Source organism: Bradyrhizobium sp. USDA 4532 (assembly GCF_024171315.1).
Classification (GTDB): domain Bacteria; phylum Pseudomonadota; class Alphaproteobacteria; order Rhizobiales; family Xanthobacteraceae; genus Bradyrhizobium; species Bradyrhizobium australafricanum.
In genome coordinates, this window is the sequence record NZ_JALJZN010000001.1 from 677,841 (window position 1) to 790,491 (window position 112,651).

Genomic DNA, 112,651 nt, shown 5'->3' on the forward strand with positions numbered 1-112,651 from the left:
TATTTATTACCATAAGTGAGCAATCGGCGCGATGATGCGTCCGATTGCTTCGAAATGCTGCCGATTTCGCCCGGAGGGACGCAATCTCGCCGGAGCCTGAACCAGACAGGAGTGTCACGATGCCCTTCCAGATCACGATCAATGGGACCAGTCATTCGGTCGATGCCGATGGCGACACGCCGCTGCTCTGGGTGCTGCGCGACGTGCTCGGCATGACCGGCACCAAGTTCGGCTGCGGCATGGCGCTGTGCGGCGCCTGCACGGTGCATCTCGACGACACGGCGGTGCGCTCCTGCATCACGACCATCGACAGCATCGGCGACTCCAGGATCACGACCATCGAGGCGGTCGGCATGACGCCGGCGGGCAAGAAGATCCAGGACGCCTGGCTCGCGCATGAGGTGCCGCAATGCGGTTACTGCCAGTCGGGGCAGATCATGTCGGCCTCCGCGCTGCTCGCGGGCAAGCCGAAGCCGACCGATGCCGATATCGATGAAGCGATGTCGGGCAATATCTGCCGCTGCGGCACCTATGTGCGCATTCGCGAAGCCATCAAGCAAGCCGCGCAGTCGGGAGGTTGAGCCATGACGCTGATCGACAATCTGTCTGAGCGCGCTGCCGACCTGTCGCGGCGCAATTTCCTCCGCGCCGGCGCGATCGCGGGCGGCGGTCTGCTGCTCAGCGTGAGCCTGCCGTTCGCGGGCCGCGAGAGCGAGGCGGCGGCCTCCGACGGCTTCGCGCCGAACGCCTTCGTCCGGATTGGCGGCGACGGCAAGGTCGTGTTGACCATGCCCTATGTCGAGATGGGGCAGGGCACCTACACCTCGATCCCGATGTTGATCGCCGAGGAGCTCGAGATCGGCCTGACGCAGGTCCGGCTCGAACACGCGCCGCCGAGCGACAAGCTCTACGCCAACCCGCTGCTCGGCGTGCAGGCCACCGGCAATTCGAACGCAATGCGCGGCGCCTGGCAGCCGATGCGGAAAGCCGGCGCCACCGCGAAGGCGATGCTGGTCGCGGCCGCGGCGAAACGCTGGAACGTCGAGCCGGGGACATGCCGCGCCGAGAACGGCGAGGTGCGTCACGCGGCCTCCGGACGCAAGCTGGGTTACGGTGAACTCGCGACTGACGCGGCGCAGATGCCGGTGCCGGAGAATGTCACGCTGAAGAGCCCGTCCGAGTTCAAGCTGATCGGCACGCCGGCCAAGCGGCTCGATACACCCTCCAAGATCAACGGCACGGCGGTCTACGGCATCGACGCACGGCCGCCCGGGGTGAAGGTCGCGACGCTGGCGCAGTCGCCGGTGTTCGGCGGGCGGGTGAAGCGCGTCGATGATGCGGCGGCAAAAGCCGTCAAGGGCGTGCGCCAGATCGTGATGCTCGACGACGCCGTCGCGGTGGTGGCCGACCACATGGGGGCGGCGAAGAAGGGTCTGGCGGCGCTCACGATCGAGTGGGACGAGGGCCCTCACGCCAAGCTCGCCACATCGGACATCGCGCGCGAGCTCGAAGCAGCCACCACCAAGCCGGGCACGGTCGCGCAAAATATCGGCGACGCCGACAAGGCGATGGCGGGCGCGGCGACGAAAGTCGAGGCGACCTATCAACTGCCGTTCCTCGCCCATGCCACGATGGAGCCGATGAACTGCACCGTGCATGTGCGTTCCGACGGTTGCGAGATCTGGGTCGGCAGCCAGGCGCTCTCGCGTGCGCAGGCGGTGGCCGCGAAGGTGCTGAACATGCCACCGGAGAAGGTGGTGGTGCACAATCATCTGCTCGGCGGCGGCTTCGGCCGCAGGCTCGAGGTCGACGGTGTCATTCGCGCCGTGCAGATCGCCAAGCAGGTCGATACGCCGGTCAAGGTGGTGTGGACCCGCGAGGAGGACATCCAGCACGACATGTACCGGCCCTACTGGTGCGACCGGATTGCGGTCGGCCTCGATGCATCTGGCAAGCCGGTTGCCTGGAACAACCGCTTCGCCGGCTCGTCGGTGCTGGCGCGATGGGCGCCGCCGGCGTTCCGCAACGGGCTCGATCCCGACACGACCGAGGGCGCGATCGATCTCGTCTACGACATTCCGAACTTCCATGTCGAATATGTCCGGGTCGAACCACCGGGCATTCCGACCGCGTTCTGGCGCAGCGTCGGGCCCTCGCACAACGTGTTCGTCACCGAAAGCGTGATCGACGAGCTGGCGGCGGCGGCGAAGCAGGATCCGGTCGACTACCGCCGCGCGCTGCTCGGCAAATCGCCGCGCGCCAAGGCGGCGCTCGAGCTCGCGGCGGCCAAGGCCGGCTGGGGCGGCAAGCTGCCGGCCGGGCGCGGACGCGGCGTGTCGCTGCAATTCGTGTTCGGCAGCTACCTCGCGCAGGTCGCCGAGGTCGAGGTCGCCAAGGACGGCTCGGTCCGTGTCCACCGCGTCGTCTGTGCGATGGATTGCGGCACCGTGGTCAATCCCGACACAGTGCAGGCGCAGCTCCAGAGTGGCATCAATTTCGGCGTCACGGCGGCGCTCTACGGCGAGATCACGCTCAAGGACGGCCGCGTCGAGCAGAGCAATTTCGACAGCTACCAGATGCTGCGCATCGATCAGGCGCCGGCGATCGAGGTCCATATCGTGCCGAGCACCGAGCCGCCGGGCGGCATGGGCGAGACCGGAACCTCGGGCATCGTGCCGGCGATCAGCAACGCGATCTTCGCGGCGACCGGCAAGCGGCTGCGCAAGATGCCGGCCGATCCGGCGGTATTGAAGCAGACCTAGGGGCGAGTGAGAGCTCCCCCCGGGTGCTGGCGCGATCGTGAAGCCGGACGGATTTGCGCCGTGCACTGATCCGTGCGAGAAGCGGGCATGCATCTGAGGCGGCTCGCCAATCTCTGGATTCTGCTGCTCGTCGCGGCCGGGCTGTTGCTCGCGCCCGTGGCGCCGGCATTTGCCCGGATGATGCCGGATGCCTCGGCCGCTGCGATGCAGGCGATGCCGGACGATCACGCCATGTCTGGACAGGCGATGTCCGAGCAGGCGCTGGCCGACGACATGCCGTGCTGTCCGGACCAGGGCAAGAGCAAGGGCTGCGACGACTGTCCGTTCCTCGCGCTCTGCATGTTGAGCGTTTCGCTGCCGGTGCCCGCCGGCGCCATGTCGCTGATCGAGCGCGATCCGCTGAGCAGCCGGATCGCCGCCCATGACGACCGTCTGCTCGACGGCCTTGGCGCCGAACCTCCCGATCATCCGCCTCGAACCCACGTCTGACGGGCGCGCCAGCGCCTGATCGCTGACGCGTGCGCTAATGGCGCGCGCGCCTTTGCATGCCGCTCACGCGGCTCATCAGACGTATCGAGGATCATCACCATGAAGTCTTTCCACCTGGCGCGGGCCGCTGCCGCAGCGCTGATCGGCGTTGCCATGACGGGCATGTCTGCCCACGCCGAGATCAAGAACTACGAATTCCAGCTGGTGCAGCCGACCGTCAAGGCGGGTGCCGACCGCATCGTCACGGTGCGGCTGGTCGACAAGACGAGCGGGAAAGCCGTGCCCGATGCGGTCATCTTCTCGACCCGGCTCGACATGGCGCCCGACGGCATGCAGGAGATGGCCACCAAGGTGACGCCGATGCCGGGCACCGAGCCCGGCACCTACCGGTTCAAGGCGACTTTCGGCATGGCCGGCCGCTGGCAATTGTCGCTCGGCGCCAAGGTGCAGGGCGAGACCGGCGCGCTCGAGAACAAGCTCGTCGTCACGGCCGAGCAATGAGCCGCCGAGCAATGGGCGCCTTAACATGGGCCGGCGCTGCCGCTGCGATCGCGGCAGCGGCAGGCGCCGCATGGATCGGCCGCAACCTGCCGCCGCGGCCGGTGACCGCTGCGATCGTCGCCGTCGCGCGGGCGGCGGAGACTGCTGCGCCGATCTACTACCGCGATCCCGACGGCAAGTCGCTCTATTCGGCGACACCGAAGAAGACGCCTGACGGGCGCGACTATCTGCCGGTGTTTGCCGATGACGACGGCGGTGCCGGCGGGCCCGGGCAATCGGCAGACGTGAGCGCGCCCGCCGCGAAAGGCGAGCGCAAGGTGAAATATTATCGCAATCCCATGGGACTTCCCGACACCTCGCCGGTGCCGAAGAAGGACTCCATGGGGATGGATTACATCGCCGTCTATGACGGCGATGACAGCGACGACGGTTCGATCACGCTGTCGCCCGGCAGGATCCAGCGCAGCGGCGTCAAGTCCGAGCCCGCGCAGATGCGCCGCATCCGTACGCTGGTCCGCGCACCCGGCACGATCCAGCTCGACGAACGGCGGGTGTCGGTGATCGCAATGCGCGCCGAGAGCTATGTGCAGAAAGTCGCCGACGTCACGACCGGCAGCCGTGTGACGAAGGGCCAGCCGTTGATGGAGATCTACAGTCCGGCAATATCGTCCGCTGCGGCCGAATATGTCGCGACCATCACGTCGAAGGCGACTGCGAACATCGAGCCCTACGGACGCGGCTCCAAGCAGCGGCTGACCAATCTCGACGTTCCCGAACCCGTCATCGCCGAGATGGAGAAGAGCCGGACCGTTCCGATCGCGATCCAGTGGCTGTCGCCGCGCGACGGCATCGTGCTGCAGCGTGCCGCCATCGAGGGCATGCGCGCGCAGCAAGGCGACGTGCTGTTTCGGATTGCCGACGTCTCTGTCGTGTGGGCATTGGTCGACGTTGCCGAGCGCGATCTCGGCAATATCGTGGTCGGGCAGAACGTGACCGTACGCGCGCGCAGCTATCCCGGCCGCAGTTTCGTCGGCCGGATCAGCGTGATCTATCCGCAGGTCAACAAGGAGACGCGCACCGCGCGGGTGCGGATCGAATTGCAGAATGCCGACCTCGCACTGCTGCCGGACATGTATGTCGACGCGGAGATCGACACCGGCAGCCCGGCGCCGGTACTTGCGGTAGCTGATAATTCCATCCTCGACACCGGGAGCCGCCAGAGCGTGCTGATCGACCGCGGCAACGGGCGGTTCGAGCCGCGCGAGGTCAAGCTCGGGCGGCGCGGCGAGGGCTATGTCGAAATCCGCGAGGGCATCGCCGAAGGCGATGCGGTCGTGACATCAGCGACGTTTCTGATCGATGCCGAAAGCAACCTGAAGGCGGCGATCAAGGGCTTCGCCGAGGCCGGTGCTGCCCAGGCGGGCGAGGGCGACAAGACGGGAGACCGGCGATGATTGCCCGTGTCATCGCCTGGTCGGCGCGTAACCTGCTGCTGGTGCTGTTCGGCACCGGCTTCGCGGCAGCCGCGGGCCTCTACGCGCTGCTGCATCTGCCGCTCGATGCGATCCCCGATCTCTCCGACACCCAGGTCATCGTCTACACCGAATATCCCGGCCAGGCGCCGCAGGTGATCGAGGACCAGGTCACCTATCCCCTGACCACGGCGATGCTGACGGTGCCGAAGTCGAAGGTCGTGCGCGGCTTCTCGTTCTTCGGCGTCTCCTTCGTCTATGTCATCTTCGAGGACGGCACGGATATCTACTGGGCGCGCTCGCGCGTGCTCGAATTCCTCAACGGCGCGGCGTCGCGGCTGCCGGCCGGCGTCTCACCGACCATCGGGCCCGATGCGACCGGGGTCGGCTGGGTCTACCAGTATGCCGTGATGTCGAAAGAGCTGAACCTTGCCGACACCCGCACGATCCAGGACTGGAACCTGAAATTCGCGCTTGCCAGGGCCGAAGGCGTGGCCGAGGTCGCCAGCGTCGGCGGCTTCGTCAAGCAGTACAATGTGATCCTCGATCCGCAGCGGATGCGCGATCGCGGCATCACCATGCAGCGGATGCGCGACGCGATTCGTGCCAGCAACGCCGATGTCGGCGGCCGCACCGTCGAGCTCTCCGAGTTCGAATATGTCATCCGCGGCAAGGGCTATCTGAAGGACATCAACGATCTCGGCAACATCGTGCTGAAGACCGATAGCGGCACGCCGGTGCTGCTGCGCGACGTCGCCCGCGTCGAGCTCGGCCCCGACGAGCGGCGCGGCATCACTGAACTGAACGGCGAGGGCGAGGTCGCGAGCGGTATCGTGCTGCAACGCTTCGGCGTCAACGCGCTCGACGTGATCGAGAACGTCAAGAAGCGTTTCAGGGAGATCGCGAGCAGCTTGCCGAAGTCGGTCGAGATCGTGCCGGTCTACGACCGGTCCAATCTGATCTATGCGGCGATCGACACGCTGAAGCGCACATTGCTGGAGGAGAGCGCGGTGGTCGCGCTGGTCTGCATCCTGTTCCTGCTGCATGTCCGCAGCGCGCTGGTCGCGATCCTGATGCTGCCGGTCGGCGTCTTGATGGCGTTCGGCGCGATGAAGCTGCTCGGCATCGGCTCCAACATCATGAGCCTCGGCGGCATCGCGATCGCGATCGGCGCCATGATCGATGCGGCGATCGTGATGATCGAGAACGCGCACAAGCACCTGGAGCGAGCCGAGCCCGGCAGGTCGCGGGTCGCGATCCTGATCGAGGCCGCGGCGGAGGTGGGGCCGGCGCTGTTCTTCAGCCTGCTGATCATCACCGTGTCCTTCATGCCGATCTTCACGCTGGAATCGCAGGAGGGGCGGCTGTTCTCGCCGCTTGCGTTCACCAAGACGTTCGCGATGGCGGCGGCGGCGCTGTTGTCGGTGACGCTGGTGCCGGCGCTGATGGTGATCTTCGTCCGCGGCAGGATCGTCCCCGAGCACAGAAATCCGATCAACCGTTTCCTGATCTGGATCTACCGTCCGGTCATCCACGCCGTGTTGCGGGCGAAGACGCTGGTGATCCTGCTGGCGCTCGGCGCCGTCGCCGTCTCGATCTGGCCGGCGCGGCAGCTCGGCACCGAGTTCATGCCCGACCTCAATGAGGGCACGCTGCTCTATATGCCGACCACGCTGCCGGGGATTTCGGTGACCAAGGCGGCCGAGCTGCTGCAGATGCAGGACCGCATCATCCGCAGCTTTCCGGAGGTCGCTTCGGTCTACGGCAAGGCCGGCCGCGCCGCGACCGCAACCGATCCGGCGCCGTCGGAGATGTTCGAGACCATCATCAATCTGAAGCCGAAACTGCAATGGCGCGCCGGCCTCACGCTCGACCGCCTGATCGCCGAGATGGACAAGGCGCTGCAATTCCCCGGCGTCTCCAACGCCTGGACCATGCCGATCAAGGCGCGCATCGACATGCTCTCGACCGGGATCAGGACGCCGGTCGGCGTCAAGGTGATCGGTCCCGATCTTGCCGTGATCGACAAGCTCGCCCGCCAGGTCGAGCAGGTGGTGAGGGGCGTGCCCGGCACCTCGTCGGCCTATGCCGAGCGCAGCCTCGGCGGCTACTATCTCGAGATCACGCCGAAGCGTGAGGCCTTGTCGCGCTACGGCATCGCGGTGCAGGACGTGCAGGACACCATCGCGACCGCGCTCGGCGGGCAGAGCGTGACGACGACGGTCGAGGGACGCCAGCGCTTCACCGTCAACATGCGCTATCCGCGCGATTTGCGCGACAATCCGGGCGCGATCGCCAGCGACGTCCTGGTGCCGATGCCGGCGGGCGGCGCGGTGCCGCTCGGCGAGGTCGCCGACATCGCGCCGGCGCACGGGCCGACCACGATCCGGACCGAGAACGGGCAACTCGCCACCTACATCTATGTCGACATCCGCGATCGCGATCTCGGCGGCTATGTCGCGGACGCGCAGCGCGCGGTGCAGGCCGGCGTGCAGTTTCCGCCCGGAACCTACGTGGACTGGAGCGGGCAGTACGAATATCTCGAACGCGCCGCCGCGCGGCTCAGGATCGTGGTGCCGGTGACGCTGTCGATCATCTTCCTGCTGCTCTACCTCAATTTCCGCTCGGTGGCGGAGACCATGATCGTGATGCTGTCGCTGCCGTTCGCGCTGGTCGGCGGCTTCTGGCTGATGTGGGCGCTCGGCTTCAACCTGTCGGTTGCGGTCGCGGTCGGCTTCATCGCGCTCGCCGGCGTCGCAGCCGAGACCGGCGTCGTGATGCTGATGTATCTCAACCAGGCGCTGGGCGAGATCACCGCGCATCGTGCTGAGGAGGGACGCACGATCGATCGTGACGACCTCAATCGCGCGATCATCGCGGGCGCGGTCGAGCGCGTCCGGCCGAAGATGATGACGGTGGTCGCGATCATGGCCGGGCTGTTGCCGATCATGTGGAGCACCGGCACCGGCTCGGAGATCATGCAGCGCATCGCGGTGCCCATGATCGGCGGTATGATCTCGTCGACGCTGCTGACGCTGATCGTGATTCCCGCGATCTTCGCCGTCGTGAAGGGCATCAAGATCGAAGCGAGAGTGTCGGCACGCGAAGTTGCTTCCTGTGCCGCGCGCCAGCAGGCAAGGATGTGATGGAAACATGACGCCTGTTGGTAGTTTCAAATCGGATTGAATGATACCCCAAGGGGGTATATAGCTGATGGCGGTTTGCAGCGAGCTGATTTGCGGTTAGCTTGCGGCGGTCGGAGATGCGAAGCGGGTGCTGGTGCGATTGACGAGATCAGGGCGGTTGCGGGCGGGATGTTCCATCATCCTGGCCTATCTGTTTTGCGTGCTCGCGCCGTCCTTCGCGCTTGCATTCGGGGCGCCGTTTCCGTGCCTGACCGATGAGGTGCAGCCCGCCGCCGCGGCGCATGTTCACGCGGCGTCGATGGCGCATGCCGAAGCCGTCACGCACGATCATGCCGCCCACGATCATGGCGGCATGCACATGCAACACGCAGCCGATGATGCTGCGCCGGCTGTGAAGCACAGCCACGACGGCAAGAATGCGCCGGGGCCGTGCTGCGCGCTGATGTGCGTATCGGTGCTGCCGGCCGATCTTCCATTCGTCGCTGCTCCCTTGCACCCGATCGCCACGCGTCTTTCCGAGGCTTATCAGAGCCTGCGGAGCGAGGCGCCTCCGCGCCTCTATCGTCCCCCCATCGCCTGATCGTTCGCTGACATCGTGGCGGTGCCGCACGCTTGCGTGCGCACGCCTGTTATTCATCGGATGATCGGGACAGATCCATGTATTCGCATCTCGGGGCGAGGCTCGCCGCCGTGGCCACCAGGCTTGGCAACAGGCTCGGCCGGCGCGCGCCACCCACATTGCTGCCGCGGATGGCCGCCGCCATCCTCGCATCTGCACCGCTCGCCGGCTGCATGGCCGACGGCCGGCCGGTCGCCGTCGGAGGCGATCCGGCAAATCCGGCGGCGGGGACGGCCGCCGTCGGCTACCGCTCGACGATCGCGCCCTACAGCAGCCTGCGACCGTCGACGCCGCAGCCCTGGCGCGAGCGCAATGACGGCGTGACGCCGCCGGCCAAGCCGGACCAGTAGGAGGGCGCCATGCGACATCTGGCCATCGTGCCGATCCTGCTGCTTGCGTCATCCGCGCTCGCGGGATGCGCGTCGTTCTCGCCCGACAGCGGTATGGGCGTCGTCTCCGAGGTGACCGAGCAGGCGATCGGCAAGGACGTCGCCTTCGTGCGGTCGGTGGATGAGGCCGCGACCGTCGACGCCGCAGTGAAGCGGCTGCTCGCGCGCAATTTGACGGCGGATGCCGCCGTGCAGGTTGCGCTCTTGAACAACAAGGGGCTGCAGGCCGCCTATAACGAACTGGCGCTGGCGGAGACCGATTACGTCGCCGACAGCCTGCCGACGAACCCGACCTTCTCGGTCTCCCGCATCAGCGGCAACGGCGCCAGCGAGGTCGAGCGGCAGGTGGTCGGCGACATCCTTGGGCTCGCGACCCTTCCGGCCCGCTCCGAGATCGCGCGCGAGCGCTTCCGCCAGGCGCAGCTCAAGGCCGCGCTCGCCACCTTGCGGCTTGCCGCCGAGGTGCGGCGCAGCCATGTCGCGGCGGTGGCCGCGAACGAGACGGTCGCGCTGCTGACGGATGCGAAGGCGACCGCGGAGTCGACCGCGCAGCTCGCGAAAAAGCTCGGCGAGACCGGCGGCATGAACAAGCTCGACCAGGCCCGCGAGCAGGTGTTCTACGCCGAGATCACCGCCGACCTCGCCAGCGCGCGGCAGAATGCGGCGAGTTCGCGCGAGCGGCTGGCGCGCCTGCTCGGATTGTGGGACGGCGATCTCGGCTTCCGAATCCCCGGCAAGTTGCCATTGCTGCCGAAGCGGCCATTGGAACAGCCGTCGATCGAGATCGCCGCGGTCGGCCATCGCGTCGACCTGCAGATCGCACGGATGGAAATCGTCGCGCTCGCCAAGGCGCTCGATCTCACCGAGGCGACGCGTTTCGTCACGCTGCTCGATGTCGCCGGCATCGACAAGCGTACGCACGATCCCGAAGCCCCGCCGTTCAGGGAGCGCGGCTTCGACGTCCAGTTCCAGATTCCGATCTTCGACGGCGGCGAGGTGCGAGTACGGCAGGCGGCGGAGACCTACCGCCAGGCGATGAACCGCCTGACCGAGAAGGCGGTCAACGTCCGCTCCGAGGCGCGCGACGCCTACCGCGTTTATCGCTCGACCTACGACATCGCGCGCCATTACCAGCGCGAGGTGCTGCCGTTGCGGCAGATCATCACCGAGGAGATGCAGCTGCGCTTCTCCAGCATGCAGGTCGACGTGTTCGCGCTGCTGACCGAAGCGCGGCAGCGGCTCGCCTCGCTGCGCGCGGCGATCGACGCCAGGCGCGACTTCCTTCTGGCGCAATCCGAGCTGCAGACCGCGATCAACGGCGGCGGCTCGGCCGGCGCAGCATCGACACCGTCTTCCATCGCCTCGGCCGCGCAGCCCGCGGCCGGCGGCGGTCATTGAATGGAGCAGCACATGTTTTCTCGACGAGGATTTCTGGGCGGCGCGGCGCTGGTCACGGCGAGCGCGGTCAGCGGCCGCGTCCAGGCCGCCGCCATTCCCGAAGCGCCGACCATGGACAAGGTGGTGATGCAGCCGCCGCTACATCCCGCCAGCGGGCCGGACTACCGGCCGGTGGTCACGCTCAATGGCTGGTCGCTGCCGTGGCGGATGAACGGCGACTGGAAGGAATTCCATCTCGTCGCCGAGCCCGTGGTGCGCGAATTCGCCGACGGCATGAAGGCCAATCTCTGGGGCTATAACGGCCAGGCGCCGGGGCCAACCATCGAGGCGGTCGAGGGCGACAAGGTCCGCATCTTCGTCACCAACAAACTGCCGGAGCACACCACGGTGCACTGGCACGGCATGATCGTGCCGTCAGGCATGGATGGCGTCGGCGGACTCAACCAGCCGCACATCAAGCCGGGCAAGACCTTCGTCTACGAGTTCGAGATGAAGCACAGCGGGACCTTCATGTACCACCCGCATTCCGACGAGATGGTGCAGATGGCGATGGGCATGATGGGCATGTTCATCGTGCACCCGCGCGATCCGGCATTCCGGCCAGTCGACCGCGACTTCGTCTTCATCATGAGCAGCTACCTGATCGACCCCGGCACCTATCTGCCGAAGGTCAATGAGATGACCGACTTCAACATGTGGACCTGGAACAGCCGCGTCTATCCCGGCATCGATCCGATGCCGATCCGTCTCGGCGACAGGATCCGCGTGCGGATCGGCAACCTGACCATGACCAACCATCCGATCCATGTGCATGGGCATAATTTCGCGGTGACCTGCACCGACGGTGGCTGGGTGCCGGTGTCAGCGCAGTATCCGGAGACCACGACCGACGTGCCGGTCGGCGCGGTCAGGGCGTTCGACATGCTCGCCGACAATCCGGGCGACTGGGCGTTCCACTGCCACAAATCGCACCACACCATGAACGCGATGGGCCACGACGTCAGAAACTTCATCGGCGTGTCGCGCCAGGATCTGGCCAAGGCGGTCGGCAAGCTCGCGCCCGACGCGATGGTGATGGGATCGACCGGCATGGCGATGGGCAACATGGAGATGCCCGCGCCCGACAACACGCTGCCGATGATGACCGGCACCGGACAATTCGGGCCGATCGAGATGGGCGGCATGTTCACGGTGATGAAGATCCGCGAGGGGCTCGGCCGCGACGATTACGCCGACCCCGGACCGTACAAATATCCGCCGGGCACGGTTGCCTATGAGGTCGAGGCGCCCGCCGCCGAGCCCGCGCGCCAGCCGCCGGCGGCGCCCGGGCGAAAAGGCAAGCCATCGATGAAGGGAATGAAGATGTAGCGGATCCAGCTCACTCACCAACGACAAGCATCAAACACAGAATGGAGAATCCAGTGAAGCAACTCACCAGCATCGGCATCGCGCTGATTGCGCTGTCGGTCACCGCAGTGCCGTCGCGTGGTCACGAGAAGCACGGCCACGAATCCTATTCGGCCGGCGAGCCCGGCGATCCGAGCAAGCCCTCGCGCACGGTCGAGGTCGAGATGAAGGAGATGGAGTTCACGCCGTTCCGCATCGAGGTCAAGCGCGGCGAGCAGATCCGCTTCGTGATCCGCAATGCCGGCACCGAGGATCACGAATTCCTGCTCGCGACCACCGAAGAGAATCTGAAGCATGCCGAAGTGATGAAGAAGCATCCGCACATGGAGCATGACGATCCGAACGGCGTTCGCCTCGCACCGAAGAAGAGCGCGGAGATCGTCTGGAAATTCACCAAGGCCGGAACGTTTGAATATTCCTGCCTGATCCCGGATCACCGCGACTACGGGATGAGCGGCCGCGTCATCGTGAAATGAAACCAGCAGCGAAAGAAAGCACAACAATGATGAACAGGATGATCCAACTTGCCGGCGCCGGCGCATTCGCGCTGGCTCTGACCTTGGGCGCGGCGCTCGCGCAGGCCGCCGCGATCAATGGCGAGGTCAAGAAGATCGACGAGGGCGCGGGCAAGATCACGCTCAAGCACGGTCCGGCCAAGAGCCTTGGCATGGACGAGCCGATGACGATGGTTTACCGGGTCAAGGATCCTGCGCTGCTGAAGCAGGTCAAGGTCGGCGACAAGGTCCGGTTCGAGGCCCAGGAGGGCGACGGCGGCTACACGGTCACCGCGATCCAGAAGGCGAAGTGAGGCGACGGCCCGCATCAACCGGTTGGGCTGTCGGCTAAACGCAGCCGGCAGCCCTTGAACCCGCGACGCATGATCGCCGGAGCTGTTCCGGATGGATCGGCTTGAACGCGTTGCGTGGCCGGCCTTATCCTGTCGTCTGCAAGGACGAGCAATGAACGATTGCTGCGGGCAGAACACGACCGAATGCTGCGCACCACCGCCGCTGACGCTGCCGGTCAAGGCCGGCGTGCGGGCAGGGGACCGCGATCGCGCGGCCGATTCGTGCGGCTGCTCGGGCGGCGTTCCCGTCTTTGATGGTCTCGATCCGCGCTACAGGCGCGTGCTCTGGACGGTCATCGGCATCAATGGCGCGATGTTCCTGACCGAGATGATCGCGGGTCAGCTTGCCGGATCGCAGGCGCTCAAGGCCGATGCGCTCGACTTCCTTGCCGATACGGTCACCTATGGACTGAGCCTTGCGGTGATCGGCGCCGGCCTGCGCGTGCGCGCCTCCGCCGCGCTGTTGAAGGGCGCGTCGCTGAGCTTGATGGCGCTGTGGGTGTTCGGCTCGACTGTCTACCAGACGTTCGTGCTCGGCGTGCCGAAGGCCGAGGTGATGGGCGCCATCGGCGCGTTGGCACTCGCGGCCAATCTAGGCTCGGTTCTGCTTCTGCTGCCGTACAAGGACGGCGATGCCAATGTCCGCTCGGTCTGGCTCTGCTCCCGCAACGACGCGATCGGAAATCTCATCGTGATGGCGGCGGCTCTCGGCGTGTGGGGATCGGTCTCGGCCTGGCCTGACCTTGCCGTCGCCACCGTGATGGCGACGATATTCCTCACCTCGTCGGTGCAAATCCTGCGGCAGGCATGGGCCGAATATCGCGAGGCGGCGCTACGCAGCCCGTCAGCAGCGCATGGCTGAGGAAGCCGCAAACGCCCGGTGCTTCCTGCGACAGGCCGCGCCAAGGCGGAAATTTGCCGCGCATTTACCTTAAATCATGGCACCGGGGGAACGTCCGTGGCAGCGGCGCGTTGCTGTGCATCATTCGAGCGCAGAAGGCCCCCTCCATGACAATCAACGCGGCAATACTGATGGCGGCATTGGTGCTATCGGGAACCGTGTTGGCGCAAAGCTCCGGCCCTTCGGCCGGCTCGGCGGGGGCCGGGCAGGCCGCCAACGTGACCACCACCGGCGAGGCGCTGAACAGCGCCAAGAAGACCGGCAACAGCGGGCCGCCGGTCGAGAAGGCCGCGCGTCCGGCCAAGCCGGATGCCGGCGCCGCGGGCAACACAGTGGGGGCGAGCCGCCCGCAAAAGCCCGATCGTCGCCTCGAGCATTATCCGTAATCTCCATCCGTAACGATTATGCTGATCCGTGGGATGGGTGGAGCGAAGCGATACCTATCACCTCTGATCCGCGCGGAAGCAGGATGGGTTTCGCTGCGCTCCACCCATCCTACGGCGCAGCAAAAAGCCGGCGCAGTCGTCGTGACCACGCCGGCTCGATGTAGGAAGCGGTTGCCTTAACTCAGTAAACCAGGCCGGTGCCCGGGGGCTTCTCCAGCGCTGCGGCGAGCGAGCGATATTCGTCGCTGTTGGTGCCGGCGAGCTGGGCGATGCGGTTCAGGTGGTACTGCGCCTGATCGCGGTTGCCCTGTTCGACCTGCCAGAGGCCGTAATACTGCCAGGTGCGGACATGGGCCGGATCGGCCTTCAGCGCGCGCTCGTACCAGATCTGCGAGACCTTGTAGTCGCCGAGCTTGCGATAGGAGTAGCCGATCAGGTTGGCGACGTCGGCGCGATCATCCTGGCTGAGCGCCTTCAGCTGCTCGATCGCGGCGGTATAGTCGTGCTTGTCGTAGATCGTGGTGTAGGCGGCGCGATAGCCGGCCAGGAACTTCTGATCGTCGATCGCGGAGCTCTTGTCCTTCTTCGCCTTCTTGCCCTTGCTGCTGCCGCTGTCGGAAGCCGGCGGCGAGGGATTGTCGCTGCCCGCGGCGTAGGCCGAGATGACCGGCCCGGAGGCGAGCGTCATCGAGAGCACTGCGAGGCCCAAAAACTTCGTCTTCCTGCTCATTCCTGGTTGCTCCTGATCGTTCCTGATCGTGCTCGGTAATCCTACACCGAAGCCTGATGACTTGAACACCCAGGGGTGCAGAACATTCCCGGCCGATCCCACGATTGCGTGATCCTGCTTTTCCGGCGGAGAGGAGAACATGACAGAGATGTCATGCACATGAATGAAGTCCGTCAGGGTCCTTCAGAACGGGTTCAGTGCGCGGCCCATAAGGTCACGTGCATTGATCGGTGAGGCCGACCATCCGGCCGGAGACCTCTCGATCCCGACGAGGAGGACCATCATGCTGAAGACGATTTCCGCCGCGCTGCTCGCCATGTCCGTGATCGCAGCGCCCGCGCTCGCCGTCGAGACCGGCAAGGCCGCAACGCCCGCGCCGGCGACCACGACTGCCCCGGCAACCAAGGCCGCTCCCGTGATCAAGAGCGAGCAGCTGCCGTCGAAGGTGCGCAACGCCAACGCCAAGATGCACCACAAGCACTATCGCCATCACCGCCACCACAAGCACATGGGCATGCTGAAGGTGAAGTCGCCGAAGCATGCGACCAAGCACGTCCACGCGAAGGTCGCGACCAAGCACGTCGCGCCGGCCAAACGCGGCTGACCCAAGCGCGGTTGAATCTGATCCGAGGGGCGTAGTTTCGATCCACATTGCCCCGCTGCGCCTTTTGGATGCAGAACCGGCCCGTCCGTCCATTGCTTCCCCAATGGCGACGGGCCGGAGTGCGTCTGGCTCCGGTTGTGAACCCGGGCGAGGAATAACCGAGTTGCGAATTCCCTTCGGCCGCCCGGCAGTCTATGAGACGGCCTCCGGGGACACAGGGAACAGCGTCGTTTGCGGATTTCATCACAACTGGCGGCCATCCTGCTGCTCTCGCTTCCGCTCGCCGGCTGCCTCACCAGCGACGACGGCGGCGGGCCGACCACCTTCACCGATGACCGGGGCGTCGCCAACCAGCCGTTCCCGGACCGCAACCGCGACCAGATCCTAGCCTTCATGCGGACCTACCTGAACAATCCGGTCGGGGTCCGCGAGGCTGCTATCGCCGAGCCGGCGCAGCGTACGGTCGGCGGCCGGCTGCGCTACGTCGTGTGCCTGCGCTACAGCGCGAAGGATACCGACGGCAATTACCGCGCCGCCCGGGAGCGCGGTGTCCTGTTTGTCGACGGCCGGCTCGACCGCATCCTCGACAACCCCGCCGAGCCCTGCGCCGGCGCGTCCTACGCGGCATTTCCGGAACTGGAAAAGATGCCGCGCTAAGGCATGATCCGGAAAAGTGTGAAGCGGTTTTTCCGAAAGGATCATGCCCGAACAAGAAGCAGGAGCGCGATCTGATCTCGCTTCTGCGCGGCGGCTTGTCGCAAGCCTGATCGAAACGTTGGCGAACTCCGATCACTTTTCGGGGAGCGTTGAACTTCACTTTAGCCGTCTGCGACTTACATCCAGCCGAGATGCGGCTGCTTAACCGGTGAAAAAAACCTTCTGTGCCAGGGAACAAACGGGCGTTGTTGCGACCCTGTCACAGCTCGGAAACATCACGGGTGCGGCATTGCCCCAAAGCAACCTAATTGAGGTCACGTTGTTTGGCTTTACAGCGCAGCGTTAGTAACGGGGATCAGAAATGAAGAAGTTTTTGCTCGGCACAGTCGCGCTGGCCGCCCTTGCGGGCCCTGCGTTTGCGGCTGACATGCCGGCCCGCACCTATACCAAGGCACCGCCGCCCTATACCGCCCCCGCCGTCGTCTACAACTGGACCGGTTTCTATATCGGCGGCCATGTCGGCGGCGCGTTCACCGACGGCAACAACCTGATGGGCAGCGACGCGCGCTTCATGGGTGGCGTGCAGGGCGGCTTCGACTATCAGTTCGCCCCGAACTGGGTGATGGGCGCCGAGGCGCAGTATTCCTGGCTGCCCAGCTCCTCGAACAATGGCGTGCTGCTCCCGGGCGGAACGCTGGTGACCGGCAATACCGACCAGATCGGTTCGGTGACCGGCCGCCTCGGCTACACTTGGGGGCCGGCGCTGCTCTACGCCAAGGGCGGTTATGCCTGGCGCGACAACAACAACATCACCGCGTCGGTCGGCGGCGTGCCGGCGTCCTTCACCACCGATGGCGGCCACAAGGACGGCTATACGGTCGGCGCGGGCCTCGAATACATGTTCGCCCCGAACTGGTCGGCGAAGGCCGAATACCAGTACTACAATTTCGGCAAGACCAACTTCACCAGCGGCCCGGCCGACCTCGTCGGCACGAGCTTCCGGAACGACGAGCACACCGTCAAGCTCGGGGTCAACTACCGCTTCGGCTGGGGTGGCCCGGTCGGCTCCCGCTACTGATCGCGGCTTCATCGCATCAATGAAAGGCCGGCCTTCGGGTCGGCCTTTTTTGTTGGCCAGCCGCTCGCCCCGGAATGACGACGGATGCGGTGAACCCGTAGCCCGGATGGAGCGCGGTGTAATCCGGGGCAGCCGACCCGACGAAGGAAGTCCCGGATTTCGCTCCGCGCCATCCGGGCTACGACGCTACATTCACCTGATGTTCAGGCCTGATCGTGCAATGCAAAAAATAATTCCTGCATTGCACGGAACTTTCATCGTGCTGCGCTATTATGCGATCGCCGGGCTGGTGGACAAACGAACATGCGTAGTTTTGCGTTAGGGCTGATCCTCTCTGCGGTCTCCGTGCCGTGCCTTGCCCAGACTATCCTCAAATCCGAACCCCTGGCGCTCGCGCCCTATGAGGTCGTGTTCGTGCAGGATGCGTCCTGCTCGGCTGGCAAGGTGCTCAAGGTGACCGGCGCGATCCGGGGTCTGCATCGGCGGAAGATTTGCGTTTCGGTCGCCGCCGAACAGGCCTCGCTGGCGACGGCCACGCCGTAGGCGCGGGCGACCGTACCGATTGCATCCTCGGCCCGCCGCTGCGCGCCGGCCAGCCTGCCGTCTGATCAGTTCAACCGCGGCTCCAGGCGTGCTTCGCGATCGGCATCGGCCTTGTTCTTGGCCGGATCCTCGTTCGGCTCGAGCTGACAGGGCCGGATTTCGTAGTCGTTATCCAGCACCGGGCGCGGCGCGGACTCCTCCTCTCCGGAGATGGCATCCACCACCAAGCCGGATTTCCTGGCCAGTGTCCAGACATCCGCCTCGGTCGGGTAGGCCTTGCTCAGCTTGGCGTCCTGATAAAACAGCGCGTACGGCATTCGTCGTTCCCCAAACAACCGACAACGCCAGCCCCCGTTTTGGGTTTCAGGCAATATCGCCGTTCCGATCACGGAACCGTGAGCGAGCATCCGCGGCAAGCATCTGAAAATATGAGTCATTTCGGTTCTTTCGCGGAAGGGCCTTGAGTCCTTAACGGGTGGTAAACCCCCGAAAAAAGAATCCCCGGGACTCTCCGGGTAGAATCGCCGGATGCTCCGGCCCATGAGAGCAATCCACCAGCCCCCTTACGAACGCGTGCAGCTCGCGCTTGCGGTTGCGCTGCTCGCGGCCTGCGCCGCCAATGTGGCGCTGGTCTGGTCCTGGCTTTAGATATCCTGGCTTTAGATCACCCGGCTCTCGCCAAAATCTGTATGTGGCGGCCACGCGAAAACGCCGGAGCCGCGCGGCGCCGCTGGCGATTGACGGCACCGGCATTCCTCCCATCATTGCCGGCAGAACAAGCGCCCGCCGCGCCCTGCGCGGACGGGCCGCGATCGGGGGGAGCTGATATGATCGACACGCTGAAGGAACGGGTCAACGGCGACGCCGGCCTGGTGCGGCGCGGCCGCTACCTCACCACGACATTGCTGCTCGAGATCGGCGCGGCCGCCTGGCTGATCGCGATCCATGAGGGCCGGATCGTCGCGGTGACGAAGGGCCCGTTCGTGATGCCCTCGTCGTCGTTTGCGCTGCGCACCTCGCAGGCGGAGTGGGACCGGTTCTGCGAAAAGCGGCCGCCGCCGGGCTCGAACGACCTGATGGCGCTGATCAAGCGCCGCGTGCTGAAGGCTGAGGGCGAGCTGCAGATCTTCATGGCGAACCTGCGCTACTTCAAGGAGGCGCTCGGCAAGCTGCGCCGCGAGGGAGTGGCCGCATGAGCGCCAGGTTCGAACCGATCGTCGGCCGTTACATGCATCTGGAGCTGTTCGGCCGGGCCCACCGCGTCTATGTCGAGGAGGCGGGCGAGGGCACGCCGCTGCTCTGCCTGCACACCGCGGGCGCGGACGGGCGGCAATATCGCGGCCTGATGAACGATGCGCGCGTCACGCGCAACCATCGCGTCATCGCCTTCGACATGCCCTGGCACGGCAAGTCGTCGCCGCCGCAGGGCTGGCACGACGAGGAGTACCAGCTCACCTCCGCGCAATATACGACCATGATCCTGGCGGTGATGGACGCGCTCGACCTCGACAGGCCGATCGTGATCGGCTGCTCGATCGGCGGCCGGATCGCGCTGCATCTCGCGCTCGAGCATCCCGAACGTTTCCGCGCCATCATCGGCCTGCAGGCCGGCGCGCATGTCGATCCCTATTACGACCTGAACTTCCTGCACCGGCCGGACGTGCATGGCGGCGAGGTCGCCGCCGCCATCGTCTCGGGCCTCGTCGGCCCCGACGCGCCCGACAAGGAGCGGTGGGAGACGCTGTGGCATTACATGCAGAGCGGGCCCGGCGTGTTCAAGGGCGACCTCTATTTCTACAAGGTCGACGGCGACATCCGGGCCCGCGTCGCCGAGATCGACACCAGACGTTGCCCGCTGTTTCTGTTGTCGGGCGAGTACGACTATTCCTGCACGCCGGAAGAGACGCTGGCGGTGGCGAACAGCATTGCGGGAGCTGAGGCCACCATCATGAAGGGCCTCGGCCATTTCCCGATGAGCGAGAATCCGGGCGAGTTTCTCACGCACCTGCTGCCGGTGCTGGAGAAGATCGGCGGCCGCTAGCGCACGCCCAGGGTTGCTTTGGTCCTCGACCTCGGGCGGCGCGGTATGACAGACTGCGCGTCCGCCCGATTGGGCGTGAACCGGTTGCGCAGGAGGTCCCCATGCTTCCGAAGGCTGAAGCGGCCTATTTCGCGATTGCCGACATCTCCGGCTATACCAACTTCCTCGCGGCGGTCGAGCTCGACCATGCGCAGGATATCATCGCCGATTTCATGGATACGGTGGTGAAAGCGCTGCGCCCGCCGTTCCGCCTCGCCAAGTTCGAAGGCGACGCCGCGTTCGTCTACACCACCGCCGAGACGATCGACGGCTCGCTGCTGCAGGACGCGATCGAGGGCGCCTATTTCAAATTCCGCCGGCGCCTGCGCAGCGTGCGCCAGGCCTCGACTTGCGAGTGTCAGGCCTGCGTCGCGATGGGCGATCTCGATTTCAAGTTCGTTATCCATCATGGCGAGATGGTGAAGCAGAAGATGGGCGGCAGGGAGGAGCTCGCCGGGCGCGACGTCATTCTGGTCCACCGGCTGCTCAAGAACACGGTTGCTGAGAAGATCGGCGGGCGCGCCTACGCGCTCTACAGCGACGCGGCCATCCGCGCGATGGGTGTCGATCCGGTCGCGCAGGGTCTCATCGCCCATCGCGAAACCATCGACGTCATCGGCGACGTGACGCTGTGGGCGCGCGATCTGGAAGCGGCGTGGCGGCAGGAAGACGCGCAAACCCGGATGCAGGTGACGCGCGACGATGCCTACGTCATGCTGGAATTCGACATCGCCGCGCCGCGGCAGACGGTTTGGGAGTTTTTCACCGTGCCCGGGCAATGGCAGAAATGGTGGGACGCCGACACCATCGTCGAGGATTCCGGCAAGGGACGACGCGGTCCCGGCACCAGGAACCACTGCATGCACGGCAACCATACCGTCGTTGAGGAGATGCTCGATTGGCGCCCGCCCGATTATTTCACGGTGGGCATCACGCTTCCGATTCCCGGCGCGCCGCGGATCGTGATGACTCGCGCCGTTCTGGACGGTCCAAACGGAATGACGCATCTGGAGCTGCGGGTCGCCAAACCTAAACCAAAGGATCGAGAGTTCGTCGACGGCGCCGCAGTGAAATACGCCGAACGCATGACCAAGGCGATCGCCGGCTTGCGATCCATGCTGGAAGGGAAGCAGCCTGCCCTCGATGCAGTGGAGGAGCCGGCGTTGACGCGATCGAGCGGACGCTTCCTGACCGAGCCGGTGAAGTCGGGCGTGCGCGGCTGATGCCCAACGCACGGTCCGGGTCTAATGGGGCTGCGTTACTTGCCCGAGCGCGGCAGCTCGTCGATCGCAGCGCGGACCTTGGCCATGGTCGTGGTGCAATATTCCTCGCGCTCCTTCAGGAAGCGCTGCTGCTGGGCGCGGAAATTCGCAACCCGCTCCCGCACCTCGGATCCGAAGTCGCCGCTGATGTCGAGCCTGGCAAAGTGCGGCAGCTGCGCCGGTTGAGGCGGAACTTCGACGACCGTCACCGCCAAAGGCGACGGAGCGGGGGGCAGGCCCTCGATCACGGTCGGCGCCGGAAGCGGAGGCGGTACGACCGCAGCCCGCACCTCAGCCTTGACGCTGAGCGTGGCGACCGCCTCGGCCAAGGCCTGTTCAGCGGCGATCGGCAACGCGGCGGCGGGGGCAGGTGTAGCGGCAGGCGGCGTGGCGGTCGGCTGGGCGGCAGGCGCCGCCGCCGTCCGTGAGGCAGGCGCCGGAAGCTCGGCGTCGGGCAGCTTGCCCTTCACCGACTGTACGAAAGCCATTGTCTGCGCGATCAGGAGATCGCGTTCTTTCATCCACTTCATGGCGCACCCTGAGCGCGCGGATTCCAGCAAAGCAACCGCGCGGAATCAAGCGCTCGCCATCATGATGGTTGACGAAGACGCCTGTTTGGTAGGCGCGGTGACATAATTGTGACACGCCGCGCGGGCGTGGACGGTCAGCGTTGACGGGGATTGGTGTTCGGGACGAACGGGGTACCGACGATCCGGACCGGGGTCTGGGCCAATCCCTGATCCGATGCCGACGCGTGATTCGCAGGCGGTCGCAGCGCGGGGTTCGCCGGCGCGGGTGCCGGATCCAGCAGGGCGACGAGGCCGGCCGCGGCCACGCTGAGCAGCGTGAACGTGCCCAGAAGCAGCAAATTGCGGTCGGATTCGCGGACCCTCATGCGAGGAAAATCGCGTGAAAGGGCATAACGTTCCGAACAAATCCTCAGGGCGTTGTCGAGCGGATTTGGCCTCACCTTGAGGACGAGCATCAGGAGAGGACGAACCGGTAAGCCGTCCGGAACGGGGCGGGGGCCAGCCTAATGGGCCGCCATCGCGGCGGGTACCCGCTCGATGCTGCGGGCCTCGATCAGGTCGGCGTAGCGGCCATATTCCTCGGCCATTTCGAGCAACTTGTCGCGCACCGCGGCGTCGGTCACCTGTCGGGCCAGCCGTCGCGCCTGATCGGATTGGAAGCGGTAATGTGCTGTGTCGGACATGGTGGCGGCTCCTCACATATCTGTAAGGGCCACCCGGCAAAGGTTCATCAAGGCGTCATTGCAGCGTCGGTGGACGATCCGCCGGGGGAGCCGACGTGACCGGCGCCGTCTTGTCCTCGCGGACCTCGACTTCGAACCAGCCCATCTCCTTCAGCTCGCGAGCCTTCTTCTCGGCCGCGTCTTCGCTGTCGCGCTTCAGCACGATTCGGCTGGTGCCATCTCGGGCAAGGATCAAATAGGTCATTGGCAGAGTCCCACCCCGCATTCTGCATACCCCGTTTGGGGCCGCAAGGACAGAAGCAAGGCGAGGGATGGGTGATCCTACGGGAAGGATCCCACGATTCCTGCCAGGGGAGTGTCGCAGCGGCTTTCCGAACCGGCCCTGCGGCGCAGCGCCGGTTCGGAAAGGGCGAACTGCCTCAGCGCTTCACCACCACGTCGATGTGGCGGTTCCTGTCGTCCCACCGGCCGCTCTGCAGGCAGCTCTCGCGGTAGCTGTCGCAGATGGCGAGGTCGCCGCCATGGGTGCGATTCCAGGTCTTGCAGGTCGACGCGATGTAGGTGCAGGTGCATTTGCCCGACGCGCATTGGCGCTCGACAGCGGTTTCGGCGGTGGCCGCCGAAATGGTGGCGGCGAAAGTTGCGAGCAAGATCAGCAATCTCATGGTGATTCCTCAAAATGGTGAAGTCTGGTCGGCGATAATTTCAGGCCGATCAGGATTGGCGATGTGCCTTAGCGTTGGGTGCAGACGAAGCGGGTGCCGTTCTTCGTCGTGCCGGTGGCCCGGCTGCCCTTCTTCGCGACAGGATAGTTGTTGCCGTTCGGGAAGCCGGTGAGACGGATATAGGCACTATCGCCGCCATCGTACGACCCCGAGATCAGACCCGGGGCGGAGCAGGTCCAGCCTGCGGCGCTTGCCGGGATGCAGCCGATGGCAAGCAAAGCGAGGGCGAGTCCGATTCTCATCTCACCCTCGAGCATCATCGATAGCCCGCGCTGAAGTTATGGTCGCGAATGCCGATCGCCTTGGCCTGTGCTGCGGACACCCGATCCCGACACTGGATGTATCTCAGGACCTGCGCGTCGGTGCCTGCGGAGTGCGCGCGCCACATGTCGAGATTGAAGCCGTTCTTGGCCATGCAGGCCTGGGAGTGAGGGCTGTCATTGCGCTCCCTGGCGCTCGCCGGAGCGACGGCCAGTGTGGACAAGACAATCGCGGTGCAGAAAGCAATCTTCATTCGGAAATTCCCAAAGATGAAAGTGCCGGAACAATAGCCAGCGGGAACAAAATCACAAGTAGTCGTTGCGAGATGACTCAACGTTCTCGCTAGCGCTTCCTGCAAAACATTGCGAAGCGCAGGGTCGTTGCATTGGCTAGCGGTGAGCGCGATCGACGACGTGGCACTCCCGGCGACCGGAATACTACGGCTCGCTCTGTACATTGTGGGCAATCAGGCGATGCGCTTTGATTGAATCGCGACGACATGTTCGAATCGCACCGGGAACGACGCGGCGGTAGGCCGCGCATATCTGATGGAGGACGCGATGCCCAGGCACTTCGGTTTGAAGGCAGCATCGGCCGCAGGACGGTCGGCGTTCACGGGGTCATCAAGGGATTTGCAGCAGCGGACTGCTTCGGCGTCGGCTTCGAAGAAGCATGCTCTGGACAGCGCTGCAGCGTCGAAGCACGCTTCCCCATGCTCGGAACTGCCGTATTCGCCTGCGAGCTGGCGGGGCTGCTGCGGTCGACGGTCGATCTCGGCAGACTGAAGCTGTGTCGCGGCGGCCAGATGGCGGAAATCCAAGCCAGCGGAAATCCAAGCCAATTGGTGCCGGCTGAGGGGATTGAACCCCCGACCTTCAGTTTACAAAACTGCTGCTCTACCGCTGAGCTAAGCCGGCGAATTGGGAATGATTTGCGCGCTCGAATAGCAGACTTGGCGCGCCAGAGCCAGAACCAAGGCTTGAACCGAGCAGGCGAGAAGCGATCGCGCCCCCGTGTCGGCCCGACAGCAAAAGGCGGCCCGCGGGCCGCCTTTTGCGCCGTCGGCCTAGTCAGCTGAGCTACTGGCAGGGATGCTGGCGGCCGTCGCTGCCGCGGAACCAGGTGCCGGGGGTGCAGACAAAGCCGTTTTGCCGGGCATATTCGGCGCCGCCGATCGGGGCGCGGGCATAGTCGGGGCCGCCGAACGGGGCGGTGGCGACCGCAGCCGCCGTGCCGACCGCGCCGCCGACGACGCCACCGGCCACGCGGGCCGCGGCGTCGACAGGCGCGAACGGGCCGGGGTCATAGCGGTTGTAGCTGCCCTGCCAGCCTCGGTCCCGCCGATCGATGCGCTGGTGATAGGCGGTGCGGGTGGTGGCCGGTGCCGTCGCCTGGCATCGGGCGTCCGGCCAGGCGTTCGAGCAGCGCGCGGGGGTGCCGATCGTCTGTTGCGCCATCGCCGGGCTCGCCAGCGCCGAGGCGAGCAGGGCTGCTGCGCCGAGGATTTTGAATTGTGTCATGCGAAATCTCCTCTCGTCGTCGAGAGCTAATCTCGCGGTGCCGCGCCTGTTCCAGCGCGGCCTTGCCCTGTGTTCAAAGCAGTGTGAAGTTCACCAGGCTCGTGCGCATGATGCGTTCCGGAGCATGCTGCCTTTGACGAGAATTGCGTGTACAGCGGTGAACGGACTGATGTCGGTGCCGACGCGGGGGATTGATGTTCGGAATTTTGAGTCTTGGCTTTCTGCTCGGCATGCAGCATGCGCTGGAGCCGGATCATATCGCGGCGGTATCGAGCATCGCGGCCCGCCGCAGCCATGTCGGTGACATCGTCAAGCACGGGCTGACCTGGGGACTTGGCCACACGCTCACTTTGTTCATCTTTGCCGGCGCCGCGATCCTGCTCGGGCGCGCGATCCCGGAAACGGTCGCACAGCCGATCGAGACCGCGGTCGGTATCATGCTGGTCGGCCTCGGCGCGCATGTGTGGTGGCGGCTGTGGCGCGACCGCGTGCACTTCCACACCCATTCGCACGGCGACGGCACGACGCACTTCCACGCCCACAGCCATGCCGGTGAAGCCGCATCCACCGTGGCGCTTGCGTCCACCGTGGCGCGTGCGTCCACCGTGCCGCACGTCCGCGCCGCGCACAGCCATGCGCACGGCTTCCGCTGGCGCACGCTCCTGGTCGGCCTGATGCACGGCATGGCCGGCTCGGCGGCGCTCCTGGTGCTGACGGTGTCGCAGGCCCCAAGTCCGGTGATCGGGCTCGGCTATGTCGCGCTGTTCGGCATCGGCTCCATGATCGGCATGGGCGTGCTGTCCAGCGTGATCGCGGTGCCGCTCGCAGCCTCGGCGCGCTGGCTGACCTGGGCCAATCGCGGCCTGCAAATGGCGGTCGGCGCGGTCACGATCGCGATCGGCGTCCACGCGATCGTCGAGAACGCCTTCACCTGACGGGTAGGCGGCTTCCCGAAGCAAGATGACGTTGCGTCGATTTGAGCGACAGAGTCTGCGTCACCTCGCCCCGCGTGCGGGGAGAGGTCGGAACGCATCGTCAGATGCGTTCCGGGTGAGGGGGACTCTCCGTAAACGTAGCTATCACCGTATCCGCGGAGCCCCTCACCCCAACCCTCTCCCCGTAAGAACGGGGAGAGAGGGCACTTCGGCGCCCGTTAACGATTTCTGATTCCGCACGGCCGCATTGACCGGATGCCGATGCTTACGCGTTAGGCTTACCGGCAGTTTGGCCGGCGTCCTTAACCCTTCCGCCAAGCCGTTGGATTAGGTTGTGGTGGAACAATTCGGGACGCTGGGTGAACATGCGCGCAAGTCTTGCGCTGGCGATATTGGCTGCGATGAGCTCGACGGCGCTGGCCGGCGGCGGCTTCGACATTGTCGTGCCGGTGCGGCCCGGCGTGCCGATCATCATTAACGGCGTCGACGCCTCCTACGCCGTGGTCGAAAGCGCGATGGGGCTCGCTCGCAACGAGTCGATGGTGCCGACCGTCTATGGCGGCCGCCCGATCGATCCCCAGCCAAATGTCGGCCACTATTATCCGAGCCTCGGCCGCATGCCGGGTTACGGCCGCCTCGAGATCGAGCCGCCGGCCAACCGCCGCCTGCCCAAGCCGGCCGAGAGCTACCATCAATCGTGGGGGGCGGAATCGGCTCCGCTGCCGGCACAGTCCAACGTGCCGGTCGATCCGCCGCCGGTGATCTACGCGCCGGAGTTCAACGGGCCGCGGCCGCTGCCGCGCCCGTTCCCGCGGCCACCGCGACCCCGAGGATTCTGACATCGACTGCCCGAAATCAAGAGCCCCGCGAAACGGGGGTCCTGAATAGCCATCAAGAGCTACGCGACGAACAGAGAGACCTACAGGAGAGAGTAATGCGTCAAATGATCAAAGGACTGATTGCGGCGGTGGCCGTCATGCTGAGCGCGCCCGCAATGGCGTGCGGTTTCAACCCTTGCGGCTATTCCGCGCCCGTCGTGAATTACGGCTGCGGTGGTTGCGGCGGTGGCTACTATGGCGGCTACGGCTACGGCGCCGTCGAACGTCTGCCCGACCCGGATGCCGCTTATCCCAGCGCGGCGCAGCAATACTATTACGTCAACCAGGGACCGACCTACACCGGTCCGGGCAACTGGGCACCGCGCCCGTACTACCGCGAAGGTTACGGCCGCCCGTATTACGGCTATCGCCGCTATGGCTACCGTCACTACGGCTACCGCCATCACTACGGCTATCGTTCGCACTACGGCTATCGCTACGGCCGCTACGGCCATCCGGTGCTGCGCCGCTACTATTGATCCGATCGTCAGTTCGAGACATCAGCGCCCGTTCGCGTCACGCGAGCGGGCGTTTGTCGTTCACATCAGCCCGAGCCGGCTGGCGCCGATATAGAGCGCGAGCACACAGGCGTTCGACACGTTGAGGCTCTTGATCTCGCCGGGCATGTCGAGGCGGGCGACGAGGCGGCAGGTCTCGCGCGTCAATTGCCGCAAGCCCTTGCCTTCGGCGCCGAGCACCAGCGCGAGCGGCGCTTGCAGCGCGGCCTTGCCGAGATCCTCGGTCCCCTCGCTGTCGAGGCCGACGGTCTGGAAGCCGCGCTCGTTCAACTCGTTCAGCGCGCGCGCCAGGTTCTGCACGGTGACAACAGGCACCAACTCGAGCGCGCCGGAGGCGGACTTCGCCAGCACGCCGGTCGCCTCCGGGCTGTGACGGGCGGTGGTGACGATCGCCTTCACCGCGAACGCCGCGGCCGAGCGCAGGATGGCGCCGACATTGTGCGGATCGGTGATCTGGTCGAGCACCAGCACGATGCCCTCCAGCGCCAGCGTGTCGATGCCGGGCGAGGGCAGGGGATCAGCCTCCGCCAGGAGGCCCTGATGCACCGCATCGGGGGTGAGGCGCCGGTCGATCTCGCTGGGCCGGACGATCTCGGGGGTGACGCGGGTCGCGATGTCTTCGTCGGCGAGGCGCTTGGCCGCGTTCTCGGTGAGGTAAAGCTTGCGGATATGGCGGTCGGGGTTGGCAAGCGCCGCCGACACGGTGTGCCAGCCGTACAGAATCACCGGCCCGTCGGAACCGGATTCGCGTTCCCGCCGGGCCGGCGGGCGGCCGAATTTCGGCCCTTTTTGGAAGGGTTTACCGCCCTTGCCTCGGAAATTGGGTTTGCGGTCGCGATCGCTCATGTGAGGCTTGTGTCACGGCTCCCGAATGTTGGCAATTTTACACAGCGTTTTCGAGCGAAGTGGGGTCCGGTTCGCGTGAAGAAAACGCGACAAAACAAGAAACTAGCCGCAAGACTCACGACTTTGGAACAGAGATCGCCCGAGCCTGCAAAAGTATCCCAATTAGATGGCTGGCTTGGTTGACTTTGGGGACCGCCTTCCCCCATAAACGCGCCCGACCGCGCACCCGCTTCGGGTCGGCCGGTTATCAGCGTCATTTCGATGACCGGTCCGCCGCCACTCGCGCGGCCGGTCTGATGCTGTTGGACGGGGGAGTGTCCCGAGTGGCAAAGGGAGCTGACTGTAAATCAGCCGCCTCATGGCTTCGCAGGTTCGAGTCCTGCCTCCCCCACCAGCCTTCGCTCGCTTCGCGAGCTACGGCTCGGCAGGCCGGGAAAACTCCATCGTAGCGAAGTGAGCGAAGGCTGCCACGCCATAGCCCGAAGGGCGACGGCGGGCTGTATCGGCGAGGCATGAGTCGCTTCGCGAGCGACGGCTCGGCAGGCCGGGAAAACTCCATCGTAGCGAAGTGAGTGAAGGCTGCCACGCCATAGCCCGAAGGGCGACGGCGGTCTGTATCGGCGAGGCATGAGGCGCTTCGCGACCCACGGCTCGGCAAGCCCGGAAAACTCCATCGTAGCGACGTGAGCGAAGCTAGGCCACAGCCCGCTCATCCATTCGACACCCGCTTCTTCACCCTATCCGCGCAAACAGCTCCAGCCGCCGCCGGCGTTCCGTTGCTCGGCCCGCGAGTGCAATGGTAGATTGCGCCATTTCATGATTGAGCCGTTTCAGAGGATATGAAGAAAATTTTGCACTGGGACGCTTCTGCAGGAGATGACCCGGCGCTGATGGTTGCCTGCGCTGTCTTGCTCGGGGTCTCGATCCTGGTTTCGATACCGGCATTTGTCGGTGGTGGCGGCCAGGCCGGAATCGATTTTTCATGTTTCTGGGGCGCGGGCGCGATGGCGCTCGAAGGCCATGCGGCGGCGGCCTACGATTGGGAGCAGCTGCATCAGCAACTTGTTCTCCGGCTGCAATCCCTCAATCACGCTCCGTATCCTTACGATCAGGTACCGGTTCCGTTCTTTTATCCGCCGGTGTTTTTCCTGGTTGTGGCGCCGCTGGCGCTGCTGCCGTTTCCGATCGCGTTCTGGGTCTGGAGCGCAGCGAAGCTGTCTTGCTGGCTGCTCGTCGTTCATGCCATCCGGCCGCGCTCCGCCGCGCTGCTGCTGGCACTCGCTGCTCCGCCAGTATTCTACGACTTCATTTCCGGCCAAAGCGCACTGCTCGCCGCATCGCTGCTCGGCGGCATCCTGCTGACATTGGACAGGCGTCCGCTTCTCAGTGGAATCCTGATCGCGCTGCTCATCTTCAAACCTCAGTATGGCGTGCTGCTTCCCTTCGTGCTGATCGCCACCGGACGTTGGCGCGTCGTCATCACCGCCTCTCTGGTGATTCCGGTCCTCCTGCTGCTCGCCGGGCTGATCTTCGGTTGGGATACCTTCGATGGATTCCGCGCCGCCGCCACCTTCGCCACGACGCAATTCCACCTCAGTGGCGCGCTGCCATGGTACAAACTGCAGAGTGTGTACGGGCTCTTGAGAGACGCCGGCCTTGGCTACGGTTTGGCGATGGCGGTCCACGTCGCCATCGCATCGGTAGTTGCGATCGGGGTGCTGATCATTTGGCGCAGCCATGTCAGCTTCGCCGTAAAGGCCGCGAGCCTGCTGGCGGCAACGCCGCTGATTTCTCCTTACTTCGCGATCTACGATATGCCGATCCTGGTGGTCGCGTTGCTCTTTCTCATGAACGCCAGCGCGGGCCGCCTCGCGTCGCGTTCGGGTCGAAGCGCCTTCCGGATCGCTGTCAGCGTCGTCTTCGTATTGGGATACGCTTTCCCGTTCGTGCGCACGCCTCTCGGCCCCATGATGTGCGCAACCGTGATCGCGCTGATCTGGACGAGATACCGGCAAGAGGCCGGCGAGACAGCTACAGGCGAGGGATTGCGAAAATCTGCAACCGTTGGAGGCTAGTGTCCTGATCGCGAACAGTCCGCGGCGAAGATCATCACGATCAGCCGTCCTGGTGCGCCGGCGGCGTTGCCGTGCCGGGCACAGCCTCCGCGCCAACCGGGCGCCTGGTGCCCGACGGATCGTCGCGCTTGAGCATCGAGGCCCAGGCGAAAAATGGATAGGCCAAAAGCGCCAGGTATCTCGTGGGCATCGGATGATCGACGCCGAATGCCGTCGGCTTCTGCCCTTCCGGAAGATAGAGGCTGCCGAACAGCACATCGTAGAACGAGAACAGCCCGGCGTAGTTCTTGTCCCTGGCTTCCTGCTCGCTGCTGTGGTGCCAGTGATGAAACTCCGGCGATACCAGGACGTGGCGTAGCGGGCCGTAGCCCAGGCGCACGTTGGCGTGCGCGAGCCAGGACTGCCAGTAGTAGATCGCAAGATAGGTCCCGATCGCCTCCGCGGAGAAACCGAGCGCGAACAGCGGAAACAGCGAACCAACCTTCATGAAGGTCACGTCAAGCGGGTGCTGGTGGATCGCGGCGAGCCAGTCCAGCTCTTCGACGGCGTGATGAACGGCATGGATGCGCCACATGGCAGGCACGACATGCAGGATGCGGTGGGTCCAGTAGATGCCGAGATCCCCGATCACGATCGCGATGGGCGCCTGAGCCCAATACGGGAGATCGCTGACCGCCTGCTTGACGGCCGAGGGCAGAATCGATTGATTGACCAGCGTCGCCAGTGCGATGATCGCGGTCACGCCGACGAACACCAGCCAGCCGTTGAGCAACAGGAAGGCCATATCGGTCGAAAGACCACGCCTGAAGATCTTCTGCTGCCTCGCTGCAAAGAGTTGCTCGAACGGCACGAAGATCAAGGGCGCCAGCAAAAGCTGATATTGTTCCAATAACTCGCGCATTCAAATGGCCACATGAAATGGCGACAGCCTACCACCCCGGTCCCCGATGCCGTCAATCGGAAACCAAACCCGGGTTGTGGGAGCGTTAATCAGCATCCCCGTGCCGCTACGGGGATCACCGGTGTCCGGGAGCCGGGTTCGTCCGCATGCCCCAATCCCACCGCGTCACTCCATCCTTGCGAACATCTCCACCAGCGTCTCGCGCAGCCAGCGTTGCGCGGGGACGGTGTCGTTGCGCTGGTGCCAGAACAGGCTGACGATGCGCGGCGGCGCCGGCAGCGGCACCGGCATGGCGTGCAGATGGGGCGCGTGGCGGGACTGGGCGTTGAGATCGCGCGGCAGCACGGCGATCAGGTCGGACTGGCGCACGATCTCGTAGGCGGCATTGTAGTGGTTGACGGTCGCGACCAGATTGCGGGACAGCCCGCGCGAGGCGAGAAACTGGTCGTAGGTCGGCAGCGTCTTGCCGGCGAGGCTGACATCGACATGCTTGGCGGCAAGGAAGCTCCGCGTGTTGAGCCGCTTCTGCCTGGCCAGCGGATGGTCCCGCCGCATCATGCAGGCATATTCGACGGTCCACAGCGAGCGTGAGCGGATCACGGCCGGCGGCTGCTGCGCCTCGTTGACATAGACGCTCAGCACGCAATCGACGCGGTTGTCCTCGAGCCGGTCGCCGATCTCCAGGATGGTGTTGGGCACGGTGTGGATGCGCGCGGACGGCGCCACTTCACTGAAGCGGTTGAGCAGCCGCGGCATCACCAGCGAGGCCACGTAGTCGGACATCGACAGGATGAATTCGGCCTGGGTCTGTCGCGGATCGAAGGCGTCCTCATCGAGGGCGTGGCGGACATGTTCAAGGGCATCGCCGATCGGCTGCCACAGCGCCACGGCGCGCTGCGTCGGGCGGATCCCGCTCGAGCTGCGCACGAACAGGGGATCGCCCAGCGCGTCGCGCAGCCGCGCGAGCGCGTTGCTGACCGCGGGCTGCGTCATGGTCAGCGCGCTGGCGGCGCGCGTGACGCTGCCCTCGGTCATCAGCGCCTCGAAGACTTTCAGCAGGTTGAGGTCGAGCGTGCGGAAGGACACGAGCAATATTCACAAGGGTGATGTGCCAGATAACGATTATAAATTATTCGGATAATGTTGGTTTGTCTATCATTCCCCGGCTGACCCTGTGGCGCGTGCCGCCGCAGGGCGAGGGGGGACTTTCATGTCGATGATCTCGGCGCGCATCGAGCGCCTGCCGTTCGCGCGGTTCCACGTGCACCTGCTGCTGATGGGCGGCCTCGGCTATCTCTTTGACGCGATGGATGCCGCCGTGCTGGCGTTCATCCTGCCGGTGCTCCGCACCGCCTGGGGGCTGACCAATGTCGAGACCGGCGTGCTCGGCAGCAGCACCTTCGTCGGTTATCTGTTCGGCGCGCTGCTCGCGGGGACGCTGGGCGACCTGATCGGCCGCCGCGCGGTGATGATGTCGGCGCTCGCGCTCTACAGCGCGGCCTCGCTGGTCAGCGCGGCGGTGGATAGCTGGCCGGCGTTCTTTGCCGCCCGCGTCGTCGCCGGCATGGGCACCGGCGCGGAGAGCGCGATCATCGCGCCTTACCTCGCCGAGTTCGTGGCGCGGCGTTACCGCGGCGCCTTCACCGGCGCGCTGGCGGGCTTCTTCTCGTTCGGCTTCGTCGCCGCCGCCTTGCTCGGCTATTTCATCGTGCCCGCCTATGAGAACGGCTGGCGCATCGTGCTCGTCATCACCGCCGTGCCTGTCGTGATGCTGCTGTGGTGGCGGAGATCGCTGCCGGAATCGCCGCGCTGGCTGGAAAGCCGGGGCAGGGCGAAGGAGGCCGAAGCGGTGCTCGACAGGATCGAGGCCGGCTTCGCGCGCGAGGGCCGCGCGCTGCCGCCGGCGGTAGCCGCGCCAGTCGCCTCGTCGGGAACGCTGGTGAGCAATTTTGCCGCGCTGCTCGCCGGCCGGCAGGCGCGCATCACCACCATGACCTGGATCATGTGGCTGTCGATCACCTTCAGCTACTATTCCTTCTTCGTCTGGATTCCCGGCCTGCTGGTGCAGAACGGCATGAGCATCACCAAGAGTTTTGGCTATTCGCTCGCGATGTATTGCGCGCAGGTGCCGGGCTATTTCACCGCCGCTTTTTTCAATGAGCGGATCGGACGGCAGGCGACGATTGCGACCTATATGCTGCTCGGCGGCGCCAGCGCGCTCGGGCTCGCCTTTGCCAAGAGCGATGCGGAGATCATGGCGGCCGGCCTGCTGCTGTCGTTCTTCATGAACGGCACCTATGCCGGCGTCTATGCCTACACGGCCGAAGTGTTTCCGACATCGATCCGGACCACGGGTGCCGGGCTTGCCTCCGCGATCGGCCGGATCGGCGCGATCGCAGCGCCGATCCTGGTCGGCTACCTCTATCCGAATTTCGGCTTTGCCGGCGTGTTCGGCGTCACCACGTCCGTTCTCCTGATTGGCGCGCTGACCGTCGTGCTGATGGGCGTGCCGACGCGCGGCCGGTCGCTGGAAGACATCGCAAGCGAAGCCGCGTGATCATACGAGCTACGCGCTGACAGGAGACCTTTCATGTCCACCATCCTCTTCAAGAATGCCGCGCTGCTCGATCCCCTGCGCTCCGATCTGCTCGAAGGACACCACGTGCTGGTCGAGGACCGCTTGATCAAGGAAGTGTCCGATCGGCCGATCGAGGCTTCCGCCGATCGGGTCATCGACCTCAAGGGCAAGACGCTGATGCCCGGCCTGATCGACCTGCATGTGCATGCGGTCGCGGTCGAGCTCGATTTGTCGCAGCAGGCGCGGATGGCCAACGTGCTGGTGACGCTGCGCTCGACCATGCTGTTGCGCGGCATGCTGAAGCGCGGCTTCACCACCGTGCGCGATGCCGGCGGCGCCGGCTATGCGCTGAAGCAGGCGATCGACACCGGTCTCACTGATGGCCCGCGGCTGTTCGTCTCCGGCCGCGCGCTCAGCCAGACCGGCGGCCACGGCGACGGGCGCGCCCGCTCGGACTATCTGGCCGACCCGACCTGCTCCTGCTGCGTGCGGGTCGGCGCGATCGCGCGCGTCGTCGACGGCGTCGATGCGGTGCGCAAGGCGGTGCGCGAGGAGCTGCAGATGGGCGCCGACCAGATCAAGATCATGGCGTCCGGCGGCGTTGCGTCGCCGACCGATCCGATCGGCGCCTACGGTTATTCCGAGGACGAGATCCGCGCCATCGTCGCGGAGGCGAGAGCGCGGCACACCTATGTGCTGGCCCATGCCTACACGGCGGAGGCGATCGAGCGGGCAATACGCTGCGGCGTGCGCACCATCGAGCACGGCAATCTGATCGACCTTCCGACCGCGCGGTTGATGGCCGAGCAGGGCGCCTATGTGGTGCCGACCCTGGTCACCTACGAGGCGCTGGCCAATGAGGGCGCGAAGTACGGCCTGCCTGCGGCGAGCGTCGCCAAGATCGCCGACGTTCGCGACGCCGGGCTGCGCTCGCTTGCAATCTATCGCGAGGCCGGGGTCAAGATGGGATTTGGCACCGATCTGCTCGGACCGTCGCAGCGGCTGCAGAGCGACGAGTTCCGGATCCGCGCCGAGCTGATCGGCCCGCAGGCAGTGATCGCCAGCGCGACCATCATCGGCGCCGAGGTGCTCGGCATGGAAGGCAAGCTCGGCCGCATCGCGCCGGAGGCGTTCGCCGACCTGCTGGTAGTCGAGGGCAACCCGCTGCGCGACGTGGGTTGCCTGCTCGGCCAAGGCGAGCACATCCTGCTGGTGATGAAGGCCGGCAAGGCCGAGGTCGACCGGCTGGACGGGTAGGGCGGGAAGGGGGTAGGCTGAATCGATACGATTTCTGAATAATGGAATCGTACCGCTGATTTGCCCGACGAGTCAAGTTGCGGTGTCGCCGGACAGTTGCCGTGTCCGCCGGCACCTTTGCATGGGGTTTGCATGGGGTTGTTTTCGATATTTTGGCAGTGCGTCCGTCCTGACCACACCACGCGCAGTGCAGGACAGGGCGGGCATTCAGAGCCCTGACCACCGGTACGCCCGATCACGTTACCGCTGGTGGCGTTGACGTTGCCGGGCAGAAGCACGACATATCGCGTGCCGATCCCACCTGCCGCTCCGGAGCAAGCCATGAACGCCCCCAACATCGAGTCCGTCACGCCGCAGTCTGGCGGCGACGTGGTGGCCTGGCTGACCAACGAGACCCGCGACGAGCGCTTCATCGACAATATCTTCGCCGAGCTTTGCATCCGGTTGCAGGGCAGGGGCATCCCGCTCAAGCGGGCGACGATGAATCTGCTGATCCAGCATCCGCAATGGCTCGGCGCCCGGATCATCTGGGGCGACGGCAAGCGCGAGGCCGAGATCACGCGGGTCGACTACGAGGTCAGGGAGCGCTCGGAATATATCGGCAGCCCGGTCTACGAAATCCACCAGGGCGCTGGCGAAGTGCGCGAGCGGCTCGAACGGGCGCCTGGCCGCACGCATGCGCTCTTTGACGAGATGCGCGCGCAAGGCCTGACCGACTATGTGGCGTGGCCGCTGCTGCATACGCTCGGCAAGCGGCATGTCGTGACCTTCGCGACCGACCGGTCCGGCGGTTTCGATGACGCTGACATCGCCGAGCTGCGCAAGGTGCTGCCGGTGCTGGCGCTGGTCAGCGAAATCCGGATGAAGAACCGCCTGGCGCGGACGCTGCTCGAGACCTATGTCGGCACCCATGCTGGCGAGATGATCCTGGCGGGTGCGACGCGGCGGGGCAGCGGCACCACGGTCCGCGCCGCGATCATGATCTGCGACCTCAGGGACTTCACCCGGATCTCGGACTCCTGGCCGCGCGACGATGTCATCGATCTCCTCAACGACTATTTCGACGCGATGTCGGAGCCGATTGCGCGGCACGGCGGGGAAATCCTGAAATTCATCGGCGACGGTCTGCTTGCGATTTTCCCGCTCAGCGATCCCAGGGCCTGCGCCAACCTGCTGCACGCGGTGTCCGAGGCGCGGCAGGCGATGGCGGCGCTGAGCGAAAAGAACAGCATGATGGGCCGGGCGCCGATGAATTACGGCATCGGCGTCCATGTCGGCGACGTCATGTACGGCAATATCGGATCGCGCAGCCGGCTCGACTTCACGGTGATCGGCCCCGCGGTGAACATGGCCTCGCGGCTCGAGGCTCTGACCAAGCAGTTGGGACGAAACGTGCTGCTGTCGCGCGCCTTCGCCGATCTGGTCTCGCACGATTTCGCGCTCGAGCATGTCGGCGAGCATTTGGTGCGCGGTTTCAGCGAGCCGATCGAGCTGTTTGCGTATCGCGGCTGAGGCGCCATTGGCCGAAAGCAGCGTGACGTGCGGCGCACGCACCCGGCTAAGACGGCCCAATGTCCAAAGGCTCCTGCCGTTAAGGAGATCGGCCGGACAGGTTTACTCTCGGTGCGCGCAGTAATTGCTGCTCGGCATAGTTGGCCAGACGATCGTACTCTTCGGCGATCTTCAGAAGATTCGCACGTGAGTTTTGGTATCTGAACAACTCCGCCTTGGCACGTGTCTTGGCGGCTCGATCCCGCCAATAGCCGGCGTTGGTCATGACGTTCTCGACCATGGTGCTTCCCCCTTTCTCAGGGATTGCCCATAGACCAACGTCGCCGCGACAAGTCCGCTCCCCGAGGAACCCCGGAACTCCGTTCACGCATGAAGAGTCACTGAAACATTCCGTTTGTTCCAGACGAAATTTATTCAAGCTGGATTCACACCCGTTATTTTCCGAAACGCCGGATCGCGCGAATCTTCGGATGCTGGGCAGGCTTTTTCATTAAGGAAATTTTTCAAGGCCCAGAGGGTCCGCCCTGATTATCGACACCGGCGGTTCGCCGTGAGCATGGGAATAGGACGGCCCCGGCAACGCGAGATGCCGGGGCATTTTCCCTTGGTGCCGGGAATTCAGATCGAGGTGATCTTCTGCGCCGGCGCAGCGCGCTCGACGAAGCCCTTGGCGAGGGCGTGATAGACGCCTTCCTTGCAGATCAGGCGTGAGCTCGCGTGCGCAATCAGGGCCGCGGCCATCAAGGGCACGACCATCGCGTGATTGTCGGTCATCTCGGTGACGATCACGAAGGCGGTGATCGGCGCCTGCACCACGCCGGCGAAATAGGAGACCATGCCGAGCAGCATGATGGCCGGCAGCGGCGCGCCGTGAAACAGCGGCGCGATGTTGGAGCCGAGCCCGGCACCGACCGCGAGCGAGGGCGCGAAGATGCCGCCCGGCATGCCGCTGATCGAGGCGAACGTGGTCGCGAGGAATTTCCAGACGCTGAAGCTCGCCGGCAATTGTGCTCCGGCTTCGAGCGCGGATTTGACCTGCTGATATCCCGTGCCATAGATCGCGCCGTCGGACGCAATCCCGCAAATCGCAGCCGCTAATCCGCAGATTGCGGCAAAACCGACTGGATAACGCTTGATCGCGCTTCCGACCGGATTGGCAAACCCGCGTGCCATTGTGATCAGGATGCGACTGAACAGGCCGCCCGCAAGACCTCCGGCAACGCCGCAGAGCGGGACCGCGAGCCAGTCGGTGCCGTTGCGCAGGGCCGTCGCGCTGGTGCCGAAATACGTATAGTTGCCCATCAGTGCGAGCGAGGTCAGGCCGGCAGCGATCACCGCGCCGATGATCAGGCTGCTGGTTCTCGTCTCGAAGGCACGGCTCATTTCCTCGATGCCGAACACGATCCCGGCCAGCGGGGTGTTGAAAGCGGCCGCGACACCAGCGGCCGCGCCGGCAAGGATCAGGCCGGGTTGGCGCCGCGGCGAGAAGCGGCCGAGCGCAAACATGATCGAGGCGCCGATCTGCACCGTCGGTCCCTCGCGCCCGACCGACGCGCCACACAACAGGCCGAACAGAGTCAGCAGGATCTTGCCGGCGGCAACGCGCAGCGAAACCAGGCTTTCGCGCGCGGTCTGGTCGGTCAGATGGCGTGCGGCGATCGCCTGCGGGATTCCGCTGCCTTGCGCGTTCTGAAAGAAGCGGTTGGTCAGAAACACCGACAGCGCGAACCCGGCCGGCGTCAGCACCAGCGAGGCATAATGGAAACGGGATACCACCGCGCCGAACGCGATCTGTGCCAGATCGGCGAGCTGTGCCAGCGCGACGGCCGCCGCGCCGACCGCAATGCCGCCCAGCAAGAACAGGGCGCGGCGCTGCCAACGCGCGGAGACCAGTCTGAACAGCCGCCTCTGGCGGTTGGAGGGGAAGGTCATTCTGACGAGTTCTGGCTCATGTCGTGGTCCGATACGCAGCGGATCACGTCATTCCTAGCACGCGTCGGCGGTATGCGAAGCTGAAGAAATCAGCACGGTGTGCCGGCGCAGCCGCCAAACTCCAGGGCCGAAATTCGCGATACCGGCCGGGGCCTCACTCTTCGGCGATCTCCGGGAGGTTCGCGCGTGAGTTTTGGTGTCTGAACGACTCCGCCTTGGCGCGTACTTTCCCGCCGTGACGCATGATTGAGGGACGCGGAAAATCTGGCACAAACTGCACTTTGCGCGGCTTCCGCTGCGGCGTATTTTGATCGCCCCATTGAAGGGCGCATGTCATGTCCGAAGTGATTGTTCGAGCGGGCATCGTCGTATTGGGACTTTGCCCAATCGCAATGGTTGCCGTTGCTCTGTTCATTTGATGGAAGCTCACCTGGCCCGACTGCGCCAACCGGGCCGGTAGACGGCCCCAGCGCCTGCCCTCCCAGGCCCCCATAGGTTGCTGGGGCCACTCAACAAGGAGGCCGCCGGTTGGCGGCCTCGTTCTTTGCCTGGTACCGATTTGGGTGCGTCACCGGGATCATTGCCGCGCGAAGACATGGGCACTGAATCGAAAAGGGCCGTCGCATCGGCGGCCCTTTTCTGCCGGTCATAATAGGTCTGTAAAAACTCAGTCGTGAAAAAATGCTCTGCAAAGAACGGTAACGCCGGCAGGGTTGGTATTACGACCGTCCTATCTGTCCAGAAATCCGGATCAGTACGGTGTTCCTGCGGTGGAACTCTTGGTCTGCGGATGCTTATCCGACGATCATGATGGGGCACCAGAGAGGGTGCCGCACCCATCAGGACATTCGCCTTGGGGAATCAGGACATCCCATGTCGCCGCGCTTCGCCAAGCATCATGTTGAGCATCGAGATGTGCTCGGCCGTGAGCTGCCGCTGCATGAGGCTCACGGCCCATCCTTCCGGGATCGCGTCCAGGCGCGCCGTCCAGGAACCGACGCGGCGGAGCATGATTGTCACACGTTCGGTGCTGTCCCTGCCGGCAGCGTCTGGACGATCAAGGTAAACTCGCGGCCCCAGCTTGTGCCCCTCGCTGGGGCCGTTTCTTTGGGGTGGATGCGCGGCGCATTCAAGCAGCGATGGTCCAGCCGCCTATCTCCGGCGGCGCTGCTTGCTTGGAAACAGCCGGTCGCGGATGTAGCGGGAGGTCGGCGTCAGGCGAAGGCCCCGCGGCTTCTGCCAGGCGGCGCGGTCGATCTCCTTCTTGTCGCCGATCGCCAGTCGGCCCTTGGCGTTCTTGGCGATGAAGATCGCGTCGCTCATCCTGCGGCCGGAACGCTTGTTCCTGGCCGTCACTTCCTTCCACAGGCTCAGCCTGCCGAGCTTGAGCTTCGGCAGCTCCTCCTTGATCTCGCGCTTGAGGCAATCCTTCCCGGTTTCTCGCGCGCGCCTGCGCCCGCCGGGAAACATCCACAGCCCGTCAGATCGGCGTCTAACCAGAAGAACCTTGCCGCGCTTCGCGGCTACCAGCTTGGAGGACTTGGGCATTGGAGTACTTGGGCATTTGCTGCGCAATGATCGAAATAGAATCGACCCATTTTAACTTGTCTATTTGTGTAGACAAGTTCGATGCCGCATTGTTCCACAGTCGTATGTCGGCCGTTTGTCTTTGACGGCTGCGATCCTCGCCGCGCGCGGTCGGCCGCGGCTTCTTGATCTCGCTTGATGTCCGGTACCTCACGTTGAATTCGTGAAAGCTGTTACGGTCGGTGACTGCAACTCACCCGGTTGCGTCGTGATAACGATACCCATGACGGACGGCTTTCGCTGCTTGACTCAATGTTCTTGTTTTGTTCTAATTGCCCTCCACCGGGAATTGGAGGACGCCATGGACAACCGCATCAGCGAAATTCGCAGGCAGATCAGGGCGCTGCGCGTCAGCATGCTCGAGGCCGAAGCCATCATGCGCCAGCAGATCAACCGCGATGAGGACTGCGCCTTCGTCGCCGGGGATCTCCTGAAGATGCGGCTGGTCATGAGCCGCCTGGTCGAGGAGCGGGAGGTCCTGGGCGACCGCGATCCGATCATCGTGCATGCGAGCGTTGCACCGCGCCGTCGCGCCGCGACGTCAGCCTTCATTCGCCCGGCGAAGCGAGAGCTGGCCGCCGGCGAAGCGCGTGCATGACCGAGTGCTCGGGACGCGGCGGCTGCGCGCCGAGCTGCAAGACGTGATGTGCCGGAGGAAAAGATGAGAGAGCCGCTTCGGTATTTCCACGACAGCGATGACCACGCGCCCTGGATCAAGGCGCTGGCCGAGGTCCGGCACATGGCGACGCGGGAAGGCTGGTGCTTTCACCACGTGCAGGCGATCATCGTGGCGATCGACCAGTATGCGGAGGCCGCGCTCGGCAATCGCGAGTTCTTCCTCAACCGGCCGCAGACCGTCGGTCCAGTGAGAAGAGGCGACGTGCCTTAACATGCTGACCGGCAGGCACGCGTGTTCGACGTCGCGGCAGCTCGACGCTCTGTCCGCGGCGGCGAAAAGCCTCGCTCAGGAAGTGCCGACTATTTCGCGTAGCCTTGACTGCTGCAGTACCACCAGGATTCGGCGGGCGATGCGCCATGCTCGATCACGTATTTCCGGCAGGCTTCGGAGCTGACCGCATACCGCTTCCCGCACGGTACTGCAGAGATGCCGAAATTGCTGGTCGAGCATGTGGATGCGGCGTGGCCCGTCGACATCGACAGGACGCCGATAAAGGGCAGGACCGCTAGAAGTGACAGGGTCTTCATCATAGCCATCGCCTCCCAAGTTGGAGGACAGCGGGGCCGCCGTGCCCGCCGAGAACCTACTACATCGCACGCCGTTCACCACCGGATTTCGCGGGTCTCACGCGCGATCCGCATCGTCACGCATGCCGTGTTCGTCGTTACGCCCGGCGCGTGACGCCTTCCGGGCGCAGGGGCCAAATGTCCCGGCCTGCCTGAGGCGGGCGGGATGGCCAATCCGCTGCCGGCGACATATCGTGACGGTCCGAGGCCGAATCTGAGGCGGATCGTTCATCGCCGGGTCATGTCCATCCGGCCATCGTCAGCGCCGCGCCCGCGAGGGCGGCGGCATATTTGCGGAGGAGTTTCGGATGATCAGGGGCTGGCAGGTTGCGGCGTCGGCGCTCGCCATCGTCGTGATGGTTGCAACGCTGGGGGCTGAAGCGAACGCGGCGCAGTGCGGCAACGGGCCCGGCGGGTTCGAAGCCTGGAAGCAGCAGTTCTCGGGCGAGGCGAGCGCCAAAGGGATCGGCGCCACCGCGATCGCCGCGCTGATGCAGACCCATTACGCCAGTGCGACGATTGCCGCGGATCGCGGCCAGCGCAGCTTCGGCCTGTCGCTCGAGCAGTTCATGGCCAAGCGGGGATCTGCGACCATCGTGGCGCGCGGCCGATCGCTGAAGCAGTCGCAAGCCGCGCTGTTCGCCTCGATCCAGCAGCGCTATGGCGTGCCGCCGGGACCGTTGATCGCGATCTGGGGCATGGAGAGCGGCTTTGGCAGCCAGCGCGGCAACCAGAACATGCTGTCCTCGATCGCAACGCTTGCCTATGACTGCCGCCGTCCGGAGTTCTTCACCGACCAGCTCTATGCGGCGCTGAAGCTCGTCGACCGCGGCACGTTGTCCGGAAGCACGCGCGGCTCGATGCATGGCGAGATCGGCCAGACCCAGTTCATGCCGAAGAACGTCCTCGCCTACGGCACCGGCAATCTCGACGTCGCGGCCAACGCGCTGAGCTCGACGGCGAACTTCCTGCGCGCCCATGGCTGGCGCGCCGGCGCCGGCTATCAGCCCGGGGAACCCAACTTCGCCGCGATCGAGGCGTGGAACGCGGCAGGCGTCTACCAGAAGGCGATCGCCATCATGGGACGGCAGATCGACGGCCAATGAGCGCAGGCGCGAGTTCCTTCATCGCCTGTTAACGCAACGATGCCCAGATCGTGCGCTGTGAAACGGGAGCAGATGGAGACCGGCTCCATGCTCAAGAACGGCACCTACGCGGCGTGGTTTCGAACGTCGCTTGCGGACGGCACCGGCATCGTGCACGTCGCCGATGGCAGGCTGTGGGGCAGCGACGCGGTCATGCTCTACAGCGGCACCTATGAGGTCGACGGCGAGTGCTTCTCCGCCGTGCTCACCACGCAGCGGCACTCGAGAGACGGCACGACCGTGTTCGGCACCGACGACCTCGTGGTGCGGCTCGAGGGCATCTGGACCGGCGCGATCGCGACCTGCACGGGCAGGGCGGATGCCGTGCCCGATCTCGCCTTCGAGGTGACGCTGATTCCCCGAGCCAGGAGGTGGCACCCGAGCCGCCGCCGGACCTGCCGCTGCCGAAGTTCGACCCGAGCAAACTCCCGAAGCTGCCGAAGCGCTCCAGCCGCTAAGGCATGATCCGGAAACGTGCGAAGCGGTTTTCCCGCGCGACAAGCAGCCGTTTGCGCGGGGACACGCGCTACGCGTCTCGCGGGCCCGCGGTCTCCGGAAATGGCGCGCCGGGGATGTAGAGCTTCAGCGCGCGGATCTCGTAGACCGCCGACGGGTTGACGCTGCGCAGGTCGCGCGCCGCGGCGATCGCCTCCGCCTCATCGGTGCAATCGATCACGTAGAAGCCGAGCAATTGCTCCTTGGTTTCGGAGAACGGCCCGTCGATCACCATGCCGTGGCCGGGCCCACGCAGCGTGCTGGCATTGCGGGTATCGCCGAGCCGCGCAGCCGGACCGAGCTTGCCCTTCAGCCGTTGATGGACCTCGCGCAGACCCGTCATCACGGCAGCGTCCTCCTCGGCGTTCCACGATTTGACCTCGGCTTCGACGTGATAGGCCAGGATGGCATAAAGCATCTGATGTGCTCCTTATTTCTGATGCGACTGGCCCAAGGACGTCCCGCGGCGATCCGAGCCGACATTTCATCTGTAGCGGATCGGACGGTTTCTGTGTTGCGACAAGGTATCCCGGCGGCCGGCATGGCGGCGGCGAATCGCGCAGGCCAAAACAGCAAAAAGGCGCGGCGGATGAGCTCCGCCGCGCCCCCGATATTGATGTCTCGCTGGTCCAGGGCTGAGAGCGCCCCGATGCCAGGCTGATTGCTCAGGGCCTAGCGGGCGATCCCAGCGAGGTGACAGCGCTTGAGACAAGACACTAGATCACCTCCTTTCTTTGTTGATGGGACTTCCAATATAGGTGCCGAATCCGCCGCTGTTAAGGCCGCCTCCGGCCCGGCCGCGCCGGAAAACCGGCCGGATTGCGGCGAAATGGTTTCGTTTACCGGAGAACAGAACGCACGCCGGGGCAGTTGAGGCCGCCGCCCGGCCGTGTTAGGTGAACCCGAGGTGCGGGTGTAGCTCAATGGTAGAGCAGCAGCCTTCCAAGCTGAATACGAGGGTTCGATTCCCTTCACCCGCTCCAATAATTTGAGGTACTTATCGGAATATTTGATTTCCGTTCCGACAACAGCGCCGAATCCATTCCGACAAACGTTCACTTTCTGGCCGCCTGCTTGCGCCGCTTGATCTGTGCGTGCTTGGCCTCGTCGTCATGATGAAGGTCGTGCGCCATCGCTTTGGTCGATGACCATTGGCCGTTCTTCATCAGTCGCGTTCTTGTGGGGCCGGACGTGCTCGCCTCGGTGGTCCCGCCATGCCGGCCAACCGACGTGAAGGTCAGCTCAGGGCGCAAGCCCGCAGCCGGAAAGATCTTCTTCGAAATGCGCTCCACTTGAGTCGGCATTCGCCCTTGCTGCTCCACGACACCAAGCGAAATCAACTGCCTCGCAAGGCCAATTTCCGCTATCTTGTGCGCTCAACCGGACACGATCCCGGATGGATATGCCCGGCGCGGTGGACCGGGCGAGATCCCGTCCGTGGATTAGGAGGGGTGGGGGGAGCCATGCCGAGCTTCGTTCAGTTCCTGCAGAATTCGGGTGTGTACGCTACGCAAAATTTCATGATCGTTCCTCGGGGAGGCTTCAACCTGGTCTGCCTCCGCGACAGCAAGGACGTTGGCCTGTCGTATGATCGCAATCGACTCCTGGTCGAGGATGTGCGGCTCGATGACGTCGAACGTGTCGCTCAGGAATACATCAAGACCCGCTTCAGGGAGCAAAAAGGCCAGGAGCGCGACGACCAGTTGCTGCGCCTGCGTACAGCGCTGTATGCCACCGCACGGCCGGACGGCCCTGCGCGCGGCCTCAAGGTCTCGCCCAAGGATAAAGGGATTCCCGAGCTTAAAGCCGTACGCGGCAGCACAAGCATCAAATTGGATGTCGCCATTCTGCCGCGCAAGGATTTCACGATCGCGTTCAAATTCCTCAAGTACCTCGATCAATCCGGCAATCTGATCAACGCCACGAAATGGACGCCGGACGACGTGCCCTGGTTCCTCACCAAGCTGAACTGGACGTTCGGGGCTCAGGCAAATATCTTCTTCACCCCGGCAGAGGCGACTTGGATGACGGTCCGGAAAGCCCTGGGGCCAAAAATCTCGCGGGATGTTTTCCGCAAGGAGATCGTCCCGTTCAAGGTGCGCGGCGCCGATCTCACGTGTTTTCTCGTCGGCGACTATGACGCAATGGATAACGAGGCGGCTGGGGAATATCTGCCCGACGAGCAGGTCTTCGTGGTTGTCGATCAGGGCAATCCACCCGTGTTCGACTATGGCGAGGCGTTCATTGGCGTCATGGCGCACGAGGTCGGTCACTTCCTGCACCACAAGCGGAACATTCCCGGCAGTGGGCACCATAATCGAAGCGGCATTTTGCTTTCCAGCGGCATGGAAAGCTTGTCCCTGGACAAGCAACTCGTCACCGACCTCAACGCGTGGTGAGAGCGCTTGTTCTCCACTCACGCTTTGGCAGCAATGTACCCGTAATAATTCATAAGGAAGTCCCCAATCGAGAGAGGCTTCTGAGCGCCACCCTTGCCCGGATGCGGGATCGCGTAATCTCCTTTGCCCCATGTGAAGATCGTTGTCGTCACGTTTCCGTTCGACACTTGTATCCTGTCACGCAAAACGACCCAGTGCCGCGTCAACACCGAGCCTTCATCCGACTGGTCGTCATATTCGATCATGTTGGCGCTTATGAACAGGCATACGCGGTATCCACTGGCGAGCAGGGCGTTGGCTTCGTTGACGCTGTCGATGCCTTTGCTGAATTTCAGATTGGTCTCCTCGCGCACGTCCTGGTATCCGGCCTTGCGGAACCATTGCTCCATTTCGCTCGGCAAGGTGATCCCCGCGACGTCGCTTATTCTGCCGGTGTCGTCAAAATCGAGGAACCAATTTTCGGAGTCGCGAATGGAGGCGCAAGTCAGCCAATCGACGTGGTCCAGCGAGTAGGGCGGCGTGTAGTTTTTCACGTCCTTTCCCGGCTTGATCAGCAGGCGGCCGAGGTTCGCCTGCCCCTTCTGATACAGATCGATGGCGAACCGCGCATATTGCCCCGGCTTGTCGGATGCGTAGCTGAACATCAGCGCGGAGGGGCCGCACATGCTCGCTTGATCCTGATCTATGAGGCTCGGCTTCGCAATTCGCCTGAGAATGCCTATCCCGACGCGGTGCGGGTCGAGCTTCGGAAAGAATGTGGTCCTCGTGTTCTTGAGGAAATCGCAGACCATCTCCGCGGCGAGCTTCTTTTGATCCGAGTTGAGGTCGTACGGTCCAACCCCGAGCCACTTCTTCTTTTCGTCGCCGACGAAGAGCGTGATGAGCTTCTTCGAAGTCGGAGAAAGCGTTCTGGAGGTGTTTGCAATAGTGGTCAGGTCGTCCAGCTCGAATGCGGTGACCATGCCGTCCGTGACGGTCGCCCTGATAATGTCGACGACTTCCCCATAGTCCAGCTTGGAATCGTCGAGCAGACCCTTGCGAAGTGCGGCATCGACGGATGGCGTCGCGATCCCGTCCCATTGACCCTTGGGAGGAGGAGGCTTGGCGGCTGCCTTGGTCGCGAGATCAACGAGCCGAGTGAATGTTGGCCCACCAGGCCGGATATAGCCGTCCGGCGTGCCCGGGAAGTTCTTTTTCTGGAAATACAGGATCGAGTTGTAGAGGCTGTCGCTGGCGTGACCCGTCACGACCATTTGCGGTTTGAGCGTGGTCTCGGCTCCTCCGTCGGAAATGGCGATCTTGTTGAGCAGCGAGATGACCAGTTCCTGGTCCTGCTTCCAGTTCTGGCAGCTGCGACCCGTGGCGGCAAACCGTCCTACTTTGTCTTTCAATTGCGGCATGAGCAATCACCAGCAATATGATCGTTTTCAGTGGCGGATTGCGGGCTCAACTATCGCATTGGTGGTCGGCTGAAGCGTCCACGCTAGCTTGTCGATGAACTCGTACTCAAATAGCGCCTGCGGATCGGTTCCGAAATAATATCCATACTGATGCAGAATCTTGGAGCCCTTGGCGACCATCTCGCGCTTCCATTTCAGGTCCTTGGCAGAGCTGAACTGAAATCCAATCACCACCGCATAGTTTTCGTACGCTTCGGCCACTTGCAGAATGGTCGCGCGCGTCAGGATGCCAGCAGGGTCTTCCAGACCTTGAACTCTGAACGCGGTGATGCGGTTCATCAGATTTGATGCAACCTCCTCCTCGGACCAACCCATGACGCCCGCTGCAACCCCCTTTGCGAAGCCCTCCTTGATGAACTTGACTTGAATGTTCTTGAACGCCTCCCGGGCCGCGACCTTGTCGGCCACCATAAGGACCAGATCAGGGATCATCGCAGCGATATTCTCGGCCTTGAAAGCCTCCTTTAAACCCGCCTTGAAGCCGGCCTTGGCCGCGCTCCAAAATCCCTCGCCAGCGACGGAGCCCGCCGGCGGCGGCGGGACCTCTGGCGGGGTCGGTGTGTTCCGCGGGACCTTCAGTCTTATCTCCGGTGCCCGGAAGTCGAGCGCTTGAACGCCTCTCCTGCGCATAGCAATGAGCGTTCCTCCGCTGTCCCTGGTCAGCAACACCGGATTCTTGATGCCGCGAGCCACTCCGCCTGCCCTGACCTGGGCAACAACATCGGAATCGAACGCGGAAAGCCCGTGATTCAAACCCTCATTGCCCCACTTCCAAACTTGCGCGCGGGGCACCTGGGTCATCATCTTGTCTTCGACGATCCGCAAGTCAGCGAGCAATTTTTCGCCGGACTGAGCACGCGCTCCCTTTAGAAATTCAAACTTGACCCGCGGTGAGATCAGAACCTCGTGACCGTCCTTGGCCAGATTGAGAATTTCATTCTCGAAGCGTCGGCTGAGCGCTTTCTCGGCGGTGCTCGCCGCAGCTCTTTGCCCGTTCTGTATGTCTATAAGAATATTGGTATCGAGCCAGACGGGGGGCTTTAAGGGCGCCATTGCAACAACACCATTGGCATAAACTGTAGGACGCATTTTGCGTCGGCGAGCCTATCCCTCAGTCGCGTCTGCTGAAGCGCCGGTTCAAGCGGCTTTCGCTATCGCCATGCAAGTTCCACCTTGGGTGCTGGCGCGAACCCACGACGATGCATCGACAATGTCGGCGCGCTCTTCGCCACCGTTGCAGGGCTCGCGGTAGGACGACCGGCGGCTTCCGATCGGCCTCACCACGGTGAGCTTCCTTCGCAGGCCAGAAGTCTGCCGCACCCTCGATCGCAGACATGCGATCGTCAGCGCGCGCCTTTCGGCTTGGAGCCAAGCAGATCATGCGTTCCACTGACGCTTAACGTTCCCGAGCACTCGAATCCTCCGAAAATGCCGCAGGAGCCGGTGACGGTGACGCGCAAGTCCTTGCGTTGATACAGGTCGACCGAAACGCCAAATCGCGAAAAATCGTTGGCGCTGTTCGGCAGGATCAGGTCGATGTGATCGATCGCCCAGCGCGGCAGGTGAGGATTGCTCTTCCAGAACAGTTCATTGACGGCGTGGTGGCCGAAATTCGGTCCGACCGTGAGGGCGCCGTCTGCGCCCTCAAACACGAAGCCGGTCTCGTCGATGTGAACATTGACCCGGTCCGGCGCTACCGCGAAATGCAGCGACGTGATGTCCTGCGGCTGCGGGTCCTTGCCGAACTGCGCGCTATAGTCGTCGCTCCATTGCCCTCGGCCGCGCCCGAGCCCGAAGCCGTGCCGGCCCGGAAGGTCTCGCGTCGAGAGCGGCCGGTCGGATAGTTTTGGGCGCCAGATCTCCCGGAATCCCTTGCCGATTGTGGCTGCCATCGACAGATCGAGGGCCCAATGCGACGGCTTCTCCGGGCTTTTGCCTTCGGCGAAGGCGTCGAATCCGTCCGATGTCTTGGCAATGCGCAGCGTCTTGATCAGGTCTTCCCAGTCCTTGGGCAGGAACGTGACGCCGTCGAGCGTGCTCGTCGCGGCCGCGACGCCATACTTCTCCAATTGGCGTCGGATATAGGCCTTCTCGTCATAGAGGCGGACATTGGGATTCGGCCCCGCGAAATATTTCGACAGATCGATCTGCGGCCGGAGCATGGTCAGCCGCGCCGCGATCTTGCGGTAAGTGTCGGTCGTGGTCGGGTCGGTGGTCGTCACGGGGCTGCCCTCCGAGTGAAAGCCAGTCCCCGATTTGTCTGATCCGGCCGGGGCCGGGTTCAACTGAACCTCCTAACCGGAAACGCCGACCACCATTCGTGGAGCAGTGTCAACAGCAAGGACGATCCGATGTCACTTCGGAGCAGGGTGCTAGACGTACTCAATGGCCCGGCGGTCGCACGCATTCGCTTCCGGTTTCCGATCCGTGGCAGCCACGTGACGATTGCACCGCAAACGTTCCATCACGTCGCTCGCGCGATCCGGTTGGGACAGGTCAGCGTCAGAGTTCCGACGGACCTCGCGGCAAATGTTGCGGCACAATATAACGACGTCGCGCGGACCCGGGCGGACGGTACGGTCGTCGCGGCGAATACGCTGGAGGTCGTGTCGGCGACGGGGCGAATGGACGAAGCCTATATCGTCCACGAGGCCTTGCATGCGGCTTACGATCTGCTGCGTACCGGCCTTGACGGCAATGCGGAGGAGGCGTCCGCCTATGTCTGTACCGCGCTCTACTGCCGCATGACGGGCCTGCCGCGACCCCGCTGGGCGAACGGCCCGATCTACGCCAATGCCGCGGAAGTCGCCCGAACGTTGCTGTCGCAATACCAGAAGGGTGATCCCGGCATTCCCTGGGTCGGCGAGCATGAATGGCGGATGCTGCGCGCCGGTGTCGGCCTTAGCGCGGTCTATGCCAGCGGACCCGGCGGCATTCTCACCGGGTGGCTGCTCGGCCAACAATACACCCACGACGGCTGATGGGACGTGGGGCGTCCGCTCCACAAAATGACGGGCCGGCTCCTTGCCGCCCGTCCTCAGGCCACCAGCAAACCCAGTTTGCCGACCGTCGCCAGCGAACGGTCAACGCTTTGTCGGGTTGACAGCAGCAACGGCTCGGCGGGCTGCCCGGCATCATCCAATTGCTTGACCTGGATGGTCGGTCCAAAGGTTTCAGTCATTTCGGCTGTGATTTGCTCGATCGTCCGGGAGCCGTCGAGCAGTTGCAGAAAGTGGCGCGTCCTGTCGTCCTCCAACTGCACGGTTTGGTGAAGCAGATTGGTGACCAGCGGGCCGCTCTGCGCCTGTCTGCGGGCGAGCAGACTCGCCTGCGGACAATCCGTGACTTCTTTCACGAGAAACGGCCGTGATTTCAGAAAGGAGACCTCGCCGCTGCAGGCCAGGATATAGAGCGCTTCCGTCAATATCCGTTGGTCATCGGCTGTTTGCCGGCCGTCCAGCAGCGTCCGGGCGCCATCGAGCAGTTCAGTGAACGAGAGTGCACGCGGCCAGGCCCGGCCGAGACAAAGATGTGCGGCCTTCAGGAGCGGATTGGTCACGGTGATTCGGCTGCCGTCCTGATTTTCAAATTCCATCTCGGAATCGTCGGTCAGGCAGGCGTCGGGGCGACGTGGGCTGGTGGTGCTCAGCAGATAGAAGGCGGTGATGAAGTCGAGATCGACCTTGCGGTCAAGGGAGATGCCTTCGTGGCAGAGCAACGTACGCCGAAACCCGTTGCCGTCGATGAAGTCCTGATACTGATCGCGCGCCATGAACTCGCTTTCGGGAAAGCGCTGCAGCGTGGCGCGGACCTCTTCGGTGTAGCCGGCAAGATAGCGTCGTGAGAAATCGGCGTCGCTCAGATATTGCAGCCCATGTCGGCCGGCGTCTTCGACGACTTCGTGCAGCAGGAACGCCGTCGCGCCAGAATCGAGATCGTCGTGAAAAAGCAACTCGTCCGGAGCCTTGAGCACGCGGTTGCACTGGTCGCGCATGACTGTACCGTGCACCGAGCTGGACTTCGATCCTTCGCTGAGAAATTTCACGATGGCGCGAGCTTGTCCCACTTTCTCCTTCATCCCGGTGATGCGCCGGGTGTGGTAGCGCATCATGTCGCGGACCATGTCGCGAAGATGCGAGAACGGGTGCGCGTTGTAACTGACGTAGCAGAGCCCCTGTGGCGCCAGATTCCGTTTGAAGATGGACATCATCTTCTCGCGCACGATCGGTGGTACCCATGAATACACGCCATGGGCGATGATGTAGTCGAACTGTCCGAAGGCAGCGTCGACATCCATGATGTCGCAATGCAGAAGCCTGATGTTGCCCAAGCCCAACGCGGCGATGTTCCGCTGTCCGCGTTCGATCGTAACGCCGCTCAGGTCGATACCGATGAACTCGCTGTCCGGATATTGAAAAGCCATCGGCAACAGATTGCCGCCAACGCCGCAGCCGAGCTCCAGGACCCGGCAGCGCTCGACCGGAGCCGGCTGCATGCCGTAGACCGTAGCGAGCGTTGCCAGATGGTTCGGGTGCGTGAGCCCGTAGACATGCCCGGGATAATACACCTCATCGTATGGTGTGGTGCCGGTGGTCGGCTGGCGGTGCTCGGTCTGGATGTTCATCGCAGTCAGTTCCACGAATATGCAAACTTGTCGTTCACGATCGAGACGCGCGTCTGCTTGACCTCCTCCTTGGCGAGAGACTTGCTCAGGAATTCGCGCGACAGTTCGGGCAGCAACGTGTTGGTGATGATGTTGTCGATCATCCGCCCGCCGGAGTCCGGATCGTTGCAGCGGGATACGATGTGCTCGACGACTGCATCGTCGTAGCCGAAGACAGCCTTGTGATTATCGCGGAGGCGCTGTCCGATCCGGTCGAGCTGCAATCTGACGATGCCGGCAAGCATCTCGTCCGAAAGCGGAAAGTAGGGGATCGAGACGATGCGCCCAAGCAACGCGGCAGGGAACACCTTCAGCAATTCCGGCCGCAGCAGCCTGGCGAGTTCTTCCGGCTCGTTGCGATACTTCGGATCGCGCGCCAGGCTCATGATGAGATCGGTGCCGACGTTCGTGGTCAGAATGATCAATGTGTTCTTGAAATCGATTCGCCGACCGTTGCCGTCCTCCATGACTCCCTTGTCGAACACCTGGAAGAAGATCTCATGGACGTCGGGATGGGCCTTCTCCACCTCGTCGAGCAGGATAACGCTGTAGGGCTTGCGCCGGACCGCTTCGGTGAGCCGGCCGCCTTCACCATAGCCGACGTAACCCGGAGGTGCGCCCTTCAAGGTCGAGACCGTATGGGCCTCCTGGAACTCCGACATGTTGATCGTGATCATGTTCTGCTCGCCGCCATAAAGGGTTTCGGCAAGCGCGAGGGCGGTTTCTGTCTTGCCCACGCCGGACGGTCCGGCCAGCATGAAAACGCCGATCGGCTTGGACGGGTTGTCCAACTTGGCGCGGCTGGTCTCGATTCGTTTCGCAATCATCGTCAGCCCGTGGGACTGGCCGAGCACGCGGCGATTGAGAATTTCGGGTAGCTTCAGGACGGTTTCGATCTCGTCGCGCATCATTCTGCCGGTCGGGATACCGGTCCAGTCGGACACGACAGAGGCGACCGACTGCTGGTCGACATGGGCATAGATCATCCGCTTTTCCGGATTGATGCCTTCCAGTGTCTCGAACTTGCCGCGCAACTCGACGCGCTTCGTCGCTCGATCTTCGTCGCCGTTCTCGGAGAGGATTTCGCGAATGCTGCGGATGTCCTTGACGAGCTCCTGTTCCTTGGCCCAGTCGGCCTCCAGGCCGGACAGCTTGGCCTTCAGCGTCGCTATGTCGCCGTCGATTGTGGTGATGCGCTCGCTGTTCTCGTCCCCGAGATCGCCGTCGCTGACCAGCGCTGATCGTTCGGCCTCGCGGGCCGCGATCGCGACGCGAGCGTCCTCGATCAGGGCCGGCGTCGCGCTTTGACTGATGGCTACCCGTGCTGAAGCTGTGTCCAGCAGGCTGACCGCCTTGTCCGGCAGCTGTCGGGACGGAATGTAGCGATGCGACAGGTTGACCGCGGTCACGATCGCGGCGTCCGAAATGCGAACGCCGTGGTGCTTCTCCATCGGGCCCAGGAGACCGCGCAGCATGATGCAACAGGTCTCTACATCCGGCTCATCGACCTGGATCGGCTGAAAGCGCCGTGTGAGTGCGGGGTCCTTTTCGATGTACTGGCGATACTCTGCCCAGGTGGTGGCGGCGATGGTCCGCAGCGTGCCGCGGGCGAGGGGAGGCTTGAGGAGATTGGCCGCGTCGCCGGTGCCGGCGGCGCCACCGGCCCCGATCAGCGTGTGCGCTTCGTCGATGAACAGGATAATCGGGGTAGGCGAGTTCTGTACCTCGTCGATCACCGAGCGCAGGCGCTGCTCGAACTCGCCCTTCATCGAGGCACCGGCCTGCATCAGGCCGATATCCAGCGCGCAGAGCCTGACGTTGCGCAGCGGCGGCGGCACCTCGCCGGCGGCAATGCGCTGGGCAAATCCCTCGACCACGGCGGTCTTGCCGACGCCGGCCTCGCCGGTGAGGATCGGATTGTTTTGCCTCCGGCGCATCAGCACGTCGATCAATTGGCGGATTTCGTCGTCTCGACCGAGGATCGGGTCCATCTGGCCCGATCTGGCCTTGGCGGTCAGATCCTGGGAGAACCGGTCGAGCGGCGTCGTCCCCTTGGGATTCGCCCGGTCCGTACCGTCAGTACCGGCACCGGCCAACCCGGAGCCGTCCATCGGACGCATGGTCTCCTCCTCGGAGCCTGCCCAGATGGCGCGGTGCTCCGCAGCCAATGCGTCGACATTTATCTTGGCGAATTCCTGCGAGATGTTGTTGAGCGCACGACGGATCTCGTTCGATTTCAATCCGGCGACCAGGAGATGTCCGGTGCGGATCTGGGTCTCGCCGAAGAACAGCGTGGCGTAGTGCCAGCCACGGTCGAGAATATCGATGACCGAATTGGCGACGCCCGGCATGTCGGTTTCGTTCTTGCGGAAACCGTTGATGACGCCTGCGAGGTCCGACAGCAGCCGCGCGCGGTCGAGCTTGTAGTGATCCACCGACAGGCTGAGGTCGGTCCGCTCCTGTTGCAGGATGTGAAACAGCCAGTGCGCAAGCTCCACGTTACGGTTGCTGACGCTCTTGGCGTGGCGCAGGGCCTGTATGAAGGCATCGTAGCCGGCCCGGTTCAGTTTGCCAGTCACGGCCTCAAGGCTGATATCGGTCACGATGGCGCCTCCTGCTCAATCCCCGGGCGATGCCGGGTCGTCGCGGAAATCGGCTCGAATTCCCATGATGTTAGGACAATCGGAGCGATGCTTAGGTTCAAATCGGCTGCTGATCAGTCGCAGCGTTGCGCCGGGCTCTGAGACGCTCGGCAAGGTGAAAGCGTGCATCGCGCCGATACTCCTCGGTCGAGGCCCAGTTCGGCGAAACCCAGCTGGTCCATCCAAGGCGTCCGCTCTGCCCGAGCTTCATCGCGACAACCGCTCCCGCCGGAATGGCAAGTTCCACCTCCCACTCGAGTTCGTCGCCGATGTAGAAGTAGACGGCGTCAGCCAGGGGCTCGGACAGGTTCGGCGCTTCGGTGGGCAGGAACTGCTCGTATTGAGCAAAATCCTTCACGAACACGCGAACCCTGATCTTGTCTTCGACGCTGAACACACGCGAGCCCAGGAGCGCGTCGTGACCAAGCTTGGCGTGCGTCCCGCCGAGCCGGCTGCAATGGCTTGGGTCGAATGGGAGCCACGTGCCGACGAACTCGTCGATCTCGACCCTGACATCGAACAGCCCTTGCAGCAGCCGCGCCAGTCGTGATGCGGATTTCGCTCTCGGTGAAACCAGCCCGGCGAAGCTCAGCTTCGCCATGTCAGGCACGGTATCCCGATTGGCAAAAATATCGGAGCCGAGGCCGGCGAAGGAGCCGACATAAGCGATGAAGCGGTCGTCGGATGGCCGATCATGCTGGGCGATCGGCCGTGCGTCTGCCCAGGCTCGAAAGAACAATTGCAGAAAGCGTCCGTTCAGCAGGTCGAGAAAACGGGGGAAAGCGTCGTCCCGCATCAACTGCCAGCCGACGCTCTCGTCGGTGGTGGCCAGCGGCAGCGCGCCCTGCGGTCCGAGCAGGCCGAGGAATTTGACCAGAATTTTGAGCCTGCCATCACGATCGTCGACCGAGCTCAGATTGGAGGCGGGAAATTCCAGATAGGGGGTTTGACCGAGGTCGACAAACTCCTCGCGACGCGCTGCACTGTCGCCGATCCGCGGTCGATCCGGATTGCATCGCTCGAGCTGGCGGAGCGTCTGAAAGAAATCGAACCGCCAGGGCTCGGCCTTCATCTGGTCGATCAGCGTCACAGCGGCCTCCGGGTGCCCATGCGGGCCGGCCAACGCATGATCTCGCCGCGCTCCGGGGTCGAGATGACGGTCTGGGTGAAGGTGTTGAAGCCTGAATAGTCGGCGAAGAAGCGTTCCAGCACGGCCCCGAGCAGGAACACGCCGCTGCCCTCGAATGCCTTCTCGTCGAGCGTGACCGTGATCTCCAGGCCGCGCGCTGCGCCACTGCCGGTACGCTCACGCACCCGCCGCACCACGGGCCTGCTCTCGACGCTGCGCACGCCACGAATCTTTCGTTCCGTCGCATCGTCGAACTGGTCGGCGAATAAGGACAGCATCTCGCGCAACGCCCCGGCGTTCTTGCCGCCGCTGCGTTCCACGAGGCCGAGATAGTTCAAACTCAGCATGTTGATGAGGCGCCAGCTGACGACGCCGCTATTGGCGATCTCGCTGCGGCTGCGCAACTGCGCCACCACCGGCTCGCGTGGCCGGGTGGGACCGGCGATGCACATCAGCTCGAGCGAGGTGTCGTCCAGCAGGCGAAAGTCGGCTCCGCCCTGGCCGACCGGCAGATGTTCCGTGAGATGCCGGTTGGAGCACAGAGCACGGACGCTCAGCTCGGCGGCGGATCCGTCGCCGCTCGGGTCGCCGGGCTCGAGCAGCGAGAGGAACATGTCCGTCCCGGTATAGTCCGAGGCCGCGCCATAGGTCTTCTCTTCGACGGTGCGTCGCCGCGGCAGCCGACGAACCGTGTAATAAAGTCCCTCGACCGATCCGGCCGTCCTGTCGACGGCGGCGGAGTACAGCGGACGAACGCGTCGCTTGTCCTTTTCCGCCGGAAAGTGCGCGTAAACCTCCAGCACCTGGTGCGGCTCATATTCGAGATAGCGGCTTCGGTCGGGCACCACGTGGTATTCGTAGGTATTCGACTTGATCGGGATGCGATCGCTGGTCTTTTCGAAAAGGTTGATCGCCGGAGCGGTGTAGAGACTGAACGTGTCCGCCCGGACCGAGGCGGCGAGCCGCGAGTTGTGCTCATTGAACGCGAAGACGATATCGATGGATTTGCTGCGTAACCGCGGCATCACAGCGCGAAGTTGCGTCAGATTGACGCCGAGGAACTTGCGCGGAAACACGAAATATTCCCGCAACAACTCCGACCCGCGAAAGACCCGGTTGTCGTTCGGAAACAGGGATTCGTTCTCGCTGAAGCCGACTTGCTGCACACAGTCGTTCGGAGCCCGGATGACGACCGGATCGCCGAAATCGTCGAGATAGCGAAAATAGAGCCCGACGCAGTTCGAGGTCAGTTGTTCGTAAAGTGCGATGGCGTCCGACTCGGCGCCGGTCAGATAGATGGGCAGTTCGCTGGTGCGGCAACCAGCGAACCAGGTCTCCGGCTTGTTGCGAGTCTCCGCGTCCGCCGGCTCCTCGTCGAGCCGCGCGGCGGTACGGTGTGTCAAGGAGACCCTGAGCCCGGCGATGACCTCTCCGCCGACTGGAATCCCGAGGGCCTGCAACGCGCCCGCGGTCGCAAAATATTCGGCGCCGGTGACGTCAAAGGGCCAAAGCACGATATCGCGGCAAAGCCGGAACCGGCAGGCGAGGCTGCGTTCCCTTTCACGATAGTTCGCGTCGAAATAGGCGCCCCGCGCAATCTTCTTGCCGTCGCGCAACGCCGGATCGGCGTAGGTCGGCTGAATCTTGACCAGCATGGCGGACGGAGTCGGCGCGAGATAATTCGGAACCAACTGCTCAAGCAGGTTCGCGGTGAATTCCGGAAACTCGTGCTTGAGCTTGAGCTGGACACGCGCGGCGAGAAATGCAGCGCCCTCCAGCAGGCCTGAGATCATCGGATCCGAGCGGTCGCGGACCAGACCGCCGAGGCGCTCGGCGATACCAGGATATTCCTCGGCAAAACCCTCCGCGTGCTCGTACAGCAGCGACAGTTCACGATTGTAGAAGTCGAGGAATTCGCGGTTCATGCTATAATCGGTTGATCTGTATATCGCCGCTGTCGAGGTCGACGTCTGCGACGAATTCCACGGGTACGTTGAGCGGTTCGCATTTCAGGTCGGAATGCACGACGAAGCGCAGCTTGAGCTGCTCGGCGCCCACGGAGGTGTCGCGCCGCACCCGGATGGACTTGCGATCGAGTCTCGGCTCGTAGGTCGTGAGCGACATGCGCAGGGCATCGCTGAGCTCCTCGTCGGTAACTTCGTCGATCGAGCGGTTTGCGATATCGGGGAAACCATAGTTCAGGATCGAGGTGCGGACGCAACCGCGACCGGTCAGGTCAAGCGTCGATTCGAGGGCAATGGTATTGAGGAGTGTTTCGACGTCCTGCGAAACCTCGCGCCTTAGCAGCGTCTCCGAGATCGGGAAACGACCAGCGCTGCGCCGTCCCGCTATCACTCGCTCACCGAACTGATCGCGCAGTTCGAGTGGTTTGCGGGCATCGCGCGCGTCATGCGCCGCACGAAAGGCCAGCATCAATGGCGGAGAGAGCCGGTCCTTCCTTGGCGTAACGGTCATTGACGGTCCCCGTACCTCCCGCGCCGGTTGCCGCTATTGGCAACCGGCGCCGGGCAGGAAGCCTGCGATCAGGCCCATTCCTTGTTGGCCGCAACGTCCCATCCGAACACCGGAGACGCGCCGGCGCCGCCTTTTTCGGTCTGGGTCTTGTAGGTCATTTTGACCTTCTGGAAGTTCAGGCTGACGTTTTCGGTGAGGCGATCCTCGCCGTGCGATCCGCCCGTCGAGACGCTGGAAACCAGAACGTGCTTCATCTCGATCTTGAGATATTCGAGCGGGTGTTCACCGGCCTTGCGTACCGTGAGGATGGCGCTGTCGATGTGCTTTCCATTGGCGCAGACCTTGAAAAGCTCGGGTGTCGCCTTGTCCACGAAGTGCGTGAAGTGGAGGTCTTGAACCGCGACCTTGCCGGCGCCGCCGCCCGACCCGCTGTGGAACGTGCCGCTTTGGCTCTCGCCGAACGACCAGCTCAAAATGTCGATTTCGTCCTTGTGTTTGTCGTCGAGCGACTCGCCCTTGATCGGATCGAGTTTCAAAAAGATGTCGACAGCCATAGCATAGCCCTTTCAAAATTCTCTGATGAGTGACGGTTGCAATAGCGCGGCGTCAGGAGCTCGGGCCTGGCAGGCGCGAAACGAGACTGAGACCGACGTCCATCGCTTCCAGTTGAAAGTGTGGACGGAGAAAGAAGCGCGCGTTGTAATATCCCGGGTTCTCCTCGTTTGCTATGACCTCAACCTTCGCAGCGGCCAGCGGCTTGCGCGCTTTCTGAGCTTCTGACGACAAGGCCGGATTGGCATCAACGTATTCGTTGATCCAGGTCTGCAGCCAGACCGTCAGCTCATCCTTTTCCTTCATGGATCCGATCTTGTCGCGAACCATGCACTTCAGATAATGCGCAAAGCGGGATACTGCGAACATGTAGGGCAGGCGTGACGACAGGTTGTCGGACGCGGTTGCATCCACGCCCTTGTCGCCGAAATACTTCTTCGGCTTATAGAGCGACTGGGCGCCGATGAAGGCGGCCTTGTCGGTGTTCTTGCGATGGATCAGCGGGATCAGTCCCGCCTTTGCAAGCTCGTGCTCGCGACGATCGCTGATGGCGATCTCGGTCGGGCATTTCAGGTCGACGCCACCGTCGTCGGTCGGGAACGTATGCGTCGGCAGGTTGATGACCTCGCCGCCGGACTGGACGCCGCGGATGCGCGTGCACCAGCCGAACTCCTTGAAGGCGCGGTTGATGTTGACCGCCATCGCATAGGCGGCGTTGATCCAGCCGTATTTGTCACCGGTGTGCCCGTCCGTCTCCTCTTCGAAGGCGAACTCTTCCACCGGCTCCGATTTGGCGCCGTAGGGGAGGCGGCCCAGTGCGCGCGGCATGCACAGACCGAGATAGCGCGAGTCGTCCTGATCGCGCAGTCCCTTCCATGCGGCGTATTCCGGCGTGTCGAACACCTTGCCGATGTCGCGAGGGTTGGACAGTTCGGTCCACGAGTCCATTCCCATCAGCGTAGGCTCGGCGCCGCTGAAGAAGGGGGCGTGCGCGGCGCCGGCGATCTTGCTGAGATCGCGGAGCAACTGCACGTCGGTGGGGAGGTGGCTGAAATAGTAGTCGCCGATCAGGCAGCCGAACGGCTCGCCGCCCAACTGGCCAAATTCGTACTCGTAGATCTGCTTGAACAGCGGGCTCTGGTCCCAGCGCGCATCGGGATAGAGCCGCAGGTTCCGATACAGCTCGTTCTTGGAGACGTTCATCACCCGGATCTTGAGGTTGGCGTCGGTCTCGGAGTTGAAGACGAGGTAGTGGAGGCCGCGCCAGGCACTTTCGATCGCCTGGAATTCGGGCGCGTGCAGGATCTCGTTCATCTGCGCGGTCAGCTTCTGATCGATCCGCGCGATCATCTCCTCGATGGTGTCGAGCACGTCCGACTTGATGACGCTCGTATCTTTCAGCGCTTCCTGAACGAGCGTGGACACCGCGTTCTCGACTTCGGTCGCCGCACGTTCGGTGCGCGGCTTGAAGCTTTGCTTCAGCAGGGCGGCGAACTCGTCAGCCTCGACGGTCCCGACCTTGGCGGTGGTCTCTTTGTGGATTGCTTCTTTTGCCATGGTCCCCATTCCTTCCCTTAGCTGTTGCTGTCGGATTCGGTGGACTGGCCGGTCGCGCGCTCGCGCAGTGCGGCCATCAATTGAGGATCGGCGAGGAGCTTCTTCAGCTGGTCCTCGGCACCCACCTTGCCATCCATGTAGCGCAGCAGGTTGGCGAGCTGTTCACGCGCTTCGAGCAGCTTGGCCGTCGCCGGCACCTGGCGGGCGACCGCCACCGGCGTGAAGTCGGATATCTTGTTGAAGCGCAGGTTGACGGAGATCTTTTCGTCGGACCCGTCGCTGAGACGGTTGGCGACGCGCGCCGTCACGCCGGGCTGGATCGCCGCCATGCGGTTGTCGAAATTGTCCATGTCGAACTCGAGGAACTTGCGCTCCTCGACCTTCGTCTTCTCGATGCCGGGGTTGTTGCCGGAAAGATCGGACAGGACGCCCATGACGAACGGCAGTTCGATCAGCCGCTCGGCGTCGTAGGGATCTTCGTAAGTGATGTGCACGCGCGGTGCGCGGTTTCGGCGAATGAATTTTTGACCGCTGTCGGTTGCCATTGGGTTGCCCTCTTCACAAAAAAAATATCTGCGGAAGCCGACTTGCGCGACGCAGGCAGGGAAGTGCCTCGGTCTTTCGTCGGCGGAGCTTCCTTCCGTTCAGTTAGTCCCCTCGAACGGAAGGCGGGTTCAATTCGATTTATCGATCGCCTTCAGAGCGCCCTCGGGCAGCACTTCGTTCAGCAGGCTGAGGAAGTCTCGCTGTGCGAGTTCGCGTGCGCGATCGACCAGGAACGGGATCGGGCTGGACGGCTCTGCGGCCCTGAAGAACGACGCGACCTTGCTCAGCAAGTCCAACGCCTGCGCTCTATTTTCGGCCGAAAAAACAGTATCTTGAGCCTCATTTTCGGCCGCGGATGGGAGCGAGGTGGCGAATTCCGCCATGCGCTCGATCGGCAGGTCGAAGACCTTGTCGCGACCGATATTGATGGCGGCGGTTTCCACGTGGGCCGGCATCAGCATTCGCATCACTTCGATAAACGATTTGCCAACCATGTCCTGTGCCTGCCGCACTAGCAACAGCGCCGGGCTCGACGGTTCCTTTCGAGCGAAATAGTCGGCAGCCGCCGCCAGTGCCGCGGATGCCTGTCCGGGTGAGGTCACTGCGCCGGCGATTTCGATCGGAAGCTGCGGGCCGTCTTGAGCAAGCTCGTCCGGGGACGGGGCAATTGCGGCCGGATCGCGTGCGGTGACCAGAGTCGCGAGCCAGCCGGCCATGCCATTCGCGACACCCGCCAGCCGGTCGAGACTGATGGGTTGCCCCGAGTTCAACTTTTCGTGCCAAACCGATTTGATGCCGGCGATCTCGGCAGCGACCGCGGAACAGCGGGCGCTCACCGCCTTGAGGGTGTCGAGATCGGTCTCGCCGACGATGCGCTCGATGGTTCCGAGATCTGGCGTGTCGACATCGGCATCGCCGGCGGGAATTTCGCCCTTGGCAATCTGATAGGCACGGTAGTTGAGGCTGCCGTGCCGTCGATTTTCGATCAGGGGGAGGAATTGGAGCGGGTTGATCACCGTTGGAAACACGTCGATCGCCTCGATGGTGACGGCACGAAAGGCATAGTCGCCGTCCTCGCCCCTCGGGTGAACCGCTTCCCATTGTTCGCGGAGCAGCAGGGTGGTTGCCCGCAGGCAGCCGAGGAAGCCGTCGAGATCGCGGTTCAGGATGGAAAACTTGGCGAGCAGCATGGTCAGGCGCAGATCGCGGGTGCGAGCCAACAGGGGCTGCGCAGCGGCGAACTGGCCGGCAATATCGATGGCCTTCGGGTCGAAGCGTCCGCGCTCTCCATTCGCGTTGACGACCTCGAAATACGACATCGGCAGCAGCGATTCCGCAGCTGCGAAGAAGTTCAGGTACTGGACGTCGCCGGCCGCATCGAGGTCTGGCCCGCAGGGATCGTCCGGGGCGATGGGCTGGGTCAGGGATGCGACGTCGAGCATGCAAAGAGGATCCGTCTGCGAGGCCCTGGCCCCTCGACCAAGTCCATGACATCTGGCGGATCACGCGGGGGATCATGATCCGATTGACTGGTAGGTCAGATCAACGCCGGCCTCGGTTCATTCCCGCGATGGTGGCGGTTTCCCGTGAACCAGCAAGCGCTTGGAACCGACTACATGAGTGCCGCAGTGGCTTCCCCGGGCGGGTGCGTTGCCGCGTCAGGAGAGTGACACCGAGCGGACTTGTCGGCCATCCCACCGATGGACGGCTCGGATTTAGGTTGTTCGTGCTTGACCGCCTGCTGCGCCGATTGCGCAGCTCGCGCGGTCAACGAGGGAGTTTAACGCCCACATGGGCCAGCTTACCCAGGATACCCGCCTCTGCGAGCTCAAGACCCCCCTTGGCAAGGACGTTCTGGTTTTTGCCCGGTTCGAGGCCGCCGAAGGTCTGAGTGAACTGTTCGAATATCGCATCGAGTGTCTCAGCGAGGAAGCCGATCTCGATTTCGATCGGGCCATCGGCAAGCAGTGCACCCTCACCATCAAATTGCACGAGAAGGAACGCGAGTTCAGCGGCATTCTCACGGAAGCCCAATGGCTGGGGGTGAAGAACGACTATTTCAGTTACCGGATCGTGCTGAGGCCCTGGTTGTGGCTGCTGTCGCGGACCACCGATTGCCGGATTTTTCAGGACAAGAAGGCGCCCGACATCATCAAGGAGGTCTTCAACGAGCGCGGCTTCACGGATTATGAGTCCAAGCTTACCGAAGAGGGCTCATGTCCAAAGCTCGAATACTGCGTTCAATATCGCGAGACCGATCTGGATTTCGTGTGCCGGTTGATGGAGCAGCACGGGATCTACTACTTCTTCAAGCATGAAGGCGGCAAGCACACGCTGGTGCTGGCCGATTCCAAGTCCTCGCACAGTCCAATCAACGGTCTCGCGAAGATCCCCTACATCCCGCTTACCGGCTCCGATCGTCGCGGCGAGCAGCATATTTATGAATGGGCTTCCGAGCGTCGGTTCCGCACCGGGAAGATCGAGCTCAACGATTACAACTACCAGAAGCCCAACGCACAGATGATCAGCGACGCCAAGGGCTCCGAGCACTACACACGATCCGAGATGGAGTTCTACGACTATCCCGGCAAGTTCAAGGAAAAATCCGACGGCGAGCGATACGCGAAGATCCAGCTCCAGGCCGAGCAGGCGATGGATCGGCGCCGCCGGGGCAACGGCGACGCCGTCAATCTGTTTCCGGGCGGACTAACCAAGCTCGAGAAGCACTCGAAAGACTCGCAGAACGTCGAATATCTCGTGGTACGGGCAGCTCACTCGTTTTCCATCGAATCCTATCGCACTGGCGGCCCCGGCGACGCCGGGCAGCACGTCTACTTCGGCAGCTACGAATTTCTGCCGAGCGATCGGCCGTTTCGATCTCCCATGACGACGCCGAAGCCGAGGATCAACGGCATTCAGACAGCCAAGGTGGTGACCAAGGACGACAATTCGAGCGAGGAAATCGACGTCGAGTCGCTGGGCGAAATCTATGTTCGCTTTTTCTGGGATCGAAAGAAGAAGCGCTCGTGCCGGTTGCGCGTGGCGCAAGTCTGGTCCGGCAAGCGCTGGGGCGGTCAGATCATCCCGCGCGTCGGGCAGGAGGTGGTGGTGGAATTCCTGGAGGGGGATCCCGACCGGCCCCTGGTGATAGGGACCGTATACAACGATGAATACAAGCTGCCGTACGACCTGCCGTCCAAGAAGACGATCGCGGGTCTGAAATCCGACTCGACCAAGGGAGGAGGCGGCTACAACGAATGGAACTTCGAGGACAAGAAGGGGTCCGAGAAGATCACCCTGCACGCCGAGAAGGACTACGACGTCACGGTCCGCGACACCGAGACCAGGACCATCGGTGAGGCGGCGTTCGGCGGCGATACCCGCAAGACCACGCTCAAGAACGGCAACGACAAGCTTGATATCCAATTGGGCGGTCAGCACGTCAAGCTGGCGATGGATCAGTCCGTCGATGCGGGCCTGAGCATCACCCTTTCGGCCAACGTCAATATCACCCTGCAGGTTGGTCCAAGCCAGATCATCCTGTCTCCAGCCGGCATCGTCATCAACGCCCCAACCATCACCATGACCGCGCAGGCCGCCATGGCGCTCGCCGCCGGCGGCCCATTGGTTGCCCACGGCACGCCAACCATTGTCGGCTGACAGCCATGAATCAGGTTCGGTTCAGCACAGTTCGCGATCTCTTCGAAGCCTATCCGCTGGCGCGCTACGACGTCGGCAAAGCCGCTCCGGACAAACTGTCGTTGGATTTCCTGCAGGAGGCGGCCGATGCGGGCAACTGGCACCAGGCTGTATCCTTCTGCGCGTATCTGCTCCCCAGGCGCGTGGCCGTCGCCTGGGGCTGTCGCTCGTTGCGGCAGATGTTCGACCATTTCGACGGAAATGAAGGCAGGTCGCTCAGTTTTGCCGAGACCTGGGTCCGGCAACCGGACGAGCAATCGCGCAACAAGGCTTTGGCGGTCGGCAACGCCAACGATCCCGAGCAGCCGGCGACCTGGCTGGCGCTGGCGGCGGGTTGGTCTGGCGGAAGCGTGGTTCCCGCGGAATTTGCACCGGTCGAAGCCAAGCCGGACCAGACAGCGCGAGCGGTTCGCGCAGCCCTTTTGATCGGCCTCTGCCGGCTTACCCGTGAGTCCAGGGACCGGATAATGACGGCCTGCCTGGAGGATGGTATTCAATTGGCACGCGGCGAACCGCGCCCTCCACGCTGACGAGACGATGTGATGGTGCTTCGCTTTAACATCGAGAACGAGCCGAACCTTCCAGACGGCGGCCCTGTGTCATTTACCGTCACCGGAAGGCGTTCGGTCGACATTGGCCGGGACCGCCATCTCGACTGGACATTGCCCGACCCGGCACGGATGATTTCGGGGAAGCATTGCGAGGTCCATTATCGCGACGGCGGCTACTGGCTGCACGACGTCTCGACCAACGGCACCTTTCTCAATGGTGCCGACCAGCGTATGCGGGGAGCGCATCGGCTGCGCAACGGCGATCGGCTCGTCATCGGCCACTATGTCATTGGCGTTTCGCTGGACCTGGATGAGCCTGCCGAGGACACTCCGAGCCATGGTGCGCAGCAGCAAGCTCTGCTCGCTCAGCAGCACGCCGATTACCACGAACTGTGGGCTCCCGGTCGCGACGTGCCGCCGCCAATCGACCCGCAGCAGTTGCGAAAACCGCGCGAGGCCGCGCGGCCCATCAATCCGGAATTCCTGGACTGGGCGGCGAGCGTTCCCGCGGCGGGTGTGGATCCTGTCCGGTATTCGCCGCAGATGCCTCAACGCGAGCCGCCGCTGCACGACGACATGAGCTGGGCAGCCGGTCCGGTCGCCACGCCAAAACCGCCAGTCGACGTGGTGCACGCGATGCCGACGCCGCGCCGACCGTCGGTGTGGGCCGACGACGACGCGGCTGCCCCGCCACCGCCGGTGCCCTCACCGACAGGGCATGTGGGAGCGCCGCGGCCGCAACTGGCCGAGCCGGCACCGGCCACGGCGGCGTCGATCGGCAATCCCGAGTTTGCGCGCCTGGTCGCACGTGCTGCCGGGCTGCCGGACGGTTTCTTTGCCGACAAGACCGAAGCTGAACTCGCGGAACAGCTCGGCGTCATCCTGCGCATGACGGTGGAAAACTTGATGGCCCTGCTGCAGGCGCGCACCCAGGCCAAGCAGCTGACGCGCAGCACCAGCCAAACCACCATCCAGGCCATCGAGAACAATCCGCTGAAATTCTCGCCGACCGCAGAAGACGCGATGCGTATCCTGTTCGGGCCGCCGACGCGCAGTTACCTCGATGCGCCGCATGCCTTCGCCCAGGGCTTCAAGGACCTCAAATCCCATCAATTGAAGACCTATGCTGCAATGCAGCATGCCGTCCGGGGACTAATCGCCAGCATCGATCCGACGCTGATGGCGCGCGAGCTCGAGCTTCAGCGCGGTGCACGGTCCTTGTTCGGCTCGAACAAGAGCAAGCTCTGGGATGAATTCTTGACGCGCTGGAACGCGCATCTCGGTCGCGACGAGAGCGCGCCGATCGATACCTTCATGCTGCATTTCTCCGAATATTACGACCGCGCAGACAAGTCGGGGTCAAAGTGAACTGTCGGTGACGATGCAGTCGCCGATCATTGCCAAGTGGATGTAGGAATGTCTTGGTACAGCAAAGTTTTCTGGTCGGAGGGTCTGTTCCTGCGGCCGCATCATTTGCAGCAGAACGATCGCTATCTCGAGCATCTGCTGGAAAAGCGCGTTCGTTACACGACACCGTACCCCTGGGGCTTTGCCCAGCTCGAGATCGATAGCGATCTTACCCAGCAGAGCAAATTCGCCGTGCGCAGTGCGACCGGCGTCATGCCGGACGGAACGCCGTTCGACATTCCTGCCGACAGCCCGATCCCGGAAGCCATCGAAGTGCCGGATTCGGCCGCAGGCCAGATCGTCTGGCTGATGATGCCGGTCGCGGCTCCCAATACGCGGGAGGTGGATGAGGATCGCACCGACAGCGCAAGTCGCTACGTTCGGACTGCCGAAACGTTTATCGATTCAACCTCGGCGCTGCGCATCGAAGAAGAGATCGACGTTGTCTATCCACGCCTGTCGTTCGAACTGCGCAAGACGAGCAAGCCGGGATACATGGGTCTCGGCATCGCTCGCATCCTCGAAGTGCGCGACAAGAATATCCTGTTCGACGACAAGTTTGTGCCGCCGATGCTGGTCTGCGCCGCGCATCCGGTTGTCGATGGCTGGCTCAATCGAATCATCGGCTGGGTCGAGACCAAGCTCGACGAGCTTGCGCGCTACGCAGTCGATCCGTCGTCCGGCGGCGGTTTGCAGAGCGTCGACTATCTGGTGCTGCAGGTACTGAACCGGACCATTCCGGTGCTGACTCATTTCAAACGGTCCGGCAGCGTGCATCCCGAGCGGCTGTACGAGGAATTGCTGAGGTTTGCCGGTGAGCTTGCGACCTTCGCGACCACCGAACGACGCGCACGGGACTACCCGGCATACGATCACGACAACCTCGAATACGTCTTCACGCCCCTGGTCCGCGACATCCAGGATTTCCTGAGCGCGCGGCTGGGCAGGCGGGCGATTCGTCTGGAGATCATCGAACGCGCCCAGAACGCATTTGTATCGCCGATCCGCGATCGCGCGTTGTTCCGAAATGCGACCTTGGTGCTGGAGGTCGCCGCGCGGCGGCCTCTCGTGGAGATTCAGAATGAATTCCCGCACCTGTTCAAGGTCGGGCCCAACACAAAAATGACCGAGATCGTGCACGCAAACCTGCCGGGTTTGACCCTGGTGCATCTGCCGACGCCGCCACCGCACATCCGAGCCATCACAGACCACGTCTATTTCTATCTCGATCGCAAGTCGCCGCTGTGGCCCGAGTTCAGCACCGCGGCCTCGATCGGGATGCATTTTTCCGGCGACTGGCCGGAGCTTGAGTTGTACCTTTGGGCCATCCTGGAAGAGCGGCCATGACCGACAGGGACAAGCCGGTTAATCCTTTCGGTCGGGGTGAGCGGACCATCATCCGTCCGAACCCCGGCGGGAAGATGCCGCCGGCTCCGGCCCCTCAACCTCCAGCAGGCGAGGGACCTGCCAGCCGTCCGGCGTACTCGCCATCGCCCATGGCTTCGCCGGGTGGCCCTTCGCCACCGCCCTCGTTTTCTCCCACACCGCAGGGCGCAAGCTACGCCGCCCCGCCGACCAGCCAGCCCTCGGAGGAATGGATTTCGACACCGGCGCAGGCTCAGGCGCCGCAACCGATGCTGCCGCCCGGACCGCCGTTGCGTGTCGACGATCTGGTTGCGCCAAACGCCAATCCGGTGATGCGCGCCGGCGGCCCTTTGCTGCAGTTGCTCGGCCGGCTGCGCGTCGCGCTGATGCGGGCGTCATTCGCGAGCCTGATGGAGCAGGTCGCCGACGCCATCAAGTTCTTCGAAAAGGATATCCGCTCGGCGGGCATTTCCGAGCACCAGGCCAATACGGCAAAGTATATCCTGTGCGCGACCGCCGACGATATTGTGCAGCACATTCCGACCGACGACCGGCACGTCTGGGCCCAATACTCGATGCTCAGCCGGTTCTTCGGCGAGCGCGTGGGCGGCGTACGCTTCTTCGAGATTCTCGACCATTTGAAGACTGATCCGCTCGTCAACTATCCGGTGCTCGAGCTTCAGCACGCCTGCCTTGCGCTCGGATTCCAGGGAATCCACCGGACGTCGCCGGGCGGACTTGCGAACCTCCAGGTGATCCAGCGCAACCTCTATGAAACGCTGCGCCGGGTTCGGCCCAAGCCGACCAACGATCTGTCGCCGCACTGGCGCGGACAGGCCTTGGCCGGTCGGCGGAAGCACTTGCGCATTCCGGCTTGGCTGGTGGCGGCGGTGGTCGCTGCGCTGTTAACCGGATCCTATTTCGTTCTGCGAACGTTGCTGGCTGGCCGTGCGGAGAATGCTGCGCAAGTCGCGCTGGCACTGCATCCCGGCGATCCGATCGAGCTCAAGCGCCGCGTCGTTGCGCCGCCGCCACCACCGCCTCCGCCGCCACCGCCGGACCGCATCACCCAGCTGCAGCGCATTCGCAACGCGCTTGCACAGGAGAAGACGGCGTGCGCCATGACCGCGGATCAGACGGCGAGCTTCATCGTGATCAGGGTGTGCGATCTCGCACTGTTTGCCTCGGGCCAGGCAACCATCCTGGATGGTTTCAAGCCGATCGCGGCCCGCGTCGCGGCGACGCTCGACAACGAGCCGGGGCGAATCCGGGTGGTTGGCCATACCGACAACTCGCCGATCCGCACCGTGCGTTTCCCCTCGAATTTCGAATTGTCGGTCGAGCGCGCCAAGGCGGTTGCCGCCGCGCTGAAGCCCGGCTTGGCCGATGGTTCGCGCGTCGATGTCGACGGCAAGGGATCGGATTCACCAATTGCCAGCAATTCGACACCCGAGGGGCGTGCCAAAAACCGTCGGGTCGAAATCTTCATCGAACGTAGCGAATAGGCGGACGCCAGAAGCTCACGCGATAAGCGACAGGTACCGGTCAATATGCTCGCCAAGGACATTCTACGCATCGTTCTCTATGGAGTCGGGCTCAGCTCGCTTGGGGCGGTGATCTACCTTGCCGGTCCCTTCGTTGCTTTCGGCGACTGGCATCCGTTGGAAAATCACATCGTTCGCCAGATCGCGATCCTGCTGCTCGGCGCGGCGGCGGCAGGCATCACCGGCCTTCATTTCTTCAAGCGACGCAAGAATGCCAAAGAGATCGCCGACGGCGTCAGCGCTGCGGACCAGGCTGTCAGCGACGAGCCGGTGCTCAAGGAGCGCATGAAGGATGCGCTCGCAACGCTCAAGACCGCGAGCGGCAACAAGTCCGGATATCTCTACGATCTACCCTGGTACGTCATTATCGGTCCGCCAGGTGCGGGAAAGACCACTGCGCTGGTCAATTCGGGGCTCAAGTTTCCGCTCGCGCGCGGGGCGACGCCGGCGGCGATCGCCGGCGTCGGCGGGACTCGCTACTGCGATTGGTGGTTTACCGAGGAAGCGGTGCTGATCGATACCGCCGGTCGCTACACGACCCAGGATTCGAACAGCAAAGCCGACAAGGAAAGCTGGCTGTCGTTCCTGGACATCCTGAAAAAAAATCGGTCGCGCCAGCCGATCAACGGCGTTCTCGTCGCGATCAGTCTGGAGGACGTGCTGACGCTGCCGAAGCAGGAACTCGCGCTTCATGCCGATGCCATCAGGATGCGGCTCCTCGAACTGCATCAAAGGCTGAAAGTGAGCTTCCCGGTCTACGCGCTGTTCACCAAGGCCGATCTCGTTGCCGGTTTCACCGAATATTTCGCCTATCTCGGCGAGGCCGGCCGGCGCCAGGTCTGGGGGGCCACGTTCCAGACCGCCGACAAGACCCAGAATCTGGTGGGGCAGGTCCCGGTCGAGTTCGATCGCCTGCTGGAGCGTCTGAGCGAGGAAACGCTCGACCGTCTGCAGGACGAGCCGACGCCGCAGCACCGGGTGCAGTTGTTCGGCTTCCCGGCGCAGATGGCGCGGCTCAAGCCGCAGATACACGATTTCCTCAACCAGATTTTTGAGCCGACGCGGTATCACGTGAATGCCAATCTGCGTGGGTTCTATTTCACATCGGGCACCCAGCAGGGTACGCCGATCGATCAATTGATCGGATCGTTGGCGCGTACGTTCGGCGCGGAGGAAGTCGGTGCCGGATCGTACTCCGGAACCGGCAAGAGCTTTTTCCTTGCCGATTTGATTTCGAAGGTCATCATCGGCGAGGCCGACTGGGTCTCGACCGACCGCGCTGCGGTGCGCCGCGCCTTGATCCTCAAGACCGCGGCGCTGTCGCTGATAGGTTTGGTGGCGATCGGACTGGTCGGTGCGTGGCTGACCAGCTACAAGCGCAACTCCGATCTGATCGAGCAGAGCTTGCAGGCGGACAACGAGTATGCCGCCGCCGGGGCGCCGCTCATCAAGCAAACGCTGATCGCCGATCATGATCTCGACAAGGTGCTGCCGCTGCTCTATCGGCTGCGGAACGCCCCGGCCGGCTATGCCTCACGGAATGAGCCGGTCGCACTGTCGGCGCGCTACGGGCTCAGTCAGCACGCGCGCCTGTTGTCGCCCGCGAAGGCAGCCTATCACACCGCGCTTGAGCGCATGTTCAGGCCTCGCTTGCTGTACCGTTTGGAAGAGCAGCTCAATGCGCGCATCAACGAGCCTGCCTTCGTCTATGAGGCGCTGAAGGTCTACCTGATGCTCGGCGGCCTGCAATCCCCGGACCGCGAGCTCATCCGTTCCTGGATGCAGCGCGACTGGGCGGACAACCTCTATCCTGGCGCGACCAATGCGGAAGGGCGGCGTCTGCTCGACGAAAATCTCGTCGCCATGTTCGACCTCGAAACCGAGCAGCCGCCGCTGGTCGAGCTTGACGGACGGCTGATCAAGCAGGCCCAGAATTCATTGGCGCGCCTCAGCGTCTCGCAACGCGCCTACGAGTTCCTGAAGTCGGAGGCTCGAGGATCGACCGCCGGCGACTGGATCGCCAGCCGCCGAGGCGGTCCGGACGTGGCAGTTGTCTTCGAAACCACGACTGGGCAGCCCCTGGACAATGTGCGGGTGCCCGAGTTCTTCACCTACAACGGCTTCAATCAGAAGTTCATCGCTCGACTGCCCGGATTGTCGGAGCGCATGAAGCGGGAGCGGTGGGTGTTGGGTGACGCCGGCCAGCAATCGGCAATCGACCAGCAGTATGACAATCTGGCCGGCGATCTGCTCAGCATCTACTCCAATGAGTTCGTGACGACGTGGCGGACCGCGCTCGGCAGTCTGCGTCTGAAGAAATTGCTCGCCGACAAGCCGAAATACGAGGTGCTGAGGGCGCTTTCGGCGCCGACTTCGCCGATGCGGCAAATCCTGGAGTCGGTGCGCGACGAGACGATGCTGACCAAGGAACGCCCGAAGCCGGCGAGCGGCGGCACGCCGGCCGCGCCGCCCGTGGTGACCGCGCCGGCGCTGTTCAACAACGCCCAGGATGGTACGCCCGGTGCGGCGATCGAGTCGCAATTCAAACCCTACCATGCAGTGCTTGAAGGGGAGAGCACCCGCCGGCCGATCGACTCGACGATCGCAAACCTGAACGACATCGCGCAGAATCTGACGCTGATGGTCGAGAATCCGCAGCTGACGGCGCAAGCAACGGCGGGGCTTCAGACCCAGGTTGCGGCGCTGCGCAACAATGCCTCGCGTATGCCGCCACCATTTTCCGATATGCTGCGGGCGGCGGCCGCGGAGTTCGAAGGCAGCATCGCCGCCTCCACGGCCGGTCAGATCCTGCAGTCGTTGCGCGATCAGGTCACGCCGGTCTGTCAGCAGACGGTGACCAACCGCTACCCGTTCGTACGGAGCAGCGGTCAGGAAGTCCCGCTCGCGGACTTTGCCAAACTGTTCAGCCCGAACGGTGTCATGGACAAGTTCTTCACTCAGTTCCTGGCGCCTTATGCGGATACGTCGCGATCCGAATGGGTCTGGCGGAAGGAGAGCCCCGTCGGCCGATCGTTCTCGCCCGATACGCTAAAGCAGTTCCAGAACGCAGCCTATATCCGCGATGCCTTTTTCCAGACTGGCGGCGGTGTGCCGGCGGTGTCCTTTGCGATCCGGCCGCCGGCTGCGGCAGGACCCGGCATCACAGTAAAGACCGAGATCGGCGGCACGACGATCACGAGCGCAACCACACCAGGACCAGCCGCAACCCCCTCCATGTTTGGCGCGCCGCAACCCGCTCCTCCTCCGCCGCCGCCGCAGAGCAATTCACCGACGACGGTGCTCTGGCCCGGCCCATCGCCGCGGACGGCAATTTCGGTCAGCAACGAGACCGGCTCGCCATCCGTGCTTGAGCGCATCGGCCCCTGGTCATTGTTCCGAATGCTGGAGGCTGGCTCGCTGGTCGCCAAGGCGGAATCCGCCAGCGCAACGTTCATTGTTGCCGGACGCGAGCTCAACTATCAGATTTCGACCGGATCGTTGCGCAATCCGCTAAACCTGTCAGTGCTCCGCGAGTTTCGTTGCCCGACCGGAATATGACCATGCGATGCGGCTTATTCGGCAAGATCGGCGCGAAGCGTGATTTCATCGCGATCGCGACGCCGCGCAGCTTCCTCGAAGTCTGGGAGCCGTGGGTGCAGGCAGCCATCTCCGCGAGCCGCCATCAACTCGGCGCCGGCTGGCAGGAAGCATTCCTGACCGCGCCGATTTGGCGATTCTGGCTTGGCGCCGCGATCTGCGGCACCACCGTCGCAGGAGCGATCATGCCCTCGCTTGACGGCGTGGGGCGATACTATCCGTTGACGCTGCATGCGGTGCCGGATGGCGACGCCGCGCTGTCGCCGCCACACATCGATCCGCAGGACGAATGGTTTGTGCAAGTGGAGACGTTCCTGCTCTCGACCCTGGACCGGGCTGCGACGTTCGAGCAGATCTCCGATGCACTGGATCGTCTCGCGCTTCCGCGTCTGCGGACGCCGGGGACCGATCGACCGCCGGTCGTGTCGCTGAGCGATGCGACGCTGGGAATGGTTTCGACGGTCGACGGGTTTGCCGAGTCGTTCGGCACGCTCTGCGGCGCCAACCCTCAAGTCTATGCCGCGGCTAGTTTCTGGTGGACCGCCGGGGGCGAAGGGTTTTCGCCGGTCGCACTCTGTTGCCGCGGATTGCCGGATCCGTTTCGCTATTCCACATTGCTGACCGGCGACGTTGGCCGCGAAGTATCCGGGACGGGATGACGCGCGATGGCACACGTCCCCTCCTTGTTCGATGTCGGTAGCGTCACTCACGCCGGACGGGTGCGGGCGCGGAACGAGGATGCGTGCCTGGTAAGGACCGACGTCGGCCTGTGGGCCGTCGCTGACGGCATGGGCGGTCACGAGGCGGGCGATCTTGCCAGCCGCATCGTGGTGGAGTCGCTTGATTCCATCGGCGCGCCGGACTCCGCGGCGGACCTGTTGGCGCAATGCGAGGCGCGTCTGTTCAGCGCCAACCAGCAGATCCTGGCACTCAGCCATGAAAGGCAGGGTGCCATTGTCGGGACCACAACGGCAGTCCTGCTCGTACGCGACGGCCATTATGCCTGCATCTGGGCGGGTGACAGCCGGGTGTACCTGATCAACCGCCACGGCATCACACAGGTGTCGCACGATCACAGCGAGCTGGAGGAGCTGATCGCCGATGGCGCGCTATCGCGCGAAGAGGTCCAGGACTGGCCGAGCAATGCCATCACCCGGGCTGTCGGTGTCGTCGCCGACCCTGAGCTCGAGGTGGTGACCGGTAGGGCCGAACCGGAAGACATCTTCGTGATTTGCAGTGACGGCTTGACCCGGCACGTGCGGGACGACGAGATCGAGCAGCACGCGGCCACCCGCCTTGCCCAGGCCGCCTGCGACGACATGCTCGCGCTCGCACTTGATCGCGGCGGGCTCGACAACGTCACGATCGTGATCGTGCGATTGCTCGCGCCGCGATCCTCAGAGCCTACGAGGACGCCGCTTGATCGGGAGCCGCGACCATGACCGCGAACGATCCGTTTCGGTCATCCTACCGCGGTGTGCCGGCCGGCACCCGGCTCAACGGCATTTACGAGATCGAGGCGATGATCGGGGCAGGCGGCATGGGTGAGGTCTACCGATGCCGCGAGATCCAGACCGGATCGCCCGTCGCGGTCAAGATGCTGCTGCCCGACATGGTCGACAACGAGGCGGCGCTTGCGCTGTTCCGCCGGGAGGCGGCCGCGCTTCACAATCTTCCGCACGAAGCAATCGTTCGCTACTTCCTGTTCACGGTCGAACCCGCACTGCAGCGCCCGTATCTGGCGATGGAGTTTGTGAACGGACGCTCGCTGTCGAACATGCTCGACGACGGGCCGCTGACCTTCGAAGCGCTGATCAAGTTGATGCGGCGGGTCGCATCGGGCCTTCAGGCCGCTCACGAGCACGGCATTATCCATCGCGATGTCTCCCCCGATAACATCATCGTGCCGCTCGACGATGTAAGGCGGGCGAAGATTATCGACTTCGGGATCGCCCGGTCGACGCAGATGGGTGACAAGACCATCATCGGCTCCGGCTTCGCCGGCAAGGACAATTACGCGTCGCCGGAACAGGTCGGCTTGTACGGCAACGATGTCACCGCGAAATCCGACGTCTACAGCTTTGGTCTCGTGCTGTTCCATGCCCTGACCGGACAGAAGCTCGATATGGGCGGGAGCCAGTTTCAGCTGGTCGAGAAGCGTCGGCGCGTGCCCGATCTCGGCGCAGTGGACATGCGCATCAGGCCGCTTCTCGAGAGGATGCTGCAGCCGGACCCGGCGTTGCGCCCGACCATGGCGGAAGTCGCCAACTGGACGCCGGCGGGTTCGGCGCAGCCGTCCGCCGCGCCGCTCTACGGCTTCGATCCATTGGGGAAGCCGGAAGCCGGGACGTCTGCGCAGCAGGAGCGGGTGCCATCAACCACGCGGAACTCTCGCCGCATCTGGCTCAGCGCTTGCGTCGCGGGGCTGCTGCTTCTGCTGGGCGGCGGTGGGTACACCTTCTATAAATTTGTCTGGAAGACATCGGGCTTGGCGGCCTTGCCGCCACCTCCGAAACTCGCCGGGACATCCGCGCCGACGAGCGAGCCTGCTCCGCCACCGCCGGCACGTCAGGAGCCGGTGAAGCTGCCGTCTCAGCCGACGTTGACGCCATCTCCGTCCCCCGACGGGCCGGGTCGAGCCGAGCGCATCCGCAAATATGTTGCCCAGTATGCGGGCGGCGACTGCTTCTTCATCCTGCCTGTTGCCGTGAGCTCAAGCGCAGCCGTCATTGAAGGCTTCGGCGCCTCGACCGCCCCGTTCGATACCTTCGACAAGGCGTTTCGAAAGGAGCAGGGATTTGAGGCTTCGGTCGGCGTCAGGCAGGTGAACCAGGCGCAATGTCCGGCCGTCAAATTCCTCAGTCAGGTCGGAAGCGATCAAGCGCGGGCGCCGCGCATCAACCTGTCGGCGACGGAGCTGAAGGCCGGCGAGACCCTCAATGGGACCGTCGAGAATTTTGCCAACCGGGTGGTGGAACTGCTCATGGTCTCGGATCGCGGCGAGGTGCGGAGTTTGTCCTACCTCCTGAAGCCGGGCGTCGATTCGCTTTCCTTTGCCCTGCCGATGGAGCGTACGACCGGTCCGCAACTCCTGTTGGCCGTCGCAGCCCCGCGGGTTCTGGATTCATTGCGCCAGCCGCGACCGATGGCTGCCGACACATTCTTCCTGCAGGCAACCAGCGAAGCTCAACGCGGCAACGTGACCATCACCGCGGCTGGACGCTATGTGATGCTCACCAATTGAGCTGCCGTTCAGAACTTGCCGATCATCAGGATCTTCAGGTCGGCATCCGGCTTGAAGTCGCTCGCCGTGAACTGCCGCGAATTGTCGGCAGATGCCGGCTTGAGTCGCCCTGGACAAAAACTGACCAGACGGTCGTCGCCGCCCGGATCGATCGTCAACGTGAAGGACCGGATTGGACCCGCCCAGTTCGCACCCGTCTTGAGCACGTAGGAAATGCGCCGCTCCTGCAGTTTTGCGGTATTGGCCTGGCTGTCGCCTGTGCGCTTGTCCAATTCGGCAAGGAACGCATCCGTAATGCAATAGTCTCTCCGGTATCGCTCGACCTCCGGGCCTAGCGCCGCGCTGCGACGTAGGCCCGCGCGCAGGACCGTGTCAGGGCTGGAGCCGACGCTCGGGCGATATTGATGTTCGACCGTGACGGTATGCGCTGCTGGGAACACTTGCTCGCGAACAGCCGACGTCCTGGTTATCCAGCCGGGCGTGTATTGCTGGCGACCGTTGTCGCTCATGCCGGCAGGCATCAGAAGGCCATCATCGATCAGCTTCGTGCGGGTTGTCGCCGGCAGGTCGGCCACCCGTATCTCCCGATCACCGAGCGGCAGCAAAGGCAGCTTGAACTGACGGAGGAGGGCGGTGACATCCTTGTTGCCGACCATGGCGCGCTGGTCGATGGCCAGCGGCACCGGGTTGCCGTCGATCCTCGTCTCGAACTCGACGAAGTTGACCGGATCGCTCGATGGAAGCGCAATGCTCTCGGCTTCGGACAGGTCGATGTCCGGCAGCGGAAAGGCGACAGTGAGCGCAACCGGCTTGCTCGTCTGGTTGACGAATTGGTAGCGAACGCTGACCCGGTCCAGCCCGATACGAAGCTCTTCGCTCGCCATGGCCACGTCCTTGGTGCGGACGAATTGCAGCCCGCCGATGGACAATTCGGCTGCCGAATCGTTCGCCCGCGCAGGCCAGCCGGTTGCGGCCAACAGGACGATCATCAAGGCTCGCGACCTCAACGGCAGCCCGCTTAACGCTCCATTTGCCATGCCGGCCTCCATGCGGCGCCGCAGCGTCTGCCCGTGCGGGTCAATCGATCGCCTGATAAAGGTCGCCCCATTCCGGCTTCCAGACGCCATCGGGGTCGCAAACCACGATCGCGAGCTTCATGTCATTGGCGAGACGGATTGCGCCGCGAAAGGCATCCTGGGCGGGCATATGGGCGCTGACCTGGTCGCTGCTCAGGCGACCTCCGCTTGCGGCGGCCGGCAACACGATTGACCCGGAGGCGCCGGCATTGTCGCATCTCAAAACCAGCGTAATCGCGTCGGGCTGGATTTCGCTGACTTGCTCAAATCTGTTTCTGGCCATGATTTTGCACTGCAGGCTGAAGGAGTTCGGACTATCACCGTCCAGTGAAAGAGTTGAACGGGATCGGGGTTGCTCGCCACCAATTGACACTGCACTCGCGCAGTCTTGGATTAGGCAGTCTTGGATTAGTCGGACTGACGCCGCATTCGGTTCGGTTACATTGAGGCGGATATGCTTCGTCGATCTAGCTGGATCTGGCTCTCTATCGTTGGCACTGCCATAGCGGCCACCGGGGCACGGGCCGACGATGCGGTCGTGCGAAGCTTTGCCGGCGGTTCGGCTGCATCCATGGTGGGGATCGTCGCGGCCAGCCAGGACGTCGAACTCGCGGGCCCGCAAGCGCTCAGCGCTGACGGACAGGGAAATCTGTTTGTGCTCGATCAAATCAATGGCCGCATTCTGCAGTTCGACCCCAAGCAACCGAACACTGCTCCCGACATCCTGAAGATGCCTGGCGACGTCCAGCCCACCGACCTCGTCGTCCATAACGACGACATCATGGTTTGGGACGGCGGTGTGCGAATGCTGAAGGCGGCACCAGGACAGTCCACACGCGGGCTGGGCGGCGACGAGATCCAACTGGAGGAAGTCTCATCCCGCGGAACCGACGACCAGGTCGCCATTTCGGCCTTCGCACAGATGGGCTCGCAGGCGCTGAGCAGCCCGACCGACTTGCTGGATCAGAATACGCGCGCGGCCATCGTGAGGACGACGCGACAGCCCGATCGGCAATATATCGCCTCGCGCAGCAAGGGATCGGTGATCGCCGATATCATTCCCGACAAGGGCAATGCCGGCGTTCGGGTCGAAATCCAGACCATGGTCTCCAACGAGACCATCGGTCAGCTCGGCCTGCGCGTCCGCAACCAGCTCGGCACCGTGGAGTTTCTCGAGATCGACAACAGCGACCGCTTCTACGTGCTGGCCGAGGACATTCCGCCGTCGGGCAAGAATGCCTCCACCTTCGTCGCACGCTATGCCGCGAACGGACGCCTTGAGGGTATCTACGAGCTGCCGCTGGAGAACACGCCCGTGACCCGGCGGTTCGTCACCGTCTCGGGCGACGGCGACGTCTATTTTCTGCGTACCAAGCCGGATGGCGTCGAGGTGGTTGGTGTCGGCTTCCGCCCCCTGGGGAAGGTATCCGTCATTGACGTCAGGCCGTCGCGCACGGCGGCCGCGCCGGCGGCGGCGCGGCCGGATATCAAGTTCAATGCGACCGCCGCCGTGCGGCCGTCCAATCGTCAGCAGGCGATCGAGACGGCCTTCGCCTTTGAGGGCATCCAGTGGAAGCTGACACCGGCGAACTACGGCAGCGACCCCGACAGCCAATGCTCCGGTTTCAGCCGTATTCGCCGGCCGTGGTATCTGCAGGGCAAGGTAAACCAGGAAGTGCGGGGTGTGCCCTATTGCTGGGGCTGCCACGGTTCGCTCGCGAATTTCCGGCAGCGGATCGACGGCGGGACCCTGGCGGGCAATGTCTGCACCCGTAACGAGCCACGGCCGGATGTGGCGGGTGTCGACTGTTCGGCGTTCGTCAGTGCCACGTGGGGACTTTCCGTCCATTACACGACCGCTGCCATTCCCGCGATCGCCGCGCCGGTGACCAACCCCTGGGACCTCAAGCCTGGTGACGCCCTGAACAAACCGGGTTCCCACGTGATGTTGTTCCTGCGGTTCACCCCGGATCGCAAGGCCGAGGTCATGGAATCCTCGACGGGTGGCTGCAACGGTCGGGTCTGCCGCAACGTCTACCCGCTCGCGAGCCTGCTTGCGCGCGGTTACGTTCCGGTCCGCTTTCGGGCGTTCGCAGACGATCAGACGACCGTTTCCGCGAACGCCTATCAGGAGACCGAGGCGCCGACAGGCCGCAAGACGGCGAACAAACGGCGCTGAACCTGAGGTCTTGCCAAGGCTACAGATGAACATGGATCACCGCCTGCGCGCTGGTTTCGGGAGGTCCGGACGGCATTCCTGCCGCTCTGCCTTGCCGGTGCGGTTCCAGGGCGGACCTGCTTGATATCGAGGTGGATCGCGATGCGAACGCTCAGGGGCTTTGATCGAAGGACCGGTTGGCTGTGTGCCGCCATCCTGCTCGCCGCGTTGATCGGCCTGCAACTCCAGCGCGCGCATGCGGCGGGTGAACTGTCGATAAGCAATCCCGACGGTGCGGCGCTCCGGGCGCTCGTCATCGGGATCGACGACTACCAGCATGTACGCAAATTGAAGGGCGCGGTCGCCGACGCCAATGACATCGTGTCGAGCCTGAGGACCATGGGCGTCAGCGACGTGGTCGAGCTGACCAACGCACAGGCCGACCGGGCAAGCGTGCTGCGCGAGATCAGCTCACTGGTGGAGCGGACCAAGAGCAACGATCTCGTCTTCCTGTCGATCGCAGGCCACGGCACGCAGGAGCCGGAGCGGATCAAGGGCTCCGAACCGGACGGAATGGAGAACGTGTTCCTGCTGCCTGAATTCGCGACCACGCCCGCCGGGTCGGTCGAGCGCATTCTGGGAAGCGAATTCAACCATTTCATCCGGCAGTTCGAATTGCGCGGCGCAAGGGTGATTTTCGTCGCGGATACCTGCCATGGCGGCGGAATGGTGCGCGATATCGATCCGCGGGCGGCTGAGATGAGTTTTCGGCAGGTGCCCCGCTACACGCTGCTGGTCGATGAATTGAAGCCGGTGTCGAGCAGCGACGACCCGAAGTCCGAACTCGATCTCGACCACACCGCGTTCATCGCCGCGGTCGATCGGCACACCAAGGCGCCGGAAGTGCGGATTCCGGGGATCGATGGCCTGCGCGGCGCCCTGAGTTATGCCGTTGCGCGCGCCGTGGAGGGCAACGCGGACATCAATCATGATGGCAAGGTGACCCTGAAAGAGCTTTTCAGCAATGTTCGGCAGGTGGTCTATCAACTGTCCGACCAGCGCCAGAATATCGTGACGGTATCGTCGCCGGCACAGATGCCGGAAACCGAGGTCGCGTTCGAACTGACCCGCGGCGTGGTGCTGATCCAGGGGACGGCGGCGAGAGCTGCCTCCGGCCAGGTCGCTACCGTCGCGTCCGCCGAGAAGCAGACCCCTGCGCCGCCGGCCGTTACGGCCAAGTCGCAAACCGCTCCAACCAGTGCCGCTGCGACCGCCCCGGCTGCGCCCAGTGCCGCACTGCCACCCTTCCGCCTCACCACGCCGATCCGCTTGGCAGCGCTTGACGGCAAGATGGGCTATTTCACCAGCGTCAAGCCGCAGGACGCCAGCGTGCAGGCCGTTCAACCGACTGATAATCCCGACCTGATCTGGGACCCCGTATCCCATGATGTGATCGCCTGGGGCGACGTGGTCGCCTATGGCGTCGACGTTGGCGGTTTGACGACAGTGGTCAACCGAACCGCGGCAATTCGGGAGCTGAAGCGCATGGCGACGCAGTCGCCGCAGCTGATGCGTATTTGGCCGGATGACCGACAGCAGCGCAGCGGACAGACCGTCGAGGTCGAATTGTCCGACGTCGGTTCGCGGGCGGTGCTGCTATTCAACGTGTCCGGTGATGGAACCATCCAGATGCTGTATCCGGTGGGTTCCGATGCCGCGATGGCTCGGTCAGCAAATCTGCGGCTGCCTCTTCGGGTAGGCGAGCCGTTTGGCGCCGAGCAGATCGTCGCGGTAACCTCGCAGCAGCGGATGGTTGATCTGGAGACGGTCTTGATGCAGCTCAACCGGCGCCGTGCCTCGGGGCAGGTGATCAAGAGTCTGGAGCGCTACCTGCCGGCGGACGCGCGGATCGCGTCAATCGGCTTTTTCAGCGTTCCCTGACGAAGCTGTGACAGCCGGTCATGTCGCCAGCGAAACTGGTTTCCCGCAAGCAATCCTGGTTCGCGATCGTGCTGCTGCTGGCAGGAGGCGGGGCCGCGTGGGCGACGCCGCCGCCATCGGCCGCTCCATCGGCAGGTGCGACGAATGCTCCGTTGCTCTGGCGCGTACAGGCCCCGCGCGGCCCGGCAAATGCCGCCGGCGTGGCGCTTGAAATCCTGCCGGGTCCAACCGTCAACATTGGCGGCAAGGTGTCATTCGGCGTAACCGCCAGGAAGCCGGGCTATCTGATGCTGGTGGATGTTGATGCGGACGGGCGGATGTCCCAGATCTTCCCGACTGCCGAGCTATTGGCGCAGTCGGTCGGACCCGACATGAATCTTGTCAAGCCTGGCGTCCAATTCATCGTTCCGACCCCGGCGGCACAGCAACGTGGATTTGAATATGTCGTCGCGCCGCCGGCCGGGTCCGCCGTCATCGTTGCGATCCTGAGCGAGCGACGCGTGCAATTGCTCGATCTGCCGGACATTCAGCGCAAGCTTCAGGGGCCGGCCGACACGTTGAGCTATCTGTCGGATTGGACCAGTCAGCTGCGGATACCGGACAGCGGCGGCGGAAGACTGTTGCCGAACAATTGGTCGTTCGACATCAAATCATACTCCATCAAGTAGGTAAGCGATCGCGTTGCTCCGGCTACTCGGGCGGTTGAGGAGGCCGTCGCGCGCGATCATGTGGTGAATATCCTTGTGGCGGAGGCTGCTGTTCGGCTTCTTGCATGCAGGGCCCTGCGGTTTGGCTCCGTTGCCCCCGGGCATGACCGATTGCGGAGGAGACGGCGGCCCGATCTCGAGCGCGCCGCCGTGGCCGTCCTAGTTGCAGACCTCAACATTGCCGGTACCGCCGCCGGGACCTCCGCCGCCACGGTAATCGAGATGACATCCGCGACGGACCGGGCGGCATAGATAAGCATCACACACGATCTGGCCGCTGCCACCCGAGGGTCTCGCAGTCGCCTGTCGTCGGGGAGTGTCGGCTTGCGGCTCGGGCCTCTCGCGGACCGGACGATCGGCGCGCGACGGGCGCTCATCCGTGTTGCGCTTCGCCACCGGCTTTTTCCCGCGCCGCTTCTCGCATTCGTTGTCCTCGTTCAGGAACGAGCCTTCGGCGCAGGTGATCTTGCGGCACTGGTCGCCGTCGGCTTTGTAGCCGTGTTCGCAGATCAGCGGGCAAACCCGGGCCGGCTTCAGCTTGATCGCATCGAGCGCATCGAGGCTTGCAAGCTTGGCGTCAAATTTGGTTCCGGCGTGCCGGTTGAACAGGGTCAGGGAGCGACGCGAGGCCGCGTTCCACTCACCGTCGATGGAGCCTGTGAAACAGCCAACCCGGCTCAACTCGCTCTGCACCGATTTGGCAAGATCCTCCAGCGGCGGCGCCGTGTTCAAGACGGCCACTTTCGCGCCCTCGCTATTCTGGGAAGGGGCTGCGGGTGCAGAATTGTCCGTCTTGGCGCTGTCGGGCACAGGTCCGTTCGCGGAAAGCATGGCGACCGTTGAGGTTTGGGATGCGGTCCGCTTCCGTTCAGCCTCGGCAGCTTGGTCCTGCGCCGCCTGCTTTGTTCTTTCTGCCGCGATACGGGCATCCTCCGCGGCCTTGAATTCTGCGGCCGCCTTTTCCTGCTCCGCTCGCTGGGCACCTTCGGACGCAAGCCGAGCCTTCTGCTGCTCTGCTTCCTGCGCTTTCCGGGTGGCGGTAACGCGCGCGTCCTCCGCGTCGATCTGATTGAGCTGAAGCTTGGCCAGATTTGAGTAATAGCCGTCGGGGTGCTGGGCGAGGAACGCGCTCATAGCGGCCTTGTTACCCAGTTGCAGGGCCAATTCGTAGTCGCGACGAATCTCCGACGAGGCGTTAGCCGGCGGCGGCGCCGGCTCTTCTGCCTTTGGCACGAGGGCAACGTCCTCACCGCCCAGTGAGCCGTAAACATATGGCTCCTGTCGGTTGCCGGTCGCTTGCAAGACATCATCGCGGACGAAGCCGAAAGCCCTGCGCAGGTCCAGTCCAGGCTTTGCGATATATTTCACCAGCGCTGTCGCGTAGGGACTGTTCGTGCTGTTGCCGTCGAGCGCGGTCAGTCCGGCCTTCGCCGCAAACGCGATCAGCGTATTGGATACGGCGGGTTCTACCCGAGCGAGCCCACGGCTGATCGCGCGCGAAGCGACGGTTCGTTTCATGGTGTCGGCGAATGGATTGTTGCGGCAGGCATCAACGATCACGACGCGGAGCTGCTTGGCGGGCTCGATGGCCAGCAGGACGCGATCGAGCGAGAAAGCCTCGTCATAGATATCAGTGTCGCGTTCAAGCCTTGCATCCGTCGGAATCAGATAATTCGTCCCGTCGATCTCGATTCCGTGACCTGCATAGTAGACGATGGCGATGTCCGCATCGCGGGCTTGATCGGCGAAATCCCTCAGTGCCCGCCGCATGTCGCTCGAGGTCAGGTTCAGCCGAGACTCCACCAAATCGAACCCGGCGCCCTTCAAGGTCGCGGCGATAGCGGTGGCATCATTGGCAGGATTCGGAAGTAGTGGCGCATTTTGATAGTTCGAATTGCCGACCACCAAAGCCACTCGCTTCGTTGCCCAGGCTGGCTGAGACGCCAGGAGAACCGAAGCAGCAAGAACAACAAGAACTCGGAGGAGCGTGTAGCGCATGGCGAACGTCCAAAAATCGGCTCGAAACAACGGCAGCTTTATCGAAGGTGGCCGCGCGCAAACTCCACTGCGTCAAGCGTTACGGGCGCCGGCATACCTCCGTAGAGAACAAACTTGAGTCCAATCCATTCCTGATGTTGTCGTTCGGGGCAGCGAGATTGTTCAAGGATACACCGAAGCGTGTAGGGCCGGTGGTGCACGGCCGAACAAATGTCAATCGACCTGTAAGATATTGAAATAGCTGCTTTTTATCTTTGGCGTCGGAATGGCTGGCAGCGCCGGCATCCGCCTGGGCTTCGCCAAGCGAAGTTCCATCTCTCGATAGTGATCTCGGAATTGAACTCGCATGCTCAAGCGATTCTCGTGCCAGATCGTCAGCGTGTGACGGCCGCGTTGTTAGTCTCGGTGGCGTCGACAAGGTTCAGCCCGTTCGTCTCGGCCGTTTGTCGCAGCCTCGGGCCTCTTCCATAGGAGCGCGAACTGCGTCTATCTGGAAGCAACGCCGATCCGTTCGAGCTGAGACGTGCGAGTCCCGAAGAATCGAAATCTGCGTCCTCGGGATCCGGACGTCGACGTGTGGACGCCCACCGCAGGTGTCGTCGAAATCTCTGGAGACGCACATGTCTATTCCGCTGAAAATCTACATTACGCCATTTGCCGAGAAAGGTGTCGCCGAGCCGCAAAAATGGACTGGCGAGACCGCCAAAAAGGCACTGGATGTAGTCAATAAGATCTGGGCGAGGGCCAAGATCGCGTTCGTGATCAATGATTACGTGGAAGATAAGCCGCTCGATATGGCGAAGAGCGCGCGCAACAATGATCAGCGCGTGCTGGATGTTCTCAGTTTCCGGCATGCTCCCGACAATGCGGTCCACATCTATCTCGTCAATCCGATAGTCAATCTCTCGGCTGGTGGCGGCTCGTATCTTCATAGCGATCCCGAGCCGGCAAGCTTTGTCCAATGGTATGGCAATGACTTTGCCAACGGACGCGCGTGGGCCCATGAACTTGGGCATTTGATGAGTCTCGACCACGTCGACGTAGATTACGCCGATGAGAAGCAGGCCGCCCTGCGCAGCAACTTGATGACGAAGGGATTGAGCGTGGGAAGCGATTTGACCGGTCAGCAGATAAGCACGGCCAAAGGTTCAAAACTGGTGAAGCGATTTGGCGGCTGACCGCGGAACCTCCTCGCTGCCGCCTTCCATGAAACCAATTGCAGTCGGCCCGATCGCTCGTTCGCCCGCCAACCGCCGGAGAGACGCCATGCCCAAGGTCGACCTTGCAAACGTCCCGGAGCGCAAGGGGACCGGCTATCCGGCGGAGTTCGCCGCGCCGTGCGCCGAGCGGGTGCGACAGCGTCTAGGTGATGCCGGCGGGCTCGCCGACTTCGGCGTCAACCTGATGCGGCTGCCGCCCGGCAACTGGTCGAGCCAGCGCCACTGGCATTCGGATGAGGACGAGTTCGTCTATGTGCTCGCAGGCGAAGTGGTACTGGTGGAAGACGGCGGCGAGATGGTGCTGCGGGCCGGCGATTGCGCGGCGTTTCCGAAGAACTCCGGCAACGGGCATCATCTGATCAACAGGTCGCAGATGACGGCGACCTATCTCGAGGTCGGCTCGCGCTCGCGCGCCGACGTTATCACCTGCTCCGACATCGACATGATGAGCCCGAGCTCCGACGGCCGCTTCCTGCACAAGGACGGCACGCCGTACGAATAGCCCCACCTGTCGCGCCGCGCACGAAATCGGGCGTTGCGGATTGGCCGGCGAAGGACCAATGTTCCGGCGAGGAGCTTTGGTCGCGTCCATGGCGGAATGGTATTTCATCTGGGTCGACGGTCCGCGCGGACCCGAGCCGCAGAAATGGTCGTCGGATGCGCTGTGGGGCCAGCTGGCGCGTCAGGACGTGATCGTGCGTTTTCCCCTGAGCGATCGCGAGGCCGAATTGTCGCTCGACCAGCTCGCAAGGCTGCACCCGGTGCCGCAGTGAGCTGCGCCGCAGTTCTTTCCGTCGACGTTCGATCCGCCGGGGTGAACGTCAGACCGAAAGATCGAAGCCGGGCGTCGCGATTTCGGTCAGGAACGCGGCGACGAACATCTTGCCCAGCACATGCTTGGCCGCCGGCGTGCCGGCCTTGAGCCGGCCGGCGCGTGTGGCCTCTGAGAGCTCGGCAAGCGTCGGTGCCGCAAGGCTCGTATCGGGTACGGTGCGCGGCGCCGTCGCCGATGCGCTGAGCAGCACGCCGGCGTAGTAGAGCCGGGTGAGCGCGCGGACATGTGCGAGCCGTGCGCGCCGCGCCTCGTCGAGCCGGCGGCCGAGCCAGGCACGATGCAAAATGCTTTCCAGCTCCGGCGTCCGCGCCAAGCTGTCGCCGACAATCGCGAGGTCGACCAGCGGATCGGTGCGATAGGCGGATTCCCAGTCGATCATCCAGAGCCTGTTGCCGTCGAACAGGATGTTGGCGGGGAGCGAGTCGTTGTGGCTCGACACCGAGTTGACCTCATCCCAGGCATAGGCCGCGCGGATGCGCGCGAGATGCGCGTTGCAACGGTCAAGCACGCCGGGCGCGAACAGGCCGGTGCGGCCGACATGGGCCCAGAGCCGGGCCACGATGTCGGGGTAGCGCACGAAAGCGGGAAAGGTCGGCGTCGCCTGCAGGCGCGCCAGCAATTCGCCGAGCGCCTTCGCCAGCGCCGGCAGGCCGCCGGGATAGCGGCCGAGCGGCTGCCGCTGCACAAAATCCATCACCGCGACGCGCGAGGCCTCGTCGACATAATGGAGTCGCGGCGCGATGCCGGCCTCGGCGGCGATCCTGAGCGACACATACTGAAACGGATTGCGCAGCGGGCTCGGCATTCCTTCGATTCGGAGCAAATAATTCTCGCCGCCTGCATCGATCCGGAACAATTGCGCCGACGTTGCGCCGCCCGAGACCGATGTGACGGCCTCGATCGCTGCGGTGCCGATCACCTGACGCAGTGCGGCATGTGCTGCGTCGCGCTGTGCCGGCGGAAGTTTATCGAGAGCACTCATGCGCAGGAAGTTAGCATGGCCGCTATGCGTGCCCAAAATCGCGTTGATGCAGCGTTCGCGATCTATTGCTGGCAGCGCACGACGAAGCATGAAACAATGCTGCAAAAATCATGTTGGGAGAGAACTTGATGTCGTTCGAGCGGGAGTTGCATTGCGCCGTTGCGTGCCGATCATGGATCGCGTTGCCATTATTCTGCCTGATCAGCACGTTCGGAGTGATGCATAACGCCGCCGCGAACGAGTCCTTGCAGATTGTGGACGCGCGCGTGCCGGCGGTCGACAAAGCGGGCGGGGACCTTCCCTTGACGATGACGATCAAGAACGAGGCCGACAGCGCCGATGCGCTGCTTCGTGTCCGCTGCCCGGTTGCGAATTTTTCCGAGCGTCATACTGTGGATCGCGGCGAAGGCGCACCGGCGATGCGCTCGATATCCAATATACCAGTGCCGGCAAAGGCGATGCTCGAGCTGAAGCGTGACGGTTATCACGTCATGCTGCTGCAGATGCGTCAGGCGCTCACGCCGGGCGAGACCTTCAAATGCGCGATCGTTTTTCAGAAAGCAGGCACCATCGAGACGGAGGTACAGGTCCAGAAGTGACCTCACACAAGTGACTCAACAAGACGGCGGGTGGTGCACAGCCATGCGCCGGGACTCAAGGCTTCTCGCGTGATCGCCCGTGTGTGACGGGCGGTTCGATCAATGAAGAATGCTAGATCCGGAGGAAATGAACTCATGACAAGGTTGAATTGGGTAAAGTCACATATGCTCGCCGCGGCAGTAGCATCCGCAGCGACCTTCGCAAGCTCTTTCGCGCTCGCCGACGATGTCGGCCAGGACCGTCTGCTCAATGCTGACAAGGAAGCAGGCAACTGGCTGCACCACCACAAGAACTATTCGGCGACGCGCTTCTCGTCGCTGGCCGATATCAACAAGGACAACGTCAAGAACCTCAAGGTCGCCTGGACCATGCATCTCGGCGGCGTCGAGGGCGGCGGAATCTGGTCGCATGGCGGCTTGGAGGGGACGCCGATCGTCGAGAACGGCTTCATGTACGTCACCGACGGCTGGGGTTCGGTCTACAAGATCGATGCGCATGGCGGCAAAGGCGTGCTGCTCTGGAAGATGGATCCGAAGACCGACCATGACTGGGCCGGCGCAGTCGCCTGCTGCGGCGTCGACAACCGCGGCGTCGCATTGTGGGGCAACCTCGTCGTCTCGCACACGCTCGATGGCCGCCTGATCGCGACCAACAAGGAGACCGGGCAGGTCGCCTGGCAGCGCCAGGTCGCCGATCCCGACAAGGGCGAGGTGATCACCGGCGCACCGCTGATCGTCAAGGACATGGCGATCACGGGCGTGGCCGGCGCCGAATACGGCATTCGCGGCTGGATCGCGGCGACCGACCTGAAGAGCCAGAAGGAAGTGTGGCGCACCCACACGATCCCGGGCAAGGACGAGGCGGGTCACGAGACCTGGAAGGACGACAAGGACGCCAAGGCGAGCGGCGGCGGATCGACCTGGGTCACCGGCAGCTTCGACCCCTCGACCAACACCATCGTCTGGGGCGTCGGCAATCCCGGACCGGACTGGGACAACGAGTATCGGCCCGGCGACAACCTCTACACCGACTCCTCGCTTGGTCTCGATGCCGACACCGGCAAGATCAAGTGGCACTACCAGCACACGCCGAACGATCCCTACGATTATGACAGCGTGGCGGAGAACGTGCTGGTCGACGTCCCCGGTCCGAACAACACGACGCAGAAGCTCGCGCTCGAGGCCGACCGCAACGGCTTTGCCTATGCGATCGACCGCAACAGCGGCAAGTTCATCTGGGGTCTGCCGTTTGTCAAGAAGGTGACCTGGACCAAGGGTCTCGACCCCGAATCCGGCAAGCCGGTGGAGTATGATCCGAAGCAGGGCGTGCAGCGCTACAACGCTGCGGTGACGCCAAGCCGCACCAACAAGGTGACGGACATCTGCCCCGGCAACATGGGCGGCAAGAACTGGCCGCCGACCGCGTATAATCCGAACCTGAAGCTCTGGTACATCCCGGTGATCGAGAGCTGCAACCGGATTACGGTCGAGGAGACGACGCCGGACAAGTTGAAGAAGCGCGAGTTCTTCACGGGCGGCGGACCGAGCCAGCCGGTCAAGATCACCGGCAGCGTCACCGCAATCGACGTCACCACCGGCAAGGTGGCAGGGAAGGCGGAGACCGAATTCCCGAACCTCGGCGGCATCCTGGCGACGCCCGACCTCGTGTTCTCCGGACAGCCGTCCGGCGAGGTGATCGCCTATGACGCGAAATCGCTGCAGCAGCTCTGGCAGTTCAACACCGGCGGCGGCGTCAATGCGCCTCCGATGACGTTCTCGGTGGACGGCAAGCAGTATGTCGCGATCCTGGTCGGCCTCGGCGGTGCCTGGGACAAGTGGTTCATCGATGCCACGCCTGAGCTGAAGCGGATGCAGCCAGGCTCGATGCTCTACGTGTTCGCCCTTTGACGTCGCAGCGCGGGAGGCCTCTCACCGAGGCCTCCCGCGTCGATTTGGCCGAGAAAGACAAGAAACAAGACGAATGAAAAAAATATCGCTGGTTGGCGCGTGGCTCGGCTGCGCGCTGGTGATGGGATTTATCGGTACCGCGCAACCGCAGTCGGCGAGCGATCCGACCGATGCGGGCAAGGCGGTGTTCAAGCGCGGCAATTGCGTCGGCTGCCACAAATGGCACGGCAATGGCGGCGGCGGCTATGGCGGCGACGCGCTGTCGCTGCGCAAGACCGAGCTGACCCGCGAGCAGATCATCGAGACCGTGACGTGCGGCCGGCCGGGCACCGGCATGCCGTTCTTCGTGCGCGGCTCCTACGACACCACGAAATGCTACGAGATGACCCGGCAGGACGTCGCGGACCGCATGCCGCCCGAAGCGAATGTGTTCCTGCGGCCGAACGAAATCGAAGCCGTCGCCGATTACGTGCTTGCCCGCGTCAAGGGCAAGGGCGAGCCGACCTACGATGAATGCATCGCGTTCTTCGGCGATGGCTCGCGGGTCTGCAACGTCTACAAGGAGGCCGGCCACGCCGCCGCGCCGTCCGGCCAGAGCGAGAAGGCAAAGCCATGAGCAAGCAAAGATCGGCAATCCGTGGCTTGGTCTTCGCTGTCACCGTCACGGCAGCGGTGCCGGCGATGGCGACCGCGGGAGACCTGCGCGACATCAGCGTCGGAATGGCGATCAGCAGCGTGCCGGACGCGGGCTACATCAACCTGACTTGCGTCGGCGAGAAGACCCACAGATTGGCTGACTGGGCGCAATGGCAGGCTTGCCAGGCCGGACCGGACCAGCTGCGCGGCATCCGCTTCGAGTACGATCGCGAGAGTGGGCGGGAAGGCACCATGGTCGGCGGCCATCCCGCGATCCTCACCGTCATGATCGACAAGGACGCCAAGATCGCGGCGCTGATGATCGAGACCGATCCGAAGGCGCGGCTCTATCTGCGCAAGAAGGCCTTCCTGCTCGGCCTGCAGGCGAGGTCGCGCTATGGCGAGGACGGCTGGACCTGTTCCAAGGCACAGCCGGGCGCCGACAAGCAGGAGGTCGGCGGCGTATTTGTCGACGAGAAATGCACCAAGACGATCGACGGCCGCAAGGTCGAGATCGAGCGCCATCTCTACCGCGAGCCGAACAAGGAGCTCAAGGACATGACCGACGAGACCCGCATCACGATCCGCCGCGCCGGGCCCTGAGCTGCAAACTGAAATAGCCAAATTTCAGCTGCCTAACTGATCTAAAATGACTCTCTTTCTTTTCGTCATGGCCGGGCTTGTCCCGGCCATCCACGTCTTTTCTTACGCGATTGCAGCGAAGACGTGGATGCCCGGCACAAGGCCGGGCATGACGGAGCTAGTCTAATGCCGCGCCAGCAGCACCACGACGATCAGGGCCAGGATCGCGCATAGCACCTTCCAGAAGGTCACGGGATCGCGGTCGTGCAGCGATTTGCGGGTGGTGACGGCGGGGCCGGCCCAGGTCGCGCCGTTTTCCAGTTCGTGCGCGAACTCGATGGCGTCGCCAAAACGTTGCGCGGGGTCGACGCTGAGCGCCTTGCCGATCACCGCGTCGAGCCAGGCCGGCAGGTCCGGCCGGTAGCGCGATAGCGGCGCCGGCTTGCCGAAGCGAGGCCGCGAGAACGGTTCGATCTCGCCGAACGGATAGTTCGCGGTGAACATGCGATAGACCGTGACGCCGAGCGCGAACAGGTCGGAGGCCTCGTCACCGGCCTTGCCGCCGAACAGTTCGGGCGCCATGTAGCTCGCGGTGCCCGGAATGTCCTCGGCGGGAAAATCCTCCAGCAGCGGCACCCGCGCGACGCCGAGGTCGACAAGGCGCAACCCGCCGTCCTTCAGCAAGATCACGTTGTCCGGCTTGATGTCGCGATGGATGATGCCCGCGCGGTGCAGCGCGGTGACCGCGCGCACCAGCTTGGTTGCGATCGCGATGCCGTCGGTGAGCGACAGCCGCGGCGCGCGGCCAAGCCGCTGCTCCAGTGTTTCGCCCTCGTAGAGCGGCATCGCCGAATAGAGCCTGGTCTGCCGCTCCGCCGGCACCTCGATGATTTCGCCGATCCAGAGGCTGCGCACACGCGCGGCGACCCAGGCCTCGCGCACGAAGGCGAGGCGGTAGGAGCCTTCGCTCGCGACCCGCGGATGTGGAAACTTCAGCACCACTTCGCGGCCGGCGCGCTTGTCGATCGCCTTGAACAGGCGGCTGTAGCGCCCGTCGGACAAGACGTCGCCGAGGCTGAAATCGTCGATCGTATCGCCGGTCACCGGCAAATCGAGGATCGGCAGCGTCGCGATCGCGTGGGTGAGATCGTCGCGGTCCGCCGGCGGCAGGTCGACGACGTCGAGCACCAGTGCGGTCGTGTTGTCGCTGCTGCCGGCCGCGAGGGCGGCGTCGACGATGCTGCGCGCGGACTCGTCAGGCGGCGTGCGTTCCTCCAGCAATTGCTGGAGGCGCAAATCGCCGAGCGCGCCGTGAACCCCGTCGCTGCAGATCAGCAGGCGATCATGTTGCCGGAGCCCGAGGGACGTGTAGTCGAAGCGGGCGAACTCCTCGAAACCGATGGCGCGGCTCAGCATGTGGGCGAGGTCACCGCGGCCGGCGATATGGTCCTGCGTCAGGCGTTCCAGGCGGCCGTCGCTCAGGCGATAGGCACGGGTGTCGCCGATATGGATCACATGGCATTGTCGCCGTGACAGGATGATCGAGGAGAACGCGCAGGCCATGCCGCTGCGCGCGGCATCGACGCGGCCCTGGCCGTAGATCCAGCTGTTGGCGGCTTCCAGCGCCCGCGCGGCGCGGCGGCGGACACCGAGCGTCTCGGGCAACGAATAATAGGCGTCGATGAAGCTGCGGACCGCAACCTCCGCGGCCTCGCGCCCGCCCTTGTGGCCGCCGACGCCGTCGGCGACCGCGGCGACCACATCGCGATGCAGCGTGCCCGGCTGGCCTAAGCAGGCCGCGACATAATCCTCATTGGCGGCGCGCTTGCCGGTCTCGCTGGCAAAGCCGACGCGCACCCCCAAGTCCCGTTGCGAACCGTTCGCCACGTCCGGGCCCCGTCACGTTGCGGAGCGGAGTCCTCAGACGCGCGCTCCCGATACCGCGCCCCAAGTGGTGCGCCAGCGAACCTTGACCATGGCAAGTCCGATGAAGCCAAGCAACGCCAGCCCGCCGAAGAACAGGAAGCCGGCGCCGAAGCCGCCGGTCATGCCCTTGGCGGCGCCGAGCGTCTGGGCGAGGAAGAAGCCGCCCACGCCGCCGGCGCAGCCAACCAGCCCGGTCATCAGGCCGATCTCGTGACGGAAGCGCAGCGGGATTAGCTGGAACACCGCGCCGTTGCCCATGCCGAGCGCCAGCACGCCGATCGAGAACAGCAGCACCGAGATCCAGGCGATGCGCGGCAGTTCCGTCAACGCCCAGCCGGCCTGCGTCGGCGCCGTCGGGCCCTCCGGCATGAAGGCAATGACGAGATAGGCCGCGACCACGACACCGAACAGGATCGACAGCGAACGGATGCCGCCGATCCGGTCGGCGATCATGCCGCCGACGGGACGGAATCCCGAGCCGAACGCGACGATCAGCGCGACCAGCATGCCCGCCGCGACGCCGGAGACATGATACTGCACGGTGAAATAGAGCGGCAGCGCGTTGGCGAGGCCGACGAAGCCGCCGAAGGTGATGAAGTAGAAGAACATGAACCAGCGGCTGTCGGAATCCTTCAGCAGTGCGCCGTAGGCCTGCAGCGAGACCTTCTTGCGCTCGCCCGGCGCGTCCTTGGCTGCGACCGCGTAATAGGCGAGCACCATCAGCATCGGAATAAGCAGGCAGCCGAACACGGCCTGCCAGCCCCAATGCTCGGCAATGGTCGGCGCGAGCAGTGTGTCGAGCACGACGCCCATATTGCCGGCACCGGCAATCCCCATCACCACGCCCTGATATTGCGGCGGATACCAGCGGCTCGCCTGGGGCAGGGCGACGGCGAACGAGGCGCCGCCGACGCCGAGCGCAAGCCCGAACAGCTCGATCGCGAGCTTGCTGGTCAGCCCGAAGTGCCACACCGCAGCAGTCGCGGCGATCACGACGAGCTGGGCGATGATGCCGGTACGCTTGGCGCCGATGATGTCGGCGAGAATGCCCATCGGCACGCGCAGCAGCGCGCCGGCCAGCACGGGAATGGCGACCAGGGTGAACTTCTCGTTCACGGCCAGATTCATGTCTCGCGCGATGTAGACGATCAGCGGTCCGAGCGCGACCCACGCCATGAAACTGATGTCGAAGTACAGGAACGCGGCAAGCAGTGTCGGCCAGTGACCTGCCTTCTTGAACTCGGCTAGCTTCATCGCAAGCATCTCGCGTTGATGCGGCGGAGGCAGCCGCGAAAGCGCGGCCATCTCAGGCGCAGACAAATGGAATGTTGGTGAATGGGAGTGCGCTCGTCGTTGAGACGCACTCCGTCAACAGCTGCGGTCAGCAATTACCGTGCCATCGATCACGTCCGTCGCTTTGCCGTGCAGTCGCAAGACGTTGCCGCGCAATCGCGAACAGCGTTCCGCCGCCGCGCGTGGCATGGCTTGCGGCAAGTGCCGCCGCGCAAACGCGCACGCTGGTGTTTTTTTGTGCGATGCGCCAAGTCCGTGCGATCGCGCATCAAATGCGATTTCGCGATCGCCATCGCGGCCGGCGATGCTGTGCACAAGAGATCATCGGCGTGGCTAAAATTTCGGCCGGCTGTCGGCGCGGCGCGCGGACCGGTGGATTTTGATCGGCCGGAAACCTCTTGATTTTGCGGCCGGATTTGCCCGCCGCGAGTTGGCACGCGTTTTGAATATCAATCAACAACGGAACATCGGTCGTCATCGAAGACGGTCTGCGCCCGCGGCTGGGCTTCCTACAACTCCAAACCTTTATCGGTGCCCATCAACGACGCACGCCGCGTCGCTGCGCAGCGCCGTCGGAATTGAAAGGCAGACCATGCTCGACAAAGTGACCAAGCAGAAGCTCGTGGTGATCGGCAACGGGATGGCCGGCATCCGGACGGTCGAGGCGCTGCTGGAGCGCGCGCCCGATCTCTACGACATCACGGTGTTCGGCTCCGAGCCCTACGGCAATTACAACCGCATCCTGCTGTCGCCGGTGCTCGCCGGCGAGAAGACCGTCGACGACATCATGCTCAACACCGTCGACTGGTACGAGGACAACAACATCACGCTGCGCAAGGGCGAGACGATCACCATGATCGACCGTCGCACCTGCGAGGTCGTCACCGAAGCCGGCGAGCGCGTGCCCTATGACCGCCTGCTGATCGCGACGGGCTCAAACCCGATCATGCTGCCGCTGCCGGGCAAGGAACTGCCAGGCGTGATCGGCTTCCGCGACATCTACGACGTCGATCGCATGATCAAGGCCTCGACCGACTATCGCAACGCGGTGGTGATCGGCGGCGGCCTGTTGGGCCTCGAGGCCGCCAATGGGCTGATGAAGCGCGGCATGAACGTCACGGTCGTGCATCTGCTCGACACGCTGATGGAGCGTCAGCTCGATCCAGTGGCCGGCGGCCTGTTGCGCAAGTCGCTGGAAGAGCGCGGCATGGTGTTCAAGATGCCGGCGCAGACCCAGGCCATCCTGGGCGAGGACCGCGTCACCGGCGTGCGCTTCGGCGACGGCACCGAGCTGCCGGCCGATCTGGTGGTGATGGCGGTCGGCATCCGTCCGAATTTCGAGCTCGCCAAGAAGGCCGGGCTCTACTGCGAGCGCGGCATCGTCGTTTCCGACACCATGCAGACCTATGACGGCCGCATCTACGCGGTCGGCGAGTGCGTGCAGCACCGCCGCCAGACCTACGGTCTCGTCGCGCCGCTGTTCGACCAGGCCAAGGTCTGCGCCAACCACCTCGCGATGAAGGGTTTCGCCACCTATGACGGCTCGGTCACCTCGACCAAGCTGAAGGTCACCGGCATCGACCTGTTCTCGGCCGGCGACTTCGCGCCGGGGCCGGACAAGGAGGAGATCGTGCTGCAGGACGCCAACCGCGGCGTCTACAAGCGCATCATCCTGAAGGACAAGAAGATCGTCGGCGCCGTGCTCTATGGCGACACCATCGACGGCCCCTGGTACTTCCAGCACCTGCGCGACGGCACCGACGTCTCGCATATGCGCGAGCGCCTGGTGTTCGGCGCCGCCAATCTCGGCGATGGCGGCGTCAGCGGCCAGAGCTCGGTTGCCGCGATGAGCGACGAGACCGAGATCTGCGGCTGCAACGGCGTCTGCAAGGGCGCCATCGTCAAGGCGATCAGCGAGAAGAAGCTGTTCACGCTCGACGACGTCCGCGCCCATACCAAGGCATCGTCGTCCTGCGGGTCCTGCACCGGCCTTGTCGAGCAGGTGCTGGCGTTCACGCTCGGCGGCGACTATTCGGCGGCGCCGAAGGTCAAGCCGCTGTGCAAATGTACCGATCACAGCCACGACGATGTTCGCCGCGTGATCGTCGAGCAGCAGCTCAAGACCATTCCCGCGGTCATGCGCTTCATGGAGTGGAAGACCCTGAACGGCTGTCACTCCTGCCGTCCGGCGCTGAATTACTATCTGCTCGCGACCTGGCCCGGCGAATATCGCGACGATCAGCAGTCGCGCTTCATCAACGAGCGCGTCCACGCCAACATCCAGAAGGACGGCACCTATTCGGTCGTGCCGCGGATGTGGGGCGGCGTCACGACGCCGAGCGAGCTGCGCGCGATCGCCGACGTCGCCGAGAAGTTCAACATCCCGACGGTGAAGGTCACCGGCGGCCAGCGCATCGACCTGCTCGGCGTCAAGAAGGAGGACCTGCCGGCGGTGTGGGCCGACCTCAACGACGCCGGCATGGTGTCGGGCCACGCCTACGCCAAGGGCCTGCGCACGGTGAAGACCTGCGTCGGCTCCGAATGGTGTCGCTTCGGCACCCAGGATTCCACCGGCCTCGGCGTCAAGCTCGAGAAGTTCATGTGGGGCTCGTGGACGCCGGCCAAGGTCAAGCTCGGCGTCTCCGGCTGCCCGCGCAACTGCGCGGAAGCGACCTGCAAGGACGTCGGCGTGGTCTGCGTCGATTCCGGTTACGAGATCCATTTCGCCGGTGCCGCCGGACTGCACATCAAGGGCACCGAGTTCCTGACCAAGGTCGAGACCGAGGACGAATGCCTCGAGGTGATCGTGGCGCTGACCCAGCTCTACCGCGAGGAGGGCTGGTATCTGGAGCGCATGTACAAATGGTGTGACCGCGTTGGTCTCGAGCAGATCAGGAAGCGGGTGGTCGACGACGTTGCGAACCGCAAGGCGCTGTTCGCTCGCTTTGCCTATTCGCAGCAGTTCGCGCAGACCGATCCGTGGGCCGAGCGTGCCAGCCGCGGCGTCGACCGCAACGAGTTCGCGCCTCTCGCCGAATTGGAGCTCGCATGACTCAGTGGATCGAAATCGGCGCATTGACCGACATTCCGCGGCTCGGCTCGCGCGTGGTGCGCACGCCGGGCGGCAACATCGCAGTGTTCCGGACCGAGAGCGACGAGGTGTTCGCGCTCGACGACCGCTGCCCGCACAAGGGCGGGCCGCTGTCGCAGGGCATCGTGCACAACAAGCGCGTGACCTGTCCGCTGCATAACTTCGTCATCGAACTGGCGAGCGGGCAGGCCGTCGCGCCCGACGAAGGCTGCACCCATACCCATCCGGCCAAGGTCGAGAACGGCGTTGTCTGGCTGTCGGTGCGGCAGCCGGCCGCGGTGAGCTGAGCGGTCAGGCAATGTCCGTCAAGACCACGTGTCCCTATTGCGGTGTCGGCTGTGGCGTCATCGCGTCGAAGGGCGCGGCCGGTGCCGTCACCGTCGAGGGCGACAGGCAGCATCCGGCCAATTTCGGCCGGCTCTGCAGCAAGGGCTCGGCGCTCGCCGAGACCATCGATCTCGAGGGGCGTCTGCTCGAGCCGATGGTGGACGGCGCGCCGGCGTCATGGGACGACGCGCTCGATCGCGTCGCCGATGGCTTTAGCAGGATCATACGCGAGCACGGGCCCGACGCGGTCGCGTTCTATGTTTCCGGCCAGCTGCTGACCGAGGACTATTACGTCATCAACAAGCTCGCCAAGGGCTTCGTCGGCACCGCCAATATCGACACCAATTCGCGGCTGTGCATGGCCTCCAGCGTCGCGGGGCACAAGCGCGCGTTCGGCAGCGACACCGTGCCGGGCTGCTATGAGGATCTCGAGCAGGCGGACTTACTCGTGCTGGTGGGCTCCAACGCCGCCTGGTGCCATCCGATCCTGCACCAGCGCATGCTGGCGGCGAAGGAGAAGAATCCGGCCTGCAAGATCGTGGTGATCGATCCGCGCAGCACCGCGACCTGCGAGGGCGCCGATCTGCATCTGCCGCTGCGCTCGGGCAGCGATTCCGTGCTGTTCAACGGCCTGTTCGCCTTTCTCGCCGGCAGCAACGCGGTCGACCGCGGCTTTGTCGGCAATTGCACGACGGGTGTGGTCGACGCGCTGAAGCAGGTCGGCGGCCAGACCGTGGCGCAGACCGCGGCGACCTGCGGCCTGACCGAAGGCGCGGTCGGGCTGTTCTTCGACTGGTTCACGCGCACCGAGCGCGTCGTCACGCTGTATTCGCAAGGCATCAACCAGTCGTCGAGCGGCGTCGACAAGGTCAACGCCATCATCAATTGCCATCTCTTGACTGGACGCATCGGCCGTCCCGGCATGGGGCCGTTCTCGCTGACCGGCCAGCCCAACGCGATGGGCGGCCGCGAGGTCGGCGGGCTCGCCAACCAGCTCGCCGCGCATATGGAGATCGAGAATCCCGCGCATCGCGAGCTGGTGCAGCGGTTCTGGCGTGCGCCAGTGATCGCGGAGAAGGCCGGGCTGAAAGCGGTCGACATGTTCGACGCGATCGCCGACGGCCGCATCAAGGCGGTGTGGATCATCTCGACCAATCCGGTGGTGAGCCTGCCGGATGCCGATCGCGCGCGCGCCGCGCTCGACGCCTGCGAGCTCGTCGTGGTGACGGATTGCATGCGCGACACCGACACCACGCGCCATGCCGACGTGCTGCTGCCGGCGCTGGCGTGGGGCGAGAAGGACGGCACCGTCACCAATTCCGAGCGCCGGATCTCGCGGCAGCGGCCGTTTCTCGCAGCGCCGGGCGAGGCGCGCGCCGACTGGAGCATCATCTGCGACGTCGCCAGTCGCATGGGATATTCCGGCTTCGACTATGCCTCGGTGGCCGAGGTGTTCCGCGAGCACGCCGAACTGTCGGGTTTCGAGAATAGCGGCCGGCGCGATTTCGACATCTCGGCGCTGGCGGCGCTGGACGATACCGCCTATGACGCGCTGGCGCCGGTGCAGTGGCCGGTGACGTCAGACCATCCGGCCGGCACACCGCGGATGTTCGAGAGCCAGCAATTCTTCACGCCCGACCGCAAGGCGCGCTTCGTGCCGGTGGCGCCGCGCGCGGCGCGCCACGCGACCAGCCGCGACTTTCCGCTGGTGCTCAACACCGGCCGTGTGCGCGATCAGTGGCACACCATGACCCGGACCGGCAAGACCGGCCGGCTGCTGGCACATGTGTTCGAGCCCTATGCCGAGTTTCACCCGGAGGATGCGCGGCAGGCCGGCCTGCAAAACGAGGGATTGGTGCGGCTGACCAGCAGCTGGGGCGAGATGATCGCGCGCGTCGTGGTCAGCGCCGACCAGCGCCGCGGCTGCGTGTTCGTGCCGATGCACTGGAACGCGGAGTTCGCCGGCGAGGGGCGCGTCAACGCGCTGGTCAATCCGGCGACAGATCCAGTGTCCGGCCAGCCGGAGTCCAAGCACACGCCGGTCAAGGCCGATCCCTATACGCCGAAATGGCACGCCTTCATCCTGAGCCGCGACGCGATCAGGCGTCCGGCAAGCGGCTATTGGGTCTATGGCAAGGCCGGCGATTGCACGCGGCTGGAGCTCGCGCTCGACACTCGCCCGGAGAGCTGGCGCGACTGGGCGAGGGCGCAGCTCGGCCTCGAAGGTGTCGAGATCGAGTGGATCGCCTATCGCGATCCGGCGGCGGGACGCTTCCGCTACGCGGCGGTGCGCGACGGCCGGCTCGAGGGCTGCGTGTTCATCGCGCCCGATCACGCGCTGCCGTCGCGGGCCTGGCTGACCGGGCTGTTCGCCGAGCAGCAATTGTCGGCCAATGCGCGGATGTCGCTGCTCGCGGGAAGGCCGTTCGGCGCGGGCGAGGATGTCGGCCCGATCGTCTGCTCCTGTTTCAGCGTCGGACGGCACCAGATCACCGCCGAGATCAAAAAGGGCGCCGACAGCGTCGATGCGATCGGCCGCTGTCTGAAGGCCGGCACCAATTGCGGCGGCTGCAAGCCCGAGATCGGCAAGCTGATCGGCGCCACCGCGCAGCCGCGGCAGGCGATCGCGTCGTAGGTCGCCGCGCCAGGGCCCAGCCGAGAAATGCGCGATTCAAGATTGTTGCGGCGCAAATTGACCGTGAGCCCTATTTCTACGGCCGCAATTTCCTGATGTGATCTTCAATATTGCGAGCCAGTTTGCGGTTACCCCTGCTGAGGCGCGCCGTGCCGATCACCATCATGTCGTGACCAAAGCCATAGAACAGGAAGGACATTACATGCCTTCACGCCGTCATCTTCTGACCGGCGCCGTCGCGACCGGTGTCGCGCTGTCAATGCAACGCGCCACTGTAGCAGTCGCGCAGCAAAAACGAGTGATCGTCGATTCGCAGGTTCACCTGTGGCCGGCAAGCACTCCGGAGAGACCCTGGCTCCCCGGTGCCAAGCCGCAGCTCCCGGAGCCCTTCACCATCGAGCGTGTCATTCCACTGATGGACGAGGCTGGCATCGATCGCGTTGTCATCGTTCCGCCAGTGTCGCTTGAAGGTGAGCGCATCGATTATGCCCAGGAGGCAGTCAGACGGTACCCGGGCCGCTTCGCCATCATGGCGCGTGTCGCCCTCGACAAGCCCGACCGCGCGGCACGGCTTGCGACTTGGCGCGACCAGCCCGGCGTACTGGGCGTGAGGTTGAACGTCGGCCCCGGCGAAGCGGCGTGGCTGACAGACGGAACCGCGGACTGGTTCTGGCCGGCGGCGGAGAAGGCCCGCCTGCCGGTGATGTTTCTCACTGAGGGGCAGACGTCGCTGTTCGCCCGCATCGCCGAGCGGCACCCGCAACTTACGCTCATCATCGATCACATGGGCGTCGGCGCGGGACTTCGCCCTCGTCCCGGCTCATCGGAAAACAACATGGTGCCGGAGGCTATCGTCCAGGCGGCCGCGCTCGCAAAATATGCGAATGTATCGGTGAAGTTGTCGTCGGTCCCGCTGATTTCGACTGAGCGATATCCATTCCGCGACGTGATCCCGCACATCCACCGCCTGTTCGACGCCTACGGCCCGGAGCGCTGCCACTGGGGGACCGATCTAACCAACTCATTCGCCCGGGCCACTTACCGGCAGCGCGTGACGCAATTCACCGAGGAGCTTCCGTTCCTCAGCGAAAGCGACAAGGACTGGATCATGGGCCGCGCGATCCTGGCGCGGCTTCGCTGGACGTCGTCCTAGCAGCCGCGGCAGATGCTCTTCAGCTTGCTGTTGAGCAGGCGGTCCTCTTCGTCGGAGGCCGCCTTGGTGTAGGGGTCGTTGCCGTGGCGCTTGTCGTCGGCAAAACTGCCGGCGCCAGTGGCGCCGCCCAAGTGCATGCCGTGCATCGCGTGCCCGCCGCCATGGCCGTGGCCGCCGCGCGCGCCGACCGGCGGCATCGCGGCCGCAAGCAGCGTCAGCAGCAGCCCGACCGTCGTGATCGTCCGCATGTTTTCCTCCTCGTCGCGGCAAAATACCGCTGACGCTGAGGCAAATGGGTGTCGGTCATCTTCACAATTTCGCGTGGCGGCAATCGCCCGATTCTCGCAGCTGGTTCCCCCCGGGGCTGCCCCGGTGCGTCGTACATAGGCCGTCTGCGGATGGCTACATGCCGACAATGCAGTGCTCGCGACACCAAAATGGTGTATCGGCAGGCTCTGGCGCGCTCAAGACACGGGCAGGACGCGGCCCGGTGCGACACAATCAAGATATCGCAAGATTTGGAGGAAGGTTCATGTCGGCTCTGCCACTCTCGGGCATCAAGATTCTCGACCTGACGCGGGTGCTCGCGGGCCCGCTGTCGGCCCAGATGCTGGCGGATCTCGGCGCCGAGGTGATCAAGATCGAGCGGCCCGGCGGCGGCGACGATGCCCGCGCCTTCGGCCCGCCCTATCTCACCGATCCCGAAGGCAAGCAGAACAACAACAACTCGTTCTACCTCTGCGCCAACCGCAACAAGAAGTCGGTCACCGTCAACATCGCCAAGCCGGAAGGGCAGGCGATTATCCGCGAGCTCGCCAAGACGGCCGACGTGATGATGGAGAACTACAAGGTCGGCGACCTCAAGCGTTACGGTCTCGACTACGAGACCATCAAGCAGCTCAACCCCGGTATCATCTATTGCTCGGTGACGGGTTTCGGCCAGACCGGACCTTACGCGCCGCGCGCGGGCTATGATGCGATCCTGCAGGCGATGGGCGGCCTGATGAGCGTCACCGGCCATATCGACGGCGAGCCGGGCGAGGGCCCGATGAAGGTCGGCCCCTCGATCGTCGACTACATGACCGGCATGAACACCTCGATCGGCATCCTCTCGGCGCTCTACCATCGCGACGCCAACAACGGGGAAGGGCAGCACATCGACGTCTGCCTGTTCGACACGGTGATCGCATCGCTGTCGCACTGGCTGCAGATTTACCTCGTCAATGGCAAGACCCCGCCGCGCCGCGGCACCTGGGGCAATGGCGGCATGCCGGCCGGCGTGTTCCGCTGCACTGATGGCGAGCTGATGCTGGTGGTCGGCAATGACGGCCAGTTCCAGCGCACCTGCGCCGTGCTCGGCGAGCCCGAGCTCGCGAACGACAAGCGCTTCGTCAAGAACAACGACCGCGTCGTGCACGGCAAGGAGATCATGGCGATCTTCGCCGGGCTGTTCCTGAAGCATCCGGTGGCCTACTGGCTGGAGAAGCTCGAGGAGGCCGGCGTGCCGTCCGGCCCGATCAACAATTTCGAGCAGGTGTTCAGCGATCCCCACGTGCAGTCGCGCGGCATGCGGGTCGAGGTCGACCATCCGTTCGAGCCGAACCTGTCGCTGATCCGCAACGCGCTGACCTTCTCGGGCACGCCGATCACCGAGTACCGCGCCCCGCCGCTGTTAGGGGCCGACACCAAGGACGTGCTGGCGACCATCGGCTATGACGACGCCAAGGTCGAGGGACTGAAGGCGCAGGGGATTCTGTAGGCGCTGACTTCGAGGCCGCGGGCGGTGGAGTTTCTCCGTCATCCTGAGGTGCGAGCTCTTGCGAGCCTCGAAGGATGAACGGCCCCGCTGGTGGCCGTCGACCCTTCGAGACGCGCGCAAGGGCGCGCTCCCCAGGGTGAAGGGACCAGGGTCGTCATTCCGCAACAACACTTCGACCAGCATCGAAGCATCATTGACATCCGCCTGCTAGGTTGGCGCCATCGATCCTCATCGAAGGTGCCAATCATGAAACGGGAAGTGGTCCGCGTCGAACCGATCTCGAGTTGGCTGGAGCGCTGGAAGGCGCCGGCATCGCCGGTGACCCGGGCCGGCAACATGGTGTTCGTCTCTGGCCTGCCGCCGTTCGATCCCGCGACCGGCGAGTTCGCCGCCGGCGCGTCGATCGAGCGGCAAAGCGAGCTGGTCATGGAGCAGCTCAAGCAATGCCTCGAGGCGGCCGGCGCCACGCTCGACAATGTGATGAAGTGCAACGTGTTCTGCACTTCGGCAAAGCACTTCACAACCTTCAATGCAGTCTATGCAAGGTACTTCCCGCACCAGCCGCCGGCGCGGATCTTCGTCTGCATCCCGGAATGGACCGGGTCATTCGACGTCGAGATCGACTGCATCGCGATGGTGTAAGGGCAGGGCGCCGCAGCGGCGCCCTCGCTTCACAAATCCTGCCGCGTCAGCCGCCCGTGCATCGCGACCGGTCGCGGCGCTGGCTTGCTCGGCACGTCGCCCATCGTCAGCGCCATCACCGAGACCGTGACCACGCGATCGATGATGCCGCGGACGTCGTCCAGATCGCATTTGCCTTCCGACAGCCGCAGCAGGCGTTCCTTCTCGCGGATGGTGTGGTGCGCCATCGCGAGCGCGAAGTGCAGGCCCCAATAGAGCTCGGTGTCGCTGCTGGCCGGCATCGCGCGGCGCATCGCCGCGGCGAACTTGCGCAGGTGATCGACCTCGCGATTCTTGATGCGGCGGATCGGCGGCACGGATTCGATCGAGGCGCGGATCATGAACCGCGCCGCGGTCGAGCCCTCGCGATCCGGCCCGAGGCAGCCGCGCAGGGTGGGGCCGACGAGGGCGCGCATGATGTCCTCGATCGAGGCGCGGCCGCCGCCTTTTTCCTCCGCCGCCCGCAATTCGTTGAGGCGCTCGCGGTTGGTCTGGATGCTGCGGGTGACGAACAGCTCCGCGATCAATTCGTCCTTGGAGCCGAAATGATAGTTCACCGCAGCGAGGTTGACGTTCGCTTCCGCGACGATGTCGCGCAGCGTGACGTCGCCGAAGCCGCGGTCGGCATAGAGCCGCTCGGCGGCGGCGAGAATGGCGGATCGGGTCTGGTCGCTGGCCATGGCTGAGAGCCTCCGGTCATTCCGGGGCGATGCGCAGCATCGAACCCGGAATCTCGCTCCACAATTTCCGGATTCCGGGTTCAGCCCGGCGGGCTGCCCCGGAATGACGAACGCAAGGTTGCATTTCAAACATTTGTATGAAACTATCGTTTGAACGGTCGGAAATGTCAATCCGCGGATCGCGGGGCAGCATTCTGGCACACCGCCGCCGCCCTTTCGCGAACGCCCTTGCGAGCCGCTGAGGCGGGGTCAACAATGTCGGGAAATGGCTACGGCCCAGGTCAGCGGCCCAAGTCTAGGAAACGAGGAGCGTCCCATGGATTTCACGATGTCGCCCAAGCAGAAGGAGTGGCTGGAGCGCGTTCAGGCCTTCATGAAAACGCACGTTCGGCCCGCCGTGCCGATCTACGACAAGCAGGATGCCGAGGGCCCGCGCTGGAAGGTGATCCCGATCCTCGAGGATCTGAAGAAGAAGGCGAAGGCCGAAGGCCTCTGGAACATGTTCATGCCGCCGTCCTCGCATGAGGACGATGAATTCCACGGCGCGGGATTGACCAATCTCGAATACGCGCTGCTGTCGGAAGAGATGGGTCGCATCTCCTGGGCTTCGGAAGTGTTCAACTGCTCCGCTCCCGATACCGGCAACATGGAAGTGTTCATCCGCTACGGCACCAAGGAGCAGAAGCGCAAATGGCTGCGCCCGCTGATGGACGGCGAGATCCGCTCCGCCTTCCTGATGACCGAGCCGGCGGTCGCTTCGTCCGACGCCACCAACATCGAGACCCGGATCGAGAAGGACGGCGATCACTACGTCATCAACGGCCGCAAATGGTGGTCGTCGGGCGTCGGCGATCCTCGTTGCAAGATCGCGATCCTGATGGGCAAGACCGACTTCAACGCCGCCAAGCATCAGCAGCAGTCGCAGATCCTGGTGCCGCTCGATACCCCCGGCATCAAGGTCGAGAAGATGCTGCCGGTGTTCGGCTTCGACGATGCGCCGCACGGCCACGCCCAGGTGCTGCTCGAGAACGTCCGCGTGCCGAAGGAAAACATCCTGCTCGGCGAAGGCCGCGGCTTCGAGATCGCCCAGGGCCGTCTCGGTCCGGGCCGCATCCATCACTGCATGCGCACCATCGGCCAGGCCGAGGAGGCGCTGGAGAAGATGGTGAAGCGGCTCGCCTCGCGCACCGCGTTCGGCAAGAAGATCATCGAGCATTCGGTCTGGGAGCAGCGCATCGGCGATGCCCGCACCGACATCGAGATGAACCGTCTGCTCTGCCTCAAGGCCGCCGACATGATGGACAAGGTCGGCAACAAGACCGCACAGGCCGAGATCGCGATGATCAAGGTCGCAGCTCCCAACATGGCGCTCAAGATCATCGACCAGGCGATCCAGGCCTTTGGCGGCGGCGGCGTCTCCGACGAAGCAGGGCTCGCCCGCGCCTATGCCCACATCCGCACGCTGCGCCTGGCGGACGGTCCGGACGAGGTGCACAATCGCGCCATTGCCAGACTTGAACTTCGGAAGTATGCAAACACGTCGCACTGAGCATGATGCGGAACGCATGGCGTTCGCGCGCACATCGTGCTCAGAATGAAAAAGAGAGATCAGGCTGGCGTGCCAGCCTGATTGAGGGAGCGCCCCGACGCGCTCCTTGAAAAATCGAGTTGAGGGAGCGTCATCGTGGCGGACGGCGTCAGGAAAGACGAAGAATTTTCCGGCACAAGGGAAGTCGAGGAGCGCCATCGTATCAACGAGGCTAGTCTCGACGCCTGGATGAGGGAACACGTCGAAGGCTATCAGGGGCCGCTCACGGTCCTGCAGTTCAAGGGTGGCCAGTCCAACCCGACCTACAAGCTCGAGAGCCCCGGGCGCAACTATGTGATGCGGCGCAAGCCGTTCGGTAAATTGTTGCCGTCGGCGCATGCGGTCGATCGCGAGTTCCGCGTGATCGCGGCGCTCGGCAAGCAGAATTTCCCGGTCGCGAAAGCCTACGCCCTGTGCACCGACGATGCAGTGATCGGCTCGGCCTTCTACGTCATGTCGATGGAGGAGGGGCGGGTGTTCTGGGATCCGACGCTGCCGAGCCAGGAGCCCGACGCGCGCCGCAAGATCTTCGCCAGCAAGATCGAGACGCTGGCCAAGCTTCATCTGTTCAATCCCGAGACGATCGGCCTCGGCGACTTCGGCAAGCCCGGCAATTATTTTGCGCGGCAGGTCGATCGCTGGACCAAGCAGTACCGCGCCTCCGAAACGCAGCACATTCCCGAATTCGAGAAGCTCGCCGAGTGGCTGCCGAAAACCGTTCCGGAGCAGAAGCGCGTCTCGATTGTGCATGGCGACTATCGCCTCGACAACATGATCTTCCACGCCACCGAGCCGCGGGTGCAGGCGGTGCTGGACTGGGAATTGTCGACGCTCGGCGATCCCATGGCCGACTTCACCTACCTGTTGATGCAGTGGACCATGCCGGGCCTCGTCAATGCCGACCTCAAGGCATTGAACATTCCGAGCCAGGATGAAGCGGCGCAGATCTATTGCGACGTGACCGGCATCCCGGTGCCGGACCTGAACTGGTATTTCTCCTACAACCTGTTCCGCCTTGCCGGCATCACGCAGGGCATCGCGGGCCGGGTTCGCGACGGCACCGCGGCGAATGCCAAGGCCCTCGAGTCGGCCAAGCGCACCGTGCCGCTGTCGCAGGCGTCATGGGAATACGCGCAGAAGGCCGGCGCAACCTGATCCAAGAATGCGGCGCGATCCAACAGGGCTCGCGCCGCTTTTCTTCTTATCTCGCCCCGCTTGCGGGGAGAGGTCGGATCGCATGCAGCGAAGCGAAGTGCGATCCGGGTGAGGGGGAGTCTCCGCAACTCGTTTGCCGCCGTCTGTGCGGAGCAAGCCCTTCACTCAACCCACTAAGAGCGAGCTGCGCTCGTCTTGACCCGGCAAGAGCGGCGCGAGGGAGCAGCAGGCCGATCGCGATTCCAAAGGCTCGCGCCGCCGCTGCAAGGTGCGGCATGTTTCCGCATTGTAGCCATCTGTGACTTGAGTTCGCGCTGCCGCTTTGGCAAGTCAGTCCGGTCAACGCCCGCCCTGGTCCTGATCGGACATTTTCATTTTGGCTCTTTCCTCCAATCTTCGCGGCAGCCTGTTCATGGCTGCGGCCATGGCCAGCTTCACGGTCAACGACACCATCACCAAGGCGGTGTCGGCGGAGCTCAACATCGGCGAGATCCTGCTGGTGCGCGGCCTGGTTGCGATGGTGCTGGTCGCGGCGCTCGCCTGGTACCGTGACGCGCTGCGCAGTTTCAGCGTGCTGCTGATCTGGCCGGTCGGGCTGCGCGTCCTTGGCGAGATCGGCGGCACGCTAACCTATCTCTCCGCGATCGCGCAGATCCCGCTCGCCAACGCCTCGGCGATCTTCCAGGCGCTGCCGCTGGTCATCACGCTCGGTGCGGCGCTGGTGTTCGGCGAGCCGGTCGGCTGGCGGCGCTGGCTTGCGATCGCGGCCGGCTTCATCGGGGTGCTTGTCATCGTTCGGCCCGGTGCGGGAGGCTTTAGCCAGGCTGCACTCTTGGCGCTGGCGTCGGTCGGCTTCTGCGCGGTGCGCGATCTCGCCACCCGCCGTATCCCGAAAGAGCTGCCGACCGTGTTCATCACGCTGCTCACCACCATGACCGTGACGACGGCGGGTGCTGTCGTCCTTGTCCCGCTCGGCGGCTGGCGGCCGCCGTCCGGCACCGCGCTCGGTCTGCTCATATTGGCCGCGGTCCTGATCCTGATCGGTTATCAGTGCATCATCGTGTCGCTGCGCACAGGCGACATCTCGGCGGTGGCGCCGTTCCGCTATACCGCGCTGCCGTGGGCGATGCTGACGGGCTATCTCGCCTTCGGCCACAAGCCCGACGGTCCGATGCTCGCGGGCGCCGCGATCATCGTGGCCTCCGGCCTCTATGCCTTCTACCGCGAGCGCAAGCGCGACAAGCTCCGTCCCGCCGCAACGGGACCGGGGCTACCGCCGGACGGGTTGTGAGGCATCCGTGATCCTACGCAATCATTTGCAAATCACTTGGCGCAATGTGCGATCAGCCGTGCGACGAATGCGCCGCACGCCTCGAGCTGCGACATCTCGACGAACTCATCCGGCGTATGCGCCTGTGCGATCGAGCCGGGGCCGACCACAACGGACGGCACGTCCGCCATGCTGACGAACAGGCTGGCCTCGGTGCCGAAGGCAACCTTGGCGTGGTCGTTGCGGCCGGCAAATTGCTTGGCGAGCGTGACGATGGCGGCGTCGGCGGCGGTGTCGAGCGCGGGGTAGTCGAGGATCTCCTCGAAGTCGATGCCGCAGTCCGGATGCCGCTTGCGCATGTCAGGCTCGATCTCGGCCTTGGCCCAGGCGATGATCGCGTCCGTCACCTCTCTCGACTCGGTGATGCCGATGCCGCGGCACTCGAATTCCACCACGCATTGGTCCGGCACGATGTTCAGCGCGGCGCCGCCATGCACGATGCTGGTGAGCAGGGTCGAGTGCGGGACATCGTAGAGGCTGCCTTGTTCGGCATCCGCGGTCAGCAACGCGGCGCGGCGGCGGATTTCGGCGATCAGGTCGGCGGCATATTCGATGGCGTTGACGCCGTCGGGCGCGATCGAGGAGTGGCGGGCGAGCCCGCGGAACGTGGCGCGCACGCCATGCTTGCCCTTGTGCCCGATGATCACCTGCATCTGGGTCGGCTCGCCGACGAAACAGCCGAGCGGCTTGATCGGCTTGCGCGCGACCTCGCGCAGCATCGGACGCACGCCGACGCAACCGATCTCCTCGTCATAGGAGATGGCAAGATTGATCGGCGTCTTCAGATCGGCCGCGAGCATCTCGGGAACCATCGCGAGGCAGACGGCGACAAAGCCCTTCATGTCGGTGGTGCCGCGGCCGTACAGCCGGCCGTCGCGCTCGACGAGCTCGAACGGGTTGTGGCTCCAGTCCTGTCCCACAACTGGCACGACATCGGTATGCCCCGACAGCACCAGCCCGGCCTTGTCCTCAGGGCCGACAGTGACCCACAACGAGGATTTCTGCCCGGTTTCATCGACGATGCGTTGCCCCGCGAGGCCAAGCGAGGCGAGGTAGCGCTCGATGTAGTCGATCAGGGGCAGATTGCTGCGGTCGCTGACGGTGTCGAACGCGACGAGGTCGGCCAATAGCTTGCGGATGCGGTCGGAACGTTGATTTTGCATTGCCTGTTCGTTTGCGAGGGATTGTGCGAGGAATGACGAGTGTGCGAGCGATCCTGCCAGCGAAGTATAACAGCTGGTGGGCCTGCCGAGGCCAAGCAATATTCGGACCGTTGCCAGCGGTTATTGGAGGTCCAGGCGTGTAGATGGGTAGAGCGAAGCGAAACCCATCTAATATATCCGCGCGGTGAGATGATGGGTTTCGTGAAGTTTATCATCGGGTCGCGCGGTTGCGCGGACCTGGAGCGGAACGAAAGGCAAGACTCGGGCGATTCATGTCGCGAGAATGCGAAACTGTTCCCCATTCTCGGCTGTCATCGACCGGCTCGGACCGGGCGATCCAGTACGCCGCGGCCTCTCGGCCCAAGCACAGACGTCTCTGGAGTACTGGATCACCCGCATGCGTATGCGCAGGTGATGACACCGCATTGTTTGGCACTTGAATGCGAACCATCTCCAGCGTCGTCCCGGCGAAGGCCGGGACCCATTACCCCAAATGCCAATGAATGCGCGACGCTGGGGCAACAGCCTTCTTCAACCACTCGACCCTGTGATTATGGGTCCCGGCCTTCGCCGGGACGACGGTCGTGAATGTGGAGCCATCGGGGCCGCAGCCGGGATAACCACTGGAGACTGCCCTTGCTAGATCGGCTTGCCCGTATACGGCATCGATGCGGTGAGGCCGCCGTCGACCGGGATGGCCTGGCCGTTGACGTAGGACGCTTCATCGCTCGCCAAAAACAATCCCATCGCGGCGAGCTCGTGCGGCTGGCCGGCGCGCTTGAGCGGATTGAGCTGGCCGATCTTGTCCTGGGTGCCGCGCTCCTTGGCGCGATCGAACACCGGCTTGGTCATGCCGGTTTCGATCAGGCCCGGGCACACCGCATTGATGCGCACGCCGGTGCCGGAGAGCGAGTAGGCGGTGGTCTGCACCAGGCTGATGACGCCGGCCTTGCTCGCGCCGTAGGGATGTCCGCTGGCACCCGACTTCAGGCCCGCGACGGAGGCGGTGCAGACGATCGAGCCGGAACCTTGCTTCGTCATATGCGGAATCGAATGCTTGATCGCGAGGAACGGGCCGATCAGATTGACGCGCAGCACTTCCTGCCAATGTTCGACGGTCTGGTCGGCGAGCGGGACGAGGCCGCCGCTGACGCCGGCATTGGCCCAGATCGCATCGAGCTTGCCGTACTTCGAAACCGCCTTCTCGATGAAGGCCTTCACGTCGCTCTCCGAGCCGGCATCGGCGGTGACGGCCTCGACGGTGCCGCCGGCATCGCGCACCAGCTTGGCGGTCTCGTTGACGCCCTCGGTGCGATCGACCGCGATCAGCTTGGCGCCTTCCCTGGTGAACAGCAGCGAGGCGGCGCGGCCGATGCCGCTGCCAGCGCCGGTGATGATGACGGATTTGCCTTCGAGGCGGCCCATGAGTTTCTCCCTGTTCACGTGATTAGTTCGGGTGGTCCTTGGCGAGTCTGCCGCGCGGCGGAATTCAAACAAAATTTCAAACGTCCGAAGCACTTGAGACGGTGTGCGGCGTGACGTACAGCGAGACGGGACACTATTGAAGGGCTCATCCGATGTCCAATCCAGACAAGCCTGAGGTGACGGTGACGCGGTGGTGGTGGGTTCGTCACGCGCCGGTGCGCAGCGACGGCGGCAACATCTACGGACAAGAGGATATCGACTGCGACACCGGCGATGTCGAGGTGTTCGAGGCGGTCGCCAAGATGCTGCCGCGCGATGCGGTCTGGTATTCGAGCAATTTGAAGCGCACACACAAGACTGCGGACGCGATCTGGACTGCCGGGTTTCCAAAGCCTGAAAGCATGACGCAGGAACGCGACTTCGCCGAGCAGCATCTCGGCCAATGGCAGGGTATGAACCGCGCCGCGTTTCTCGCCAGTCGTCCGCCGGGTACGGCCTGGTTCGCCGACGTCAACGATCCCGCGCCCGGCGGCGAGAGCTACATGGATCTCTACACCCGCGTCTGCCGCACCATTGTGCGGATCACCGCCGCGGAAGCGGGCAGGAATATCATCGCCGTCGGCCATGGCGGCGTGATCAAGGCCGCGGTCGGGCTGGCGCTCGGCGGCCAGCCGGACAGGGGGCTGTCGTTCGATATCGATAATGTCTCGGTGACGCGGCTCGATCACATCGCGAGCGCCGGCCTGTCGACCTGGCGCTTGCCGATGGTGAACCAGCAGCCGTGGATTGCCGATCCGCGCCACGCCGCGATGCATCAGCCGTCCGGGCCTGAAGTCAGGCCGGCGAGCAAGCTTGCGTGATCGTCATTCCGGGATGGTCCGAAGGACCAGACCGCAGATGCGCAATTGCGCATCGGGGAATCTCGAGATTCCGGGTCGACGCTGGTGCGTCGCCCCGGAATGACGCTAAGACGAACACTTAACATCAGGGAGAGAAACATGACCTTGTTCGACATGAAGGGAAAAGTCGCCGTCATCACCGGCTCGACGCGCGGCATCGGACGCGCGATCGCCGAGCGCATGGCCGAGCACGGCGCCAAGGTCGTGATCTCCTCGCGCAAGGCTGACGTCTGCGAGCAGGTGGCGAAGGAGATCAACGACAGCTACGGCAAGGGCACCGCGGTTGCGATCGCGGCAAACATCTCGTCGAAGGAAAACCTGCAGAACCTGGTCGACGAGAGCAACCGCGCCTTCGGCAAGATCGACGTGCTGGTCTGCAACGCGGCGTCGAACCCGTATTACGGTCCACTCGCCGGCATCTCCGACGATCAGTTCCGCAAGATCCTCGACAACAACATCGTCGCCAACAACTGGCTGATCTCGATGGTGGTGCCGCAGATGATCGAGCGCAAGGACGGCTCGATCATCATCGTGTCCTCGATCGGCGGCCTGAAGGGCTCGACCATCCTCGGCGCCTACGCGATCTCCAAGGCTGCCGACATGCAGCTCGCGCGCAACCTCGCCTGCGAATACGGCAAGCACAATATCCGCGTGAACTGCATCGCGCCCGGCCTGATCAAGACCGACTTCGCGAAGGCGCTGTGGGACAATCCGGACAATCTGAAGGCCTCGACCGCACGCTCGCCGCTGCTGCGGATCGGCGTGCCGGACGAGATCGCTGGCGCCGCCGTGATGATGGGCTCGCGCGCCGGCGACTTCATGACCGGCCAGACCATCGTGATCGACGGCGGCGCGACGATCAGCTGAGCATCACTCGTCATTCCGGGGCAGCCCGCAGGGCTGAACCCGGAATCTCGATGTTGTTGCGCGAGATTCCCCGATGCGCGATTGCGCATCTTAGGTTCGCGCCCCGGAATGACGGACTACTCCACCGCCGCATACACCCCGTTGCGCACCAGCGAGCGGGTATATTCGCGCTGGCCCGGGCCCTGCATCATGAAGACCGCGATCAGGTCTTCGCTCGGATCGATCCAGAAGAAGGTGCCGGCCATGCCGCTCCAGAAATACTGGCCGACCGAGCCGGAGAACGGCGCGATGCCCTGCTGCATGCGCACGGCGA

Annotated in this window: 109 protein-coding genes and 3 tRNA genes (1 of these 112 running past the window's edge); 67 read left to right on the forward strand and 45 right to left on the reverse strand. The window is 64.0% G+C overall.

Annotated elements, in window-relative coordinates; genetic code table 11:
- Positions 1 to 119: 119 nt before the first annotated feature.
- The 14 genes from J2R76_RS03200 to J2R76_RS03265 all read left to right on the forward strand — a co-directional run bounded on the left by J2R76_RS03200 (position 120) and on the right by J2R76_RS03265 (position 14,317).
- A complete protein-coding gene (locus tag J2R76_RS03200) occupies positions 120 to 581 on the forward strand; it encodes a (2Fe-2S)-binding protein (protein ID WP_057019645.1) in 462 nt (153 codons plus the stop codon).
- A gap of 3 nt (positions 582 to 584) precedes the next feature.
- A complete protein-coding gene (locus J2R76_RS03205; RefSeq protein WP_253623746.1) occupies positions 585 to 2,762 on the forward strand; it encodes a xanthine dehydrogenase family protein molybdopterin-binding subunit in 2,178 nt (725 codons plus the stop codon).
- Between the two features lie 87 nt (positions 2,763 to 2,849).
- Positions 2,850 to 3,251, forward strand: coding sequence for a hypothetical protein (locus J2R76_RS03210; RefSeq protein WP_076831584.1), 402 nt, complete (start codon positions 2,850 to 2,852; stop codon positions 3,249 to 3,251).
- Positions 3,252 to 3,350: 99 nt separating this feature from the next.
- Positions 3,351 to 3,752, forward strand: a complete 402-nt coding sequence (locus J2R76_RS03215) for a FixH family protein (protein WP_076831581.1) — start codon at positions 3,351 to 3,353, stop codon at positions 3,750 to 3,752.
- 11 nt (positions 3,753 to 3,763) lie between these two features.
- On the forward strand, positions 3,764 to 5,206 hold the full coding sequence (locus J2R76_RS03220; protein WP_076831579.1) for an efflux RND transporter periplasmic adaptor subunit: 1,443 nt from the start codon (positions 3,764 to 3,766) through the stop codon (positions 5,204 to 5,206).
- A complete protein-coding gene (locus tag J2R76_RS03225) occupies positions 5,203 to 8,370 on the forward strand; it encodes an efflux RND transporter permease subunit (protein WP_076831576.1) in 3,168 nt (1,055 codons plus the stop codon). Before J2R76_RS03220 ends, J2R76_RS03225 begins: the two co-directional genes overlap by 4 nt.
- Positions 8,371 to 8,497: 127 nt before the next feature.
- Entirely contained in the window at positions 8,498 to 8,950 is a 453-nt protein-coding gene (locus J2R76_RS03230) for a hypothetical protein (protein ID WP_076831574.1), read from the forward strand.
- A 77-nt stretch (positions 8,951 to 9,027) separates the two neighbouring features.
- Positions 9,028 to 9,339, forward strand: coding sequence for a hypothetical protein (locus tag J2R76_RS03235; protein WP_076831571.1), 312 nt, complete (start codon positions 9,028 to 9,030; stop codon positions 9,337 to 9,339).
- A gap of 9 nt (positions 9,340 to 9,348) precedes the next feature.
- Positions 9,349 to 10,776: a TolC family protein gene (locus J2R76_RS03240; protein ID WP_253623747.1), complete on the forward strand. Its 1,428-nt coding sequence runs from the start codon at positions 9,349 to 9,351 to the stop codon at positions 10,774 to 10,776.
- A 12-nt stretch (positions 10,777 to 10,788) separates the two neighbouring features.
- Positions 10,789 to 12,144, forward strand: coding sequence for a multicopper oxidase family protein (locus tag J2R76_RS03245; RefSeq protein WP_057019686.1), 1,356 nt, complete (start codon positions 10,789 to 10,791; stop codon positions 12,142 to 12,144).
- 41 nt (positions 12,145 to 12,185) lie between these two features.
- A complete protein-coding gene (locus J2R76_RS03250; protein ID WP_057019639.1) occupies positions 12,186 to 12,659 on the forward strand; it encodes a cupredoxin domain-containing protein in 474 nt (157 codons plus the stop codon).
- A gap of 29 nt (positions 12,660 to 12,688) precedes the next feature.
- Positions 12,689 to 12,991 (forward strand): copper-binding protein, encoded by a 303-nt coding sequence (locus J2R76_RS03255; RefSeq protein WP_057019685.1) that lies wholly within the window; start codon positions 12,689 to 12,691, stop codon positions 12,989 to 12,991.
- Positions 12,992 to 13,142: 151 nt separating this feature from the next.
- On the forward strand, positions 13,143 to 13,892 hold the full coding sequence (locus J2R76_RS03260) for a cation transporter (protein ID WP_076831565.1): 750 nt from the start codon (positions 13,143 to 13,145) through the stop codon (positions 13,890 to 13,892).
- Between the two features lie 146 nt (positions 13,893 to 14,038).
- On the forward strand, positions 14,039 to 14,317 hold the full coding sequence (locus J2R76_RS03265) for a hypothetical protein (protein ID WP_057019637.1): 279 nt from the start codon (positions 14,039 to 14,041) through the stop codon (positions 14,315 to 14,317).
- A gap of 181 nt (positions 14,318 to 14,498) precedes the next feature.
- On the opposite strand, the gene J2R76_RS03270 is transcribed toward J2R76_RS03265, so the two are convergent.
- Positions 14,499 to 15,047 carry a lipopolysaccharide assembly protein LapB gene (locus tag J2R76_RS03270; protein ID WP_057019636.1) on the reverse strand — a complete coding sequence of 183 codons (549 nt, stop codon included), beginning with the start codon at positions 15,045 to 15,047 and terminating at the stop codon, positions 14,499 to 14,501.
- A gap of 283 nt (positions 15,048 to 15,330) precedes the next feature.
- On the opposite strand from J2R76_RS03270, the gene J2R76_RS03275 reads away from it, so the two are divergent.
- The 4 genes from J2R76_RS03275 to J2R76_RS03290 all read left to right on the forward strand — a co-directional run bounded on the left by J2R76_RS03275 (position 15,331) and on the right by J2R76_RS03290 (position 17,929).
- On the forward strand, positions 15,331 to 15,651 hold the full coding sequence (locus J2R76_RS03275) for a His-rich protein BRANT (protein WP_063790156.1): 321 nt from the start codon (positions 15,331 to 15,333) through the stop codon (positions 15,649 to 15,651).
- A 231-nt stretch (positions 15,652 to 15,882) separates the two neighbouring features.
- On the forward strand, positions 15,883 to 16,308 hold the full coding sequence (locus J2R76_RS03280) for a hypothetical protein (RefSeq protein WP_076831559.1): 426 nt from the start codon (positions 15,883 to 15,885) through the stop codon (positions 16,306 to 16,308).
- Positions 16,309 to 16,669: 361 nt separating this feature from the next.
- Positions 16,670 to 17,386, forward strand: a complete 717-nt coding sequence (locus J2R76_RS03285) for an outer membrane protein (RefSeq protein ID WP_057019633.1) — start codon at positions 16,670 to 16,672, stop codon at positions 17,384 to 17,386.
- 303 nt (positions 17,387 to 17,689) lie between these two features.
- Positions 17,690 to 17,929, forward strand: a complete 240-nt coding sequence (locus tag J2R76_RS03290) for a DUF6719 family protein (RefSeq protein WP_057019632.1) — start codon at positions 17,690 to 17,692, stop codon at positions 17,927 to 17,929.
- Between the two features lie 65 nt (positions 17,930 to 17,994).
- On the opposite strand, the gene J2R76_RS03295 is transcribed toward J2R76_RS03290, so the two are convergent.
- Entirely contained in the window at positions 17,995 to 18,246 is a 252-nt protein-coding gene (locus J2R76_RS03295; protein WP_076831552.1) for a hypothetical protein, read from the reverse strand.
- Positions 18,247 to 18,756: 510 nt separating this feature from the next.
- Here J2R76_RS03295 and J2R76_RS03300 point away from each other — a divergent pair.
- The 3 genes from J2R76_RS03300 to J2R76_RS03310 all read left to right on the forward strand — a co-directional run bounded on the left by J2R76_RS03300 (position 18,757) and on the right by J2R76_RS03310 (position 21,232).
- The gene (locus J2R76_RS03300) at positions 18,757 to 19,125 is read left to right on the forward strand and encodes a hypothetical protein (protein ID WP_076831550.1); all 369 of its coding nucleotides are present in this window, start codon (positions 18,757 to 18,759) and stop codon (positions 19,123 to 19,125) included.
- On the forward strand, positions 19,122 to 19,970 hold the full coding sequence (locus J2R76_RS03305) for an alpha/beta fold hydrolase (protein ID WP_057019629.1): 849 nt from the start codon (positions 19,122 to 19,124) through the stop codon (positions 19,968 to 19,970). Before J2R76_RS03300 ends, J2R76_RS03305 begins: the two co-directional genes overlap by 4 nt.
- Before the next feature lie 101 nt (positions 19,971 to 20,071).
- Positions 20,072 to 21,232 (forward strand): DUF2652 domain-containing protein, encoded by a 1,161-nt coding sequence (locus tag J2R76_RS03310; protein ID WP_076831548.1) that lies wholly within the window; start codon positions 20,072 to 20,074, stop codon positions 21,230 to 21,232.
- A gap of 35 nt (positions 21,233 to 21,267) precedes the next feature.
- Here the strand turns inward: J2R76_RS03310 and J2R76_RS03315 are convergent, their stop codons facing one another.
- The 10 genes from J2R76_RS03315 to J2R76_RS03360 all read right to left on the reverse strand — a co-directional run bounded on the left by J2R76_RS03315 (position 21,268) and on the right by J2R76_RS03360 (position 24,990).
- Positions 21,268 to 21,801 carry a hypothetical protein gene (locus J2R76_RS03315; protein ID WP_076831546.1) on the reverse strand — a complete coding sequence of 178 codons (534 nt, stop codon included), beginning with the start codon at positions 21,799 to 21,801 and terminating at the stop codon, positions 21,268 to 21,270.
- Positions 21,802 to 21,935: 134 nt separating this feature from the next.
- Positions 21,936 to 22,256 carry a hypothetical protein gene (locus J2R76_RS03320; protein WP_244558925.1) on the reverse strand — a complete coding sequence of 107 codons (321 nt, stop codon included), beginning with the start codon at positions 22,254 to 22,256 and terminating at the stop codon, positions 21,936 to 21,938.
- Between the two features lie 48 nt (positions 22,257 to 22,304).
- Positions 22,305 to 22,484, reverse strand: coding sequence for a hypothetical protein (locus tag J2R76_RS03325; protein WP_076831540.1), 180 nt, complete (start codon positions 22,482 to 22,484; stop codon positions 22,305 to 22,307).
- 55 nt (positions 22,485 to 22,539) lie between these two features.
- Entirely contained in the window at positions 22,540 to 22,728 is a 189-nt protein-coding gene (locus J2R76_RS03330) for a hypothetical protein (RefSeq protein WP_057019624.1), read from the reverse strand.
- A gap of 175 nt (positions 22,729 to 22,903) precedes the next feature.
- Positions 22,904 to 23,149 carry a hypothetical protein gene (locus tag J2R76_RS03335; protein ID WP_076831538.1) on the reverse strand — a complete coding sequence of 82 codons (246 nt, stop codon included), beginning with the start codon at positions 23,147 to 23,149 and terminating at the stop codon, positions 22,904 to 22,906.
- A gap of 68 nt (positions 23,150 to 23,217) precedes the next feature.
- Positions 23,218 to 23,451, reverse strand: coding sequence for a hypothetical protein (locus tag J2R76_RS03340; RefSeq protein ID WP_143271129.1), 234 nt, complete (start codon positions 23,449 to 23,451; stop codon positions 23,218 to 23,220).
- A gap of 14 nt (positions 23,452 to 23,465) precedes the next feature.
- On the reverse strand, positions 23,466 to 23,723 hold the full coding sequence (locus J2R76_RS03345) for a hypothetical protein (RefSeq protein WP_076831532.1): 258 nt from the start codon (positions 23,721 to 23,723) through the stop codon (positions 23,466 to 23,468).
- 213 nt (positions 23,724 to 23,936) lie between these two features.
- Positions 23,937 to 24,290, reverse strand: a complete 354-nt coding sequence (locus J2R76_RS03350) for a hypothetical protein (RefSeq protein WP_057019621.1) — start codon at positions 24,288 to 24,290, stop codon at positions 23,937 to 23,939.
- 22 nt (positions 24,291 to 24,312) lie between these two features.
- Positions 24,313 to 24,387 (reverse strand) — tRNA-Thr (locus J2R76_RS03355).
- Between the two features lie 162 nt (positions 24,388 to 24,549).
- Positions 24,550 to 24,990: a hypothetical protein gene (locus J2R76_RS03360; RefSeq protein WP_057019620.1), complete on the reverse strand. Its 441-nt coding sequence runs from the start codon at positions 24,988 to 24,990 to the stop codon at positions 24,550 to 24,552.
- A 194-nt stretch (positions 24,991 to 25,184) separates the two neighbouring features.
- Here J2R76_RS03360 and J2R76_RS03365 point away from each other — a divergent pair, with 194 nt between their 5' ends.
- From J2R76_RS03365 to J2R76_RS03375, 3 genes are all read left to right on the forward strand, one after another.
- Positions 25,185 to 25,925 (forward strand): urease accessory protein, encoded by a 741-nt coding sequence (locus J2R76_RS03365; protein WP_057019619.1) that lies wholly within the window; start codon positions 25,185 to 25,187, stop codon positions 25,923 to 25,925.
- 365 nt (positions 25,926 to 26,290) lie between these two features.
- Positions 26,291 to 26,764 carry a hypothetical protein gene (locus J2R76_RS03370; protein ID WP_057019618.1) on the forward strand — a complete coding sequence of 158 codons (474 nt, stop codon included), beginning with the start codon at positions 26,291 to 26,293 and terminating at the stop codon, positions 26,762 to 26,764.
- 95 nt (positions 26,765 to 26,859) lie between these two features.
- A complete protein-coding gene (locus tag J2R76_RS03375) occupies positions 26,860 to 27,282 on the forward strand; it encodes a hypothetical protein (RefSeq protein ID WP_194295396.1) in 423 nt (140 codons plus the stop codon).
- 60 nt (positions 27,283 to 27,342) lie between these two features.
- Here J2R76_RS03375 and rlmB read toward each other — a convergent pair whose 3' ends face one another.
- Positions 27,343 to 28,167, reverse strand: a complete 825-nt coding sequence (gene rlmB, locus J2R76_RS03380) for a 23S rRNA (guanosine(2251)-2'-O)-methyltransferase RlmB (RefSeq protein ID WP_076831529.1) — start codon at positions 28,165 to 28,167, stop codon at positions 27,343 to 27,345.
- Between the two features lie 308 nt (positions 28,168 to 28,475).
- Between rlmB and J2R76_RS03385 the strand changes: the two genes are divergently transcribed.
- Together J2R76_RS03385 and J2R76_RS03390 are read left to right on the forward strand one after the other, a co-directional pair.
- Positions 28,476 to 28,561 (forward strand) — tRNA-Tyr (locus tag J2R76_RS03385).
- A 445-nt stretch (positions 28,562 to 29,006) separates the two neighbouring features.
- A complete protein-coding gene (locus tag J2R76_RS03390) occupies positions 29,007 to 30,242 on the forward strand; it encodes a glycosyltransferase family 87 protein (protein WP_253623748.1) in 1,236 nt (411 codons plus the stop codon).
- Positions 30,243 to 30,282: 40 nt separating this feature from the next.
- Here the strand turns inward: J2R76_RS03390 and J2R76_RS03395 are convergent, their stop codons facing one another.
- Positions 30,283 to 31,143: a sterol desaturase family protein gene (locus J2R76_RS03395; RefSeq protein ID WP_244558924.1), complete on the reverse strand. Its 861-nt coding sequence runs from the start codon at positions 31,141 to 31,143 to the stop codon at positions 30,283 to 30,285.
- 165 nt (positions 31,144 to 31,308) lie between these two features.
- A complete protein-coding gene (locus tag J2R76_RS03400) occupies positions 31,309 to 32,235 on the reverse strand; it encodes a LysR family transcriptional regulator (RefSeq protein WP_076831524.1) in 927 nt (308 codons plus the stop codon).
- A 118-nt stretch (positions 32,236 to 32,353) separates the two neighbouring features.
- Between J2R76_RS03400 and J2R76_RS03405 the strand changes: the two genes are divergently transcribed.
- From J2R76_RS03405 to J2R76_RS03415, 3 genes are all read left to right on the forward strand, one after another.
- Positions 32,354 to 33,700 carry an MFS transporter gene (locus tag J2R76_RS03405; protein WP_076831521.1) on the forward strand — a complete coding sequence of 449 codons (1,347 nt, stop codon included), beginning with the start codon at positions 32,354 to 32,356 and terminating at the stop codon, positions 33,698 to 33,700.
- 33 nt (positions 33,701 to 33,733) lie between these two features.
- The gene (locus tag J2R76_RS03410) at positions 33,734 to 34,978 is read left to right on the forward strand and encodes an amidohydrolase family protein (RefSeq protein WP_076831518.1); all 1,245 of its coding nucleotides are present in this window, start codon (positions 33,734 to 33,736) and stop codon (positions 34,976 to 34,978) included.
- Positions 34,979 to 35,299: 321 nt separating this feature from the next.
- Positions 35,300 to 36,490, forward strand: coding sequence for an adenylate/guanylate cyclase domain-containing protein (locus J2R76_RS03415; RefSeq protein ID WP_076831515.1), 1,191 nt, complete (start codon positions 35,300 to 35,302; stop codon positions 36,488 to 36,490).
- A gap of 79 nt (positions 36,491 to 36,569) precedes the next feature.
- On the opposite strand, the gene J2R76_RS03420 is transcribed toward J2R76_RS03415, so the two are convergent.
- The 4 genes from J2R76_RS03420 to J2R76_RS03435 all read right to left on the reverse strand — a co-directional run bounded on the left by J2R76_RS03420 (position 36,570) and on the right by J2R76_RS03435 (position 39,970).
- Entirely contained in the window at positions 36,570 to 36,770 is a 201-nt protein-coding gene (locus tag J2R76_RS03420; protein WP_057019610.1) for a hypothetical protein, read from the reverse strand.
- 338 nt (positions 36,771 to 37,108) lie between these two features.
- A complete protein-coding gene (locus tag J2R76_RS03425; RefSeq protein WP_076831512.1) occupies positions 37,109 to 38,422 on the reverse strand; it encodes a chloride channel protein in 1,314 nt (437 codons plus the stop codon).
- Positions 38,423 to 39,283: 861 nt separating this feature from the next.
- A complete protein-coding gene (locus J2R76_RS03430; RefSeq protein WP_158074226.1) occupies positions 39,284 to 39,433 on the reverse strand; it encodes a hypothetical protein in 150 nt (49 codons plus the stop codon).
- A 141-nt stretch (positions 39,434 to 39,574) separates the two neighbouring features.
- On the reverse strand, positions 39,575 to 39,970 hold the full coding sequence (locus J2R76_RS03435; protein WP_076831509.1) for an NUDIX hydrolase: 396 nt from the start codon (positions 39,968 to 39,970) through the stop codon (positions 39,575 to 39,577).
- Positions 39,971 to 40,310: 340 nt separating this feature from the next.
- Between J2R76_RS03435 and J2R76_RS03440 the strand changes: the two genes are divergently transcribed.
- Entirely contained in the window at positions 40,311 to 40,607 is a 297-nt protein-coding gene (locus J2R76_RS03440; protein WP_076831506.1) for a hypothetical protein, read from the forward strand.
- A 63-nt stretch (positions 40,608 to 40,670) separates the two neighbouring features.
- Positions 40,671 to 40,898 (forward strand): hypothetical protein, encoded by a 228-nt coding sequence (locus tag J2R76_RS03445; RefSeq protein ID WP_016843397.1) that lies wholly within the window; start codon positions 40,671 to 40,673, stop codon positions 40,896 to 40,898.
- A gap of 89 nt (positions 40,899 to 40,987) precedes the next feature.
- Here the strand turns inward: J2R76_RS03445 and J2R76_RS03450 are convergent, their stop codons facing one another.
- Positions 40,988 to 41,218: a hypothetical protein gene (locus J2R76_RS03450; protein ID WP_244558922.1), complete on the reverse strand. Its 231-nt coding sequence runs from the start codon at positions 41,216 to 41,218 to the stop codon at positions 40,988 to 40,990.
- A gap of 344 nt (positions 41,219 to 41,562) precedes the next feature.
- Here J2R76_RS03450 and J2R76_RS03455 point away from each other — a divergent pair, with 344 nt between their 5' ends.
- Positions 41,563 to 42,360: a lytic transglycosylase domain-containing protein gene (locus J2R76_RS03455; protein ID WP_076831503.1), complete on the forward strand. Its 798-nt coding sequence runs from the start codon at positions 41,563 to 41,565 to the stop codon at positions 42,358 to 42,360.
- Positions 42,361 to 42,432: 72 nt separating this feature from the next.
- On the forward strand, positions 42,433 to 42,864 hold the full coding sequence (locus J2R76_RS03460) for a hypothetical protein (protein ID WP_253623750.1): 432 nt from the start codon (positions 42,433 to 42,435) through the stop codon (positions 42,862 to 42,864).
- 61 nt (positions 42,865 to 42,925) lie between these two features.
- Here J2R76_RS03460 and J2R76_RS03465 read toward each other — a convergent pair whose 3' ends face one another.
- Positions 42,926 to 43,312 carry a YciI family protein gene (locus tag J2R76_RS03465; protein WP_076831500.1) on the reverse strand — a complete coding sequence of 129 codons (387 nt, stop codon included), beginning with the start codon at positions 43,310 to 43,312 and terminating at the stop codon, positions 42,926 to 42,928.
- Between the two features lie 491 nt (positions 43,313 to 43,803).
- Between J2R76_RS03465 and J2R76_RS03470 the strand changes: the two genes are divergently transcribed.
- Positions 43,804 to 43,877 (forward strand) — tRNA-Gly (locus tag J2R76_RS03470).
- Positions 43,878 to 43,949: 72 nt separating this feature from the next.
- Here the strand turns inward: J2R76_RS03470 and J2R76_RS03475 are convergent.
- On the reverse strand, positions 43,950 to 44,234 hold the full coding sequence (locus J2R76_RS03475) for a hypothetical protein (protein WP_244558921.1): 285 nt from the start codon (positions 44,232 to 44,234) through the stop codon (positions 43,950 to 43,952).
- A gap of 123 nt (positions 44,235 to 44,357) precedes the next feature.
- Here J2R76_RS03475 and J2R76_RS03480 point away from each other — a divergent pair, with 123 nt between their 5' ends.
- Entirely contained in the window at positions 44,358 to 45,293 is a 936-nt protein-coding gene (locus tag J2R76_RS03480) for a hypothetical protein (RefSeq protein WP_076831498.1), read from the forward strand.
- A 17-nt stretch (positions 45,294 to 45,310) separates the two neighbouring features.
- Here the strand turns inward: J2R76_RS03480 and J2R76_RS03485 are convergent, their stop codons facing one another.
- The 3 genes from J2R76_RS03485 to J2R76_RS03495 all read right to left on the reverse strand — a co-directional run bounded on the left by J2R76_RS03485 (position 45,311) and on the right by J2R76_RS03495 (position 48,975).
- A complete protein-coding gene (locus J2R76_RS03485; protein ID WP_057019604.1) occupies positions 45,311 to 46,693 on the reverse strand; it encodes a hypothetical protein in 1,383 nt (460 codons plus the stop codon).
- Between the two features lie 27 nt (positions 46,694 to 46,720).
- Positions 46,721 to 47,842: a hypothetical protein gene (locus J2R76_RS03490; RefSeq protein WP_244558920.1), complete on the reverse strand. Its 1,122-nt coding sequence runs from the start codon at positions 47,840 to 47,842 to the stop codon at positions 46,721 to 46,723.
- 254 nt (positions 47,843 to 48,096) lie between these two features.
- On the reverse strand, positions 48,097 to 48,975 hold the full coding sequence (locus J2R76_RS03495; RefSeq protein ID WP_057019602.1) for a hypothetical protein: 879 nt from the start codon (positions 48,973 to 48,975) through the stop codon (positions 48,097 to 48,099).
- 129 nt (positions 48,976 to 49,104) lie between these two features.
- Between J2R76_RS03495 and J2R76_RS03500 the strand changes: the two genes are divergently transcribed.
- Complete coding sequence (locus J2R76_RS03500) at positions 49,105 to 49,734, forward strand: hypothetical protein (protein ID WP_057019601.1); 630 nt, start codon at positions 49,105 to 49,107, stop codon at positions 49,732 to 49,734.
- A 56-nt stretch (positions 49,735 to 49,790) separates the two neighbouring features.
- Here J2R76_RS03500 and J2R76_RS03505 read toward each other — a convergent pair whose 3' ends face one another.
- The 9 genes from J2R76_RS03505 to J2R76_RS03545 form a co-directional block, all read right to left on the reverse strand.
- Positions 49,791 to 51,377 (reverse strand): class I SAM-dependent methyltransferase, encoded by a 1,587-nt coding sequence (locus J2R76_RS03505; RefSeq protein WP_076831722.1) that lies wholly within the window; start codon positions 51,375 to 51,377, stop codon positions 49,791 to 49,793.
- 5 nt (positions 51,378 to 51,382) lie between these two features.
- The gene (tssH, locus tag J2R76_RS03510; RefSeq protein WP_253623751.1) at positions 51,383 to 54,019 is read right to left on the reverse strand and encodes a type VI secretion system ATPase TssH; all 2,637 of its coding nucleotides are present in this window, start codon (positions 54,017 to 54,019) and stop codon (positions 51,383 to 51,385) included.
- Between the two features lie 97 nt (positions 54,020 to 54,116).
- Positions 54,117 to 55,181 (reverse strand): type VI secretion system baseplate subunit TssG, encoded by a 1,065-nt coding sequence (gene tssG / locus J2R76_RS03515; protein ID WP_057019599.1) that lies wholly within the window; start codon positions 55,179 to 55,181, stop codon positions 54,117 to 54,119.
- On the reverse strand, positions 55,145 to 57,112 hold the full coding sequence (gene tssF / locus J2R76_RS03520; protein WP_141339670.1) for a type VI secretion system baseplate subunit TssF: 1,968 nt from the start codon (positions 57,110 to 57,112) through the stop codon (positions 55,145 to 55,147). The genes tssG and tssF overlap by 37 nt, the downstream gene beginning before the upstream one ends.
- A 1-nt stretch (position 57,113) precedes the next feature.
- Entirely contained in the window at positions 57,114 to 57,662 is a 549-nt protein-coding gene (tssE, locus tag J2R76_RS03525; RefSeq protein ID WP_028339373.1) for a type VI secretion system baseplate subunit TssE, read from the reverse strand.
- A 68-nt stretch (positions 57,663 to 57,730) separates the two neighbouring features.
- Positions 57,731 to 58,216 carry a type VI secretion system tube protein Hcp gene (locus tag J2R76_RS03530; RefSeq protein ID WP_016843423.1) on the reverse strand — a complete coding sequence of 162 codons (486 nt, stop codon included), beginning with the start codon at positions 58,214 to 58,216 and terminating at the stop codon, positions 57,731 to 57,733.
- A gap of 52 nt (positions 58,217 to 58,268) precedes the next feature.
- Positions 58,269 to 59,771 carry a type VI secretion system contractile sheath large subunit gene (gene tssC / locus J2R76_RS03535; RefSeq protein ID WP_057019596.1) on the reverse strand — a complete coding sequence of 501 codons (1,503 nt, stop codon included), beginning with the start codon at positions 59,769 to 59,771 and terminating at the stop codon, positions 58,269 to 58,271.
- A 17-nt stretch (positions 59,772 to 59,788) separates the two neighbouring features.
- Positions 59,789 to 60,316 carry a type VI secretion system contractile sheath small subunit gene (gene tssB / locus J2R76_RS03540; RefSeq protein WP_057019595.1) on the reverse strand — a complete coding sequence of 176 codons (528 nt, stop codon included), beginning with the start codon at positions 60,314 to 60,316 and terminating at the stop codon, positions 59,789 to 59,791.
- Positions 60,317 to 60,445: 129 nt separating this feature from the next.
- Complete coding sequence (locus J2R76_RS03545) at positions 60,446 to 61,759, reverse strand: ImpA family type VI secretion system protein (protein WP_253623752.1); 1,314 nt, start codon at positions 61,757 to 61,759, stop codon at positions 60,446 to 60,448.
- A 349-nt stretch (positions 61,760 to 62,108) separates the two neighbouring features.
- Between J2R76_RS03545 and J2R76_RS03550 the strand changes: the two genes are divergently transcribed.
- From J2R76_RS03550 to J2R76_RS03590, 9 genes are all read left to right on the forward strand, one after another.
- Positions 62,109 to 63,977, forward strand: a complete 1,869-nt coding sequence (locus J2R76_RS03550) for a type VI secretion system Vgr family protein (protein ID WP_076831482.1) — start codon at positions 62,109 to 62,111, stop codon at positions 63,975 to 63,977.
- A gap of 5 nt (positions 63,978 to 63,982) precedes the next feature.
- On the forward strand, positions 63,983 to 64,546 hold the full coding sequence (locus tag J2R76_RS03555; RefSeq protein WP_076831479.1) for a DUF6931 family protein: 564 nt from the start codon (positions 63,983 to 63,985) through the stop codon (positions 64,544 to 64,546).
- Positions 64,547 to 64,558: 12 nt separating this feature from the next.
- Positions 64,559 to 65,935 carry a type VI secretion system-associated FHA domain protein TagH gene (gene tagH, locus J2R76_RS03560; protein WP_076831477.1) on the forward strand — a complete coding sequence of 459 codons (1,377 nt, stop codon included), beginning with the start codon at positions 64,559 to 64,561 and terminating at the stop codon, positions 65,933 to 65,935.
- A 48-nt stretch (positions 65,936 to 65,983) separates the two neighbouring features.
- Positions 65,984 to 67,321 (forward strand): type VI secretion system baseplate subunit TssK, encoded by a 1,338-nt coding sequence (gene tssK / locus J2R76_RS03565; protein WP_076831474.1) that lies wholly within the window; start codon positions 65,984 to 65,986, stop codon positions 67,319 to 67,321.
- Positions 67,322 to 67,608: 287 nt separating this feature from the next.
- Positions 67,609 to 68,844 (forward strand): type VI secretion system protein TssL, long form, encoded by a 1,236-nt coding sequence (tssL, locus tag J2R76_RS03570; protein WP_256520333.1) that lies wholly within the window; start codon positions 67,609 to 67,611, stop codon positions 68,842 to 68,844.
- A 45-nt stretch (positions 68,845 to 68,889) separates the two neighbouring features.
- Positions 68,890 to 72,441 (forward strand): type VI secretion system membrane subunit TssM, encoded by a 3,552-nt coding sequence (gene tssM, locus J2R76_RS03575; RefSeq protein WP_076831469.1) that lies wholly within the window; start codon positions 68,890 to 68,892, stop codon positions 72,439 to 72,441.
- Positions 72,438 to 73,139, forward strand: a complete 702-nt coding sequence (gene tagF, locus J2R76_RS03580) for a type VI secretion system-associated protein TagF (protein WP_057019588.1) — start codon at positions 72,438 to 72,440, stop codon at positions 73,137 to 73,139. Before tssM ends, tagF begins: the two co-directional genes overlap by 4 nt.
- Positions 73,140 to 73,145: 6 nt before the next feature.
- Entirely contained in the window at positions 73,146 to 73,922 is a 777-nt protein-coding gene (locus J2R76_RS03585; protein ID WP_057019587.1) for a PP2C family serine/threonine-protein phosphatase, read from the forward strand.
- Positions 73,919 to 75,724 carry a serine/threonine-protein kinase gene (locus tag J2R76_RS03590; protein WP_076831466.1) on the forward strand — a complete coding sequence of 602 codons (1,806 nt, stop codon included), beginning with the start codon at positions 73,919 to 73,921 and terminating at the stop codon, positions 75,722 to 75,724. The genes J2R76_RS03585 and J2R76_RS03590 overlap by 4 nt, the downstream gene beginning before the upstream one ends.
- A gap of 8 nt (positions 75,725 to 75,732) precedes the next feature.
- Here the strand turns inward: J2R76_RS03590 and J2R76_RS03595 are convergent, their stop codons facing one another.
- Together J2R76_RS03595 and J2R76_RS03600 are read right to left on the reverse strand one after the other, a co-directional pair.
- Positions 75,733 to 76,713: a DUF4424 domain-containing protein gene (locus J2R76_RS03595; RefSeq protein ID WP_076831720.1), complete on the reverse strand. Its 981-nt coding sequence runs from the start codon at positions 76,711 to 76,713 to the stop codon at positions 75,733 to 75,735.
- 88 nt (positions 76,714 to 76,801) lie between these two features.
- Entirely contained in the window at positions 76,802 to 77,173 is a 372-nt protein-coding gene (locus J2R76_RS03600) for a hypothetical protein (protein ID WP_244558919.1), read from the reverse strand.
- Between the two features lie 81 nt (positions 77,174 to 77,254).
- On the opposite strand from J2R76_RS03600, the gene J2R76_RS03605 reads away from it, so the two are divergent.
- The 3 genes from J2R76_RS03605 to J2R76_RS03615 all read left to right on the forward strand — a co-directional run bounded on the left by J2R76_RS03605 (position 77,255) and on the right by J2R76_RS03615 (position 81,567).
- Positions 77,255 to 78,979: a hypothetical protein gene (locus J2R76_RS03605; RefSeq protein WP_076831460.1), complete on the forward strand. Its 1,725-nt coding sequence runs from the start codon at positions 77,255 to 77,257 to the stop codon at positions 78,977 to 78,979.
- Between the two features lie 141 nt (positions 78,980 to 79,120).
- Positions 79,121 to 80,899: a caspase family protein gene (locus J2R76_RS03610; protein ID WP_076831457.1), complete on the forward strand. Its 1,779-nt coding sequence runs from the start codon at positions 79,121 to 79,123 to the stop codon at positions 80,897 to 80,899.
- Between the two features lie 68 nt (positions 80,900 to 80,967).
- Positions 80,968 to 81,567 (forward strand): DUF4384 domain-containing protein, encoded by a 600-nt coding sequence (locus J2R76_RS03615; RefSeq protein ID WP_229189324.1) that lies wholly within the window; start codon positions 80,968 to 80,970, stop codon positions 81,565 to 81,567.
- A gap of 198 nt (positions 81,568 to 81,765) precedes the next feature.
- Here J2R76_RS03615 and J2R76_RS03620 read toward each other — a convergent pair whose 3' ends face one another.
- Complete coding sequence (locus tag J2R76_RS03620; protein ID WP_076831451.1) at positions 81,766 to 83,604, reverse strand: caspase family protein; 1,839 nt, start codon at positions 83,602 to 83,604, stop codon at positions 81,766 to 81,768.
- Between the two features lie 620 nt (positions 83,605 to 84,224).
- On the opposite strand from J2R76_RS03620, the gene J2R76_RS03625 reads away from it, so the two are divergent.
- From J2R76_RS03625 to J2R76_RS03635, 3 genes are all read left to right on the forward strand, one after another.
- A complete protein-coding gene (locus J2R76_RS03625) occupies positions 84,225 to 84,782 on the forward strand; it encodes a hypothetical protein (RefSeq protein WP_076831449.1) in 558 nt (185 codons plus the stop codon).
- 88 nt (positions 84,783 to 84,870) lie between these two features.
- Positions 84,871 to 85,326 (forward strand): cupin domain-containing protein, encoded by a 456-nt coding sequence (locus J2R76_RS03630; protein WP_076831446.1) that lies wholly within the window; start codon positions 84,871 to 84,873, stop codon positions 85,324 to 85,326.
- Positions 85,327 to 85,414: 88 nt separating this feature from the next.
- Complete coding sequence (locus tag J2R76_RS03635) at positions 85,415 to 85,597, forward strand: hypothetical protein (RefSeq protein WP_168857061.1); 183 nt, start codon at positions 85,415 to 85,417, stop codon at positions 85,595 to 85,597.
- A 48-nt stretch (positions 85,598 to 85,645) separates the two neighbouring features.
- On the opposite strand, the gene J2R76_RS03640 is transcribed toward J2R76_RS03635, so the two are convergent.
- Complete coding sequence (locus J2R76_RS03640; RefSeq protein ID WP_076831444.1) at positions 85,646 to 86,641, reverse strand: phosphotransferase; 996 nt, start codon at positions 86,639 to 86,641, stop codon at positions 85,646 to 85,648.
- Between the two features lie 128 nt (positions 86,642 to 86,769).
- Between J2R76_RS03640 and J2R76_RS03645 the strand changes: the two genes are divergently transcribed.
- The 4 genes from J2R76_RS03645 to J2R76_RS03660 all read left to right on the forward strand — a co-directional run bounded on the left by J2R76_RS03645 (position 86,770) and on the right by J2R76_RS03660 (position 90,387).
- Entirely contained in the window at positions 86,770 to 87,240 is a 471-nt protein-coding gene (locus tag J2R76_RS03645; protein ID WP_307720401.1) for a copper chaperone PCu(A)C, read from the forward strand.
- Positions 87,241 to 87,375: 135 nt separating this feature from the next.
- Positions 87,376 to 89,148 carry a PQQ-dependent dehydrogenase, methanol/ethanol family gene (locus J2R76_RS03650; RefSeq protein WP_233475559.1) on the forward strand — a complete coding sequence of 591 codons (1,773 nt, stop codon included), beginning with the start codon at positions 87,376 to 87,378 and terminating at the stop codon, positions 89,146 to 89,148.
- Positions 89,149 to 89,221: 73 nt separating this feature from the next.
- A complete protein-coding gene (locus J2R76_RS03655; RefSeq protein WP_076831441.1) occupies positions 89,222 to 89,764 on the forward strand; it encodes a c-type cytochrome in 543 nt (180 codons plus the stop codon).
- A complete protein-coding gene (locus J2R76_RS03660) occupies positions 89,761 to 90,387 on the forward strand; it encodes a hypothetical protein (protein WP_076831437.1) in 627 nt (208 codons plus the stop codon). The genes J2R76_RS03655 and J2R76_RS03660 overlap by 4 nt, the downstream gene beginning before the upstream one ends.
- Before the next feature lie 162 nt (positions 90,388 to 90,549).
- Here the strand turns inward: J2R76_RS03660 and J2R76_RS03665 are convergent, their stop codons facing one another.
- Both J2R76_RS03665 and J2R76_RS03670 read right to left on the reverse strand, forming a co-directional pair.
- Entirely contained in the window at positions 90,550 to 92,223 is a 1,674-nt protein-coding gene (locus tag J2R76_RS03665) for a bifunctional protein-serine/threonine kinase/phosphatase (protein ID WP_194295395.1), read from the reverse strand.
- Positions 92,224 to 92,286: 63 nt separating this feature from the next.
- A complete protein-coding gene (locus J2R76_RS03670; protein WP_076831717.1) occupies positions 92,287 to 93,546 on the reverse strand; it encodes an MFS transporter in 1,260 nt (419 codons plus the stop codon).
- Between the two features lie 81 nt (positions 93,547 to 93,627).
- Here J2R76_RS03670 and J2R76_RS03675 point away from each other — a divergent pair, with 81 nt between their 5' ends.
- The 5 genes from J2R76_RS03675 to J2R76_RS03695 all read left to right on the forward strand — a co-directional run bounded on the left by J2R76_RS03675 (position 93,628) and on the right by J2R76_RS03695 (position 100,791).
- Positions 93,628 to 93,987 (forward strand): hypothetical protein, encoded by a 360-nt coding sequence (locus tag J2R76_RS03675; protein ID WP_143271120.1) that lies wholly within the window; start codon positions 93,628 to 93,630, stop codon positions 93,985 to 93,987.
- Positions 93,988 to 94,177: 190 nt separating this feature from the next.
- Positions 94,178 to 96,637, forward strand: coding sequence for a nitrite reductase large subunit NirB (nirB, locus tag J2R76_RS03680; RefSeq protein WP_076831429.1), 2,460 nt, complete (start codon positions 94,178 to 94,180; stop codon positions 96,635 to 96,637).
- The gene (gene nirD, locus J2R76_RS03685) at positions 96,634 to 96,963 is read left to right on the forward strand and encodes a nitrite reductase small subunit NirD (RefSeq protein WP_076831426.1); all 330 of its coding nucleotides are present in this window, start codon (positions 96,634 to 96,636) and stop codon (positions 96,961 to 96,963) included. The genes nirB and nirD overlap by 4 nt, the downstream gene beginning before the upstream one ends.
- Before the next feature lie 11 nt (positions 96,964 to 96,974).
- A complete protein-coding gene (locus tag J2R76_RS03690; RefSeq protein WP_253623753.1) occupies positions 96,975 to 99,638 on the forward strand; it encodes a nitrate reductase in 2,664 nt (887 codons plus the stop codon).
- A 97-nt stretch (positions 99,639 to 99,735) separates the two neighbouring features.
- A complete protein-coding gene (locus J2R76_RS03695; protein WP_244558918.1) occupies positions 99,736 to 100,791 on the forward strand; it encodes an amidohydrolase in 1,056 nt (351 codons plus the stop codon).
- On the opposite strand, the gene J2R76_RS03700 is transcribed toward J2R76_RS03695, so the two are convergent.
- Positions 100,788 to 101,039 carry a hypothetical protein gene (locus J2R76_RS03700; protein WP_076831419.1) on the reverse strand — a complete coding sequence of 84 codons (252 nt, stop codon included), beginning with the start codon at positions 101,037 to 101,039 and terminating at the stop codon, positions 100,788 to 100,790. The genes J2R76_RS03695 and J2R76_RS03700 overlap by 4 nt on opposite strands.
- Before the next feature lie 284 nt (positions 101,040 to 101,323).
- Here J2R76_RS03700 and J2R76_RS03705 point away from each other — a divergent pair, with 284 nt between their 5' ends.
- Together J2R76_RS03705 and J2R76_RS03710 are read left to right on the forward strand one after the other, a co-directional pair.
- On the forward strand, positions 101,324 to 102,550 hold the full coding sequence (locus tag J2R76_RS03705) for a CaiB/BaiF CoA-transferase family protein (RefSeq protein WP_076831417.1): 1,227 nt from the start codon (positions 101,324 to 101,326) through the stop codon (positions 102,548 to 102,550).
- Positions 102,551 to 102,796: 246 nt separating this feature from the next.
- A complete protein-coding gene (locus J2R76_RS03710; protein ID WP_076831414.1) occupies positions 102,797 to 103,192 on the forward strand; it encodes a RidA family protein in 396 nt (131 codons plus the stop codon).
- Positions 103,193 to 103,221: 29 nt separating this feature from the next.
- Here the strand turns inward: J2R76_RS03710 and J2R76_RS03715 are convergent, their stop codons facing one another.
- Positions 103,222 to 103,911: a TetR/AcrR family transcriptional regulator gene (locus J2R76_RS03715; RefSeq protein ID WP_076831411.1), complete on the reverse strand. Its 690-nt coding sequence runs from the start codon at positions 103,909 to 103,911 to the stop codon at positions 103,222 to 103,224.
- A 316-nt stretch (positions 103,912 to 104,227) separates the two neighbouring features.
- Between J2R76_RS03715 and J2R76_RS03720 the strand changes: the two genes are divergently transcribed.
- From J2R76_RS03720 to J2R76_RS03730, 3 genes are all read left to right on the forward strand, one after another.
- Positions 104,228 to 105,460 (forward strand): acyl-CoA dehydrogenase family protein, encoded by a 1,233-nt coding sequence (locus J2R76_RS03720; protein WP_057019565.1) that lies wholly within the window; start codon positions 104,228 to 104,230, stop codon positions 105,458 to 105,460.
- 135 nt (positions 105,461 to 105,595) lie between these two features.
- Complete coding sequence (locus tag J2R76_RS03725) at positions 105,596 to 106,654, forward strand: phosphotransferase family protein (RefSeq protein ID WP_057019564.1); 1,059 nt, start codon at positions 105,596 to 105,598, stop codon at positions 106,652 to 106,654.
- A gap of 376 nt (positions 106,655 to 107,030) precedes the next feature.
- Entirely contained in the window at positions 107,031 to 107,945 is a 915-nt protein-coding gene (locus tag J2R76_RS03730; protein WP_076831408.1) for a DMT family transporter, read from the forward strand.
- Between the two features lie 32 nt (positions 107,946 to 107,977).
- Here J2R76_RS03730 and argE read toward each other — a convergent pair whose 3' ends face one another.
- Both argE and J2R76_RS03740 read right to left on the reverse strand, forming a co-directional pair.
- Positions 107,978 to 109,147, reverse strand: coding sequence for an acetylornithine deacetylase (argE, locus tag J2R76_RS03735; RefSeq protein WP_076831404.1), 1,170 nt, complete (start codon positions 109,145 to 109,147; stop codon positions 107,978 to 107,980).
- Between the two features lie 639 nt (positions 109,148 to 109,786).
- On the reverse strand, positions 109,787 to 110,572 hold the full coding sequence (locus tag J2R76_RS03740) for an SDR family NAD(P)-dependent oxidoreductase (protein ID WP_038380474.1): 786 nt from the start codon (positions 110,570 to 110,572) through the stop codon (positions 109,787 to 109,789).
- Positions 110,573 to 110,724: 152 nt separating this feature from the next.
- On the opposite strand from J2R76_RS03740, the gene J2R76_RS03745 reads away from it, so the two are divergent.
- The gene (locus J2R76_RS03745) at positions 110,725 to 111,432 is read left to right on the forward strand and encodes a histidine phosphatase family protein (RefSeq protein ID WP_076831401.1); all 708 of its coding nucleotides are present in this window, start codon (positions 110,725 to 110,727) and stop codon (positions 111,430 to 111,432) included.
- A 138-nt stretch (positions 111,433 to 111,570) separates the two neighbouring features.
- The gene (locus tag J2R76_RS03750) at positions 111,571 to 112,338 is read left to right on the forward strand and encodes an SDR family NAD(P)-dependent oxidoreductase (protein ID WP_026192903.1); all 768 of its coding nucleotides are present in this window, start codon (positions 111,571 to 111,573) and stop codon (positions 112,336 to 112,338) included.
- Between the two features lie 116 nt (positions 112,339 to 112,454).
- Here J2R76_RS03750 and J2R76_RS03755 read toward each other — a convergent pair whose 3' ends face one another.
- Positions 112,455 to 112,651 carry the final stretch of a serine hydrolase gene (locus tag J2R76_RS03755; protein WP_057019678.1) on the reverse strand. Its footprint extends 1,027 nt past the window's final position, so only the last 197 of its 1,224 coding nucleotides appear in the window; its start codon lies off the right edge, out of view; the stop codon is at positions 112,455 to 112,457.

Coding starts and splice junctions, on each gene's coding strand:
- J2R76_RS03200 (WP_057019645.1), top strand. CDS start 120: ATGCCCTTCCAGATCACGATCAATGGGACCAGTCATTCGGTCGATGCC.
- J2R76_RS03205 (WP_253623746.1), top strand. CDS start 585: ATGACGCTGATCGACAATCTGTCTGAGCGCGCTGCCGACCTGTCGCGG.
- J2R76_RS03210 (WP_076831584.1), top strand. CDS start 2,850: ATGCATCTGAGGCGGCTCGCCAATCTCTGGATTCTGCTGCTCGTCGCG.
- J2R76_RS03215 (WP_076831581.1), top strand. CDS start 3,351: ATGAAGTCTTTCCACCTGGCGCGGGCCGCTGCCGCAGCGCTGATCGGC.
- J2R76_RS03220 (WP_076831579.1), top strand. CDS start 3,764: ATGGGCGCCTTAACATGGGCCGGCGCTGCCGCTGCGATCGCGGCAGCG.
- J2R76_RS03225 (WP_076831576.1), top strand. CDS start 5,203: ATGATTGCCCGTGTCATCGCCTGGTCGGCGCGTAACCTGCTGCTGGTG.
- J2R76_RS03235 (WP_076831571.1), top strand. CDS start 9,028: ATGTATTCGCATCTCGGGGCGAGGCTCGCCGCCGTGGCCACCAGGCTT.
- J2R76_RS03240 (WP_253623747.1), top strand. CDS start 9,349: ATGCGACATCTGGCCATCGTGCCGATCCTGCTGCTTGCGTCATCCGCG.
- J2R76_RS03245 (WP_057019686.1), top strand. CDS start 10,789: ATGTTTTCTCGACGAGGATTTCTGGGCGGCGCGGCGCTGGTCACGGCG.
- J2R76_RS03250 (WP_057019639.1), top strand. CDS start 12,186: ATGGAGAATCCAGTGAAGCAACTCACCAGCATCGGCATCGCGCTGATT.
- J2R76_RS03255 (WP_057019685.1), top strand. CDS start 12,689: ATGAACAGGATGATCCAACTTGCCGGCGCCGGCGCATTCGCGCTGGCT.
- J2R76_RS03260 (WP_076831565.1), top strand. CDS start 13,143: ATGAACGATTGCTGCGGGCAGAACACGACCGAATGCTGCGCACCACCG.
- J2R76_RS03265 (WP_057019637.1), top strand. CDS start 14,039: ATGACAATCAACGCGGCAATACTGATGGCGGCATTGGTGCTATCGGGA.
- J2R76_RS03270 (WP_057019636.1), bottom strand. CDS start 15,047: ATGAGCAGGAAGACGAAGTTTTTGGGCCTCGCAGTGCTCTCGATGACG.
- J2R76_RS03275 (WP_063790156.1), top strand. CDS start 15,331: ATGCTGAAGACGATTTCCGCCGCGCTGCTCGCCATGTCCGTGATCGCA.
- J2R76_RS03285 (WP_057019633.1), top strand. CDS start 16,670: ATGAAGAAGTTTTTGCTCGGCACAGTCGCGCTGGCCGCCCTTGCGGGC.
- J2R76_RS03290 (WP_057019632.1), top strand. CDS start 17,690: ATGCGTAGTTTTGCGTTAGGGCTGATCCTCTCTGCGGTCTCCGTGCCG.
- J2R76_RS03295 (WP_076831552.1), bottom strand. CDS start 18,246: ATGCCGTACGCGCTGTTTTATCAGGACGCCAAGCTGAGCAAGGCCTAC.
- J2R76_RS03300 (WP_076831550.1), top strand. CDS start 18,757: ATGATCGACACGCTGAAGGAACGGGTCAACGGCGACGCCGGCCTGGTG.
- J2R76_RS03305 (WP_057019629.1), top strand. CDS start 19,122: ATGAGCGCCAGGTTCGAACCGATCGTCGGCCGTTACATGCATCTGGAG.
- J2R76_RS03310 (WP_076831548.1), top strand. CDS start 20,072: ATGCTTCCGAAGGCTGAAGCGGCCTATTTCGCGATTGCCGACATCTCC.
- J2R76_RS03315 (WP_076831546.1), bottom strand. CDS start 21,801: ATGAAGTGGATGAAAGAACGCGATCTCCTGATCGCGCAGACAATGGCT.
- J2R76_RS03320 (WP_244558925.1), bottom strand. CDS start 22,256: ATGCTCGTCCTCAAGGTGAGGCCAAATCCGCTCGACAACGCCCTGAGG.
- J2R76_RS03325 (WP_076831540.1), bottom strand. CDS start 22,484: ATGTCCGACACAGCACATTACCGCTTCCAATCCGATCAGGCGCGACGG.
- J2R76_RS03330 (WP_057019624.1), bottom strand. CDS start 22,728: ATGACCTATTTGATCCTTGCCCGAGATGGCACCAGCCGAATCGTGCTG.
- J2R76_RS03335 (WP_076831538.1), bottom strand. CDS start 23,149: ATGAGATTGCTGATCTTGCTCGCAACTTTCGCCGCCACCATTTCGGCG.
- J2R76_RS03340 (WP_143271129.1), bottom strand. CDS start 23,451: ATGAGAATCGGACTCGCCCTCGCTTTGCTTGCCATCGGCTGCATCCCG.
- J2R76_RS03345 (WP_076831532.1), bottom strand. CDS start 23,723: ATGAAGATTGCTTTCTGCACCGCGATTGTCTTGTCCACACTGGCCGTC.
- J2R76_RS03360 (WP_057019620.1), bottom strand. CDS start 24,990: ATGACACAATTCAAAATCCTCGGCGCAGCAGCCCTGCTCGCCTCGGCG.
- J2R76_RS03365 (WP_057019619.1), top strand. CDS start 25,185: ATGTTCGGAATTTTGAGTCTTGGCTTTCTGCTCGGCATGCAGCATGCG.
- J2R76_RS03370 (WP_057019618.1), top strand. CDS start 26,291: ATGCGCGCAAGTCTTGCGCTGGCGATATTGGCTGCGATGAGCTCGACG.
- J2R76_RS03375 (WP_194295396.1), top strand. CDS start 26,860: ATGCGTCAAATGATCAAAGGACTGATTGCGGCGGTGGCCGTCATGCTG.
- rlmB (WP_076831529.1), bottom strand. CDS start 28,167: ATGAGCGATCGCGACCGCAAACCCAATTTCCGAGGCAAGGGCGGTAAA.
- J2R76_RS03390 (WP_253623748.1), top strand. CDS start 29,007: ATGAAGAAAATTTTGCACTGGGACGCTTCTGCAGGAGATGACCCGGCG.
- J2R76_RS03395 (WP_244558924.1), bottom strand. CDS start 31,143: ATGCGCGAGTTATTGGAACAATATCAGCTTTTGCTGGCGCCCTTGATC.
- J2R76_RS03405 (WP_076831521.1), top strand. CDS start 32,354: ATGTCGATGATCTCGGCGCGCATCGAGCGCCTGCCGTTCGCGCGGTTC.
- J2R76_RS03410 (WP_076831518.1), top strand. CDS start 33,734: ATGTCCACCATCCTCTTCAAGAATGCCGCGCTGCTCGATCCCCTGCGC.
- J2R76_RS03415 (WP_076831515.1), top strand. CDS start 35,300: ATGAACGCCCCCAACATCGAGTCCGTCACGCCGCAGTCTGGCGGCGAC.
- J2R76_RS03420 (WP_057019610.1), bottom strand. CDS start 36,770: ATGGTCGAGAACGTCATGACCAACGCCGGCTATTGGCGGGATCGAGCC.
- J2R76_RS03425 (WP_076831512.1), bottom strand. CDS start 38,422: ATGACCTTCCCCTCCAACCGCCAGAGGCGGCTGTTCAGACTGGTCTCC.
- J2R76_RS03430 (WP_158074226.1), bottom strand. CDS start 39,433: ATGCTCCGCCGCGTCGGTTCCTGGACGGCGCGCCTGGACGCGATCCCG.
- J2R76_RS03435 (WP_076831509.1), bottom strand. CDS start 39,970: ATGCCCAAGTCCTCCAAGCTGGTAGCCGCGAAGCGCGGCAAGGTTCTT.
- J2R76_RS03440 (WP_076831506.1), top strand. CDS start 40,311: ATGGACAACCGCATCAGCGAAATTCGCAGGCAGATCAGGGCGCTGCGC.
- J2R76_RS03445 (WP_016843397.1), top strand. CDS start 40,671: ATGAGAGAGCCGCTTCGGTATTTCCACGACAGCGATGACCACGCGCCC.
- J2R76_RS03450 (WP_244558922.1), bottom strand. CDS start 41,218: ATGATGAAGACCCTGTCACTTCTAGCGGTCCTGCCCTTTATCGGCGTC.
- J2R76_RS03455 (WP_076831503.1), top strand. CDS start 41,563: ATGATCAGGGGCTGGCAGGTTGCGGCGTCGGCGCTCGCCATCGTCGTG.
- J2R76_RS03460 (WP_253623750.1), top strand. CDS start 42,433: ATGGAGACCGGCTCCATGCTCAAGAACGGCACCTACGCGGCGTGGTTT.
- J2R76_RS03465 (WP_076831500.1), bottom strand. CDS start 43,312: ATGCTTTATGCCATCCTGGCCTATCACGTCGAAGCCGAGGTCAAATCG.
- J2R76_RS03480 (WP_076831498.1), top strand. CDS start 44,358: ATGCCGAGCTTCGTTCAGTTCCTGCAGAATTCGGGTGTGTACGCTACG.
- J2R76_RS03485 (WP_057019604.1), bottom strand. CDS start 46,693: ATGCCGCAATTGAAAGACAAAGTAGGACGGTTTGCCGCCACGGGTCGC.
- J2R76_RS03490 (WP_244558920.1), bottom strand. CDS start 47,842: ATGCGTCCTACAGTTTATGCCAATGGTGTTGTTGCAATGGCGCCCTTA.
- J2R76_RS03500 (WP_057019601.1), top strand. CDS start 49,105: ATGTCACTTCGGAGCAGGGTGCTAGACGTACTCAATGGCCCGGCGGTC.
- J2R76_RS03505 (WP_076831722.1), bottom strand. CDS start 51,377: ATGAACATCCAGACCGAGCACCGCCAGCCGACCACCGGCACCACACCA.
- tssF (WP_141339670.1), bottom strand. CDS start 57,112: ATGAACCGCGAATTCCTCGACTTCTACAATCGTGAACTGTCGCTGCTG.
- tssE (WP_028339373.1), bottom strand. CDS start 57,662: ATGACCGTTACGCCAAGGAAGGACCGGCTCTCTCCGCCATTGATGCTG.
- J2R76_RS03530 (WP_016843423.1), bottom strand. CDS start 58,216: ATGGCTGTCGACATCTTTTTGAAACTCGATCCGATCAAGGGCGAGTCG.
- tssC (WP_057019596.1), bottom strand. CDS start 59,771: ATGGCAAAAGAAGCAATCCACAAAGAGACCACCGCCAAGGTCGGGACC.
- tssB (WP_057019595.1), bottom strand. CDS start 60,316: ATGGCAACCGACAGCGGTCAAAAATTCATTCGCCGAAACCGCGCACCG.
- J2R76_RS03545 (WP_253623752.1), bottom strand. CDS start 61,759: ATGCTCGACGTCGCATCCCTGACCCAGCCCATCGCCCCGGACGATCCC.
- J2R76_RS03550 (WP_076831482.1), top strand. CDS start 62,109: ATGGGCCAGCTTACCCAGGATACCCGCCTCTGCGAGCTCAAGACCCCC.
- J2R76_RS03555 (WP_076831479.1), top strand. CDS start 63,983: ATGAATCAGGTTCGGTTCAGCACAGTTCGCGATCTCTTCGAAGCCTAT.
- tagH (WP_076831477.1), top strand. CDS start 64,559: ATGGTGCTTCGCTTTAACATCGAGAACGAGCCGAACCTTCCAGACGGC.
- tssK (WP_076831474.1), top strand. CDS start 65,984: ATGTCTTGGTACAGCAAAGTTTTCTGGTCGGAGGGTCTGTTCCTGCGG.
- tssL (WP_256520333.1), top strand. CDS start 67,609: ATGCTGCCGCCCGGACCGCCGTTGCGTGTCGACGATCTGGTTGCGCCA.
- tssM (WP_076831469.1), top strand. CDS start 68,890: ATGCTCGCCAAGGACATTCTACGCATCGTTCTCTATGGAGTCGGGCTC.
- tagF (WP_057019588.1), top strand. CDS start 72,438: ATGACCATGCGATGCGGCTTATTCGGCAAGATCGGCGCGAAGCGTGAT.
- J2R76_RS03585 (WP_057019587.1), top strand. CDS start 73,146: ATGGCACACGTCCCCTCCTTGTTCGATGTCGGTAGCGTCACTCACGCC.
- J2R76_RS03590 (WP_076831466.1), top strand. CDS start 73,919: ATGACCGCGAACGATCCGTTTCGGTCATCCTACCGCGGTGTGCCGGCC.
- J2R76_RS03595 (WP_076831720.1), bottom strand. CDS start 76,713: ATGATCGTCCTGTTGGCCGCAACCGGCTGGCCTGCGCGGGCGAACGAT.
- J2R76_RS03605 (WP_076831460.1), top strand. CDS start 77,255: ATGCTTCGTCGATCTAGCTGGATCTGGCTCTCTATCGTTGGCACTGCC.
- J2R76_RS03610 (WP_076831457.1), top strand. CDS start 79,121: ATGCGAACGCTCAGGGGCTTTGATCGAAGGACCGGTTGGCTGTGTGCC.
- J2R76_RS03620 (WP_076831451.1), bottom strand. CDS start 83,604: ATGCGCTACACGCTCCTCCGAGTTCTTGTTGTTCTTGCTGCTTCGGTT.
- J2R76_RS03625 (WP_076831449.1), top strand. CDS start 84,225: ATGTCTATTCCGCTGAAAATCTACATTACGCCATTTGCCGAGAAAGGT.
- J2R76_RS03630 (WP_076831446.1), top strand. CDS start 84,871: ATGCCCAAGGTCGACCTTGCAAACGTCCCGGAGCGCAAGGGGACCGGC.
- J2R76_RS03635 (WP_168857061.1), top strand. CDS start 85,415: ATGGCGGAATGGTATTTCATCTGGGTCGACGGTCCGCGCGGACCCGAG.
- J2R76_RS03640 (WP_076831444.1), bottom strand. CDS start 86,641: ATGAGTGCTCTCGATAAACTTCCGCCGGCACAGCGCGACGCAGCACAT.
- J2R76_RS03645 (WP_307720401.1), top strand. CDS start 86,770: ATGTCGTTCGAGCGGGAGTTGCATTGCGCCGTTGCGTGCCGATCATGG.
- J2R76_RS03650 (WP_233475559.1), top strand. CDS start 87,376: ATGACAAGGTTGAATTGGGTAAAGTCACATATGCTCGCCGCGGCAGTA.
- J2R76_RS03655 (WP_076831441.1), top strand. CDS start 89,222: ATGAAAAAAATATCGCTGGTTGGCGCGTGGCTCGGCTGCGCGCTGGTG.
- J2R76_RS03660 (WP_076831437.1), top strand. CDS start 89,761: ATGAGCAAGCAAAGATCGGCAATCCGTGGCTTGGTCTTCGCTGTCACC.
- J2R76_RS03670 (WP_076831717.1), bottom strand. CDS start 93,546: ATGAAGCTAGCCGAGTTCAAGAAGGCAGGTCACTGGCCGACACTGCTT.
- J2R76_RS03675 (WP_143271120.1), top strand. CDS start 93,628: ATGGGAGTGCGCTCGTCGTTGAGACGCACTCCGTCAACAGCTGCGGTC.
- nirB (WP_076831429.1), top strand. CDS start 94,178: ATGCTCGACAAAGTGACCAAGCAGAAGCTCGTGGTGATCGGCAACGGG.
- nirD (WP_076831426.1), top strand. CDS start 96,634: ATGACTCAGTGGATCGAAATCGGCGCATTGACCGACATTCCGCGGCTC.
- J2R76_RS03690 (WP_253623753.1), top strand. CDS start 96,975: ATGTCCGTCAAGACCACGTGTCCCTATTGCGGTGTCGGCTGTGGCGTC.
- J2R76_RS03700 (WP_076831419.1), bottom strand. CDS start 101,039: ATGCGGACGATCACGACGGTCGGGCTGCTGCTGACGCTGCTTGCGGCC.
- J2R76_RS03705 (WP_076831417.1), top strand. CDS start 101,324: ATGTCGGCTCTGCCACTCTCGGGCATCAAGATTCTCGACCTGACGCGG.
- J2R76_RS03710 (WP_076831414.1), top strand. CDS start 102,797: ATGAAACGGGAAGTGGTCCGCGTCGAACCGATCTCGAGTTGGCTGGAG.
- J2R76_RS03715 (WP_076831411.1), bottom strand. CDS start 103,911: ATGGCCAGCGACCAGACCCGATCCGCCATTCTCGCCGCCGCCGAGCGG.
- J2R76_RS03720 (WP_057019565.1), top strand. CDS start 104,228: ATGGATTTCACGATGTCGCCCAAGCAGAAGGAGTGGCTGGAGCGCGTT.
- argE (WP_076831404.1), bottom strand. CDS start 109,147: ATGCAAAATCAACGTTCCGACCGCATCCGCAAGCTATTGGCCGACCTC.
- J2R76_RS03740 (WP_038380474.1), bottom strand. CDS start 110,572: ATGGGCCGCCTCGAAGGCAAATCCGTCATCATCACCGGCGCTGGCAGC.
- J2R76_RS03745 (WP_076831401.1), top strand. CDS start 110,725: ATGTCCAATCCAGACAAGCCTGAGGTGACGGTGACGCGGTGGTGGTGG.
- J2R76_RS03750 (WP_026192903.1), top strand. CDS start 111,571: ATGACCTTGTTCGACATGAAGGGAAAAGTCGCCGTCATCACCGGCTCG.